This window comes from Streptosporangium sp. NBC_01810 (assembly GCF_035917355.1).
Taxonomy (GTDB): Bacteria; Actinomycetota; Actinomycetes; order Streptosporangiales; family Streptosporangiaceae; genus Streptosporangium.
The window spans coordinates 1200490-1304868 of record NZ_CP109070.1; the positions used below are offsets into that span (position 1 = coordinate 1200490).

The 104379-nt window shown below is 69.5% G+C and carries 132 protein-coding genes and 2 pseudogenes (2 of these 134 cut by a window edge); 52 read left to right on the forward strand and 82 right to left on the reverse strand.

Annotation, left to right across the window (positions count from 1 at the left end; all coding sequences use genetic code 11):
- The 6 genes from OIE13_RS05435 to OIE13_RS05460 form a co-directional block, all read right to left on the reverse strand.
- Positions 1-830, reverse strand: the 5' portion of a protein-coding gene (locus OIE13_RS05435; protein WP_326642290.1) for a DUF5753 domain-containing protein. The gene continues 28 nt to the left of window position 1, outside the view; the window shows 830 of its 858 coding nt (coding positions 1-830); its start codon is at positions 828-830; its stop codon lies off the left edge, out of view.
- A 17-nt stretch (positions 831-847) separates the two neighbouring features.
- The gene (locus OIE13_RS05440; protein ID WP_326642288.1) at positions 848-1360 is read right to left on the reverse strand and encodes a DUF6879 family protein; all 513 of its coding nucleotides are present in this window, start codon (positions 1358-1360) and stop codon (positions 848-850) included.
- On the reverse strand, positions 1341-1595 hold the full coding sequence (locus OIE13_RS05445) for a hypothetical protein (protein WP_326642286.1): 255 nt from the start codon (positions 1593-1595) through the stop codon (positions 1341-1343). The genes OIE13_RS05440 and OIE13_RS05445 overlap by 20 nt, the downstream gene beginning before the upstream one ends.
- 140 nt (positions 1596-1735) lie before the next feature.
- Positions 1736-3379 (reverse strand): N-6 DNA methylase, encoded by a 1644-nt coding sequence (locus OIE13_RS05450; RefSeq protein WP_326642283.1) that lies wholly within the window; start codon positions 3377-3379, stop codon positions 1736-1738.
- A gap of 256 nt (positions 3380-3635) precedes the next feature.
- The gene (locus OIE13_RS05455; RefSeq protein ID WP_326829618.1) at positions 3636-3947 is read right to left on the reverse strand and encodes a type II toxin-antitoxin system TacA family antitoxin; all 312 of its coding nucleotides are present in this window, start codon (positions 3945-3947) and stop codon (positions 3636-3638) included.
- Between the two features lie 78 nt (positions 3948-4025).
- A complete protein-coding gene (locus OIE13_RS05460) occupies positions 4026-4388 on the reverse strand; it encodes a hypothetical protein (RefSeq protein ID WP_326829619.1) in 363 nt (120 codons plus the stop codon).
- Between OIE13_RS05460 and OIE13_RS05465 the strand changes: the two genes are divergently transcribed.
- The gene (locus OIE13_RS05465) at positions 4382-4840 is read left to right on the forward strand and encodes a hypothetical protein (protein ID WP_326829620.1); all 459 of its coding nucleotides are present in this window, start codon (positions 4382-4384) and stop codon (positions 4838-4840) included. The two genes, OIE13_RS05460 and OIE13_RS05465, sit on opposite strands and share 7 nt — an antisense overlap.
- 53 nt (positions 4841-4893) lie before the next feature.
- On the opposite strand, the gene OIE13_RS05470 is transcribed toward OIE13_RS05465, so the two are convergent.
- The 3 genes from OIE13_RS05470 to OIE13_RS05480 form a co-directional block, all read right to left on the reverse strand.
- The gene (locus OIE13_RS05470) at positions 4894-5523 is read right to left on the reverse strand and encodes a DUF899 domain-containing protein (RefSeq protein ID WP_326829621.1); all 630 of its coding nucleotides are present in this window, start codon (positions 5521-5523) and stop codon (positions 4894-4896) included.
- A 106-nt stretch (positions 5524-5629) separates the two neighbouring features.
- Entirely contained in the window at positions 5630-6226 is a 597-nt protein-coding gene (locus OIE13_RS05475) for an HD domain-containing protein (RefSeq protein WP_326829622.1), read from the reverse strand.
- Positions 6227-6406: 180 nt separating this feature from the next.
- Complete coding sequence (locus OIE13_RS05480; protein ID WP_326829623.1) at positions 6407-7240, reverse strand: GNAT family N-acetyltransferase; 834 nt, start codon at positions 7238-7240, stop codon at positions 6407-6409.
- A gap of 171 nt (positions 7241-7411) precedes the next feature.
- Here OIE13_RS05480 and OIE13_RS05485 point away from each other — a divergent pair, with 171 nt between their 5' ends.
- Together OIE13_RS05485 and OIE13_RS05490 are read left to right on the forward strand one after the other, a co-directional pair.
- Entirely contained in the window at positions 7412-7963 is a 552-nt protein-coding gene (locus OIE13_RS05485) for a cytochrome ubiquinol oxidase subunit I (protein ID WP_326829624.1), read from the forward strand.
- A pseudogene (locus OIE13_RS05490) lies at positions 7960-8199 on the forward strand (cytochrome d ubiquinol oxidase subunit II); the annotation flags it as partial. The gene OIE13_RS05485 and the pseudogene OIE13_RS05490, both read left to right, overlap by 4 nt.
- Before the next feature lie 105 nt (positions 8200-8304).
- Here the strand turns inward: OIE13_RS05490 and OIE13_RS05495 are convergent.
- The 4 genes from OIE13_RS05495 to fxlM all read right to left on the reverse strand — a co-directional run bounded on the left by OIE13_RS05495 (position 8305) and on the right by fxlM (position 12644).
- On the reverse strand, positions 8305-9069 hold the full coding sequence (locus OIE13_RS05495; RefSeq protein WP_326642224.1) for an ABC transporter permease: 765 nt from the start codon (positions 9067-9069) through the stop codon (positions 8305-8307).
- A gap of 213 nt (positions 9070-9282) precedes the next feature.
- Positions 9283-10266, reverse strand: a complete 984-nt coding sequence (locus tag OIE13_RS05500; RefSeq protein ID WP_326642222.1) for an ATP-binding cassette domain-containing protein — start codon at positions 10264-10266, stop codon at positions 9283-9285.
- Positions 10267-10647: 381 nt separating this feature from the next.
- The gene (locus OIE13_RS05505; protein ID WP_326829625.1) at positions 10648-11124 is read right to left on the reverse strand and encodes a DoxX family protein; all 477 of its coding nucleotides are present in this window, start codon (positions 11122-11124) and stop codon (positions 10648-10650) included.
- Between the two features lie 347 nt (positions 11125-11471).
- Positions 11472-12644, reverse strand: coding sequence for a methyltransferase, FxLD system (gene fxlM / locus OIE13_RS05510; RefSeq protein WP_326829626.1), 1173 nt, complete (start codon positions 12642-12644; stop codon positions 11472-11474).
- A 334-nt stretch (positions 12645-12978) separates the two neighbouring features.
- Here fxlM and OIE13_RS05515 point away from each other — a divergent pair, with 334 nt between their 5' ends.
- Both OIE13_RS05515 and iscB read left to right on the forward strand, forming a co-directional pair.
- Complete coding sequence (locus OIE13_RS05515) at positions 12979-13434, forward strand: hypothetical protein (RefSeq protein WP_326642218.1); 456 nt, start codon at positions 12979-12981, stop codon at positions 13432-13434.
- A 141-nt stretch (positions 13435-13575) separates the two neighbouring features.
- Positions 13576-14766, forward strand: a pseudogene (gene iscB / locus OIE13_RS05520) (RNA-guided endonuclease IscB); the annotation flags it as partial.
- An 869-nt stretch (positions 14767-15635) separates the two neighbouring features.
- Here iscB and OIE13_RS05525 read toward each other — a convergent pair.
- From OIE13_RS05525 to OIE13_RS05550, 6 genes are all read right to left on the reverse strand, one after another.
- Complete coding sequence (locus tag OIE13_RS05525; RefSeq protein WP_326642216.1) at positions 15636-16625, reverse strand: NAD-dependent epimerase/dehydratase family protein; 990 nt, start codon at positions 16623-16625, stop codon at positions 15636-15638.
- A gap of 68 nt (positions 16626-16693) precedes the next feature.
- Positions 16694-18943, reverse strand: a complete 2250-nt coding sequence (locus tag OIE13_RS05530) for a bifunctional SulP family inorganic anion transporter/carbonic anhydrase (protein ID WP_326829627.1) — start codon at positions 18941-18943, stop codon at positions 16694-16696.
- A 71-nt stretch (positions 18944-19014) separates the two neighbouring features.
- Positions 19015-20547 carry a hypothetical protein gene (locus OIE13_RS05535; RefSeq protein WP_326642212.1) on the reverse strand — a complete coding sequence of 511 codons (1533 nt, stop codon included), beginning with the start codon at positions 20545-20547 and terminating at the stop codon, positions 19015-19017.
- A 183-nt stretch (positions 20548-20730) separates the two neighbouring features.
- A complete protein-coding gene (locus tag OIE13_RS05540; protein ID WP_326642210.1) occupies positions 20731-21282 on the reverse strand; it encodes a YbhB/YbcL family Raf kinase inhibitor-like protein in 552 nt (183 codons plus the stop codon).
- 583 nt (positions 21283-21865) lie between these two features.
- Positions 21866-22675: an ABC transporter permease gene (locus OIE13_RS05545; RefSeq protein WP_326642208.1), complete on the reverse strand. Its 810-nt coding sequence runs from the start codon at positions 22673-22675 to the stop codon at positions 21866-21868.
- Positions 22672-23640 (reverse strand): ATP-binding cassette domain-containing protein, encoded by a 969-nt coding sequence (locus OIE13_RS05550; RefSeq protein WP_326642206.1) that lies wholly within the window; start codon positions 23638-23640, stop codon positions 22672-22674. Before OIE13_RS05550 ends, OIE13_RS05545 begins: the two co-directional genes overlap by 4 nt.
- Positions 23641-23873: 233 nt before the next feature.
- On the opposite strand from OIE13_RS05550, the gene OIE13_RS05555 reads away from it, so the two are divergent.
- Together OIE13_RS05555 and OIE13_RS05560 are read left to right on the forward strand one after the other, a co-directional pair.
- Complete coding sequence (locus tag OIE13_RS05555) at positions 23874-24482, forward strand: PH domain-containing protein (RefSeq protein ID WP_326642204.1); 609 nt, start codon at positions 23874-23876, stop codon at positions 24480-24482.
- A gap of 215 nt (positions 24483-24697) precedes the next feature.
- Positions 24698-26350, forward strand: coding sequence for a PH domain-containing protein (locus OIE13_RS05560; protein WP_326829628.1), 1653 nt, complete (start codon positions 24698-24700; stop codon positions 26348-26350).
- Positions 26351-26405: 55 nt separating this feature from the next.
- Here the strand turns inward: OIE13_RS05560 and sepH are convergent, their stop codons facing one another.
- From sepH to OIE13_RS05575, 3 genes are all read right to left on the reverse strand, one after another.
- Complete coding sequence (sepH, locus tag OIE13_RS05565; RefSeq protein WP_326829629.1) at positions 26406-28145, reverse strand: septation protein SepH; 1740 nt, start codon at positions 28143-28145, stop codon at positions 26406-26408.
- Between the two features lie 571 nt (positions 28146-28716).
- Positions 28717-30030, reverse strand: a complete 1314-nt coding sequence (locus OIE13_RS05570; RefSeq protein WP_326829630.1) for a D-arabinono-1,4-lactone oxidase — start codon at positions 30028-30030, stop codon at positions 28717-28719.
- A 125-nt stretch (positions 30031-30155) separates the two neighbouring features.
- Positions 30156-31358, reverse strand: coding sequence for an MFS transporter (locus OIE13_RS05575; protein WP_326829631.1), 1203 nt, complete (start codon positions 31356-31358; stop codon positions 30156-30158).
- Positions 31359-31474: 116 nt separating this feature from the next.
- On the opposite strand from OIE13_RS05575, the gene OIE13_RS05580 reads away from it, so the two are divergent.
- Complete coding sequence (locus OIE13_RS05580) at positions 31475-32935, forward strand: lytic transglycosylase domain-containing protein (RefSeq protein WP_326829632.1); 1461 nt, start codon at positions 31475-31477, stop codon at positions 32933-32935.
- Positions 32936-32950: 15 nt separating this feature from the next.
- Here the strand turns inward: OIE13_RS05580 and OIE13_RS05585 are convergent, their stop codons facing one another.
- Entirely contained in the window at positions 32951-33913 is a 963-nt protein-coding gene (locus OIE13_RS05585; protein WP_326642194.1) for a ferrochelatase, read from the reverse strand.
- Between the two features lie 93 nt (positions 33914-34006).
- Here OIE13_RS05585 and OIE13_RS05590 point away from each other — a divergent pair, with 93 nt between their 5' ends.
- Together OIE13_RS05590 and OIE13_RS05595 are read left to right on the forward strand one after the other, a co-directional pair.
- Positions 34007-36028 (forward strand): S9 family peptidase, encoded by a 2022-nt coding sequence (locus tag OIE13_RS05590; RefSeq protein ID WP_326829633.1) that lies wholly within the window; start codon positions 34007-34009, stop codon positions 36026-36028.
- Between the two features lie 35 nt (positions 36029-36063).
- On the forward strand, positions 36064-36858 hold the full coding sequence (locus OIE13_RS05595) for an inositol monophosphatase family protein (protein ID WP_326642189.1): 795 nt from the start codon (positions 36064-36066) through the stop codon (positions 36856-36858).
- Between the two features lie 146 nt (positions 36859-37004).
- On the opposite strand, the gene OIE13_RS05600 is transcribed toward OIE13_RS05595, so the two are convergent.
- Complete coding sequence (locus OIE13_RS05600) at positions 37005-37169, reverse strand: hypothetical protein (protein WP_326642187.1); 165 nt, start codon at positions 37167-37169, stop codon at positions 37005-37007.
- A 222-nt stretch (positions 37170-37391) separates the two neighbouring features.
- On the opposite strand from OIE13_RS05600, the gene OIE13_RS05605 reads away from it, so the two are divergent.
- From OIE13_RS05605 to OIE13_RS05625, 5 genes are all read left to right on the forward strand, one after another.
- Positions 37392-38045 carry a response regulator transcription factor gene (locus tag OIE13_RS05605; RefSeq protein WP_326642186.1) on the forward strand — a complete coding sequence of 218 codons (654 nt, stop codon included), beginning with the start codon at positions 37392-37394 and terminating at the stop codon, positions 38043-38045.
- A gap of 92 nt (positions 38046-38137) precedes the next feature.
- Positions 38138-39460, forward strand: a complete 1323-nt coding sequence (locus OIE13_RS05610) for a sensor histidine kinase (RefSeq protein WP_326646849.1) — start codon at positions 38138-38140, stop codon at positions 39458-39460.
- A gap of 272 nt (positions 39461-39732) precedes the next feature.
- Positions 39733-40032: a DUF4193 domain-containing protein gene (locus tag OIE13_RS05615; RefSeq protein WP_030914836.1), complete on the forward strand. Its 300-nt coding sequence runs from the start codon at positions 39733-39735 to the stop codon at positions 40030-40032.
- Positions 40033-40114: 82 nt separating this feature from the next.
- Positions 40115-40921: a hypothetical protein gene (locus tag OIE13_RS05620; RefSeq protein WP_326642179.1), complete on the forward strand. Its 807-nt coding sequence runs from the start codon at positions 40115-40117 to the stop codon at positions 40919-40921.
- A 55-nt stretch (positions 40922-40976) separates the two neighbouring features.
- Complete coding sequence (locus OIE13_RS05625; protein WP_326642177.1) at positions 40977-42353, forward strand: alpha,alpha-trehalose-phosphate synthase (UDP-forming); 1377 nt, start codon at positions 40977-40979, stop codon at positions 42351-42353.
- Positions 42354-42435: 82 nt separating this feature from the next.
- On the opposite strand, the gene OIE13_RS05630 is transcribed toward OIE13_RS05625, so the two are convergent.
- On the reverse strand, positions 42436-42732 hold the full coding sequence (locus OIE13_RS05630) for a DUF4235 domain-containing protein (protein ID WP_326642174.1): 297 nt from the start codon (positions 42730-42732) through the stop codon (positions 42436-42438).
- A 458-nt stretch (positions 42733-43190) separates the two neighbouring features.
- On the opposite strand from OIE13_RS05630, the gene OIE13_RS05635 reads away from it, so the two are divergent.
- From OIE13_RS05635 to OIE13_RS05660, 6 genes are all read left to right on the forward strand, one after another.
- A complete protein-coding gene (locus OIE13_RS05635) occupies positions 43191-44375 on the forward strand; it encodes an AI-2E family transporter (RefSeq protein WP_326642172.1) in 1185 nt (394 codons plus the stop codon).
- A gap of 11 nt (positions 44376-44386) precedes the next feature.
- Positions 44387-44941: a PaaI family thioesterase gene (locus OIE13_RS05640; RefSeq protein WP_326642170.1), complete on the forward strand. Its 555-nt coding sequence runs from the start codon at positions 44387-44389 to the stop codon at positions 44939-44941.
- Positions 44938-45381 (forward strand): dUTP diphosphatase, encoded by a 444-nt coding sequence (dut, locus tag OIE13_RS05645; RefSeq protein WP_326642168.1) that lies wholly within the window; start codon positions 44938-44940, stop codon positions 45379-45381. Before OIE13_RS05640 ends, dut begins: the two co-directional genes overlap by 4 nt.
- A 139-nt stretch (positions 45382-45520) precedes the next feature.
- On the forward strand, positions 45521-46195 hold the full coding sequence (locus OIE13_RS05650) for a DUF3710 domain-containing protein (RefSeq protein WP_326642164.1): 675 nt from the start codon (positions 45521-45523) through the stop codon (positions 46193-46195).
- A gap of 103 nt (positions 46196-46298) precedes the next feature.
- On the forward strand, positions 46299-46637 hold the full coding sequence (locus OIE13_RS05655; protein ID WP_326642162.1) for an OB-fold nucleic acid binding domain-containing protein: 339 nt from the start codon (positions 46299-46301) through the stop codon (positions 46635-46637).
- A 33-nt stretch (positions 46638-46670) separates the two neighbouring features.
- Positions 46671-47333 carry a DUF3159 domain-containing protein gene (locus tag OIE13_RS05660; protein WP_326646847.1) on the forward strand — a complete coding sequence of 221 codons (663 nt, stop codon included), beginning with the start codon at positions 46671-46673 and terminating at the stop codon, positions 47331-47333.
- Between the two features lie 226 nt (positions 47334-47559).
- Here the strand turns inward: OIE13_RS05660 and OIE13_RS05665 are convergent, their stop codons facing one another.
- Both OIE13_RS05665 and OIE13_RS05670 read right to left on the reverse strand, forming a co-directional pair.
- The gene (locus tag OIE13_RS05665; protein WP_326642160.1) at positions 47560-48231 is read right to left on the reverse strand and encodes a potassium channel family protein; all 672 of its coding nucleotides are present in this window, start codon (positions 48229-48231) and stop codon (positions 47560-47562) included.
- Positions 48231-48896 carry a potassium channel family protein gene (locus OIE13_RS05670; RefSeq protein WP_326642158.1) on the reverse strand — a complete coding sequence of 222 codons (666 nt, stop codon included), beginning with the start codon at positions 48894-48896 and terminating at the stop codon, positions 48231-48233. The genes OIE13_RS05665 and OIE13_RS05670 overlap by 1 nt, the downstream gene beginning before the upstream one ends.
- A gap of 115 nt (positions 48897-49011) precedes the next feature.
- Here OIE13_RS05670 and OIE13_RS05675 point away from each other — a divergent pair, with 115 nt between their 5' ends.
- Together OIE13_RS05675 and OIE13_RS05680 are read left to right on the forward strand one after the other, a co-directional pair.
- Positions 49012-51051, forward strand: coding sequence for an APC family permease (locus OIE13_RS05675; RefSeq protein WP_326642157.1), 2040 nt, complete (start codon positions 49012-49014; stop codon positions 51049-51051).
- 67 nt (positions 51052-51118) lie between these two features.
- On the forward strand, positions 51119-52366 hold the full coding sequence (locus OIE13_RS05680) for a class I SAM-dependent RNA methyltransferase (protein ID WP_326829634.1): 1248 nt from the start codon (positions 51119-51121) through the stop codon (positions 52364-52366).
- Positions 52367-52630: 264 nt separating this feature from the next.
- Here the strand turns inward: OIE13_RS05680 and OIE13_RS05685 are convergent, their stop codons facing one another.
- Positions 52631-53038 carry a GntR family transcriptional regulator gene (locus OIE13_RS05685; RefSeq protein ID WP_326829635.1) on the reverse strand — a complete coding sequence of 136 codons (408 nt, stop codon included), beginning with the start codon at positions 53036-53038 and terminating at the stop codon, positions 52631-52633.
- A gap of 175 nt (positions 53039-53213) precedes the next feature.
- Between OIE13_RS05685 and OIE13_RS05690 the strand changes: the two genes are divergently transcribed.
- A complete protein-coding gene (locus tag OIE13_RS05690) occupies positions 53214-53738 on the forward strand; it encodes a hypothetical protein (protein ID WP_326829636.1) in 525 nt (174 codons plus the stop codon).
- 259 nt (positions 53739-53997) lie between these two features.
- Here the strand turns inward: OIE13_RS05690 and OIE13_RS05695 are convergent, their stop codons facing one another.
- The gene (locus OIE13_RS05695; RefSeq protein WP_326830266.1) at positions 53998-54243 is read right to left on the reverse strand and encodes a GntR family transcriptional regulator; all 246 of its coding nucleotides are present in this window, start codon (positions 54241-54243) and stop codon (positions 53998-54000) included.
- A 98-nt stretch (positions 54244-54341) separates the two neighbouring features.
- Between OIE13_RS05695 and OIE13_RS05700 the strand changes: the two genes are divergently transcribed.
- A complete protein-coding gene (locus OIE13_RS05700) occupies positions 54342-54557 on the forward strand; it encodes a hypothetical protein (protein ID WP_326829637.1) in 216 nt (71 codons plus the stop codon).
- Entirely contained in the window at positions 54554-54730 is a 177-nt protein-coding gene (locus tag OIE13_RS05705) for a hypothetical protein (protein ID WP_326829638.1), read from the forward strand. The genes OIE13_RS05700 and OIE13_RS05705 overlap by 4 nt, the downstream gene beginning before the upstream one ends.
- A gap of 60 nt (positions 54731-54790) precedes the next feature.
- Here the strand turns inward: OIE13_RS05705 and OIE13_RS05710 are convergent, their stop codons facing one another.
- From OIE13_RS05710 to OIE13_RS05720, 3 genes are read right to left on the reverse strand one after another with little or no spacing between them, the layout of a single operon-like run.
- Complete coding sequence (locus OIE13_RS05710) at positions 54791-54994, reverse strand: hypothetical protein (protein ID WP_326829639.1); 204 nt, start codon at positions 54992-54994, stop codon at positions 54791-54793.
- 26 nt (positions 54995-55020) lie between these two features.
- Entirely contained in the window at positions 55021-55326 is a 306-nt protein-coding gene (locus OIE13_RS05715) for a hypothetical protein (RefSeq protein WP_326829640.1), read from the reverse strand.
- A 3-nt stretch (positions 55327-55329) separates the two neighbouring features.
- Entirely contained in the window at positions 55330-55605 is a 276-nt protein-coding gene (locus tag OIE13_RS05720; RefSeq protein ID WP_326829641.1) for an AbrB/MazE/SpoVT family DNA-binding domain-containing protein, read from the reverse strand.
- A 273-nt stretch (positions 55606-55878) separates the two neighbouring features.
- Between OIE13_RS05720 and OIE13_RS05725 the strand changes: the two genes are divergently transcribed.
- Positions 55879-56331, forward strand: coding sequence for a hypothetical protein (locus tag OIE13_RS05725; protein ID WP_326829642.1), 453 nt, complete (start codon positions 55879-55881; stop codon positions 56329-56331).
- 187 nt (positions 56332-56518) lie between these two features.
- Here the strand turns inward: OIE13_RS05725 and OIE13_RS05730 are convergent, their stop codons facing one another.
- From OIE13_RS05730 to OIE13_RS05755, 6 genes are all read right to left on the reverse strand, one after another.
- On the reverse strand, positions 56519-57088 hold the full coding sequence (locus OIE13_RS05730) for a hypothetical protein (protein WP_326829643.1): 570 nt from the start codon (positions 57086-57088) through the stop codon (positions 56519-56521).
- Positions 57085-57639 (reverse strand): hypothetical protein, encoded by a 555-nt coding sequence (locus OIE13_RS05735; RefSeq protein WP_326829644.1) that lies wholly within the window; start codon positions 57637-57639, stop codon positions 57085-57087. Before OIE13_RS05735 ends, OIE13_RS05730 begins: the two co-directional genes overlap by 4 nt.
- Positions 57627-58211 (reverse strand): hypothetical protein, encoded by a 585-nt coding sequence (locus OIE13_RS05740; RefSeq protein ID WP_326829645.1) that lies wholly within the window; start codon positions 58209-58211, stop codon positions 57627-57629. Before OIE13_RS05740 ends, OIE13_RS05735 begins: the two co-directional genes overlap by 13 nt.
- 50 nt (positions 58212-58261) lie before the next feature.
- Positions 58262-58639, reverse strand: a complete 378-nt coding sequence (locus OIE13_RS05745; RefSeq protein WP_326646018.1) for a hypothetical protein — start codon at positions 58637-58639, stop codon at positions 58262-58264.
- A 10-nt stretch (positions 58640-58649) separates the two neighbouring features.
- On the reverse strand, positions 58650-59942 hold the full coding sequence (locus OIE13_RS05750; RefSeq protein ID WP_326829646.1) for a helix-turn-helix domain-containing protein: 1293 nt from the start codon (positions 59940-59942) through the stop codon (positions 58650-58652).
- Positions 59943-60101: 159 nt separating this feature from the next.
- Positions 60102-60389, reverse strand: coding sequence for a hypothetical protein (locus OIE13_RS05755; RefSeq protein ID WP_326646020.1), 288 nt, complete (start codon positions 60387-60389; stop codon positions 60102-60104).
- A gap of 207 nt (positions 60390-60596) precedes the next feature.
- Between OIE13_RS05755 and OIE13_RS05760 the strand changes: the two genes are divergently transcribed.
- The 22 genes from OIE13_RS05760 (at position 60597) to OIE13_RS05865 (ending at position 70934) form a co-directional block, all read left to right on the forward strand.
- Positions 60597-61208 carry a hypothetical protein gene (locus OIE13_RS05760; RefSeq protein WP_326829647.1) on the forward strand — a complete coding sequence of 204 codons (612 nt, stop codon included), beginning with the start codon at positions 60597-60599 and terminating at the stop codon, positions 61206-61208.
- A 75-nt stretch (positions 61209-61283) separates the two neighbouring features.
- A complete protein-coding gene (locus OIE13_RS05765; protein WP_326829648.1) occupies positions 61284-61541 on the forward strand; it encodes a hypothetical protein in 258 nt (85 codons plus the stop codon).
- Positions 61538-61660, forward strand: a complete 123-nt coding sequence (locus OIE13_RS05770; RefSeq protein WP_326829649.1) for a hypothetical protein — start codon at positions 61538-61540, stop codon at positions 61658-61660. The genes OIE13_RS05765 and OIE13_RS05770 overlap by 4 nt, the downstream gene beginning before the upstream one ends.
- 106 nt (positions 61661-61766) lie before the next feature.
- Positions 61767-61976, forward strand: a complete 210-nt coding sequence (locus OIE13_RS05775) for a hypothetical protein (protein WP_326829650.1) — start codon at positions 61767-61769, stop codon at positions 61974-61976.
- The gene (locus tag OIE13_RS05780; RefSeq protein WP_326829651.1) at positions 61973-62101 is read left to right on the forward strand and encodes a hypothetical protein; all 129 of its coding nucleotides are present in this window, start codon (positions 61973-61975) and stop codon (positions 62099-62101) included. Before OIE13_RS05775 ends, OIE13_RS05780 begins: the two co-directional genes overlap by 4 nt.
- Positions 62098-62229: a hypothetical protein gene (locus OIE13_RS05785; protein ID WP_326829652.1), complete on the forward strand. Its 132-nt coding sequence runs from the start codon at positions 62098-62100 to the stop codon at positions 62227-62229. Before OIE13_RS05780 ends, OIE13_RS05785 begins: the two co-directional genes overlap by 4 nt.
- On the forward strand, positions 62226-62510 hold the full coding sequence (locus tag OIE13_RS05790; protein WP_326829653.1) for a hypothetical protein: 285 nt from the start codon (positions 62226-62228) through the stop codon (positions 62508-62510). Before OIE13_RS05785 ends, OIE13_RS05790 begins: the two co-directional genes overlap by 4 nt.
- Positions 62511-62781: 271 nt before the next feature.
- The gene (locus tag OIE13_RS05795; protein WP_326646028.1) at positions 62782-62937 is read left to right on the forward strand and encodes a hypothetical protein; all 156 of its coding nucleotides are present in this window, start codon (positions 62782-62784) and stop codon (positions 62935-62937) included.
- A 110-nt stretch (positions 62938-63047) separates the two neighbouring features.
- Positions 63048-63353 carry an HU family DNA-binding protein gene (locus OIE13_RS05800; RefSeq protein WP_326646029.1) on the forward strand — a complete coding sequence of 102 codons (306 nt, stop codon included), beginning with the start codon at positions 63048-63050 and terminating at the stop codon, positions 63351-63353.
- Between the two features lie 81 nt (positions 63354-63434).
- Positions 63435-64850 carry a hypothetical protein gene (locus OIE13_RS05805; protein ID WP_326829654.1) on the forward strand — a complete coding sequence of 472 codons (1416 nt, stop codon included), beginning with the start codon at positions 63435-63437 and terminating at the stop codon, positions 64848-64850.
- Entirely contained in the window at positions 64847-64996 is a 150-nt protein-coding gene (locus OIE13_RS05810) for a hypothetical protein (RefSeq protein ID WP_326646031.1), read from the forward strand. Before OIE13_RS05805 ends, OIE13_RS05810 begins: the two co-directional genes overlap by 4 nt.
- Positions 64996-65298 (forward strand): hypothetical protein, encoded by a 303-nt coding sequence (locus OIE13_RS05815; RefSeq protein ID WP_326646032.1) that lies wholly within the window; start codon positions 64996-64998, stop codon positions 65296-65298. Before OIE13_RS05810 ends, OIE13_RS05815 begins: the two co-directional genes overlap by 1 nt.
- A complete protein-coding gene (locus tag OIE13_RS05820) occupies positions 65295-67451 on the forward strand; it encodes an FtsK/SpoIIIE domain-containing protein (protein ID WP_326829655.1) in 2157 nt (718 codons plus the stop codon). Before OIE13_RS05815 ends, OIE13_RS05820 begins: the two co-directional genes overlap by 4 nt.
- A gap of 263 nt (positions 67452-67714) precedes the next feature.
- Positions 67715-67954 (forward strand): hypothetical protein, encoded by a 240-nt coding sequence (locus OIE13_RS05825; protein WP_326646034.1) that lies wholly within the window; start codon positions 67715-67717, stop codon positions 67952-67954.
- A gap of 79 nt (positions 67955-68033) precedes the next feature.
- Positions 68034-68216, forward strand: a complete 183-nt coding sequence (locus OIE13_RS05830; RefSeq protein ID WP_326829656.1) for a hypothetical protein — start codon at positions 68034-68036, stop codon at positions 68214-68216.
- Between the two features lie 23 nt (positions 68217-68239).
- A complete protein-coding gene (locus OIE13_RS05835; protein ID WP_326829657.1) occupies positions 68240-68419 on the forward strand; it encodes a hypothetical protein in 180 nt (59 codons plus the stop codon).
- A gap of 68 nt (positions 68420-68487) precedes the next feature.
- Entirely contained in the window at positions 68488-68622 is a 135-nt protein-coding gene (locus OIE13_RS05840; protein WP_326829658.1) for a hypothetical protein, read from the forward strand.
- A gap of 55 nt (positions 68623-68677) precedes the next feature.
- Positions 68678-68935: a hypothetical protein gene (locus OIE13_RS05845; protein ID WP_326829659.1), complete on the forward strand. Its 258-nt coding sequence runs from the start codon at positions 68678-68680 to the stop codon at positions 68933-68935.
- Positions 68935-69615 carry an NUDIX domain-containing protein gene (locus tag OIE13_RS05850; protein WP_326829660.1) on the forward strand — a complete coding sequence of 227 codons (681 nt, stop codon included), beginning with the start codon at positions 68935-68937 and terminating at the stop codon, positions 69613-69615. Before OIE13_RS05845 ends, OIE13_RS05850 begins: the two co-directional genes overlap by 1 nt.
- On the forward strand, positions 69612-69905 hold the full coding sequence (locus tag OIE13_RS05855; protein ID WP_326829661.1) for a hypothetical protein: 294 nt from the start codon (positions 69612-69614) through the stop codon (positions 69903-69905). The genes OIE13_RS05850 and OIE13_RS05855 overlap by 4 nt, the downstream gene beginning before the upstream one ends.
- Before the next feature lie 80 nt (positions 69906-69985).
- Positions 69986-70108, forward strand: a complete 123-nt coding sequence (locus OIE13_RS05860; protein ID WP_326829662.1) for a hypothetical protein — start codon at positions 69986-69988, stop codon at positions 70106-70108.
- Between the two features lie 196 nt (positions 70109-70304).
- Positions 70305-70934, forward strand: coding sequence for a recombinase family protein (locus OIE13_RS05865; RefSeq protein ID WP_326829663.1), 630 nt, complete (start codon positions 70305-70307; stop codon positions 70932-70934).
- A gap of 197 nt (positions 70935-71131) precedes the next feature.
- Here OIE13_RS05865 and OIE13_RS05870 read toward each other — a convergent pair whose 3' ends face one another.
- Positions 71132-71311 (reverse strand): hypothetical protein, encoded by a 180-nt coding sequence (locus OIE13_RS05870; RefSeq protein WP_326829664.1) that lies wholly within the window; start codon positions 71309-71311, stop codon positions 71132-71134.
- A gap of 365 nt (positions 71312-71676) precedes the next feature.
- On the opposite strand from OIE13_RS05870, the gene OIE13_RS05875 reads away from it, so the two are divergent.
- The 3 genes from OIE13_RS05875 to OIE13_RS05885 all read left to right on the forward strand — a co-directional run bounded on the left by OIE13_RS05875 (position 71677) and on the right by OIE13_RS05885 (position 72963).
- The gene (locus OIE13_RS05875) at positions 71677-72147 is read left to right on the forward strand and encodes a hypothetical protein (protein WP_326829665.1); all 471 of its coding nucleotides are present in this window, start codon (positions 71677-71679) and stop codon (positions 72145-72147) included.
- A 139-nt stretch (positions 72148-72286) separates the two neighbouring features.
- On the forward strand, positions 72287-72553 hold the full coding sequence (locus OIE13_RS05880; protein WP_326829666.1) for a hypothetical protein: 267 nt from the start codon (positions 72287-72289) through the stop codon (positions 72551-72553).
- Positions 72550-72963: a hypothetical protein gene (locus OIE13_RS05885; RefSeq protein WP_326829667.1), complete on the forward strand. Its 414-nt coding sequence runs from the start codon at positions 72550-72552 to the stop codon at positions 72961-72963. The genes OIE13_RS05880 and OIE13_RS05885 overlap by 4 nt, the downstream gene beginning before the upstream one ends.
- Before the next feature lie 112 nt (positions 72964-73075).
- Here OIE13_RS05885 and OIE13_RS05890 read toward each other — a convergent pair whose 3' ends face one another.
- The 43 genes from OIE13_RS05890 to OIE13_RS06100 all read right to left on the reverse strand — a co-directional run.
- Entirely contained in the window at positions 73076-73345 is a 270-nt protein-coding gene (locus OIE13_RS05890; RefSeq protein WP_326829668.1) for a hypothetical protein, read from the reverse strand.
- Positions 73346-73356: 11 nt separating this feature from the next.
- On the reverse strand, positions 73357-73575 hold the full coding sequence (locus OIE13_RS05895; RefSeq protein WP_326829669.1) for a hypothetical protein: 219 nt from the start codon (positions 73573-73575) through the stop codon (positions 73357-73359).
- A gap of 143 nt (positions 73576-73718) precedes the next feature.
- Entirely contained in the window at positions 73719-74534 is an 816-nt protein-coding gene (locus OIE13_RS05900; RefSeq protein ID WP_326829670.1) for a peptidoglycan recognition protein family protein, read from the reverse strand.
- A 10-nt stretch (positions 74535-74544) separates the two neighbouring features.
- Complete coding sequence (locus OIE13_RS05905) at positions 74545-76065, reverse strand: hypothetical protein (RefSeq protein ID WP_326829671.1); 1521 nt, start codon at positions 76063-76065, stop codon at positions 74545-74547.
- Entirely contained in the window at positions 76062-76559 is a 498-nt protein-coding gene (locus OIE13_RS05910; protein WP_326829672.1) for a hypothetical protein, read from the reverse strand. Before OIE13_RS05910 ends, OIE13_RS05905 begins: the two co-directional genes overlap by 4 nt.
- A complete protein-coding gene (locus OIE13_RS05915) occupies positions 76552-76872 on the reverse strand; it encodes a hypothetical protein (protein WP_326829673.1) in 321 nt (106 codons plus the stop codon). The genes OIE13_RS05910 and OIE13_RS05915 overlap by 8 nt, the downstream gene beginning before the upstream one ends.
- A complete protein-coding gene (locus tag OIE13_RS05920) occupies positions 76872-77282 on the reverse strand; it encodes a hypothetical protein (RefSeq protein ID WP_326829674.1) in 411 nt (136 codons plus the stop codon). Before OIE13_RS05920 ends, OIE13_RS05915 begins: the two co-directional genes overlap by 1 nt.
- Entirely contained in the window at positions 77279-77797 is a 519-nt protein-coding gene (locus OIE13_RS05925) for a hypothetical protein (protein ID WP_326829675.1), read from the reverse strand. The genes OIE13_RS05920 and OIE13_RS05925 overlap by 4 nt, the downstream gene beginning before the upstream one ends.
- A complete protein-coding gene (locus OIE13_RS05930; protein ID WP_326829676.1) occupies positions 77794-78258 on the reverse strand; it encodes a hypothetical protein in 465 nt (154 codons plus the stop codon). Before OIE13_RS05930 ends, OIE13_RS05925 begins: the two co-directional genes overlap by 4 nt.
- The gene (locus OIE13_RS05935) at positions 78252-80858 is read right to left on the reverse strand and encodes a LamG-like jellyroll fold domain-containing protein (protein WP_326829677.1); all 2607 of its coding nucleotides are present in this window, start codon (positions 80856-80858) and stop codon (positions 78252-78254) included. Before OIE13_RS05935 ends, OIE13_RS05930 begins: the two co-directional genes overlap by 7 nt.
- Positions 80858-84421 carry a hypothetical protein gene (locus OIE13_RS05940; RefSeq protein ID WP_326829678.1) on the reverse strand — a complete coding sequence of 1188 codons (3564 nt, stop codon included), beginning with the start codon at positions 84419-84421 and terminating at the stop codon, positions 80858-80860. The genes OIE13_RS05935 and OIE13_RS05940 overlap by 1 nt, the downstream gene beginning before the upstream one ends.
- A complete protein-coding gene (locus OIE13_RS05945) occupies positions 84418-84837 on the reverse strand; it encodes a hypothetical protein (RefSeq protein ID WP_326829679.1) in 420 nt (139 codons plus the stop codon). Before OIE13_RS05945 ends, OIE13_RS05940 begins: the two co-directional genes overlap by 4 nt.
- 132 nt (positions 84838-84969) lie before the next feature.
- Positions 84970-85356 carry a hypothetical protein gene (locus OIE13_RS05950; RefSeq protein ID WP_326829680.1) on the reverse strand — a complete coding sequence of 129 codons (387 nt, stop codon included), beginning with the start codon at positions 85354-85356 and terminating at the stop codon, positions 84970-84972.
- A gap of 29 nt (positions 85357-85385) precedes the next feature.
- Positions 85386-86375 carry a phage tail tube protein gene (locus tag OIE13_RS05955; RefSeq protein WP_326829681.1) on the reverse strand — a complete coding sequence of 330 codons (990 nt, stop codon included), beginning with the start codon at positions 86373-86375 and terminating at the stop codon, positions 85386-85388.
- Between the two features lie 3 nt (positions 86376-86378).
- On the reverse strand, positions 86379-86636 hold the full coding sequence (locus OIE13_RS05960; RefSeq protein ID WP_326829682.1) for a hypothetical protein: 258 nt from the start codon (positions 86634-86636) through the stop codon (positions 86379-86381).
- Positions 86636-87169: a hypothetical protein gene (locus OIE13_RS05965; RefSeq protein ID WP_326829683.1), complete on the reverse strand. Its 534-nt coding sequence runs from the start codon at positions 87167-87169 to the stop codon at positions 86636-86638. Before OIE13_RS05965 ends, OIE13_RS05960 begins: the two co-directional genes overlap by 1 nt.
- The gene (locus OIE13_RS05970) at positions 87166-87660 is read right to left on the reverse strand and encodes a hypothetical protein (RefSeq protein ID WP_326829684.1); all 495 of its coding nucleotides are present in this window, start codon (positions 87658-87660) and stop codon (positions 87166-87168) included. Before OIE13_RS05970 ends, OIE13_RS05965 begins: the two co-directional genes overlap by 4 nt.
- 57 nt (positions 87661-87717) lie before the next feature.
- Positions 87718-88056 carry a hypothetical protein gene (locus OIE13_RS05975; protein ID WP_326829685.1) on the reverse strand — a complete coding sequence of 113 codons (339 nt, stop codon included), beginning with the start codon at positions 88054-88056 and terminating at the stop codon, positions 87718-87720.
- Between the two features lie 58 nt (positions 88057-88114).
- Entirely contained in the window at positions 88115-89044 is a 930-nt protein-coding gene (locus OIE13_RS05980) for a phage major capsid protein (protein ID WP_326829686.1), read from the reverse strand.
- A gap of 20 nt (positions 89045-89064) precedes the next feature.
- Positions 89065-89445 (reverse strand): hypothetical protein, encoded by a 381-nt coding sequence (locus tag OIE13_RS05985; protein WP_326829687.1) that lies wholly within the window; start codon positions 89443-89445, stop codon positions 89065-89067.
- A gap of 3 nt (positions 89446-89448) precedes the next feature.
- Positions 89449-90852, reverse strand: coding sequence for a phage protease (locus OIE13_RS05990; protein WP_326829688.1), 1404 nt, complete (start codon positions 90850-90852; stop codon positions 89449-89451).
- Complete coding sequence (locus OIE13_RS05995) at positions 90852-92924, reverse strand: phage portal protein family protein (RefSeq protein ID WP_326829689.1); 2073 nt, start codon at positions 92922-92924, stop codon at positions 90852-90854. The genes OIE13_RS05990 and OIE13_RS05995 overlap by 1 nt, the downstream gene beginning before the upstream one ends.
- Positions 92925-92942: 18 nt before the next feature.
- Positions 92943-94397, reverse strand: coding sequence for a phage terminase large subunit (gene terL, locus OIE13_RS06000; RefSeq protein ID WP_326829690.1), 1455 nt, complete (start codon positions 94395-94397; stop codon positions 92943-92945).
- An 80-nt stretch (positions 94398-94477) separates the two neighbouring features.
- Complete coding sequence (locus OIE13_RS06005) at positions 94478-94783, reverse strand: hypothetical protein (protein ID WP_326829691.1); 306 nt, start codon at positions 94781-94783, stop codon at positions 94478-94480.
- Between the two features lie 10 nt (positions 94784-94793).
- Positions 94794-95309, reverse strand: a complete 516-nt coding sequence (locus tag OIE13_RS06010; protein WP_326829692.1) for a hypothetical protein — start codon at positions 95307-95309, stop codon at positions 94794-94796.
- 272 nt (positions 95310-95581) lie between these two features.
- A complete protein-coding gene (locus OIE13_RS06015; RefSeq protein ID WP_326829693.1) occupies positions 95582-95848 on the reverse strand; it encodes a hypothetical protein in 267 nt (88 codons plus the stop codon).
- A gap of 76 nt (positions 95849-95924) precedes the next feature.
- On the reverse strand, positions 95925-96191 hold the full coding sequence (locus tag OIE13_RS06020) for a hypothetical protein (protein ID WP_326829694.1): 267 nt from the start codon (positions 96189-96191) through the stop codon (positions 95925-95927).
- 336 nt (positions 96192-96527) lie between these two features.
- Positions 96528-97178, reverse strand: a complete 651-nt coding sequence (locus tag OIE13_RS06025) for a hypothetical protein (RefSeq protein ID WP_326829695.1) — start codon at positions 97176-97178, stop codon at positions 96528-96530.
- 252 nt (positions 97179-97430) lie between these two features.
- Positions 97431-98105 (reverse strand): hypothetical protein, encoded by a 675-nt coding sequence (locus tag OIE13_RS06030; protein ID WP_326829696.1) that lies wholly within the window; start codon positions 98103-98105, stop codon positions 97431-97433.
- A 95-nt stretch (positions 98106-98200) separates the two neighbouring features.
- On the reverse strand, positions 98201-98554 hold the full coding sequence (locus OIE13_RS06035) for a hypothetical protein (RefSeq protein ID WP_326829697.1): 354 nt from the start codon (positions 98552-98554) through the stop codon (positions 98201-98203).
- A 39-nt stretch (positions 98555-98593) separates the two neighbouring features.
- Positions 98594-99544 (reverse strand): hypothetical protein, encoded by a 951-nt coding sequence (locus OIE13_RS06040; protein ID WP_326829698.1) that lies wholly within the window; start codon positions 99542-99544, stop codon positions 98594-98596.
- Between the two features lie 31 nt (positions 99545-99575).
- Entirely contained in the window at positions 99576-100019 is a 444-nt protein-coding gene (locus OIE13_RS06045) for a DUF6248 family natural product biosynthesis protein (RefSeq protein ID WP_326829699.1), read from the reverse strand.
- The gene (locus OIE13_RS06050) at positions 100016-100201 is read right to left on the reverse strand and encodes a hypothetical protein (RefSeq protein ID WP_326829700.1); all 186 of its coding nucleotides are present in this window, start codon (positions 100199-100201) and stop codon (positions 100016-100018) included. The genes OIE13_RS06045 and OIE13_RS06050 overlap by 4 nt, the downstream gene beginning before the upstream one ends.
- A gap of 12 nt (positions 100202-100213) precedes the next feature.
- Positions 100214-100546 (reverse strand): hypothetical protein, encoded by a 333-nt coding sequence (locus OIE13_RS06055; RefSeq protein ID WP_326829701.1) that lies wholly within the window; start codon positions 100544-100546, stop codon positions 100214-100216.
- A 41-nt stretch (positions 100547-100587) separates the two neighbouring features.
- Entirely contained in the window at positions 100588-100770 is a 183-nt protein-coding gene (locus tag OIE13_RS06060) for a hypothetical protein (protein WP_326829702.1), read from the reverse strand.
- A gap of 114 nt (positions 100771-100884) precedes the next feature.
- The gene (locus OIE13_RS06065; protein WP_326829703.1) at positions 100885-101109 is read right to left on the reverse strand and encodes a hypothetical protein; all 225 of its coding nucleotides are present in this window, start codon (positions 101107-101109) and stop codon (positions 100885-100887) included.
- On the reverse strand, positions 101109-101939 hold the full coding sequence (locus OIE13_RS06070; protein ID WP_326829704.1) for a DNA adenine methylase: 831 nt from the start codon (positions 101937-101939) through the stop codon (positions 101109-101111). The genes OIE13_RS06065 and OIE13_RS06070 overlap by 1 nt, the downstream gene beginning before the upstream one ends.
- Positions 101936-102235: a hypothetical protein gene (locus OIE13_RS06075; RefSeq protein WP_326829705.1), complete on the reverse strand. Its 300-nt coding sequence runs from the start codon at positions 102233-102235 to the stop codon at positions 101936-101938. Before OIE13_RS06075 ends, OIE13_RS06070 begins: the two co-directional genes overlap by 4 nt.
- Positions 102235-103377 carry a hypothetical protein gene (locus OIE13_RS06080; RefSeq protein WP_326829706.1) on the reverse strand — a complete coding sequence of 381 codons (1143 nt, stop codon included), beginning with the start codon at positions 103375-103377 and terminating at the stop codon, positions 102235-102237. Before OIE13_RS06080 ends, OIE13_RS06075 begins: the two co-directional genes overlap by 1 nt.
- A 25-nt stretch (positions 103378-103402) precedes the next feature.
- Complete coding sequence (locus tag OIE13_RS06085; protein WP_326829707.1) at positions 103403-103648, reverse strand: hypothetical protein; 246 nt, start codon at positions 103646-103648, stop codon at positions 103403-103405.
- Positions 103645-103965, reverse strand: a complete 321-nt coding sequence (locus OIE13_RS06090) for a hypothetical protein (RefSeq protein WP_326829708.1) — start codon at positions 103963-103965, stop codon at positions 103645-103647. The genes OIE13_RS06085 and OIE13_RS06090 overlap by 4 nt, the downstream gene beginning before the upstream one ends.
- Positions 103962-104321 carry a hypothetical protein gene (locus OIE13_RS06095; RefSeq protein ID WP_326829709.1) on the reverse strand — a complete coding sequence of 120 codons (360 nt, stop codon included), beginning with the start codon at positions 104319-104321 and terminating at the stop codon, positions 103962-103964. Before OIE13_RS06095 ends, OIE13_RS06090 begins: the two co-directional genes overlap by 4 nt.
- On the reverse strand, positions 104318-104379 hold the 3' portion of the coding sequence (locus tag OIE13_RS06100; protein WP_326829710.1) for a hypothetical protein. It continues 106 nt past the right edge of the window; only the last 62 of its 168 coding nucleotides appear in the window; its start codon lies off the right edge, out of view; the stop codon is at positions 104318-104320. The genes OIE13_RS06095 and OIE13_RS06100 overlap by 4 nt, the downstream gene beginning before the upstream one ends.

The window sequence follows — 104379 nt, forward strand, 5'->3', positions numbered from 1 at the left end:
GAGATCAGGGCCCGCGCGTCGGCGCCGTACACCGCGAGTTCGGCGAGCTCGGTGAACGCGCGGCTGTACATGTCGATCTCGCTGGGCCGCGTCACCGTCAAGTACCCCGACACAAGTTCCACGGACACCTGCTCGGCGCCGAAGATCCAGAATCCTTCGACGGTCCACCGCATCGGAGTCCGATCTGAGCCGAGCGGAATGACACCGAGGCTGACAGACGGCAGGGACGCCACCACGGTCAGGTGGTCGAGCTGGGCGGCCATCACCTCCCTGCCCCCGATCACCGAGCGCAGCACCGTCTCTTCCACGAGGAACGCGAACTGATGCCCGCCTTCGTGGAGAACGCGTTGCCGTTCCATTCGGGCCGTGACAGCGGCATCCACATCATCGGGGATCGACCGTCGTTGCATGATCGCCCGCAGGACCGTGGTGGTGTAGGCACGTGTCTGGATGATCCCGGGGACCAGGCTGGGCGCGTAACTACGGAAGCGACGGGTCCGCTCGTACAGCGGCAGCTGCGCTTCCTGTGCCTGCCGCAGGCCGGCCCGTTCCATCCGTTTCCACTCGACCCACATCGAGTTCACTTCACGCGCCGCGGCGATCAGGTCGGGAATCTGGTCCTCGGCGTCGCACACCCGGCACCAGACGCGGATGTCGGCGTCGGCGGGCGGTGTCTTCGCGTTCTCGATGCGGGAGGTTTTCGACTCATGCCATCCGGCCGCCGCCGCCAGCGCTCGTGCGCTGAGATCTGCGTCGAGGCGGATCTCCCGCAGCCGACCGGCCAGGGACTGCCTGGCCGCGCGAGCGCTGGAGGAGACGGACGAGGACACGAGAGGACACTAAACGATCAGGTGGGCTGATAGTCCTGGTGGGGTGTCGCACGTTCCCAGATCGTGTCGAATGCCGCCAGAAGTCGCTTGGCCAGAGCTTCGTCGGCTCGCCGTTCAACCCCGTCGGCGGGCCATGTGCCGTCGCCGGTGAAATGGTTGAACACGACCACTGATCCATCGAAGATCCACAGGTCGCTGCCCGGAACGAGCAGGTCGGCGGCCTGTCGCCGGGGCAACCAGCGGACTTCCTCACCCGCGGCGATGTTGTGTGCGGCGGTGATGTCGTACTCGTAGCGGATGTAGTCGGTCACCGGTTCGGACACGATCCGGGCCCGCCGTACCCGGACACCCCGGGCGACCGTCGCGACGATCAGATCGAACCAGTCGCTCCAGCGTTCGGCCGGGTCGAACCGGTCTCCCGCCATCCAGGCGAGGTAGTCGGGATCGTTCGGGGTGTAGACGTCCCGGAGCTCCAGGTGCACCGCTGAGGAGCGGGCTGTTCTTAGTCCGTCACGGATGTCCGATGCCATTGGTCGCCGCCTCTGTCGTGCCGTTCACCTCGGGGAAGAACTGCATCATCACCGCTGGGAGCCGGATCACCGTCTCGTGGCCGGGGATGTCGCCGGTCTTCCTGCACTCCTCCAATGTCGCTTCGTCCACCTTGTACGACTGGACGATGTAGTCGCCGGTCTCCTCGTCGATCCAGACCGTCGGAGAGCCGTCGTTCGGAGTGCCGGGATTGATGCCCAGAAACCGTAGCGCCATGGTGACCTCCACCATCTGAGGTATGCACGGACTTGCACCAGCTGACCTTTACCCGGTGTAGCGAGCCGGTAAAGGCTTCCGACCCGTTGACCGCTGTTCTGGCCGAAGCCGGACACGTCGGCGGGGAGATGCCCGGGGTCTTACCGGTCGGTGCGGGGGCGCAGGGCTCCGCCGGTGAGGCCGTCGCGGGCCAGTGAGGTGGCGCGGTCGCTCAGTTCGGTGAGTTCCCTGACACGCCGTTCGAACTCGTCGAGGGTGCGGAAGGCGGTGCCGTACAGCCGCTGGTCGTCGATACTCATCTGCGGGATGCGCGAGCCGCGGATGTCGGTGCGGAAGCCGCCGCTGGCGCTGGTGGAGTGCCGGGTGTTCGCGGTGCTGCGCAGGAAACCGTGCAGGTAGTCGGTGTCGAGCTGGTCGCTGGTGGAGACGGCCTCCCCTTCGACGATCTCGACGAGTTTGGCGCGGGCCAGGTCGGCCACCCTGACCGTGGCGCCCTCAAGGTAACCGGGGCCGGAGCTGAGCGGCGGCAACAGGTCCAGCAACTCGTGGAGCCGGCCCACTAGGGCCGCGCGGATGGACGTGTACTCCGCGAGATGGTCGGTACGGGCTGCCGCGATGTGACGCGCGGGGGTGAGATCCACCGTTTCGTCGAGCAGGTCGATCAGCGCCACATCCACGACTTGGTCCGGAGCAGGGGCGAACGGGCCGTCGGGGTCGTTGGCCGTGAGGTCCGTCATCCGGACAAAGGAGGCCGCGCCGTCGGGGGAGGAGGGCCGGGCCAGCAGCCAGAGGTGCACGGGCTGGGCGTGGGAGGCGACCATCCCCGCCGGTAGCGCGACGAGCTGGGTGAGGATGCCGTGCCGGACGAGTTCGGCGCGGATCCGGCGGCCCGCCTTGCGGTAGGCGGCGGAGGCGGAGGCCACGAAGATCGCCCTGCCGCCGGGGGCGACGTGCGCGTAGCAGTGCTGCAACCAGGCCAGCTCGCCCTCCGCCCGGGTGGGAACGCCGAACTCCCAGCGGGCGTCGAGCAGCAGGTCCTCGCGACCCCAGTCGGGTACGTTCACCGGCGGGTCGCACACCACGAGGTCCGCCCGGAGCTCCGGGCAGTGGTCCTCACGCAGTGAGTCGCCCACCCTGATCGTCACGCCCGTCCTCCCGGCGAGCCTCGTACGGGACTCGGCGAGCCGGGCGGCCGACGAGTCGATCTCCTGCCCGGCCAGGGTGACCTCGGGGCCGTTGCCGAGTGCGAGGAGCAGGGAGCCGATTCCACAGGCGGGGTCGAAGACTGTGCCGCTCACCGAGCCCGCGAAATGTCGCACCGCACGGGTCAGGCGAGAGGTCGACACCTGCTCCGAGCCCACCCGGCCCGCCGAGTCGATGAGGCGTTCGGTGAGCCCCGCGACAACCTCGGCCGGTGAGCTCTGCGCGGCCAGGTCCTTCACCGGCGACCGAATCCCGGCATCCAGCGATGGGGCGGACCCGGTGGTGAACAGCTCGGCGACGTCGGCGAGGCCGCGCGTCATGTCGTCGCCGTACATCCCGCGCAAGGCCTGCCAGACGAGCACCTCGCCGGAGACCTCGCCGCCCCTGCGATGCCGGTCCAGCCAGGTCTGCACCTCGGACAGGGCGAACAGGGCGTTGTGCGCCCCGCCGCCGACCGGCGTGGGAAAGTCGGCGTGCCGCCTGCGCCAGTTGGAGACGGCGGCCCGTGTCACCCCGGCCAACTTCGCGATCTCCGCAGCCGAGACCAGGGAATCGGCACTGGCCTGGGAATCGGCGTTCATGGGGAAACAGTACACGTGGTGGTAGGAAGCGCCAGGTAATGGGTGCATTGACATCGTCAACAGAGATACCCGACGACACTTGTGCCGCATCGCGGACTGAGTGATATGGAGGTGTATCGCCCCATACTCTTTGATCACTGTGATGGACCAGGCCGGGCGCGGGACAGCGGTTTCAGTCCCTCCTTTCCGCAGTCGAATCCGCAGTCGAATGAATCCAGGTGATGCTGCTGGTTGAGCGGCTGGGGGTCATACACCATTACTTCCTTTTTGGAATCTCTCGGCTCTCCCGGGCGGCGCGGGCCAGCGCTTCGTTCCGCTGAGGGGGAGCATCAAGTGAATCGATGATCGCCTCGAAGAAGTCGGGGGGCACCATGGTGATTCGTTCACGGCGCATGACCTCTTCGGCCGCGTCGAGAGCGGCATGCAGAACGAATCCGGTGACGGTCTCCCGGCTGGCACGGGCGGCCTGTTCGATCGGGTTCTTGTCTTCCGTGGTGATGCGGACTTCGAGTCGGCTTCTCGTGTCGTGCCTGGGGGATGTGGTTCTGTTTGGCGCGGGACTGGTCATAGCCGGTGCTCCTCCGTAGCGGACATCGGCAGCGAGCCGACACCGGTTGGCGGTCAGCAACGCATCGCACGGTGCTGTTCAACCGCGGGGAGTTCGCACGTCCGCCGCCCGGGGGCAGATCCCGGTCAGGGCGCCCGCCATCGCCAGAACGTGGACGCCGCCCCGCTCCTGAATGCGGGCGATCTCCGCAGGATCCCTTCTGATGTAGGCCCCGCACAGCCGCCGCCCGAAGGCCAGCAACTCCCGGTCGGGCAGCCGTTTGTAGGGTTCGTTGCCGCTCTGCCGCGCCGCGCAGACGAAGTCGCTCGCATCGGCGGGGCAGGCGGACACGGCCCCCGGCGCGCGATCGGTCACCGGAAGGAACGCCAGGAGCACCAGCGCGACCAGCGCCACCCCGGTAAGGAGGGCTGCGGCCCACCAGCGCCAGGAGTTGCGTGACACCCGCAGGAACTTACTGGTGCGGGACGACGCTACGGCGCGGCATCAAACTGAACTGGATTTTCGACGCTGACTTCCTGACGGCCGAGGTCCTGCCCATTCTGTTCGCCGATCACAAGCGCGCCGCTCGCCGGCGTACCCAGTCCACCCTCGTCAGCCTGGTGAAGCGCGGATCCGAACCGCTCCAGCGGCTGATCGCCGATTATCGGGCGAGGGCGAGTGAGCCCGGATTCCGGGTCCGCTTCGGCGAGTCGGAGTTCGACGACGCGGTGCGTGCCGCGATCGCCGACCACACCGGGGACGACGCCTGGCCGCTCCTGCGCGACGCCCTTTTGACATGGCGCCCGATGAGCGATGACCACCTCGCGCCGATCGCCCTGCTGGTCGACCCTCGGATCGCCCGGTTGATCACACCGGAGCGGGGGCGCGAGATCCTCACCATGCGACGCGGCTGACCCGCCGATCATGCCCTGGCCGTCCCGGCCAGGGCATTCGTCGTGCGGCTCACCTACCCGTACGTGGGACGCTGCGGCCAGCCGGGCGGGGAGTCCTCCCACTCCTGCTGCCGGCCGTACGGGGTGAGGTCGAGGATGTTGTTGGCGAAGAGGAGCCGGTCCACGCCGCGGGAGGTGGTGTTGTAGGTCCGGTAGACGTCCTCGCCGTCGCGCAGGAACACACTCAGCATGAAGCCGCGGCCGGCGCCGCAGTCGTCCGCGAACGAGGTGCCGTGTGAGGACACGAACGGCAGGGTCCAGCCCATCCGCGCCTTGTACGCCTCGATCTGGGCGAGCGGCATGTTCGACACGGTCACCCAGGTGACCCCGATCTCGGCCGGCCAGGCCAGCCCGGCCACCGGAACGTTGTTCGTGAACCCGGTGCAGCCCGGGCAGTAGTGGTCCGGCCCGTTGTCCATGAACTGGTAGACGACCAGCTGCTCCCGGCCCTCGAACAGGTCGAGCAGGGTCTTCGTGCCGGTGGGCGTGTCGAACGCGTACCCGTCGGCGAACTTGACCATCGGGAGGCGGCGACGCCGCGCCGCGAGCGCGTCCTGGGCGTGGGTGGCCTCCTTCTCGGCCTTGAGCAGCTCGTCGCGAGCCTGCTGCCATTCCTCGGCAGAAACGATCCTCGGTTTCTCCATCCGCCGATTGTGCTCCGCGGTACCGACAAAATCCCGCGTCATCTTCGCCTCGGCTGCCCAAGACCTCTGACAGGAAGGGTAAAATGCCGACTCGATGGAGAGCGTGTCACACCACGGCGTGCCCGTAAATGGTGACGAACGGTGCGAGATCGGGAACTCCGAAGCCTTCGCACATCGACTTGAAGATCGCGGCCTTGTCCTCGCCGAAGCGCCGGATCCGAGTGGTGTAGGAGGTGGCGGAAACAAATGTCGGGGGATCGGTTTTGCTGTGAAACTTATCCGCGTACATTACGAGTTCTTCTTCGGCTGATTCCGCCATGTAGTCGGCAGGTGGCAGCGGGAGACCTTGTCGCTGTACGTCGTGACGGTTGATTCCCATCCCGGTGTGACAGGAGCAGAAACGGCAGAGCTTCTCCGGGAACCCCTCGCCGAGGAGGAGTTCGTAGCCGAGTATCCCGTGACGCACATAGCGTGCGTGATCGAGCTTTCCATCGTCGTCGTACAGCCGGTACACCCCGATGTCGTGAAGCAGGCTGCCGGCCCGCACCAGGTCCGCGTCGAGATCGGGGCCGACGCGGGCGAGGAGCTGTTCCGCGATTCCACACACGATTTCACAGTGGGTGTAGACGAGCTCGAACGCTTCCCGGGTGGGCGCGTGCTTCGCGTGCAGCGCGCGAATCTCTCCGTCCGGTGGAATCCGCATACTGGGAGTTTAACCATCCGTGACCATGATGTTCGGCGTCGCTGAAGCCGAGAGCACCTCGGTGCCGTATGCGAATCGGGTTGGGGGCCGGTGAGCCTTCCCCGCTCCTGGGTCGTGCCGAAGCCGTCGGCCGCGCCCTGGGCATACCCCGTTTCTCATCGGCTTCGACACCGGTGATCTTTACTGTCTTTCCAGGATGTAGTGGCCGTCGGAGGTGAACCCGGTGACGCGGGCGCCCTGACCGATCAGCCCGCCGAGCACGTCGCGCGTCGCGTGCCGCCATGCCCTGGCGGCGGTCGGATCGGTACGGCGTAACGTCTCCACGTCGCGCGGGATCTGGACCAGCGACACCCGCCCGTCCGTCGTGCCTTTGACCGGGCGATCGCCCTTGGCGGCCAGGGCCACCCTCGCCTCGTCGGGGACGAGGGGCGGCTTCCCCGTCCCCGAGCAGGCGGCCACCACGCGCGGCTCGGTCAGCCGCCAGACCACCAGGAGCCGGTCGGACTCGTCGCCCGCGTTGATGGCGTCCGCCATGGGGCCGTAGAACGATTCGAGATACTCCTCGGGACGCGCGCCGAGCTTGGCGATGTTGAAGTGGGCGTTGCGGCGCACCAGCGGGTCGTAGGTCCAGAAAACGGTGCTCAGCCCTCTTGCCAGCGCCCACGCGCGCTGGTGCAGCTTGAGTGCGAAACCGATGCCGCGGCCGGGTAGCGCCCCGGTCACGTGGGAGTGCAGCGCTGTGCCCACGGGGTCGGCGAAGAAACCGACGCAGGCGCCGACCAGCCTCGCGCCGTCGAAGGCGCCCGTGACGTAGTTGCCGCTGTGGGACATCGCCCGCATGAGCTCCGTGCTGATCGGCGCCTTGCCGGGATCGGCGTGCCAGATGTCGTCGTACAGGGCGAAGACCTGCCGGAACTCGCTGATCTGGTGCAGTTCGCGCACCTCGACCCCGCCGCGGCGCTCAGCGGCCCTGAACTGGCGCTCGGCCTCGGCCACGACCGGCCCGGTGTCCACCGTGATCACCGGGTGCCGGCCGTCACGGGCTTCGGGCTGCGGTGCGGGTCGGCGAACATATGGATTCCTTTCGGGACGGGTCTCGCCGGTGTTCGTTCCCGTCGGGCATACGGGCGACACGGGGCGTGACCGGCCGGAGGGAACGCCCGGGCGATGTCGTGCTCTCCCACCGTGACCGGCCGGAGGGAAGACCCGGGCGATGTCGTGCTCTCCCGCCGCATCGTGGTGGGCGACTTCATCGCCAGGTTCCTGGCCACCAACCAGCCGGTCAAGCTCGCCGCCGCAGAGGCTCTCTTCCAGACTCGCGCCGGTGCGCCGTTGAGCGTCGGCGGCTTCGTGGTGAACGACGAGCTGCGCTACGCGCTGGAGATTCCCTACGGCCTCTCCATGCTGGTGGGCTTTCACCCCGATACCGTGGTTCAGGGACTGAACATCGTGCCTGTGGCCGAGCGCCCACCGGTCAACCCCGTGCATCTGGCCTTCGACACGATGGTGGGAATCGGTTTCTTCCTGCTCCTGATGGCGGCCTGGTTCGCCCTGGCGTGGTGGCGGCGGCGCGACCTGCCGCGCTCGCCGTGGTTTCTGAGGCTCGCGGCCATCTCCGGGGTCGCCGCCGTCGCGGTGGAGACGGGCTGGATCGTGACGGAGGTCGGCAGGCAGCCCTGGGTGGTGTACGGCTGGACTCGGCGCAGATCCTGTTGCTCGTGCTGTGGGTGGGCGTGACCTGCTACGCGTTGCTGGGCGGGGCCGACTTCGGCGGCGGTGTCTGGGATCTGCCGGCCGGGCGCAGCAGGAAGGGTATGCCGGAGCGCAATCTCATCGAGCACTCCATCGGGCCGGTGTGGGAGGCCAGCCACGTCTGGCTGATCTTCGTGCTCGTCATGATGTGGACGGAGTTCCCGCCGGTCTTCGCCGCCGTCATGTCGACCCTCTACATCCCGCTGACGCTGGTGGCGTTTGGCACCATCGCCCGAGGGGCCGCCTTCGCCTTCCGTAAGGCCGCCACGGAGTTGCGGCACCCGTGGGTGATCGAAGCCGCGTCACGAACTCCCGAGGGCGCTGTGTCAGATGCCGCGGCGCATCGCCCTGGTGCCCATGGCCAGGCCCACCGCGGCGACGACGCAGGCCCAGAGTGTCCCGTACAGCACCGAGGTGTCCGCGAAACGGCCGGAGAACAGTGCCCGCTCCGCCTCGACGATGTGGGAGACCGGATTCAGGGTGGCGACCACCTGGAGCCACCCCGGGCCGAAGTCCATCGGCAGCAGCACGCCGGAGAGCAGCATCAGCGGGAACAGCACCAGCTGGGTGACCCCGTAGAACAGGTTGCCGCTCGGACTGGACGCGATCGCGAGGACGAAGGAGAGCGAGCCCAGGCCGATCCCGAACACGACCAGTATCGCCAGCCCGGTCAGTACCCCCGGCAGGTGCAGACGGAAGCCCAGCGGCACCGCGAGCGCGATGATCAGCACGGCCTGGGCCAGCAGGATCACGAACTCCTTCATCGTCCGGCCGACCAGCATCGCGGTGCGGTTCAGCGGGGTGACCAGCATGCGCTCCATCGAGCCGCCGAGCAGCTCCACCAGCAGGGAGTACCCGGCCATCATCGGCCCGGACAGGCACATCATGATCAGAATGCCGGGCACGAACCACTGCCATGGCGAGTCCTGGCCGCCGAAGCTCTGCGTTCCGGTGAGCAGCGGGCCGAACAGGAACAGGAAGAGCAGCGGCTGGCTCATGGTGAAGAGGAGGCCGAGGGGTTCGCGTAGTACGGGGACGAACTCGCGGGAGAACACGGTCGAGGTGTCACGGAGGAAGAGTCGTACGCTCACGGGGTGGCCTTTCTTACCGGGGGAGGGGTGCTGTACGGAGGGCCTGTGGCTTTCGCCGTTCAGCGCGGGGAACCGGTGGGGGGAACCGGTGCGGGGAAAGCGTCGCCGACGGTCAGGCGTCGCGCGGGTCATGCGTGTCGGGCCTGTGGTTCTCGCTCAGTTCGCGGCCGGTCAGCGCGGGGGAGCCAGTGCGGGGGAAAGCGTCGCCGACGGTCAGGCGTCCTGTGGGTCGGTCCCCTGGTTCTCATCGCTCTCGCGCAGGCTGCGGCCGGTCAGTGCGAGGAACACGTCGTCCAGGGTGGGCCGGGCGGTCTCGGCGGTGGCGACCTTCACCCCCGACGACTCCAGGTACCGCAGGTACTCCGGCAGCGCCGCGCCCGCGTGGGGCACCCGCAGCCGTACCGTCCTCCCGTCGACGGTGACCGCGTCCGGCCCGGTGATCCGCCCGGCGACCTCGGCGGCTCTCGCCGCCCCCGGCTCGTCGTGGACGGTGATCGTGACGCGGTCGCCGGCCAGGTCGCCCTTCAGTCGCTCGGCGGTTCCGTCGGCGATGATCCGGCCGTGGTCGATGATCACTACCCGTTCGGCCATGGTGTCGGCCTCCTCCAGGTAGTGGGTGGTCAAAAAGAGGGTCGTGCCGTGTTCCTCGCGCAGCCGCAGGATGTGCTCCCAGATGTTGGCGCGGCTCTGCGGGTCGAGGCCGGTCGAGGGCTCGTCCAGGAAAAGCAGACCGGGCCGGTGGATGAGCCCCAGGGCGATGTCGAGGCGGCGGCGCTGGCCGCCCGACAGGGTGCCGGGCTTCCGGGTGGCCAGCGCTTCCAGGTCCAGCAGGCCGAGGATCTCGTCGGCCCGCCGCCGCGCCTCGGCCCGCCGCAGCCCGTAGCAGCGCGCCTGGGTCACCAGCTCGTCGCGGACGCGAAAGTTCTCACCCGCGCTGTTCTTCTGGCCGACATAGCCGATGCGGGCGCGGACCCCGGCCGGATCCGACACGACATCGCAGCCCGCCACGGTCGCGGTTCCCGACGTCGGCGGGAGCAGGGAGGTCAGCATGCGCAGGCTGGTGGACTTGCCCGCGCCGTTCGGGCCGAGGAAGGCCACCAACTGGCCCTCCTCCACATCGATGTCGAGGCCGCGCACGGCGTCGACGCTTCCTTTTCTGATTTTGAATCGCCGGGTCAGCCCTCGGGCATGGATCATCGTCCCCTCCTCGGGGTGGGTGGTTGGTGGCATGCCGAAGAAAGCCCTGGTCGGGGGTCGGCTGGAGATGATTCATCTTTGCCCACGCGATCCGGATCAGGCAAACGTGAAAGGTATGTTCACATTTGCTCTGACCTGCGAAAACTCACTCTTCCTCGGGTCGGTGAACGGTCCTTTCCGCCGTCCGCCCGTGCCGGGTGTCCATGCTGACCTGGCCTTTTCTGACTCCGGCCGGAGCGATGGAAAATATTGTGGGATTCCCGTTCCGCTCAGCGACTCGGGCTCCGGCGACGACCTCCCGGAAGCGCCGGAACGCGAGAGAGCCCCGGACGCCGGATCGGCGCCCAGGGCTCCCGCACGCTTCTGGGGGAAGGCCGCCGGTCAGGTTCCCTCGGCGTGCGCGGGGACGTGGATCGGACGGGCATCGGCGGAGTCGTCGCGGCGGCGCTGGAGCAGGGTGTCGACGGCCCAGGGGCCGGGACCGAGTACGGCGATGATCAGGAACGACCAGCAGAACAGCGCCGCGGGCTCGCCGCCGTTGCGCAGCGGCATGAAGTCCTGCGGCAGGTGCACCATGAAGTAGGCGTAGGCCATCGAACCTGACGCGAGTATCGCGTTGACGCGGGTGAGGAACCCGGCGAGGACGAGCCCGCCGCAGACCACCTGGATGAGCGCGGCCCACCAGCCGGGCCAGACGCCGAACGCGAGGGCCTGGCCGGTGCCGTGGTTGCCGCCGAAGACACCGAACATCGATGCCAGGCCGTGGCACAGGAAAAGAAGGCTTGTCACGATACGGAAGAGCGAGAGCACTGGCCCGTTGAATCGGCTGATTTGCATGGAATCATCCCTGTTTTTCATGGCGCCGCGTGCCCGTTGTTTCCACACGGCGGCGCCGGGCCACGCTCTACCCTCGCATCGTACGGCTCGCTGACACGAAGGTCGGCGCCTTTGTTCAGCCCTTTGTCAAGTCGTTTGTCAAGGCTGGGCGTCATGATGGATCGTCGCAGGTGCGATGTCTGGAATCGGCGATAAGTGCTGATCTGAAAGGAGGGAGTTAAGTGCAAAAGTCGCAGCTAAACTGAATTAACCACCATTTGGCGACACATATTCTACTTGACGATTTAATGTACGTTTCAATCGCGCACCTGATTGGTGCTTTTCGCGCGCGGTCGTGAACCGTCACCTGTGCTCGCGGGGCGTGGAGGTCAGGAGTCCTTCCACGACAGGGCGAGGGTGGCGTGGCGCTTACGGAGGAGCAGCCCACCACTCGGAGGGTCATTCAGGTAGGCCTCGATCCGGAGTCCGGTCGTCATGGGGCGGTCCGCCATGTCCCACGCCTGGACGTGGGCGACCAGCTCGCCCGCGAGCCGCAGCCTGTCCGGCCCGTGGCCGCGAGCGATCAGGGTGCCGTCCGGCGACGGCTCCAGCATGCAGAGGTTGTCGCGCTCGACGATCCCGACGGCCATCCTGAACCCCGTCAGGTCGAGCGGGGGCGAGGCCAGCCACCCCGGCCGCGCCTCCGATATCGTGCACCAGCGGGGCTCGTGCACCGCCAGCCAGAGGCTCAGCCCGTCGAAGAGCTGGGAGAAGCCGACGCTGATCTCGGTGGACAGCTCGACCGCGGGTCCGTCGAGCGCCGCCAGCACGTCGCCGATCTCGCTCGCATCGGGCAGCGAGATCGTCAGGTCTGACTCCTGGTCCAGCACCAGGGTCGTCTCAGGGCCCGCGAAGGGCCCGCGCATCCGCATGAAACCGCAGGGCAGCACCGAGCGGCTCACCCAGTGCCCGTTCCGGCGCTCCATCGCCACCGAGCGCTGCACCCCCCGCAGGTCCAGCGGGGCCACGAGGCGTCCACCGGGCCCGAGCTGCTCAAGCCAGGCCGGTGCCAGGTCCCACACGCCGACGGTGGCGATCACCCGGTCGTAGGGCGCCCCCGGCCAGAACCCCTCGGATCCGTCGCCGCACACCAGCCTCACCTCGGGGTGTCCCGCGACCGCCAGGTGCTCCCCGGCGAGCGTCACCAGCTCGGGGTCGATGTCGACGCTCACGACCTGGCCCTCCGGCCCCACCAGGTGGGCGAGGAGCGCGGCGTTGTAGCCCGTCCCGGTCCCGATCTCCAGTACCCGCTGCCCGGGCTCCACTCCGAGCTGGTCGAGCATCAGGGCCATGATCGCCGGCTGGGAGGAGGAGCTGATCGGCCGGCCGCCGCCGTCGCGTTTGGTAACGATCGCGTCGTCCCGGTAGACGGTCTCCGCCGGAAGGTCCGGCAGGAACACATGTCGCGGCACCGCCCGCAGCGCGTCGGTCACCACCTCGCTGATCCCCCGCGTGCGTACCTGCGAGACCAGCTCTTCCCGTAACGCGTGCCACTCAGCCATCGTCGACCTCCGTGCCCTATGCGTGTCTGGCGCCCTGATTCATGCCCCTGCAGATGTGCAACGTCCCCATGGCGCCCCGGTGCCCAGCCTCTCTTGCCGATGTCGAAGCCGAGTCGAATGGGAAAACACGGGGGCCGTGACGGTACTCCGCATGCGAGTGCCGCGCAACGCTCGCCCGGGCGGGAATGTCCAAGGCCCGCCGCCATGAGATGCCGGCGGGCGGCTCCTGCCTTTCGATCGACGGGGAGAGGACCTGGAAGACCAGAAGCGTGGCCGCCGGCGTCCGGAGTTCCCGCGTGCCCCAAGTGTCACCGGGCGGTTCTAACCTTCTGGCATGAACAGCGATTTCGACTTCCTGCACGGCAGCTGGGACATCGCCAACCGTAGGCTCGTCAAACCCCTGAGCGGGAGGGATGAGTGGGAGGAGTTTCCCAGCGTCGCCGTCTGCCGCGGTTTCTTTGACGGCGCGGGCGTCTTCGACGAGATCACCTTCCCCACGAAGGGCTTCAAGGGGGTGTCGATACGGACCTTTGACGTCGAACGCGAACTGTGGGCGATCTACTGGATCAACAGTGAGACCGGAATCCTCCATAATCCCGTCTTCGGCACGTTCGCCGACGGGAAGGGGGTGTTCCACGGCGATGAAACCCACGAGGGCACGCCCATCCGGATGCGGTACACGTGGTCGGAGATCACACCGACATCGGCCCTGTGGGAGCAGGCGTTCTCCGCCGACGGGGAGAAGACCTGGGAGACCAACTGGACGATGAGGCACACCCGCCGCGCGTGACGCGGGGCCGCTCCCCGTGCCCGGGCCGGGATGGGAGCCCGTCAACGACCCCCTCCCGAAGGAGGGGGCTTGAGGCGCGGTAATGCGCTTTGAAGCCCCGCGTTGACCAGCCCTGGCCATCGCTCAAGGAGGTGCGTTTTGATGGCTACGTTGAACACGAGATCGCAGACCCACCGGCAGGTGCTTCCTCAGCCTGCCGCTCTGGAATTCGTGGGAGCAGACACGCCCGAGGGTGGGCACGAAACGGCTCACGGACACCGCCTGGCGGCGGTACCTGGTGTTCAACCTGGGCGAGGGGAGATCGAGCGGACCGGCACCCGGTCTGCTCGGCGTCACCCCGAGGATGCTTCGGTGTCCGAGGGAGCGAACCGTGAGGTTCACCCTGTCGTGTTCGTCCTGGACGCCCGCGGCCACCCGCTCGACCCCTGCCACCCCGCCCGCGCCCGCCGCCTGCTGGCGGCCGGGCGAGCGGTGGTTCACCGCCACACCCCGTTCGTCATCCGCCTCAAGGACCGGTCGGTGGCCGATTCCACCGTGGCAGGCCTGCAGGTCGGTATCGACCCCGGCTCCAGGCACACCGGCCTGGCCGTGTTCATCGACCATGACGGTAGCCGGGCCGGCCGGTATGCGATCCAGCTCGACCACCGGGGCGCGCTGATCCGTGACAGGCTCGCCTCGCGGGCCGCACTGCGCCGTGCCCGCCGGGGGCGGAACCTGCGTTACCGCGCCCCCCGGTTTCTCAACCGGACCAAGCCGAAAGGGTGGCTCGCGCCGTCGCTGCGCCACCGCGTCGACACCACCTTGTCGTGGGTGGCGCGGCTGAGTCGGTGGGTGCCCGTGGCCGCCGTGCACGTGGAGCGGGTCTCCTTCGACACTCACGCCCTGTCGGCCGGGCGGCCGCTCGAAGGAGTGGAGTATCAGCAGGGCACCCTCGCCGGGTACGAGGTCCGCGAATACCTGCTGGCCAAGTGGGGGCGCACCTGCGCCTACTGCGGCGCGAGCGGCGTACCTGTGAACCTTGACCACATCCACCCCCGCAGCCGGGGCGGCTCCGACCGTGTCAGCAACCTCACCCTGGCCTGCGTCGGCTGTAACCAGACCAAGAACGCCACCCCCGTGCAGGAGTTCCTGAAAACCAGACCCGCAATCCTGGCGAAGATCCTCAAGCAGGCGAAAGCGCCACTGTGCGACGCCGCCGCCGTCAACACCACCCGCTGGGCACTGTGGCAGGCGCTGGAGGCCACCGGCCTACCCGTGGCAGGCGCCTCCGGCGGTCGTACGAAGTGGAACCGGTCGCGTACCGGCGCGCCGAAGTCGCACACGTTGGACGCGTTGCACGTCGGCGAACTGGAGAGCGTGACCGCCTGGCCGTCGACGGTCCTGGTGGTCGCGGCGACCGGTCGCGGCGCCTACGCCCGCACCACCCCCGACCGATACGGGTTCCCCCGTCTTGTCCGGCCACGGAGCAAACTGCGCCACGGCTTCCAAACCGGCGACCTGGTCCGGGCGAACGTCCCGGCGGGCAAGAAGGCCGGGGTTCACCTCGGGCGAGTCCTGGTCCGCTCCTCCGGCTCGTTCGACATCACCACCCGGCACGGTCGCGTCGCCGGGATCAACCACCGGCATGTTCGCCACCTTCAACGCGCGGACGGCTACGGCTACACGACTCAGAAAGAAGCCGATCGAAATGACCGACCGGTCAGGGCACGCTCGGGCCTTGGCGGCCCTCCCGCTCCCGATTCCGCCCCGGCCCGAAGGCCGGGGCATCCTCGGGAGGTTCTGGTGAATCGGCTCGGGTCGGGGTTGGGTGGGTGGAGGACGATATCGGTAGCCCTCCACCCTCGGCCCTGGGAGTGTGGACCGCCGTCCGGCGTTCGGGGGACGGAGCCGGACAGCCGCGACCCTATGTTTCCGCCGACCCGATGTATGCGTAGAAATACATCCCTACCGCAGGAAGAACTCATTACCCTCGGGGTCGGTCTCGGGGTCGGTCATGAGGTCCGGCATCCTCCCCACTCCTCCGCCTTGCGAATCTCGGGGCGCCCAGAGCGGCGAGCCGCTCGGCCTCCGCCGTCACGAGCCTCCGCCGTCACGAGCCTCCGCCGTCACGAGCCTCCGCCGTCACGAGCCCTCGCCGTCACGAGCCCGCGCCACTCCTCCGAAGGCGTACCCGGGGGGAGCGGAGGAGTCACGGGCACGCCCTATGCCCACTCGGCCAGGATTCCGGCCTCCTTCTCCGGGTCGATGCCGTGCCCGCGGAACGCGCGCTCGCCCGGGGGGACCTCACCCAGCCACGCCCAGGTGTCGCGTACGGTCTCGGCGACCGGGCGGCAGGTCAGCCCGGCCGCGATGGCCTTCGCCGACGACGGCAGCCAGACCCCGGCGAACTCGGGACCGCCGGGAGTCCAGACGGGGAACTCGCTCCACGGCGACACCTCCCGATCGAGCAGGAAGCGGTCGTCGACCCAGACGAACTCGGCGTCCGAACCGGTCGCCGCGCGGCACTCGGCCAGCCAGCCGCCGTAGGTGATGTTGCCCCGCACCCCGCTGGTGAGGAAGCGGTCGGCCGTCCCGGCCTCGGCATGGGTGAGGACGAACGCGGCGATGTCGCGGGCGTCGATGAGCTGCATCGCCCGGTCCGGGTCACCAGGGGCCAGGACCCGTCCGCCTCGGGAGATCCGGTCCAGCCACCAGGGCAGGCGGCCCACGTTCTCGTACGGGCCGAGAATGAGACCCGGCTGGATGATCAGCGCGTTGCCGTCGAAGCCCTCCACCGCCCGCTCGCAGCCCGCCTTGAGGATGCCGTAGTGACCGTCCTCGGGCCCCGCGTCCGGCGCGCACTCGTAGCGTGGCGAGCTCTCGTCGCACTCCCGCTCGGGAAAGTCGGAGATAGCCGAGATGCTGGAGATGTACGCGTAGGTGCCTGCCCGGCCGCCGAGCCTCCGCACCGACTCGCCGACGACCCTCGGGACCTGCCCGTGGACATCGATGACGGCGTCCCACTCCCGGCCCGCCACCAGGCGATCCAGGTCTTCCGGAACCTCGCGGTCACCTTTGACGGCCTCCACGCCCGGCAGGTCGACCCCGCTGCGCCCTCGGTTGAACGTCGTGACCTCGTGCCCGCGCCGCAGCGCCTCCTGGGTGATCGCCCGGCCGAGGAAGATCGAACCACCCATGATCAGAATTCTCATAGCGCCTCATTCTTGGCGCCCGGCGGATAGGGGGCCACGGGCTTTCACCCGTAGCGCAAGCCATCCGCTCACAGCGGACGGCTCGCGATCGGAGGATGCTCCAGCAGGTGCACCCGGGCGCTGCCGATGTCGAAGTACATGCCGACCAGCTCCAGGTGCCCGGCGCGGAACAGCCGGTCCACCTGCGGGTAGGTCCGAAGGTTTTCCAGCTGCTGGATCACGTTGACCCGGCAGAGGCGGTCCAGCGGGCCCTCGTCGTCGCCGGCGCTCTCGCCCGCGATGAACCGTGCCAGGGTGTGGTTGCCGTGGCGTAGCCAGCGGCCCAGCGCCGGCAGACCCGCGGCCTTCTCGCCCCCGCTGAGCAGCGCGGTCATCGCCCCGCACCCTGAGTGCCCGCAGACCGTGATGGTGCGGACGTTGAGCGCGTCCGTCGCGTACTCGATCGTCGCCGCCACCGAGTCGTCCGCCGGCACGGAATCCCGCCGGGGCACCAGGTTGCCGAGGTTGCGAAGGGTGAACAGGTCTCCCGGGCCGCTGGCGGTGATCAGGTTCGGCACGATGCGGGAGTCCGCGCAGGTGATGAAGAGATGCGAGGGCTCCTGCCCGCGAGCCATCCCGTGCAGGAGCGGGCGGACCAGCGGTGCCGTGCGCCGGTGGAACTCCCGCGCCCCGGCCAGCAGGTCGGGCACGGCGGGACTGCCGCCGCGGGGCGCGTGCCGGGTGGCGACCAGCGGGTGGCGGATCGAGCGCCGCCCGCTCCGCCGGTGGGACCAGGGCAGCCACCACCGGTCCGGCGCCAGGGGCGGGGTCTTGGCGGGAAACACCCGGGCGCCGCTGGCCGCCATGGCGTACCACTCGTCGTGGATCTCGTCGATGTCCACGGTCCCGCCGCCGCGCTCGTGCTCGTGCCGCCAGTCGTGGATGGCCTCGAAGGCCGCGTTGTCCATGAAGTCGATGTTCAGGTCGAGGTCGACCGAGGCCCCCGCCGGGATGGCCCGCAGCTCCGAGGTGAGTGTGGGCACCCCCAGGAAGGTCAGCGAACCGGCGATCACCACGTGCCAGCGGCCGTCCGGCTCGGCGGTGGCCCGCACGGTCACCCGGGTGAGGCGGCGCAGCGCGAACAGCGCGGCGAGGCCGAGGCCGACCAGCACTCCCTCGGCGAGGCCGAGCAGCACCACCCCGGCCATCGTGACGACGTACACCGGCACCTCGCTGTGGCCGCGCAGGTTACGCAGATGCCCCATGTTGACCATCTGCACACCGATGAAGACCAGCAGCGCGGCCAGCGCCTCCATCGGGATCAGGGCGATCATCCACCCCAGCCCGACCGCGAACAGCAGGATCCACACGCCGTGCAGGATCGTGGACCAGCGGCTGCGTGCCCCCGCCCTGACGTTGGTGGTGCTGCGGACGATGACCCCGGCCACGGGCAGGCCGCCCAGCACGCCGGTCACCATGTTGGCCACGCCCTGGCCGATGAGCTCCCTGTCGAGGTCGGAGCGCCTGCCCTCGTGCAGCTTGTCGACGGCCACCGAGCAGAGCAGCGACTCCACCCCGGCCAGCAGCGCCACGATCAGCACCGCGGCGATGATCCCGTGCCAGTCGCCCGTGGGCCAGAGCGGGGTGGCCCAGGAGTCCAGGCTGGCGGACAGGTCGATCCGGGTGACCTCCCAGCCGAGCGTCCAGGCGGTCACCGAGGCGGTGAGCAGGGCCGCCAGCGGTGCGGGAAAGACCCGCAGCCGAGCCGGCATACGGGTCCAGGCGACCAGGACCGTGATGGTCAGCAGGCCGACGAAGACCGCGTGCGTGTGGTTGTTGATGATCTGCTGGGGCAGCTCGACCAGGTTCTCGATCGCGGAGCGCTGCGGGTTCCCGCCGAGCACCACGTGCAGCTGGGCGAGGGCGATCACCACGCCCACCCCGGCGAGCATGCCGTGCACCACGGCGGGCGAGACCGCCAGCGCCGAGCGGGCGACCCGGCAGACGCCCAGCAGCAGCTGCAGGACGCCCGCGAGTAAAGTGATCATGCAGGTGGCCCGCCAGCCGTATCGCACCACCAGATCGGCGACCACCAGGGACAGTCCCGCGGCGGGCCCGCTCACCTGGACGACGGAGCCGCCCAGCCGACCCGCCACCACACCGCCCACCACACCGGCGATGAGCCCTGCCGCCAGTGGTGCTCCCGAGGCGACCGCGATGCCCAGCGAGAGGGGCAGGGCCACCAGGAAGACCACCAGGGAGGCGGGCAGGTCGTACCGCAGCACAGAGGCGATGCGACCCGCCGTCAACGCCCCGTCGCTCTTCGTGTCCGTCTCCATGAGCAGACCCTACGGGGCCGCCCCCCGTCAGCCGGGCGTTTACCGCGGGCTTTTACGGAGGACGGGGAGAATCAGCGGTAATAGTCGGGGTAGTCGGGCTCCTGGGCGGCCCGGTGGTTGCCCCGCGAGCCGGCCCCTCCTCCCTCGGCAGGGGTGGTCTCGGGGGCGGTGCCGTAGAGCTCGCCGTAGCTCGGCCAGCTCGCGCCGTCGCTCCCGTTGGGAGCGCCGGGCTCCGGCCACGCGACCGGGCTGGCCGGGCTGGCCGGGGTGGCGGGCTGGGGCTCGTAGCCGTACCCGCCGGTCGTCCCACCCTGCGGGGCGGCCGGGCGGTCCTGGGCGGGGGGGAAGGTTCGGGAGGGGCCGGTCGAGGCGGAGACCGCCGGGCTCGGACCGGTGATCGCGTCGTCTTCGATGGTTGCCCAACCCGAGCTGACCTCGTACGAGCCCGCGGGCGGCGCGCCGTAGACCGGTGTCTGGTACGAGGAGTAGGACGGGGCCGGGTCGTCGAGGATGTCGGCGGTGTTCGCCGCAGGCCAGCCACCCGACGTCGGGCTCGTGGCCTGCGCCCACGGGTTGTCCGCCACGTTGCTCTTGGGCGGCTGCGCCGGGTGGCGGTAGGGCGCCGTGAGCGGGTCGGGCGCGGACGCGGCGGGGAAGCCGCCGCTGGTCGTGGGACCCATGGGGGGCATCGAGGCGGGCGGCCCGCCGTTGCCCGGGCGGGCGCCGGGCGAGCCGCTGCCGGCCGAGGGGGAACCCGCGCCACTGGGCCGGGAGCCCGCGCCGCGGCGGAAGTACGAGCCGCCGAGCGGGTCGTTCAGCGGGTCGGGCCGGGAGGGGCCGCCGTTGCCCTGGACGGGCTGGGGCGCCGGCTGCGAGGACGGCCGGTTCCCGCCACGGCGGGAACTCGCCCGCGAGGGGCGGGCGTCGCCGAAGGTGCCGGGGGTGGGAGCCGCGAACGTCACGGTCCTCTGCTCGGCGAGCGACGCCGCGGTGGGCGCCGGATTCGGCTGGACCGGGGCGATGAGGTCGTCGAGGCCGGAGGGCAACGAGGCGGAGGCGACGGCCGGCTCGGGCGCGGGCCTGGCCGGTCGAGGCATGGGGGGGTGCGGGGTGCTTCGGGATGGCTGGGGCCTGATCGGGAGCGGGGCCTGCACCGTCGTCGCGTCGGCGTCGACCTGCTGGTTCTCCTGGTTCTCCTGGTTCTCCTGGTCGACGGGACGACTCGCGCCCATCTGAGCTGCCAAGGGCCCTCCGAAACCGCCCTCGTCAGCCTGGAGCCGTGTCCAGTAGTCGTCGTCGTAGTCGTCCACCTGACCGAACTCGTTCATCCCACGCTTGCCCCGGGCGCTCGGCGGCCGTGGCTGGCGTGGCGGCTTCGGCTCGTCGAACGGTGTCAGGTCAGGGGTGAAATGGTTCATCTTCGGTTCTCTAGTGGCGAAGTCGTCGCTGGACATGGTCGGAGTCAGCGCCTCCTTCTCCGCCATCTCCCGCAGACGTTCCGCCGGGAGCGCGCTCTCCCTGCGGTTCATCGACCGCATTCCCAGTGCCACGACGACGAGCACGAGGAGCACGACGGCGACCAGGCTTACTACGACCGCGATCATTGCACCACCCTCAAGGCCATGGCCTTACAGCGGCGCCGGTGAGATCGCGCGGCCATCGACGCGACCTTCCCCCATGCATCACCTGCGCTTGGACATTGGATCTGATTGTGTCGGACCACTATGAGCGTTGTCACACCCTAAGTGAAGAATTGGTAACCATTACTACCTCCGGTGTTTGGCCAGTCACTCGATGTGTGCCGCGGTGAGCCGTCCCCAGGCGATCGTCTTGTCCGCGATGCTCTTCAAGGTCTTGTCAAGGGAGGCTCCCTTGTGAAGATCGACCTTGTCATCGAGCGCGTAGACAGTGAAACGATAGTTCTCCCGGACGTCGCACGGGGGGCTATAGCCCACCTTGCCGTTCGTGGTACTTCCCTCCACGGCTCCCACCGGGACGCCACCCTCGGGCAGTTCGTTGGTGCGGGGGTCGATGTCAAAAACGACCCAGTTCACCTCGCCGTCCGCCCGGGAGTTGTTGTCCGCCACGATCGCGACGGACTTCGTGCCCTCGGGCACGCGAGACCAGCGCAACGGGGGATTGCCGACCGAACCCTTGCATGAGTAGTCGGACGGCAGGGGGCCGCCGTCTCTGACCCGGGGGCTGAAGACGCTGATCGGCTCCAGTTGCGACCTCTCCGTCGAGGCCATGCCGCTGGCCATCCCACAACCCGAGGACGCGACGACGAGCGCCGCGGCGATCGCCACTCCCGAGGTGAGCCGCGGGCGGCGCGTAGACATGTTTGGCTGCCCCATGCCCGATGATGCTACGCGGGTCTGGAAGATGTGCAGACCGGATCGCGAGGTTCCGCGGTGGGGAAAAGGCCGAAAAACGGGCAAAACCGAGGGACGGAAGGGACGGGAGTGAACATCAAACTAGTTTCGCCGCCCCGGACCTCCGCTCGTTGGTCAGGTCTCGCCGCTCCCGGTGTTCGTGACGCCTGAGACTTCTGTGCCGGCTGGAACGCCTGTGACGGCCGCGCCCCTGAGGCGGCCCCCGAGGCGCCCCCGAGGGGGCCGCCCTGCCCCCGAGGGGTCCGCCCTGCCCCTGCGGGGTCCGTCCGGACCCGTTTCCCAGGCCACACCGGAAACCTCGTGCAGCGGCCTGTCCGGAGCTTCTTGGGGAAAGGCGCCCAGGGGCACGCAGGGAGCCGTGCCAGTGGATGGCCGTGAGGGGGAGGCGTGGCGGGGATCGGTCAGGCGGGGATCGGTCAGGCGGTGCCTCGCGAGGCGAAGGAGGGACCCGCGGCGTACCGCGGTGACCGACGACGACGCGGCGAGACACCGCCTGACCACGGTGGGCAAAAGATCCAAGGGACGGGGCCTAGACGCGGCTGCGGAACGCGCGGATCGCCAGAGGGGCGAAGACCACGGCGAAACCCGCGGCCCAGAGCAGCGAGAAGAGAACGGCCCTGGTGACGTCGCCGCCGATGAGCAGGCCGCGGATGGCGTCCGCCAGATGCGTGACGGGGTTGATGTCGGACCAGGCCTTCAGCCAGGACGGGAAGGTGGCCGACGGCGCCAGGGCGCTGCTGGTGAAGGTCAGCGGCATCATCGTGGAGAAGGCGATCATCTGCACCTTCTCGGGACTGGAGGCCTTCAACCCGATCAGCACCGACATCCAGGACATGGCCAGGGCGACCACGACCAGCAGTGCCAGGGCGCCCAGCACTCCGAAGACACTGGTGGTGACCCGGAAGCCCAGCACCATGCCGAAGCCGACCAGCAGGGCGAAGGCCCATATCTGCTTGACGGTGTCGGCGATGATTCGCCCGGACAGGGGCGCGGTGCGGGCGATGGGCAGGCTCCGCAGCCGGTCGAAGACGCCCTTGGTGATGTCGGTGTTGAGGCCGATAGCGGTGGAGAGCGTGTAGAACAGGGCGTTCTGTACGAGCAGGCCGGGCAGAGCGAACTGCAGGTAGTCGCCGGTGGAGCCGGAGATGGCGCCGCCGAAGACGTAGGTGAACAGCAGCAGGAACATGATGGGCTGGATGCTCAGATCCAGCAGCTCCCACGGGTTGTGCTTGATCTGGACCAGGCTGCGCCAGGCCAGTGTCATGGTCTGCTGCAGCGTGGCCAGGGGAGTGACGCGCTTGGCGGCCATCCGCGGGATGGTCGTCGTCAGCGTGGTCATGCGAATGCCTCTTCTTTCTCGGGGACGTCCTTGTCGTCGGGCAGATGGCCGGTGATGGCCAGGAAGACCTCGTCCAGGCTGGACTTGCGCAGCGCGAGCTCCGAGGCGATGACACCCTGCTCGTCCAGGCGGCGCACGATCACGGGAACGGCGGCGGGATCGTGGACGGAGGCGGTGGCTCTGCCCCCGCTGAGGTCGGGGATCTCGCCCAGCACATCGGCCAGGATCTTGCCGACCAGATCGAGGTGCTCGGCCTGCGAGGGACGCACCTCCAGGACCTGTGCGCCGGTGGTCGCCTTGAGCTGGTCGGAGGTGCCTGAGGCGATGACCCTGCCGTGGTCGAAGACGACGATGTCGTCGGCGAGCTGGTCCGCCTCCTCCAGATACTGGGTGGTGAGCAGCACGGTGACCCCGTCGGCCATCAGGCCGCGCACCACGCTCCACAGGTCGGTGCGGCTGCGCGGGTCGAGCCCGGTGGTGGGCTCGTCGAGGAAGAGCACCTGGGGGCGGCCGACCAGACTGGCGGCCAGGTCCAGCCGGCGTCGCATGCCGCCGGAGTAGGTCTTGGCGGCCCGTCCGCCGGCGTCGGACAGATCGAAGCGCTCCAGCAGCTCGCCCGCGCGCGCCCGGGAGTCGGCGCGCGTCATGCCCAGCAGGCGGCCGATCATCACCAGGTTCTCGATGCCGGTGAGCATCTCGTCGACGGCGGCGTACTGCCCGGTCAGGCCGATCAGCGAGCGCACCTGGTGGGCCTGGCGCGTCACGTCGTAGCCGCCGACGCTGGCGGTGCCGGCGTCAGGGCGGAGCAGCGTCGCCAGGATGCGCACCGCGGTGGTCTTGCCCGCCCCGTTGGGGCCCAGCACGCCGAGCAGGCGCCCCTGGGGAACGAGGAGATCCACCCCGTCCAGCGCGCGGGTCTTCCCGTAGCGTTTCACCAGACCCTCGGCCTGGATCGCATAGGTCATCGGTCATGCCTCTCCGTGGTTTCCGGACCTCCAGCATGTACTGCGCCACCGACACTTTTGCGCCCCTCTGCCCGGCGGCGGGGAAACGGGTGAGGACAGATCGCGGAAGGGGAGCCGCCTCATCGGGAGCGCCTGCCCGCAGGACCTGCCGCGATGCCCGCCGAGGTCCGGCGGAACTTTTTGCGTCACACCGCCGGAGCACCCTGCGGGACATGACCGTTTAGGCTGACAGCGTGAACGACCGAGCCGATAAGCCCAGCCCCGCCTCAGAGGAGGCCACGGCGGCCGGTCGGCCGGGCGAGCGTCGCAGAGCCACCTCCGGGCGTGCCCGAGTCTCCCTGCGCGCCCCCGCCAATCCGGTTTCACGCAAGGCAGTCACGTTGTGGCTGATGGAGGGGATTTTCTGGTCCATTGTCCTGGTCGGCGGCTCTTTCTTCCTGGCGAGGTGGATCGACGAGGGCCGCTGGTCATGGTTGCCCGGATGGGCACTGGACAACATCTGGTGGCTGCCGTGGTTGATGGTGCTGCTACTGGTGCCCGGCGCGCTCGTCGAGCCGTTCTGGCGGTACGCCGTGCACAGATGGGAGCTCAGCGAGGACGTTGTCTATGCCCGTTCCGGATGGCTGAGCAGGGAATGGGTGTTCGTCCCGGTCAGCAGGATCCAGACCGTCGACAAGGCACAGGGCTGGTTCGAGCGCATGCTGGGCCTGGCAACCGTCGAGATCCGCACCGCCTCCCACGCGGGCTCGTCCACGATCAAGGGTCTCGACTACGGTGTCGCCGCCGAGCTGGCCGAAGGGCTCGCCCGGCGCGCGGAAGAGCTCAGGGACGACGCGACGTGACCGGATCTCCCGGCGACCGTTCACCGGCCGGGCCGCCGGAGGGCGGCGAACCCGCCGTGCCTCATTCCGGCGCCGTGCCTCATTCCGGGTCTCCCGGATCCGTTCCGCCTCCCGGATCCGTTCCGCCTCCCGGATCCGGCCACGCTCGTCCGGCAGACCGGACGGAGGCGCCGCTGCGGCTCAGCCCGAAGGTTCTGCTGACCGATCCGATCCGGATGCTGCCCTCGCTCTTCCTGCCGCTGGCCGGTGTCCTGTTCCTCGGCGGGTTCTCTCCAGGATCGTTCGTGTGGGCGGCGCTGGGCGTCGTCGGCTCCGTCGCGTTCTCGGCCGTGCGCTGGGCCACCTTCACCTACCGGATCGCCGGTGACCGGATGGAGCTCACCCGGTCGCTGATCAGCAGGTCGGTGCGGACGATCCCGCTGGAGCGGATCCGCGGCGTCGACGTCAGTGCCCCGCCGCTGCACCGCCTGCTCGGCATCGCCGTCCTGCGGATCGACACCGGTGCCGGCGGCGACGACAAGCAGGAGGGTGAGCTCGACGGGGTCACCGTCGAGGAGGGGGAGCGGCTCAAGGCGGTGCTGCTCTGGCACGCACGCGCCCGGACGGCGAGACGCGTCCAGGCCGAGGCGGCTTCGGCGCCCGGCTCCGGCGAGCTCACGGCCGCGAACGCGACGGAGCCGACGACGTCCGCCACCGTCCGTCACGAGGCGGGTGATGCGCTCCCCGAACGGGTGTTCTTCGTGTTACCGCGAAAGTGGCTCGTCTACGGCCCGCTCTCCGGCTCCTACCTGCTGACCCCGTTCGCGCTGGTCGCCGGTGCCGTGGGCCTGGCGTTCCAGTGGGGCGGCGAGTTCAAAATCGACAGGCGGGTCGTGATGGGTGCGGGGGAGTGGCTCTGGGAGCGTCCGCCCCTGCTCGCCGCTGCCCTGGTGCTGCTGATCCTGGCCATGCCGGTGGTCGGTGTGATCATGTATGCGGTGTTCAACTGGGATTTCACCCTCCGCGCGAGCGAGGGATACCTGATCGCCGGGCGCGGTCTGGTCACGCGCAGGAGCGTGTCCCTGGAGCGGCGCAGGGTGCGAGGGTTCGAGTTCGTGGAAGGGCTGGTCGAGCGCTGGGCGGGGTTCGGCCGCGCATGGGCGATCGTGACCGGTCTCGGCGACTCGGAGACCCGGGGCCAACTGCTTCCCGTCGCCCCGAGGGACACCGTGCTCGACGTGGTCGGTGAGGCGATCGGCCCGGTCGCCACCGGGCTGCGGCCCCACCCGCCGGCGGCGCGCAGGCGCCGGCTGTTTCGGGCGATCTTTCCGTGGCTGGTCGTCGCCGCCTGTGCGACGGCGGCGGCCATGTTCTGGTCAGGGCTCTGGTGGGCGCTCGCGGCGCCCGCGCTGCTCCTCGCGCTGCTGGGCATCCCGCTCGGCCTCGACCGCTACCGGTCCCTCGGCCACACGTACGACGGGAGCCGCCTGTCGGTCCGCTCGGGGTCGTTGCGCCGCTCACAGGCGGTGGTGGAGAAGCGGGCGGTCGTCGGCTGGACCCTGAGCCAGACCTGGTTCCAGCGCCGCGTCGGTCTGCTGACCGTGACCGCGGGCGTGGGCGCGGGCACCGGCGGCTACGCCGCCCTCGACGTCGATGAGGCCGAGGGGCCGGCCTTCGCCGCCGAGGTCACCCCGAGCTGGCTCGCCCCGTTCCTCGTTTCCGAGGACCCCATCCGCGAGAACCCGCCTTCCGGGGAGTCCGCAACCCTTGGGGCAGCCGCACCCGGCGCGCCGGGAGGGGCACGTCCGTCCGGCGAACCGCCCGTGCGGGGCAGGTCGTCCTCATCCGGTGAGCCGCCCGCCTCGCCCGGGGACTCGGGGAACGGCTGACATCCGTGAAGCGGGGGGCCGGTGTTCCGGTCACCCCCGCCTGACGCGGTGCGGGTCAGTCCTGGCGGCGAGCGCCGAACATGATCTCGTCCCAGGTGGGCACGGACGCGCGCCGCCCTCGGGACTTCTTGGCAGGTCGCGCCGGAGCCGGTGCCGGCTTCGGCGGCTCCGCGGGCTTCTCCGCCGCGGGCTTGTCGACCTTGGTCTCCTGCATGGCCCCCGTGTCCCCCTGTGTCTCTTGCCTGCCCGGCTCGGCCTTGGCCCGCTCGTCCACGCTGACGCGCGCCGCCGGTACAGCTATCGAGCCCTCCTGGGCTGGTTCGGTCTCCGGCGCGGGGGTCTCCTTCGCAGCGGTGCCGTTCTCCGCTTTCGTGGAGTCTCGCTGCTCTGCCGCCTTCCCGCCCGGGGTGGACCGCTGCTCGGCGGGCTTGGACAGGACGGCGGCCGGGACCGGCTCCGGTGGGGGTGCGGCGGTGGGCCGGGAGGGTTCCGAAACCTCGGCGACCTCGAAAACCTCAGCCCCCTTGTGAGCCTTCGTGACCTCCGGTGTCTTCGTGACCTCCGGTGCCTTCGCGACCTCCGTGGCCACGGGTTCGGCCGTGGCCACGGCGGCCATCGGCTCCGGGGGGGCGGCCGACACGTGCGCGAGAGCCGGCTCGGTGGCGACCTGCTCGGGCACGCCGGATCCGGTGACCGGTTCCCGCGCCGTGGCGGGCGCCGGCTCCGGTGCGCCGGCCGAGGGCGGCCCGACCGGAGACGACTCCCAAGACGGCCCGGCCGCCGTCACCGGTGGCTGGACAGCGGCAACGGGTTGCGGCGCGGCGGGTGCCGCGGGCTCCGGCTCCGGGGAGGGGAGCGGCTCGTGCACGGTGACGGGCTCCGGCGACACCGGCTCCGGAGGCCTGATCCACGCGGCGGGATCGGAGTCCTCGGCCGCCGGAACGGTGGGCTCCGGGATCCTGCCAGGCTGGTATCCGGCCGGGTCGGGAGCGCGCAGCGGCGGCACCGACACCCTCGGGGCCTCGTATCCGGCGGGGAGCGGCGGCATGGGCGGCTGCTGATAGGCGGGCCGGTGCTGGGCCGCGGGCTCGTGCCGCAGGACCGATGGGAACGCGACCGGCTGCTGGTTCGGCGGTTCGGGTGCCAGCGGCGGCACCGGAGCGAGTTTGGCCACGCGCGGCACGAACGGCGTGACCGTGGTGTCCTCGACCGGGTTGACGTCCTCGCCGCTGGACAGGAGCAGGGCCTCGTCGTCGTGGGGCGTGATGTGGCGCCGGCGCGGGTCGAAGAGCCACTCGGCGTTGCGCGTGTGACCGTTCCACACGAACCCGAGCTTGATGCGCCACATGTTGTCGTCCCGCTTGGCGGAGTCCCACTCGATCTCGTCGGCGGGTACGCCGCGGCGGGTCAGCCGCTCGGCGACCAGGTCGCCGAGAGTGGGACCGGGAGCGGAGTCGCCGGGCAGGCGTACGGCGCAGCGCTGCGCCTGCTGTGCCATGTACTCACGTTCCTGGAGCACGGGGCCCTCGAACCACCGCACGCGCTCGACCGGGATGCCCGCCGTATTGGCGATCTCCTCCGCGGTCTCGCCGGCACGGATCCGGGCCTGGATCTCCTTGGGGCGCAACGGACTCTCCACTTCGATCTCGTACTGGCCGAGACGGGAGAAGTTGCCGCGGACGGCAGCACGGAGCCGGTCGTCGACGGGCAGCGTGAACCGGGTACCCCGGCCGGCTGTCGCCAGCACGAGATAGGTTCCGTCCTCACTCACCGCGACGAGTCGGAGCTCCTGCATGCGAGTCCCTTCGTCGTCGTGCTCAATCTTCCCCCGGACCCTTGAGTCTCTCGCGTGTGCCGGTTGCCTGCCAGCACCGTACCCGGCATGTCCGAACATCGCCTTCCTGGATGGGGCTCGCAGCGATGTGACGCCGGTCACATTTGCTCCATTCATCTAATTACAGGGCACCGGTCTGGAGCAGCAACTTCGGGATCCTCAAGGGATTCTCACGGATAACTCCGTGAACCGCTGCGGACTTCCACCAAGAACCGGGAGATGGCGGTGAGGCCGGTCCGCCGATCCGGGGAGGGGACGTCGCGATCGCGGCGTTGTGCGGGGGGCGGTCGTCGCGGTCCGTGACGACGGATCGCGGCGGCGGCTGGCATGGACGGCGGGAGAAGGTCATCTCCAGCGGACTCCCTCGGGGTCGAGCGGCGCGGGTGTCTGCGAATCTGCCCGTCGCACACGCCGGGGGAACGACGGGACACGCGGACGCGTCACTCTTCGAGCGAGCCTTTGCGCCACCCTTTACCGAAAGCTTGTGAGAAGCGACCGAATCGGGGGAACGGGCGGCGGGGGCGGGGGTCCTTCACCTCAGGACGGTGTCGAGATACTCGTTGCCGAAGGCGCGTCCGGGGTCGAGGACGTCCCGTACCGCCAGGAAGTCGGCGAACCGGGGATAGACCGCCGTCAGGTAGGCCGCGTCGCGGGTGTGCAGCTTGCCCCAGTGCGGGCGGCCACCCATCCTCGCCATGATCTCCTCAACGCCTTCGAAGTAGGCGGGGTTCGGTGTCGGCCGGTAGACGTGGCAGGCGATGTAGGCCGAGTCCCTGCCGTAGGCGGTGGACAGCCAGGCGTCCGAGGCGGGGGTGACCCGCACCTCGATCGGGAAGCTGATCTTCCAGTCCGTTGCCTCCAGCAGGTCGCGGACCTCGCGGAGGGCCTGACCGAGGTGCTCACGCGCGATGGCGTACTCCATCTCCAGGAAGCGCACCTGGCGCACGCTCGTGAAGATCCGATGCGAGGCGTCGGTGTGGGTCGAGGCCGACAACGTCGCGGCCGAGAGCGCGTTGAGCCGGGGGATGGCGCCCGGGTGGCGGCCACCGATGCCGCACACCGCGCCGAACAGGGTGTTCTCCACGAAGTGGTTGTCGAGCCAGTGCCTGAACGCGCTCGGCGGCCGGGCCGGGCCGGGGCTGCGGTTGTTGCGCTTGGTCAGGCAGGTGTCCGTGTGCGGCATCCAGAAGAAGTCGAAGTGCTCGTTGCCGGCGACGAGGGAGTCGAGGGAGTCCAGGATCGAGGACAGTGCCATCGGCCCCCGGACGCTGCGCAGCAGGAAGGAGGGCTCCACCCGGAAGGTCACCGCGGTCACCACGCCGAGCGCGCCCAGGCCCACCCTGGCCGCGTCGAACAGGTCCTGCTCGGCCATCCCGCGGATCTTCCCCTCGCCGTCGCCGCGGACCGTGACGATCTCGCCGTCGGCGAGCACCATCTCCAGCGCCACTACCTGGTCGGCCAGCCCGCCGATGTCCCTGCCGGTGCCGTGGGTGCCGGTCTGGATGGCCCCGGCCACCGTCTGGGCGTCGATGTCGCCCATGTTGGCCAGGGCCAGACCCCTGCGGTGCAGTTCCCCGTTGAGCACGCCGATCGTCGTCCCCGCCTCGGCCGTCACCCAGCCGTCTCCCACCTCGCGGATCCCGGTCAGCGCGTCCGGCCGCAGCAGGACGCCGTCGGTCAGGGCGACCGCGGTGAACGAGTGCCCGGTGCCGATCATCCGCACCCGGCGTCCCGAGGCGACGGCATCGCGCACCGCCCGCGAGACCTCCTCGGCGGAGGACGGTGTACGGACCTCCGCGGGGGTGGCGGACTGGTTCCCCGCCCAGTTGCGGAAGGTCTCGCCCATGCTCACTCCTGCCCTGCGGGTGTCACCCGGACGCCTCGTGGGCACGGCGTCCCCGGGACGCCCGCTCGCGACACGCGGGTTACCGCCGGTTCGTCACTCGCTCCGCCAGTAAATATGAACAATACTCATGATTGTTGCCGGGCGACAGGGGTTCGCAGCCAGGCGGAGCCGCCGACGCCGATCGCCACGGCCAGCAGGGCGCAGACGAAGGAGAACCCGTAGGCGTTGGAAGCGCCGAACGCGTCGGTGAGCCTGCCGCCCGCCCACGCGCCGATCGCCACGCCGAATCCGACCGAGGTCGAGATCCACGCCATGCCCTCGGTGAGCAGGTGGGCGGGGACCAGCCGCTCGGTCAGGCTGTAGCCGGTGATGACGGTCGGGGAGATGGCCAGCCCGGCCAGGAAGAGCGCGCCCGCCATGACCCTGACATCGTCGATGAGCATGATCGGGGTCAGGCCCACGGCGAACACCGCGAGCGAGCCGATGAACCTGCCGCGCAGCGAGACGGTCCATTGCCGCGCGCCGTACCAGAGCCCCGAGACCAGGCTCCCGCCGGCGAACGAGGCGAGCAGCAGTCCGGCGGCGGCCTTGACGCCCTCCTCCTCGGCGAACGCCACCGTGACCAGGTCGACCGAGCCGAACACCGCCCCCATCGCCAGGAAGGCGCATGACATCAGGGCGACGCCGGGGATGGTGATCGGGGTGCCCGAGCGCTCTTCCCTGGGGCGGACGGGCGGCTCCGTGCCACGCTGCAACCCGAAGGCGATGGTGCCCACGGTCGTGCAGACCAGAGCCACGATCAGGCCCGTGTACGGGTTGATCATGGTGGCCAGGGCAGTGACCAGCGCCGGGCCCGCGACGAAGATGACCTCGTCGGCGACCGACTCGAAGGAGAACGCCGTGTGCAGCCTCGCCGTCCCGCCCAGCAGGTGCGACCAGCGGGCGCGCACCAGCGAGCCGAGCGAGAGCGCGGTCGCGCCGACCGCCACACCGGTGGCGAAGAGCGTCCACCGGGGGGCGCCGAACTCGGCGCAGAGCATCATGCCGGTCAGCGTGGCGCCGTGCGCCAGGGTGAGCGGGATGACTATTCTGGCCTGGCCGAACCTGTCCACCAGACGCCCCGACAGGGGAGCCGCGATGGCGTAGGAGACGCTGACGGTGGCCGCGACCGCCCCCGCCGTCGCATAGGAGTCGGTGAGCGCCTCGATGAGCAGCACGATGCCGATGCCGAGCATCGACATGGGCATTCGCCCGAAGAATCCCGCGATGACGAAACCCTTGACGCCGGGCGTGCTGAAGAGCCCTCGGTACGGCCCGACCACTGACACCTCTTGATGCTCTATGCGTGTGAAACATCCTGACGATTCCGCACGGAATCGCTCCTCGGCAAGTGATTTCCAGGCAACGGCTCCCGACGCGGTCCGTTGAGGCTAACGTGAGCTCGGTGTCACGTCTTCCCGGGTTGAGGGTGTTCGTCCCAGTAGTGGTTGCTCTGACCGCACTTGTCGCTCTCGGCGGAGTCGCGCTCGCGGTGATCACCGGCGGTCGTCCCGCGGCCCCGGATGGGAACGCCGTCGTGGAGTCCCGCATCCGGGACCTGTCGGCGCTCGCGCCGGTGGTCGGCCGGACGGCGGTCCCGCCGGCCACGGCAGACGCGGCGAACCCGGAAAACCCCGGGAGTCCGGATCCGCCGAGCCCGGACCGGGGGAGCCCCGGCCCGAACAACCCGGTGGGCGGGGAGGCCGCCCCGGAGAACCCGGCCTCGCGGCCGTCCTCGGCCCCCGGCCCGGTAGGGACAGCGGCCCCCGGCCCGGTAGGGACAGCGGCTCCCGGCCCGGTAGGGACAGCGGGGCCAGGGCCCGCCTCCACCCCGCCTCGGCTGCTGGTCATATCACCGTCGACGCTGACCGAGCAGACCAAGGAGGACATCTCCCGGCTCAAGTACGTCCAGAAGATCGACTCCTTCGACGGCGGGGCGGTCAAGGTGTCCGGGGTCGGGCTCAACCTCATCGCGGTCGACCCCGACCGTTTCCGGGCGTGGGCCCCCAGGGCCGTCGCCGATCAGCAGGGCGTGTGGAGCGCCCTGGCCAGGGGCGAGTTCGTCGCCGACAGCTCGGCGGCACGCCGCCTGGGCCTGGTCCTCGGCGCGGAGTACCAGGTGGACGACGGTCCCCGGCTACGGGCAGCGGCCTCGGCCACCTTCGGCCTGCCGGGTGTGGACGGCATCGTGGGCACCGAGACCGGCCGCCGGCTGGGCCTGTTGCCGGGGGTGGCGCTGCTCGTGCACGGGCCCCGGAAGGCCACCGCCGTTCTCAAGGCGCGGGTGGGCAGGCTGCTCGGCCCGGGCTCCCACGTGGTCGCCGTCGGTGCGGCCGCCACGGCGAAGACCACCACCGACAAGACCACCACCGACAAGATCACCACCGACAAGACCACCGCGGGCAAGACCACCACCGACAAGACCACCGCGGGCAAGACCACCACCGGCGGGTCGACCGCGAAGGCGGCCCGGGTGACGGTCGGCAGACCCGGCAGCTACCTGGAGCTCTACCGCAGGTCGGCCGAGATCTGCCCGGGGCTCTCCTGGACGGTCCTGGCCGCGATCGGCCAGGTGGAGAGTTCCCACGGGCGCAACAACGGCCCCTCCTCGGCGGGTGCGCAGGGCCCGATGCAGTTCATGCCCGCCACCTGGAAGGCCTACGGCGTGGACGGCGACGGCGACGGCGTCGCCGACATCTGGAGCCCCTACGACGCGGTCCCCTCGGCGGCCAACTACCTGTGCGCGAACGGGGCGGCCCAGGGCGGCAAGAAGCTGGAGAAGGCCATCTGGTTCTACAACCACTCCTGGTCGTACGTTTCCAAAGTCCTGGCCATCTCCCGCGGCTATGCCGACGCCTACCCCTGAAGGCGCACGCGCGCCCTACCCGCGGCGGCGCGGTGGCGCCGGGCAGCAGGTGGCCGAGCACGCGACGGGTTCGGGCTCGGCGAGCAGTTCCCCGACCATCGAGACGAACCGGGGGTGGGTGCCGGCCGTGGCCGCCCTGACCAGCGGCAGGCCGATCTTCCTCGCCGTCTCCGCGGCCTCCACGTCGAGGTCGTAGACGACCTCCATGTGGTCGGAGACGAAGCCGATCGGCACCAGCACCACCGCCTGGGCGTCGACCTCCAGCAGGTGGTCGCAGACGTCGGGCTCCAGCCACGGGATGTGAGGGGCGCCGCTCCGGCTCTGCCAGACCAGGTCCCACGCCCTGTCGCCGCCCAGCTCCGCGGTGACCAGCGTGGCCGCGCGGCGCAGCTGCGCCTCGTACGCCCCGCCGCTCTCTCCGGCCGTCTCGGCCATCGAGATCGGGATGCTGTGCGCCGTGAAGACCAGCCGGGCGGAGTCGCCGAGCCCGTCGGGCAGCCGGTCCAGCGCCTCGCGGGTGTGGTCGGCCATCGCCGCGATGAAGCCCGGGTGGTCGAAGTAGTGCCGGAGCTTGACCACCTCGGGGGCGCCCTCGACCGCGGCTCTGGCGAGCGCGATGTCGTCGATGTACTGCCGGCAGCTCGAGTACGAGCTGTAGGCCGAGGTGACGAAGGCCGCTGCCCTGCGCACACCGTCGCCCGCCATCTCGCGGAGTGTGTCCTCCAGGTAGGGGTGCCAGTTGCGGTTGCCCCAGTAGACCGGAAGGTCGACGGTCGGTTTCACGGCCGCGATCAGGTCGCGGCACTGCTGGTTGATCGGGCTGGCCCCGCCGAGGCGCCGGTAGTGCGCCTCGACCTCCAGCAGCCGCTCGCGCGGGATCCCGCGGCCCCGCACCACGTTCTCCAGGAACGGCATCACGTCGTCAGGTTTTTCGGGTCCCCCGAACGAGACGACGAGGAGTGCGTCGTAATTCCCCATGGCCTTCATCAAACCGCATGCCGGGGCGTTCTCTCGCATGGTCACCATGAGTAGTTCGTCATCAACAACATTTGTGGATGCGTGTTTGGGGGCATGTCCGAAGACGGCAGCCGGGGTAGGTTCGAAACCGTGACCCCATTTAACGACATCCGCGATTATGTCGGTGTGCCGCGGGTGGCATCCCTGCGGCTATCCCCCGATGGAACGCGCCTGGTCAGCGTGGTGCAGGCGCTCAACCCCGATGGCAGATCCTACGGAACCTCCCTTTGGGAAATCCCGCTGGACGGCCGACGGCCGCACCGGTTGACCAGATCGGTCAAGGGTGAGGCCGGGGCCGAGTTCACCCAGCGTGGTGATCTGCTCTTCGGCTCGCGCCGGCCCGACCCGACGGTCAAGGAGGCGGACGAGGAGGTTCCGGCGCTCTGGCTGCTGCCCGCGGCGGGAGGAGAGGCCCGGCAGATCGCCTCCAGGCCGGGGGGTGTCGCCGGGTTCGCGATCGGCGGGCAGACCGTGGTCTTCTGCTCCGACGTGCTCCCGGGCGACGAGGCGGGGGAGGCCGAGCGGCGCAAGACGCGCAAGGATGCGGGGATCAGTGCGATCCTGCACGAGAGCTACCCGGTGCGTTACTGGGATCACGACCTCGGCCCCGGCGAACCCCGGCTGTTCGCGGGCACGCTGAGCGAGGAGGAACGGCTGACCGAGGTCAGGGACCTCACCCCGCAGCCGGGCAAGGCACTGGCCGGCCACAGCGCCTACGACGTGACGCCGGACGGCTCCACGGTCGTGGCCACCTGGGGTGTCTCAATGCCGCACGGCGAGCTCCGTTTCGAACTGGTCACCATCGAGGCGACCAACGGCGGTGCCCGGCGGGTCCTCGCCGCCGAGAACGGCCACGACTTCGGCGGGCCTGTCAAGATCTCTCCCGACGGACGCCTGGTCGCGTGCGTCCGGAGCAACCACGCCGACATCGACAAGATCCCCGAGAGCACCCTGTGGATCGTCGATCTGGCCACCGGTGAGGGGCGTCCGGCGGGCGGGGCGCTCTGGCCTTCCGACATCGTCTGGGCACCCGACTCCCGCTCGCTGTTCGTGGCCGCCGACCATCGTGGCCGCCGCCCGATCTTCCTGGTCCCGGCCGACGGCTCCGCGCCGGAGCGGCTCACCGGTGACGACGGCGCGTACGCCTCGCTCGACGTCGCGCCCGACGGAACCGTCTACGCGCTGCGCGGCGCGGTGGACGCGCCCGCGGCCCCGGTCAGGGTGGCCGCGGACGGCACCGTCGAAAGGCTGCCCTCCCCCGCCCCCGAGCTGGAGCCGCCCGGAACGCTCACTGAGGTGACCGCGACCGCCGACGACGGCGTGGAGATCAGGGCCTGGCTGGCGCTGCCCGAGGGAGCCTCGTCGAAGAACCCCGCGCCGGTCCTGCTGTGGATCCACGGTGGCCCGCTCGGCAGCTGGAACGACTGGTCCTGGCGCTGGAACCCCTGGATCATGGCTCAGCACGGTTACGCCGTGCTGCTTCCCGACCCCTGCATGTCCACAGGTTACGGGCCGGAGATGATCCGGCGCGGCTGGGCCAACTGGGGCCCGCGTACCCACGCCGACCTGATGTCGATCACCGACGCCGCGCTGGAGCTACCCGAGGTCGACGCCACCAGGACCGCCGCCATGGGCGGCTCGTTCGGCGGCTACATGGCCAACTGGGTCGCCGGGCACACCGACAGGTTCAGCGCGATCGTCACCCATGCCTCGCTCTGGAACCTCGACCAGTTCGCCGGCACCACCGACGGGTCCATGTACTGGCAGCGCGAGTTCGGAGCCCCGGGCACCGGGCTGTACGCGAAGCTCTCCCCGCACCTGTCGCTGGGGAACATCTCCACCCCGATGCTGGTCGTCCACGGTGACAAGGACTATCGGGTCCCCATCGGCGAGGCGCTGCGGCTCTGGTGGGACCTGCAGCGCTCCGACGTGGAGTCGAAGTTCCTGTACTTTCCCGATGAGAACCACTGGGTGCTCAAGCCGGGCAACGCGATCGTCTGGTACGAAACCGTCATGGCCTTCCTGGACCAGCATGTCCTTGGCCGCGAGTGGAAGCGCCCGGAGTCGCTCTCGTGAGTACGGTGGAACGAGCAAGGAGTGATGAGCGGATCGTGGACAATGCCGTGACCTTCGGCCGGTTGGCGGAGGAAATAGCCAGGGAGGCCGGTGAGATGCTCCTGGCCAAGCGCCCACCCCGTCCCGAGGTGCTGGTTACCAAATCCAGCCCCACCGACGTGGTGACGGCCCTCGATCGGGCCTCGGAGGTGCTGATCCGCGACAGGATCAGGGCGGTCAGGCCCGGAGACGCGATCCTCGGCGAGGAGGGGGGCTCCACCGGCGACGGCAGGGTCCGCTGGATCGTCGACCCGATCGACGGGACCGTCAACTTCCTGTACGGGCTGCCCGAGTGGGCGGTCAGCATCGCGGTCGAGGTGGACGGTGAAGTGATCGCGGGGGTGGTCAACGTCGTGCCCCGCGGAGAGGTGTTCACCGCGGTCAGGGGCGAGGGCGCGTGGCTGGCGGGGGAGCGGCTGCGCTGCAACACCGGTGTGCCGCTGGACCGGGCACTGATCGCCACCGGATTCGGCTACGAGAGCGGGCGACGCGAGGTGCAGGCGGAGGTGCTCCGTCACGTGCTGCCACGGGTACGTGACATCCGCAGGGGTGGATCGGCTGCCTCGGACCTCTGCTCGGTGGCGGCGGGACGGGTGGACGGCTACTACGAGCGCGGCACGAACCCCTGGGACTACGGGGCCGGCGGCCTCATCGCCCAGGAGGCGGGGGCCAGGCTCGGTGGACTGGCCGGCAGGCCTGCCAATCCCGGCCTCGTCCTGTGCGCGGCGCCTGGCCTGTTCGAGGAACTGCACGACCTGCTGCTCCCGCTGGATCCGGAACGCGACGCCTGAGGTCGTGTCCTCGGCTCCGGCTTCTCGCCCCGTCGTCCCCCGCCCCGTCGTCCCGACCGGGGCGGGCGGACGAAAAGCCCTCCGGCCGTCTCCTGGCCGGAGGGCTCTCTCCCATCGGCCTCCCATCGGCGCCGTATGGGGACGCCTCAGCGCCGGATGGGGACGCCGTTGTCTGTGGCTAGACGGTGTAGATCCTCGATCTCGGTGCTGAAGGTGTCGGCGAGGTAGTCGTCGCCGGAGGACCTGGCCTCCCGCAGATTCCTGTATGCCTGGTCGAGGCGGTGTTCGATTGTGGTGGTGAACTCGCCCATCTCACCTTCTTTCTCACGGGCTCATGGGGGCGGAAGATACCGCGATAGAGACTGGAAGCGGCTGTACCCACGGTGACCCGGTAGCTAAACCTGTGTGTTTCCGACATCACACGGAGTGTCTACCCCGGAGAGGGCCTTACCGTGTGCTTACAGGGGTTGGGGCGAGAATGAGGAGCCGTCCCAGCGGCTGCTCATGGAATGTGACGGGAGGTGCCATAAGCCGTGCGAGTGCTTGTGGTCGAGGACGAGCGGGTGCTCGCCGACGCGATCGCGACCGGGCTCCGGCGCGAGGCGATGGCCGTGGACGTGGCCTACGACGGCGCCGGCGCGCTGGAGCGGACGGGCTACATCGACTACGACGTCATCGTTTTGGACCGTGACCTGCCCAAGGTGCACGGAGACGAGGTCTGCCGCCGGCTGGTGGCCTCCCGTACCGCGTCGCGGATTCTCATGCTGACCGCCTCGGGCGACGTCGACGACAAGGTGGAGGGACTGGGGCTGGGAGCTGACGACTACCTGGCCAAGCCCTTCGTGTTCATCGAGCTCGTCGCGCGGGTGCGGGCGCTCGGGCGCCGCTCCGCCCCGGCGCTGCCGCCGGTGCTGGAGCGGTCGGGGGTCCGCCTGGATCCGGGCAAGCGGCTGGTGACCCGGGACGGCGGGGAGATCGCGCTGACCAAGAAGGAGTTCGCGGTCCTGGAGGAGCTGATGCGCGCCGAGGGCGCGGTGGTCAGCCAGGAGGACCTGCTGGACAAGGCGTGGGACGAGAACATCGACCCGTTCACCAACGTGGTGCGCGTCACCATGATGACGCTGAGAAAGAAACTGGGCGAGCCTCAGGTGATCGAGACGGTTCCCGGGGTCGGGTACAGGTTGTGAGCGTTACGGCAGGCGGGGGAGAGGAACGCCCGACGTTCGTCCCGGCGGACGTCCCGGCGGACGAGGGCCGGGAGTCCGTGCCGACCCATCCGATGATCAGCCCGCACTCCGAGCGGGGCGCCCGGAAGAGTGAGCAGCTCGCGTCGGGAGCCCCGGAGAAGGCTGGGAAGGCGGGTGCCCAGCCCCCGCCGCCGACCGGCCCGCCCGCGTGGGACGGGCCGCCCCCGGCGGGCGCGGTGCCGGTCGATCACACCTTGCTGGACCGGCTGCGGGCGATCGTGGGCCGGGTCAGCATCCGGTGGCGGCTGACCATCACCTACGCGACGTTGTTCTTCACCGCGGGCGCCCTGCTCATGGTCGTGATCTACCTGATGGTGGGCTGGTCTCTGAACACGGCGTGGCCGAGCTTCCCGCTCGACCTGGACGAGCTGATGCCTCCCGACCAGGTGCGCCTGGTCGAGCGGCAGTGGTACTGGTACCAGCACGCCGCGATCGCCCAAGCGCAGAAGGAACTGCTGGCCCGCTCGCTGCTGGCCCTGCTGGGGGTCGGCATCCTGGCGGTCATCATCGGCTACATCGTCGCCGACCGGGCGCTCAAGCCGATCCAGCAGATGACCGCCACGGCCCGCAAGCTGTCGGGCTCCACGCTCGCCCACGAGCGGATCGACCTCAAGGGGCCCGACGACGAGCTGAAGGAGCTGGCCGACACCTTCGACGAGATGCTCACCAGGCTCAATGTGGCCTTCGACACACAGCGAAGATTCGTGGCCAACGCCTCGCACGAGCTCCGCACCCCGCTGACGATCAACCGGACGGTGCTGGAGATCGCGCTGGGCGACCCGGAGGCGTCGGGCGATCTCAAGGCGCTGGGCCGCACCCTCCTGGAGGTCAACGCCCGCAACGAACGCCTGATCGAGGGACTGCTGCTGCTGGCGCGGAGCGAGCGCGAGCTGAGCGTGCGCAAGCCGGTGGACATGAAGGACGTGGCCGAGACGGCCGTCGACCAGCTCGCCACGCGGGCCGCGGAGGCCGGGGTCACCGTGGTCACCGAGCTCCGCGATGCCGAGACCGTCGGTGATCCGGTGCTCCTGGAGCGCTGCGTGGCGAATCTGGTGGAGAACGCCATCAAGCACAACCTCCCCGACGCAGGACGCCTGTGGGTCAGGACGGGAATGGTGGAGGGCGCGTTGGTCGTTCAGGTGGCCAACACGGGGCCACATGTCCCCGCGTACGAGGTGAACAGCCTTTTCGAGCCGTTCCGGCGGCTCAACGCCGACCGGGTCGACTCCGACAAGGGGGCGGGGCTCGGGCTTTCCATCGTCCGCGCGGTGGTGCGGGCCCATGGGGGCAACGTGACCGCCATCCCCCGTGACGGAGGAGGTCTGGTGGTCACCGTGCGACTTCAGGCACGTTGATCCGGCGGGGGGCGTCTCGTTCACGCCGTACATGTGGTTGGATGTGCCGTCGAACACGGTGGTGCATGCCGCCGATGCTGTGGTTTACGCCATATTTGGCTAACCGTTGCCATTGGCGGTACGTCCCTCACGTGTAGGGAGGTTCAGTGACCTTTCCGGCAGGGTACCGAAGCAGGAATCTCGTCGGCAGATCGGGCACAAGTCGTGCCTCTCGAACGTTACACACGCGCGAGTGAGCGCACACAGCTAGATGAGGGGGATGGAGCAGACCGATGGCTACCGATTACGACAGCCCACGCAAGACCGACGACGACCTCAGTGAGGACAGTCTTCAGGAACTGCAGGCCCGCCGTACCGACAAGTCCTCGGGCAGCATCGACATCGACGAGACGGATCTCGCCGAGTCGCTCGAACTGCCGGGTGCGGACCTGTCGAACGAGGAGCTTTCGCTCCGGGTGATTCCTCGTCAGGCCGACGAGTTCACCTGCGCGCGCTGCTTCCTGGTACACCACCGCAGTCAGCTCGCCGTTGAGAAGAACGGCCAGCAGATATGTCGGGAATGTGCGGCTTGACGATGATTCCGATGGCCTGTCCGAGGTGTGCTCTTCCAGCTATGGATAGGGTCCCAGGACAGCCTTGAGGAGGTTCCGAGACATGACGTCAGAGAACAGGCAGACCGGTGAGGCGCCGGACGACTCCACGGCAGGGGAGTCGGACGGCGCGCCTGATCGGGAAGTGGCTGAGATCGTCGGTCGGCTCGCGGAGCCGGGCGACATGGATGGGGCCGAGCGGCGACGGCTGCTCGGCCGCCTCACGAAGGCGCTGTCCCAGCGGGCGAAGAAGGCCAGGGCGTCGGGGAGGGACCGTGGCCGCTGGCTGACCGACGTGTTCATGGCCGTGGCCCCCCGCATACCCATCCGGGACCTGCACACCCTCTCCGAGCACCACCACGGCCTCACCGCCGAGGCGTTGGCCGACGACCTGGTGCGCACCGCGGCCAAGGCCACCATGACGGTCGGGGCCATCGGCGGGGCCGTCGCCGCCGCCGAGTTCGCCGCTCCCCCCTTGCTGCTCTCCGCCCCCGCCCAGCTGGTGGCCGAGACCCTCGTCGTCGCGGCGATCGAGGTCAAGCTCATCGCCGAGCTCCACGAGGTGTACGGGATGCAGGTGCCCGGCAACGTCTCCCAGCGGGCCATGGCCTTCGCGGCGGCCTGGTCCAGGCAGCGCGGTGTCGACCCCCTGTCCCCGGGAACGATGACCGTCGCGCTCGGCACCGCCACCAGGACCGCCCTGCGCAACAGGCTGATGCGCACTCTCGGACGCCACCTCACCACCTTCGGCCCCTTCCTCACCGGCGCCGTGGCCGGAGGGTTCCTCAACCGCGCCGCCACGAAGAAGCTCGGCGAGATCGTACGGAATGATCTGAGAGTTCACCGTGCCCTCCCGCCTGGAAAGTCATAGAAACTTCTCGAACGGGTAGTTAATTCAGTAAGCCCCCGACTACCTGGAGGAATCTGTGCCGGGTCGCAGCACGTTTGTGATCGTCGCCAACCGTCTCCCCGTCGATCGGGTGGGGGAGGACCTGTGGCGGCGCAGCCCCGGCGGCCTCGTCACCGCGATAGCCCCGGTCCTGCAGCGCAGGGAGGGGGCCTGGATCGGCTGGCACGGGGCCCCCGGCGAGCGGCTCGAACCCTTCGAGCACGACGGCATGCAGCTCGTTCCCGTCCCGCTGTCCGAGCACGAGGTCGAGCTCTACTACGAGGGTTTCTCCAACGCCACGCTCTGGCCCCTTTACCACGACGTGGTCGCCACCCCCATCTACTCGCGCGTCACCTGGGACGCCTACCGCATGGTCAACGAGCGTTTCGCCCAGGCGGCCGCCGAGGAGGCCGCGGAGAACGCGGTCGTGTGGATCCAGGACTACCAGCTCCAGCTGGTCCCGGCGATGCTGCGCAAGCTCCGCCCGGACCTGCGCATCGGCTTCTTCCTGCACATCCCCTTCCCGCCGATCGAGCTGTTCGTCCAGCTCCCGTGGCGGCGCGAGATCCTCGAAGGGCTGCTCGGCGCGGACATGGTCGGGTTCCAGCGTCCCGGTGGCGCGTCCAACTTCATCCGGCTCTGCCGCCACCTGCTCGGCCTCCAGCACCACAAGCACGAGATCTACGTGGACGGCCGGGTGGTGCGCGCCGGGGCGTTCCCCATCTCCGTCGACTTCGGCGAGCTCGACTCGCTGGTCCGCGAGCCGCACATCATCTCCCGGGCCAGGGAGATCCGCCGGGATCTGGGCGACCCCGAGTGCATGCTGCTCGGCGTCGACAGGCTCGACTACACCAAGGGCATCGGCCAGCGCCTGAAGGCGTTCGGGGAGTTGCTCGCCGAGGGAAAGATCAAACCGGGCGAGGCGGCGTTCGTGCAGATCGCCACGCCGAGCCGGGAGCGCGTCGAGGAGTACATGCGGTTGCGCGACTCGATCGAACTCCAGGTCGGCCGGATCAACGGCGAGCAGGGGGAGCTCGGACAGCAGCCCGTGCAGTACATGCACCAGTCGTACGGCCGCGACGAGCTCGCCGCGCTCTATCTCGCGGCGGACGTGATGATGGTCACACCGTTGCGTGACGGGATGAACCTGGTCGCCAAGGAGTACGTCGCCTGCCGCAATGATCTGCGCGGCGCGCTGGTGCTCAGCGAGTTCGCCGGGGCGGCCGACGAGCTGCGCCAGGCGTTCATGGTCAACCCCTACGACGTCGACGGTCTCAAGCGGATCATGTTGACCGCGATGCGGGCGACCCCGCACGACCTGTCGCGCCGGATGCGTTCGCTGCGCCGGAGAGTGTCCACCTACGACGTGGACCGCTGGGCGAAGGAGTTCCTCACCTCGCTCGAGTCCTCCTGACCCGTCGCCGGGCTCCCCGTCTCCCGTCCAGCCCCGCCCCCCGCGGGACGAGGACAGGGGACGGGGGCCGCGGCGTCCGCCGTCAGGTGGTGGCGTCCTTGGCCGTGCTCTTCAGGGACTTCCACGCGTCGTAGCGCTTCCTGGCGCCGCGGGCGACCACGATCTGCGCCACCTGCATGCCGACCCCCATCACCACGGCGTAGCCGATCGCCTCGCCGAGGCTGATGTCCGGCGACTCACTGTCGGCGGGCGGCTTCCTGCCGGTGCTCTTCTCCCAGGCGAACCCGATGACCTTCTTGGCGCTCCAGGCGGTGACGAGGCCAAGCAGACCACCGATGGCTCTCCAGGCCATGTCCTGCTTCTCGCTCTTGTCGGCCATGTGGTCCTCCCGTTTTCCGTCCGCATGAAGAACACTAGTCTCCCCGAGCGTCATATCGCGTGAAGCCATGGCGAGGCATGACGAAGTGGTGACCGTGCCTCGCACCCATGCCGGGGAAACCGGGCCGGGGCCGTGGTGAGAGCGAGGAGACAGGTCGCGCACACGAATCTGTCCTTCCCGTCGGGGGATCCTGCCGTACGGTCGAGGCAAAACAGGTGAGGGGAGGACAGGCATGCCGCCAGGATGTGGTAACTGCAGTTGCTACCTCGAGGACAGGGTGATCTCCCGCCCGCCGGGTGAGCGCTGAACCCGGCCGGGTGAGCGCCGGCCCCTGACCGGGCGGGCGCCGGCCCCCGAGAGCACACCGGATGGCCCGGCCGACCGGCCGGGCCACTCCTTCCCGTGTCAAGGCGACAACTCCCGCGCGTTTCCCCTCCCGGCATGACAGTCTGGAACGTGTGATCTCAGATCGGGAACGTCTGACGAACCTGGTACCTCGCACGTTGCTGCGCCTCGCGATGTGGAGTCTCTGCCTGATCATCATCGGCTGGGCCGTCTTCTACTTCGCCCAGTTCATCGCGACGTTGCGCATCGTGGTGCTGCCGGTGGCCATCGCGCTCCTGCTGACCGCGCTGCTGTTCCCGATCACCCGGCGGCTCCGGGCGACGGGCATGAAGCCCATCTACGCCACCTGGCTCACCATGATCATCGCGCTCGCCGTGCTCGGCGGCACCGGTTGGATCATCGGGGCACGCGCCAACGAGGAGTTCCCCGGCCTCGTCGACCAGGTGCGCAGCACGGCCAAGGACGTCGAGAACTGGCTCTACACCGGGCCTCTGCATCTGCAGCCGACCCAGATCACCAGCTGGGTCGACGAGATCGGCAAGCAGATCACCAACCAGCGCAACGAGATCACCCAGACGGTCCTCACCGGCGCCACGGTGGCGCTGGAGGTGCTGGCCTCCATCGTGCTGCTGCTGTTCGTGACGTTCTTCATGCTCAAGGACGGCGACCGGATCTGGGCGTGGTTCCTGAAGGGGTTCGGCAGGGTCGCGCCGCGTGTCGATCAAGCCGGGCGGACCGCCTGGGTGACGCTCTCGCACTACGTGCAGGGCACGGTCGCGGTGGCCGCCGTGCACGGCGTGGTCATGGGCATCGTGCTCGCCGGGATGGGCGTGCCGCTCTGGGCGCCGCTCGCGGTGCTGATCTTCGTGGCCAGCTTCATCCCCATCGTCGGCATCTTCTTCGCCGGTGCCGTGGCCACCCTGGTCACCCTCGGCGCCAAGGGGCCGATCTACGCCCTGATCTTCATCGGCATCCTGATCGTGGAGCAGCAACTGGAGAACCACGTGCTCCAACCGCTGATCGTCGGCAGGATGCTGCACTTCCATCCGCTGGCGATCATCCTGGTGCTGGCCGTGGGCGGCATCCTGGCGGGGATCGCCGGGGCCGTGGTGGCGGTGCCGGTGGCCGCTGTGATCTACCGGGCGCTGCCCAAGCTCATCAGTGACGCACCGCGCGCCCTGCCACCCGCCGCGCCGCATCCCGACCCCGGCGAGGCGGGGCCGAAGGAGGGCGGGGAGGAACCGGCGGCGGAAGCGGGAAAGCCGGTGGATGAGGAATCACCGCAGCACAGGGGGTAACGTTCTGCTCCGTGACCCGTTCCGCCCTGACCGTCCCTCCTCCGGATGCCGTCCTTCCGCGGCCGCTTCCCGGCGGGCCCGCCCCCGGCGCCACCCTCGGCTCCCACTACAGCCGCTGTTTCGGCTGCGGTGAAGACCACCCGACGGGCCTGCGCCTGACCGCCGTCACCCCCGACGGGATCACGGTGATCGCCACGTTCACCGTGGGCACGGCACACCAGGGTGCGCCGGGCCTGGCGCACGGCGGCGTGCTCGCCACGGCGATGGACGAGGTCATCGGCATGCTGGTGTGGCTCTTCCAGCGCCCCTACGTCACCGCGAGGCTGGAGACCGACTATCTCGCCCCGGTTCCGGTCGGCACCGTCCTGCATATGCGTGCCTGGTGCAACGGCATGTCGGGCAGGAAGGCGTACCTTGAGGCTGAGGGCCGGATCGGTTCCCTGGACGGCCCGGTCGCCGTGCGGGCCGCAGCGCTCTTCATCGAGGTGGGCATGGAGCACTTCGCCAAGCACGGTGACGCCCAAGCGATCATCGACGAGCACCACGAGTACGAGGTGAACCCGTGACCCACACCGTCGAGGTGCTGATCCACCGGCTCGACGCCGACCTGCCGCCGCCCTCGTACGCCCACCCGGGCGACGCGGGCGCCGACCTGCACGCCGTCACCGACGTCGAACTCCTCCCCGGAGAGCGGGCCGTGGTCGGCACCGGGCTGGCGGTCGCCCTGCCCGACGGGTACGCCGCGTTCGTCCACCCGCGCTCGGGTTTGGCCGCCGAGCACGGCGTGACGCTTGTCAACGCGCCCGGCACCGTGGACGCGGGATATCGGGGCGAGATCAGAGTGACGCTGCTCAACACCGACACCAAGGACGCCGTGCGGCTGCGCAGGGGAGACCGCATCGCGCAGCTGGTGATCCAGAAAGTGGAGAGGGCGGCGTTCCACGAGGTGGACCGGCTGCCCGGATCGGTACGAGGCGCGGGCGGGTTCGGGTCCACGGGCCGCTGACAGGGAGTGACTCCGGCGAGGTGAAGGAGGTGGCGGACGATGATCCGGGACCTGGGCGCGCCTTCGGCCCCCAAGGCCGCCCGCCGCCGTACCCGGCGGGGGATGAGTTACCAGCGAATCTTCAAGGAGCGTGAGGAAAATGTTCCGACGTCGCCGTCGTGAGGAGTCCCCGGCAGCCAAGGCCGCGGTGGACGAGGCCCCGCAGGTCCCGTCGCGGGAGTCGGGCCCGTGGGACGCGGACGAGCCCTATCCCGAGCGGGAGCGGGTCGACCTCGGAGGCATGCGCCTGCCGGTCGGACCCGGCTTCGAGGTCCAGCTCAACCTGGCCGGCGACCAGATCGTCGGCGCGGTGGTCCTGTTCAACGAGAGCGCTCTGCAGGTGCACGCCTTCGCGGCGCCCAAGCGGAGCGGGATCTGGGACGAGGTCAGGGCCGAGCTGGTCGAGGGGGTGAAGAGCGCCGGAGGCACCGCCGAGGAGCGGGAGGGAGCCTTCGGCGTCGAGCTGGCCGCCAGGATCCCCGCCGAGGGCGTCGAGCAGCCGGTCCGCTACATCGGGGTGGACGGGCCGCGCTGGTTCCTGCGCGCGGTGATCAGCGGGCGTGCCGCGCAGGACGCCGAGGTCGCCGAGACGCTGGAGGGTGTCGTCCGGGACATAGTCGTGGTACGCGGCGACGATCCGATGGCCCCCAAGGAGGCGATCGAGCTCCGGCTGCCCCCCGAGGCCAGGCAGGCCGTGGAGCAGCAGGCCACCGGGGGTGAGGTGCCCGACCTCAACCCGTTCGACCGGGGACCGGAGATCGCCGAGATTCGCTGAGGGGTTGGATCGCGTACGCTGATTCAACTCGTACGTGAAGGAGAGGTCCGTGGGTTCTCAGGAGCCGCATAAACAGGGCGGTCTGCGAGGCTTCTTTCGCCGCATGACAGCAGGCCAGGCCGAGTTGGAGGCTGACGAGCTCCAGCAGGACCTCGACCGGCACGGCGCCACGCCCATAGTGTCGTGCAGTGGACGCCGACGCTTCTGCGTGAGCGGTACCCTGCGGACGGTGACGCTGCGTCCTCGCGGGGGCGCTCCCGCACTGGAGGCGGAGCTCTATGACGGTTCCGATGTGATCGATCTGATCTGGCTGGGCCGCAGGAAGATCGCGGGCATCGAGCCTGGCCGTCTGGTGCTGGCCGAAGGGCTGGTCAGCATCCAGGATGGGCGAAAAGTCATGTTCAACCCCAGATACGAGCTGCGCCCGACGGGCGGTGCGTGAGCGATCGAGGACCACGAGACGGTGAGCGAGAAGATGACCACCACCGGCGAGACCGCCGCGCACGACACGGTCGAGGCCGCGATCCGCAGCCAGCTTGCCAAGGCGTTCGGCGGAGTGCGGGGCGTCATCGAGGCCGCCGTACCCACCATCGCCTTCACCGGCATGTGGATCACCACCGCTGACCTGAGGATGTCCCTGATCGTCAGCATCTCGGCCGCGGTGCTGCTGCTCGTCGTGCGGCTGGCGCGGCGCTCGACGCCGCAGTTCGTGATCAACAGCCTGATCGGCATCGGCATCGGCGCGTTCTTCGCCTCCCGCACCGGTCAGGCGGAGGACGTCTTCCTGCCGGGCATCCTCTACAACGCCGGCTACTCCGTGGTGATGCTGCTGTCGATCGTCACCCGGTGGCCGGTGGTGGGTTTTCTCATCGGGTCCGTCACCGGTGACCCGACCGCGTGGCGCGCGGATCCGGCCGTGGTGAGGCTGTGCACCAGGCTCACCTGGCTGCTGATGATCCCGTGTGTGATCCGGGTGGCGGTGCAGCTCCCCGTCTACCTGATCGGCAGGGATGACGCGGTCGCCGAGCTGGGCATCCTCAAGATCGCGATGGGCTGGCCGCTCCAGGTCGCGGCACTCGCCGCCATGGTGTGGCTCCTGGCCCGTGGCCGGACCCCGGTGCGGCCCGCGACCTCCTGAGCGGCACGACCCTTGCTCCGGCACGACCCTTGCTCCGGCACGACCCTTGCTCCGGCACGACCCTTGCTCCGGCACGACCCTTGCTCCGGCAGGGCCCCTGCTTCGGCAGGGCCCCTGCTTCGCCGTCCCGGCGTGCCCGCGCCCTCGCGGGGGTGTTCCTGGCCGGTGACCGGGCCTCTGACCGGTGACCGGGCTTCGGACCGGCATGCCGGTCCGAAGCCCCTCTTCAGCGCGGCGTGCGGTGCGGGGACAGGAGCTCGGCCAGCTCCTCCTCGACCTCCTGGCTGGCCACGAACATCAGTTCGTCACCGGCCTCCAGCGGGTCGTCGGCGGTGGGCACCAGCACCCGGCCCTCGCGCAGGATCGCGACCAGGGCGGTGTCGTTCGGCCACGGCACCGAGCCGGCACGGTGGCCGACGACCGGCGCGTCCTCGGGCAGGGTGAGCTCGACCAGGTTGGCCTGGCCCTGGCGGAAGGTCATCAGGCGCACCAGGTCGCCGACGCTGACCGCCTCCTCGACCAGCGCGCTCAGCAGGCGCGGGGTCGAGACGGCCACGTCGACGCCCCACGACTCGTTGAACAGCCACTCGTTCTTGGGGTGGTTGATCCTGGCGACCACGCGCGGCACGCCGTACTCCGTCTTGGCGAGCAGCGACACCACGAGGTTGACCTTGTCGTCGCCGCTGGCCGCGACGACCACGTGGCAGTCGGCCAGGCCCGCCTCGTCCAGCGAGGAGATCTCGCAGGCGTCGGCGAGCAGCCACTCCGCCCGCGGCACAGTGTCGATCTTGATGGCCTTGGGGTCGATGTCGACGAGCAGGACCTCGTGGCCGTTCTCCAGGAGCTCGGCGGCGATCGACCGGCCGACCGCCCCCGCGCCGGCGATGGTGACGCGCATCAGTGCTCCTCCTCCGGCGCCCCGGACAGCACCTTGTTGATGCGGTCCATGTCGGCCTCGACCGCCATGACGTGCAGCACATCACCCTCCTGCACCACCGAGTCGTTCTTGGGCAGCAGGGTCTCACCGATCCGGTTGATGAACGCCAGGCGGCTTCCCGCGGCCTCTTCCAGCTCCCTCACCGGGGTGCCGATCCAGCCGGGGTGGTAGGCCACCTCGGCCAGCACCACGCGCCCGCTGGGGTCGCGCCAGAGCGGCTCGGCGCCCTCTGGCAGGACACGGCGCAGGATCTGGTCGGCGGTCCAGCGGACCGTGGCCACCGTGGGGATGCCCAGCCGCTGGTAGACCTCGGCGCGCCGGGAGTCGTAGATCCTGGCCACCACGTTGTCCACGCCGAACGTCTCGCGGGCGACCCTGGCAGAGATGATGTTCGAGTTGTCGCCGCTGCTCACCGCCACATAGGCGCCCGCGGCCTCGATGCCCGCCTCTTCCAGGACGTCCCGGTCGAAGCCGATCCCGGTTACCCTGCGCCCCCGGAACCCGGCCCGCAGGCGGCGAAACGCCTGCGGGTCACGGTCGATGATCGCGACCGAATGGCCGCTGTCCTCAAGGATGTGCGCCAGTGTCGAACCCACCCGGCCACACCCCATGATCACGATATGCATGCTCCCCCGCCGGTCGCTGTGAGGCGGATCTTGTTCCCGATGTATTCAGCCAGTATGGCGCCCTTAGGAGCGCCGCGTGAGTGGAGCCGGGTAATAGCGACTAGCATCGGCAGACGTGTCGAAGGTGACGGACCTTGTCAAACGCCTTTTCATCGGGCGTGCGCTACGCAGCACTCAGTTACACGAGCAGTTGCTCCCCAAGCGCATCGCGTTGCCGGTTTTCGCGAGCGACGCGCTCTCCTCGGTGGCCTACGCCCCGCAGGAGATCCTCGTCATCCTCTCGCTGGCCGGGATCTCCTTCTACCACTTCAGCCCCTGGGTCGCCCTTGCCGTCGTGGTGGTGATGCTCACCGTCGTGGCGTCGTACCGGCAGAACGTGTACGCCTACCCCAGCGGGGGCGGTGACTACGAGGTCGCCACGGTCAACCTCGGACCGAACGCCGGCCTGACCGTCGCCAGCGCCCTGATGGTCGACTACGTGTTGACCGTCGCGGTGTCGGTCGCCAACGGCGTCGACTACGTGGGTGCCACCATCCCCTACGTCGCCGAGCACAAGCCGCTGGTCGCGATCGTCATCGTCGTCCTGCTGACACTGGTGAACCTGCGCGGCATCCGGGAGTCCGGTGCGGCCTTCGCGATCCCCACCTACGCCTTCATGGTCGCCGTCCTCGGCCTGATCGTGTGGGGAGCCTTCCGGGTGCTCGTCCTCGGTGACGAGCTGCGAGCGCCCACCGCCGGGTACGAGATCGTCGCCGAGCAGTCCAACCTGACCTCCTTCGCGGCGGCCTTCCTGATCCTGCGCGCGTTCTCCACCGGCTGCGCCGCGCTCACCGGTGTCGAGGCGATCAGCAACGGCGTACCCGCCTTCCGTAAGCCCAAGAGCAAGAACGCCGCGACCACGCTGCTGATGATGGGCCTGGTCGCGGTGACGATGTTCGCCGGCATCATCTCCCTCGGCCTGGCCTCGGGGGTCAAGGTCGCCGACCCCGCCGTCGCCTTCCGTGACGTGCTCATCGACGGGCGGCCCGCCGGGCCCGGCTACTACCAGCAGCCGATCATCTCCCAGGTCGCCGACGCGGTCTTCGGAAACGGCTCGCTGCCCTTCTTCGTCATCTCGGCCGTCACCGCGCTGATCCTGTTCCTCGCCGCCAACACCGCCTTCAACGGCTTTCCCGTGCTCGGCTCGATCCTGGCCCAGGACCGCTACCTGCCCCGCCAGCTGCACACCCGGGGCGACCGGCTCGCCTTCTCCAACGGCATCGTGATCCTCGCGGCCGGGGCCTGCCTGCTGCTGTGGGGCTTCGACGCCGACGTCAGCCGCCTGCTCAACCTTTACATCGTGGGCGTCTTCGTGTCGTTCACGCTGAGCCAGATCGGCATGGTCCGGCACTGGACCCGGCACCTGAGAACCGAGACCGACCCGAAGGTCCGGCATCAGATGCACCGCTCACGGACCATCAACTTCTTCGGCGGCGTCATGACCGGGCTGGTGCTGGTGGTCGTGCTGCTCACCAAGTTCACCCACGGGGCGTGGATCGTCTGCGTGGCCATGCCGGTGCTGTTCCTGATGATGAAGGGCATCCACCGTCACTACGAGAACGTGGCCCTTGAGCTCGCCGCCGACGACTCGGCGGTGGACGAGTCGATACTGCCCGCGCGCAACCACGCCATCGTCCTGGTCTCCAAGATCCACAAGCCGACCCTGCGTGCCCTCGCCTACGCCCGCGCCACCCGTCCCTCCAAGCTTGAGGCGATCACCGTGGGCGTGGAGGGCGAGGAGGCCAAACAACTGCAGGAGGAGTGGGAGCGGCGCGGTATCCCGGTGCCGCTGAAGACGCTCGACTCGCCCTACCGTGAGATCACCCGGCCGATCCTGGAGTACGTCAAGTCGCTGCGCCGCCGCTCTCCCCGCGACGTGGTGAGCGTCTACATCCCCGAGTACGTCGTCGGCCACTGGTGGGAGCACATCCTGCACAACCAGAGCGCGCTGCGGCTGAAGGGCCGCCTGCTGTTCCAGCCCGGTGTGATGGTCATCAGCGTGCCCTGGCAGCTGCACTCCTCCGACCGCCTCAAGGGCCGTCCCGAGCCTCTCGCGCCGGGCGCCGTCCGCCGTCCCCGCCGGGAGACGGTCCGGGACGAGGACGTCAAGGCATAACCTTTCATATGCGCTCCTGACAGCAAGGAGGCTCGACCGACGACGAATTCTCTGGGGGGCGACGGCCATGGCGATCGAACTAACGGTAGGACCGGTTGCGCACGGTGGCTGGTGTGTCGCGCGCCATGACGGCCGGGTCGTCTTCGTGCGGCACGCGCTGCCCGGCGAGCGCGTCACGGCCGAGATCACCGAGGAGACCTCCCGCTTCCTGCGGGCCGACGCCGTCGAGATCCTGGAGCCCTCCGCCGACCGGGTGAGCCCGCCGTGCCCGTTCGCGGGTCCCGGCCGCTGCGGTGGCTGCGACTGGCAGCACGCCTCCCTGGAGGCCCAGCGCCGCCTGAAGGCCGACGTGGTGGCCGAGCAGCTCAAGCGTCTGGGCGGAATCGACTGGAAGGGCGTGGTCGAGGAGGTTCCCGGCGCCCCCGACGGTCTTGGCTGGCGCACCCGCGTCCAGTTCGCCGTCGACCGGGAGGGCAGGCTGGGCCTGCGCCGCCACCGCTCCCGCGACGTCGAGCCGGTGGACGCCTGCCTGATCGCCCACCCCGAGGTGGAGAACGTCGGCGCCGAGGTCATGAACTGGCGTAACGCCTCCTCGGTCGAGGTCATCGCCTCCTCCAGCGGTGACCAGGCGGTCGTGATCGCCCCCAAGCCCCGGCGCACGGTGGCCGTGCCCGACCTCGACACGAGCGTGGCCGTCTTCGTCGACGAGGGCAAGGGCCGCAGCCGGGTCGTCCGCGGCCGCAACCATCTCGTCGAGCGCGTCGGCGAACGCGACTTCCAGGTCACCGGCAGCGGTTTCTGGCAGGTCCATCCCGGTGCCGCCGCCACCCTGCTCGACGCGGTCCTGAAGTTCGCCGCCCCGCGGCCGGGCGAGTGGGCGCTCGACCTCTACTGCGGCGTCGGTCTGTTCGCCGCCGGGATCGCCGAGGCGGTCGGCCCCGAGGGGGCCGTGTTCGGCGTCGAGTCCGAGTCCGTCGCCGTCCGCGACGCGGAGCGTAGCCTCCGTGACCTCCCCCAGGCCCACTTCGCCCGGGGACGCGTGGAGAACGCTCTCGACCGCTTCGGCATCGAGCGCGCGGACCTGGTCGTCGTCGACCCGCCCCGGGCGGGTCTGGGCCGCGACATCGTCGATCGCTTGACCACTCTTGAGGCCACTCGGATCGTGTACGTCTCCTGCGACCCGGCCACCCTCGCCCGCGATCTTGCCTGGTTCGCCGAGGGGGGCTACCGCCTCGCCGACCTGCGTGCCTTCGACGCCTTCCCGATGACCCACCACGTGGAGTGCGTGGCGCTGCTGGTCACAGGGTCGATCTAGGCTCTGACCAGCGGTTATGCAACACGTCATGTTTCAGCGTGCGTCAGTGCGAGTCACCGTTTTCCAAGATCTTTGCGCATGAGATGCGCACGATCATGGATCTCGTGGCCCGTCACATTACGTAGACAAGAGACCCGACCGATACATACCAAGGGGTAGACCGCAATAGCGACACCCCCATAGGGTCCCGGTACAGCCGCGCAGGGGAGTCGCCCTCGCCTCGCGGCCAGGCAGAGGCCCCCGCTCCACCGCGGGGGCCTCTCGCTATTCCAGCCGGATCTCCGCCGCGTCCCCAGGAAGCACCTCAACGCCTCCGTCGGCCCTCTCGGCCACCAGGACCCACACACCCTCTCCGAGGCCCAGTTCCGCCCCCTCGGCGTCCGTAGGGGGCCGCGTGAAGATGCGCATGCCCGGCTCCGGAGCGATCACGGTGACCTCCGGCGCGCGCACGAACGTTCCCCGTCCGGGCACCGTGCGTACCAGGCCGAGCGAGGCGAGGTGGCTGATCGCTTTTCGGACCGTGTCGCGGGCCACTCCGAAACGCTGCTGCAGGTGAATCTCGGAGGGCAGGGGGCGGCGCGGCTGGAACTGGCCGGTCTGGATGTCCCGCCGGATGGTGTCAGCGACCTGGCGGTACACGGGCGTCTCGGCATCATGATCAATCTCGCGCACGGTCTGACGGTAGGGGTGCGGCCCTCCGGCTCCATATTGGCGTACAGGGTCACGGACTAGCACGGACAGGTGTGTAGACAGGTGCTTGGCTTTCCCTGGTTCGCCGCTCTTCGGACAACCCTTCCTTGACCGTCGGCGTCTACTCTCCGCCCCTGATCTATCACCAGGAGTCACTATGCGGAGAGTCGTCCCCATCGCCCTGATCGCCCTGCTTGCCGGGTGCTCCAGCACGAAGGCCGCCGCGCCGCCCCCCTCGCCGAGCGCGACCTCGAACCCCCTCACCGCCGCCGCCTGCCGCCAATACGTGGCCGCCGGACCGGCCTCACCGCCATCTCCCGGTTCTTGGTCCCTCACCGCCGCCGCCTGCCGCCAATACGTGGCCGCCCTGGAATGGCTGGATAAGACCGTCGCCGAGAGCCAGAACGGGGGCTACGTACCCTTCGCCCTGCGAGTCGTCGCCCGCGACGGCGAGAAGGATGTCCGCCAGGCCGCGGAGCTGGCCGACGGTGAGACCCGCCAGGCCATGGAGCGCACGGCGGCCGCCATCGCAGTCCTCGGCGGCACCGTCGAGGACTTCCTGGCTGCACCGAAGGGGACGATGGACGTCGCCGACGAGGTGGCCACCGTGGGCACGTCGATCAATACCGTACGCCCCCTGTGTGCTGCTGCCGGGTCGCCGGTGAACATCCTGCTCCAGTAGTCCAGACGTGAGAGTCCCGGCACCTCGACGCCGGGGCTCTTCACTGCGCCGGCTACTGGACGCGGATCTCGGAGGAGTCCGCAGCGACCTCGACGACGGTGGCGGCGCGGACGAAGGTGCCGCGGTTGCGCACGGTGCCGCAATGAGACCGGGCCGTCGGGCCCGGAAATTGGTGACATCGCCGAGTCAAAGCCATGGAGCCAGGATAGGACGTCGCGGGAGCCCCGGCCCGCTCGCTGCCGGGGCTCTTCTGTCCGGGCTACTCGGCTGGCTCCTGGCGGGCGGCCACGAACGTGCCGACGCCGCGCACCGAGTACGCCGACCCCTCCTCGCGCATCCGGGTAAGGACCTTCTGAGCGGTGTTCGGGGCGATCTCGAACTCGCGGACCAGCTCATGCTGCGACGGCAGCTGCGTGTCCACAGGATAGGTGCCGTCCGCGATCCGCTCGCGCAGTATCTCCGCGATCTGCGCCCACTTCGGCGCGTTCGGCCGCCATTCGATCATCACTGCTTAACCGTAAGCAACCATGCTGACCTGGGGATACTCACGCAGTACCAACGTTGAGCATGGTTAACCGTGGTTAAGGCCACTACCGTGTGGCCATGACTGATCTCGAACAGCTCGCAGTCGATCACCCTGAGTGGTTGTTCTGGCGGGGCATCCGATTCGATGGCACCCCGGGCGACTATTACGCCAATCGGCGGCGATGGTCCCCCGACTTGCACATGACCGAAGGGGCCGCGCTGACCGTGTGCGGCACCACCGTGGAGGAGCTGGCCGTCCAGCTCAAGGAGCAGCAGCGGATCGAGGAGTGGTGAGCGATCCGATCCCCGGATGGACCGACCGGGAAGGGCGTCTCTGGCTGGACACCGGTTACACCAAGGACGGCGAGGTGGTGATCGAGCTCCTCAACGGCGCGGCCCGGGGGACGCTCGGCTGGGTCGACAGCCAGTTCGGGCCGATGGAGAAGCTGGGGGGTGTGACGCGCTGACCGACGGAGGCCCCCGCCCTGGCGAGTAGGGCGGGGGCCTTCGTGGTGCGCAGGGGGCGGTTACACGCCTTCGAGGCGGGCGACGATGCGGGCGAGCAGGTCGCGGATCTCGATCTGCCCGGCCTTGAGGTCGGCGACGTCGTCTCGCATGAGGGCCTGGGTCTTCTCGATGTTGCCGACCGACCGTTCCAGGACGCCGAGCCGGTCCTTGATCTCGGCGATGTCGGTCTCGACGGTGGAGACGCGCTCCTCGATGTACGGCATGGACTCAGGATAGGTGGCGCATCCGATCAGGGGCTTCGGAATACGTCGTGCGTTCCGACGCGACGCCAGATGATGTGTGGCTCGTTTCCTCGCTCGGGTGGTCCGAACTCGAACGTGGCCCGCCCATCGGGCGCCCAGGTCATCTCCAAGATTCCTGACGCGCCCTGAATGCCCTTGACGCGCAGGCCGGGGCGAAAGCGTCCGCCGCGTGGGAGGTCTATGAGGTCGGGCACGAACTGCTCTTTGACTGTCCGTTTGAAACGATCTTTGTCGCTGGGGTCGAGTAGGGCGTAGTCCTTCTCGAAGCGGGTCGTGGTCATGAACGTGGCCACCGGTCACCCGCCCAGGTGGTCGAACATGTCGTCCACTGACTTGTGCAGGGTGACACGGTCGTTGGCGATGTCCTTGCTCGCCTCGCGCTCGCCCGCGTTCCACGACTCGTTCCAGAACCATGCCTGGTCAGCGGGGATCATCTTCAGCCCGCGCAGGACAACGACGCCTGGCTCGATGATGTCGAACTCGACCTCGTCGCCAGCGTCTACGTTCAATGCCTTCCGGACTTCTGGTGGCAGCGTGAGCTGCCCCTTCCTTCGCAACGTTGTGCGGCTCACGGCTGTGATCCTTCCGGTTGCAGGTGGTCGGCGATCCTGCTTCCAGTTCGACTGTCGCACTTTCCAACGTTCTCGTCTAGGGAATGTGTTCCACGGAACTACCTCAAATCGGACAGTGTTGCCTTACTTGCCCCGTGCAGTGCCTTTGCCGAGCGGATGATCCCCTCGTTCGCGGGACCGAGGCATCCGCTGCCGTGCATCGGCCCGCTGGCCGGGTTCGGACGTTTCCCGTGGGGGCATTGCAATCTGCCATCGCTCGCTCACGATGACGGTGTGACCACCCATACCGATCCTGACCTGCGACACCTCTCCAATCTCCTTAGCTTCCTGCCCGGCCCCGACGACCAGGAGTTCTGGAAGGCGGTCGCCGACAAAGATCGACCACCGAGCAATGCGGACTACAGCGACTACGTGATCAGGAACCTGATCGGGAACATGCCAGCGCTTCACAAGCCCAACCCCCAACCCAGAGAGATCATGGGACTGGTCAAATACCTTTTGATGTTCTTCGGTGGCGACTCAGGTCGCCTTCACGAACCCATCGGGCGCCGGTTCTCCTTCGTTGCCGGGGGGTGGGACACCCTTGGCCAGCTCTGGCTCGACGACCTGGTGAAGACGTGCTGGCGTCTGTACGTGCGCTACGCCGCCTCCGAGTCGTGGTGGACGAAGTGGCCGGAGGATGTCCAAGCCTGGCGAGAAGGGCGCTACAGGGACGCCTCGGAGTGAGCCGGAGGTGAGGGCATCCCTGCGCGCGCTAGCTCGGCGGCGAGGAGAACCACCTCATCCCGTCCGGCCGTCTCGCCGAGCTTCTCGCGGGCGATGGCCGTCCTCTCCGCAATGAGACCGGCCCGTAGGCCGGAGTGAAACAGGTAGTCGGAGAGGTCGCCGCGCTGGGCGATCGTGCGCCCGGACTCTACGTGGCCCCGTCGAGCCGGGTGGCGAGTCGGGCCAGGAGTTCCCGGAGCTGATCCTGGCTGGTCTTCAGCGCGGCGAGGTCGTCGCGGATCACGGCGAGCTGCTGATCGACCGCAGCGGAAGGGTCTCCCGCGCTGCGCACGGGGGTGTCCTGCTCTGGTGTCGGCGGAGTCTCGCTTCCGATGTCGTGGACGTACTTGATGTCTTCGAGGAAGACATCAAAGAAGTGGAGAAGGCCGGTTATGAGGCTGAGGGGGCGGGGTCTATGGGCGTCCGCCTCAGCGCACAGCGCGGCAAGAGCTTCGGCGTCGTTTTTCCGCCAAGCGAGGAAGAGTCGAGCGCCTCGACGGAAGTTCTCATCCCTCTGCTGCCTTTTCTCGGTCTCGTCGGTTACGCCGGAAAGGGCGTGGCCGTCGTCCGTCGTGAAGTCGGCGGCAGGGATGAGAACTCCCGTCGTCGGGTGGACGATCATCGGTGATCCGTCGTGTTCGTTCCACCCGACGATGAGGTGTTGCTCCTGCGAGGGGTGGTAGTGGGCGTGCCAGCGTGCTTCGGCGGCTTTGATCATGTTGGGCTCCCGAGGGCAGGGGTCGTGGTTCGGCGGAGGGAAGCGGCGAGGATCACGGCCTCGTCGCGGTCGGCGTCTTTGCCGAGTTTCTCCCGGGCGGCCTTCATCCATCGGTCGAAGTCCCCACCTTGCAGGAGTTCGGCGCGGGCGGCGTCGGCGGCGGTGACCGCGCGCAGGACGTCGTTGGGGATGCGCTGGGGGATTACTCGGGTGGGGCTGGTGGGGCGTCGTTGGCCCTGTGAGCGTCGTGCGGCGTCGAGGAGTTCGCGGGTGGCGGCGAGCAGGGCCTCCTTCTCCTCGGGCGTCACCGAGGGCTGTGAGGGTTCCTTGGGGGCGGCGGGCGGCGGCTGGGCCTGGCGGGCGGCGTAGGCGGCGCGGCGAGCGGCTGCGGCGCGAACGTCGGCCAGGTAGCCCGGAAGGTCATTGTTCTTGGCCATGGCCCGGAAGTACGGGGTTGGCTTCTCGATTTTGACCTTGCTCGTTTTGTGAACTTCCTTGATCACTTCTCTCATCTCGTCCTCGGTGACCCCGAGGTGGCTCAGGGCGTCCATGACGATGCGCTCGTGGCCAGAGAGAGATGAGGGGTCTTGAGGGGACTGAGGGGAAGGCATCCGGGTTTCCCGGACCCTGGGAGGGCAATTCCCGGACCCTGGGCCAGCGGAATCCGGACCCTGGGAATCGTCCAGCGTCTGGGTTTCCCGGATGCTGGGGGTGGCTCAGCATCCGGGGTTTCCGGACCCTGGGCAGCCGTGAGCGGAGGGATCCGGAAGACGGCGTGCTGATGCATCTGGCCGCGCTTCACCCGCTCCAGGGCGCCCTTGTCGATGAGGCCCGCGATGATCGCCGCGCGCTCGGTGCGCCCCGTGCGCATGCGGCGAACAAGCGTCGGGTTGCTCTCGACGCCCTTGAGGCACAGACGAGTCTCGTCTCGCGCGTCCTCGGCGATGGCGATCAGCGCCCAGCGCTCGCGGGGTGTGAGGGTCTCGGGTGCATGGTCGAGGACTTCGACCATCAAACGGACGCCCATCAGACTCCTGCGCTCAGGCGCGCGAATATGCACGTCTGAGCGCACGGCGATATCGTGACCACGGGTCTCCTCCTGCTGATCCCAGGTGGGGCTCAAGGGCCTGTTCGGTGTTGACGCACCGGCCAGGCCCGCCTTATGTAATTTGATCAATCGGCCAACGAGGGGCGCTGGCTCGCCTGCTCGATACGGTCGAAGATGTCGGCATCCGTCTCCCGCTGCCACGCCGGCAGGTCATCCCAGTCGGCCACGTACGCCGGCTTCGGGGCGGGGATGTGCTTGAAGATCTGGCCGATCCAGCAGATCGCGATGAACCGGCCGCGCTGCTCCCGGGTCAGCTTCGCCGTCTGGCGGGCGGTCACCGCGATGAACGCGCTCACCTGCTCCTCAACCGCCGCGGCGCATGAGCGCTCCCAGTCAGGCGTCTCCTCCCACGGCGTGACGTAGCCGGGCTTCGGCTCGCCAGGGAAGTGCTTCTTCACTCCGTCGATCCACGCTTCGCGGAAAGTACGGCCAGGTTCCTGCACGGTGGCTCCTTCAGGTTCCGCTGACCGTGGCCAGCTCGGCGATGTCGTTGTTCAAACTGCGTACCTGGTTGTCCGTCACATCGGCCAGGTGCGATTGCAAGCCGCGCAGCTTCTGGCCGATGACACCCGATCCAGTGCGGCGTGCGAGCTCGAGCGCGGCTCGGCCGTGTTCGAGCGTCTTGTCGATCTCGCCTCGCTGCACGCCGAGCGCGGCCAGGTCGACGAGGACGCCGGCGCGGCGGCGGGCGGACAGGTTGTGAGTAAGGGCGTCGACGAGGACAACTTCGGCGAGGTCGGGCCGTCGAAGCATCGTGTAGCAGGCGCCACGCTCTTCGTGGAGACGGCTGCCGTCGAAGCGCAGCCAACCGCCGTTGTGGATCTGACCGGTCAGATCGCGGACATGTTCAGCCGCATCAAGGGCGCGCTGGCAACCGTCGAAATCGCCGAGTCCTGCCAAGGCCTCGGCGCGGACCACATCGACCCAATGGCGGGTGGAAAGGCCGCTGTCGCCGCGGCGAGACAGGTTGGTGGCGAGGTCGAGCATCGGGACGGCCTTGCCGTACTCGCGTTCGTAGACACCGATGAAGGCATGGCGAGTCACCGCGCACGCCCACAGGTCGTAGGCGCCCGCTTCTCTGCTGGCGGACGCGGCGAGGCTGTAGCAGTGAGCGGCGTCGGTGTACTGGTTGGCATCGAAATGGATCTCGCCAGCGAGTTGAAACAGGTCGCCGGCGAGCGCGCACAGACGCCGGTGGGTGGCCTCGGTGGCGGAACGCTGGAGGCTCTCGACGAGCGCGGCGAGGTGGTCCTGTACGAGCGGGTAGACCTTGCTCTTGCTACTGGCGAGCATGAACACCTGCCACAGGTGACTGTTCAGCATTTCGTACTGGGTGGCCGTTTCGGCGTCAGGTCTGCCCGTGCGGGCTGCGATCCGGTCGAGGTCGAGTGCCTGCTCTGCCTGGGGGGTGGCGATGACAGCACCGGCCATGGTGAAGATTCTGAGTAGCTCGCGGCGGTTCATGTCGTCATCGGTCCACTCCTGCTGGGGTACGGGTTGCGGCTTCGTGGCCTGCTGCTGGATCAGCAGGGCGAAGCGGGCCTTGACGTGGTCTGGTGCCTGCCAGAGGTGGACGTCAAGGATCTGCTGTTGCTCCGGCTTTTGCTGCATCGCCGGGCACTCTTCCCATTTCGCGATGGTGCGCGCGGAGACCCCCAGTCGGGCAGCGAACCCCTCCTGGGAGTAGTGGTAGGCCTGGCGGAGGGTCTTGGCCAGGGCGCCGGTCCACGTTTCTACAACTTCCACGGCGATCTCCTTACTGAGATCCAGTCTGCCGGGGTTCTCGGCTCGCGCTAGTGGAGATTCAGTGCTGGTTCAGCGCTGGTGTGGTGTCCGTTCATGGCTACTCCGGGTGGTGTCGCGGTCCCCTTAAAGGGACAGGAAATGCCGCGCGACCTCGGGAGTTCAGGTATGAGTCGGTCCCGTCTCGGCCTCGATGTGTCCGGTGTGTTGCCGCGCCCTTTTGCCTCCCGGTGGCTGTGCCTTGATTCCGTTCTCTCGAGCGATGCGCCGGATGTAGGAGTCGGTGAACGGCGAATGCTCAGCGACGTCGGTGGGCCGCTCTCCTGCGCGCAGGGCAGCCAGGGCGGCGGCCACCACCTCTTGCCTCGCGTGTTCGTGGGCCTGCTCCGTCTGGCGGTATCGGGTGGTAGTCGCGTCGAGCAGCGCCAGGGGGCTCATTTCCTCGGTCATGAGAACAGACTACCGGAACACAGTTGCGGAACCTACACCTGTGCGCTAACGTCATGAGCGCAACAGAGTTCCGGAAGGGAAGTCCGGACACAAGTTTCGGTCAAGAAGATGTTGGTGGCCAAAAGCCTTCAGGTCACCACTCGCGCGGCCCCCCGGGCCGCCTGACCAGCTCGACCCCGGAAACCAACCGCAACAAGGAGAAGAACCATGCAGCACAGCACGACGGCCGCCAGCGCCGCCGAGTTCCCCATCGTCGTCCCGAACGACCCGCACCGCCGCTCGGTGCGTAGCGAGGTCCACCTCCAGGGGAATTCCATCGTGGTTCGCCAGATCGGCTGCGCCCCGGCCGGGCACATGCTCACCCTGCAGTGGGCCGAGGAGCTGCGCGACGCCCTCGACGCGGCCATCCAGGCGACCCGCGCCGCCGGGAAGACGGTGACCGCCCCCGTCGCCGACCAGCATGAGCCCATCAAGCAGCGCATCTACATCAGCGAGCAGCCGAACACCGGACCCGCCTCGATCTGCATCGTCGAGCACGGCGACCTGCACTTCACCCCCACGCGCGCCGAGGTCATCCGCTTGGACGCCGACCTCACGCCCAGCGCCGTCCACCAGGCCGTCACCGACCACGAGGCCAAGCGTGCCGTCCTGCACGCCCACGACCTCGACTTCGTCCCGAAGATCCCCCGGGAGTACCTGGCGTTCGAGCTGGCCCAGGCCGAGGAGAAGGTCAAGCACTGCGCGACCCCCGAGAACGTCGCCCTTCTGGCCGCGATCCGTGACGACGCCGCCCGGCGCGGCCTGGTCGCCGCCTCCTAAACGAAGTGGGCCTGCCGGTGCAGCAACACCGAACAGGCCCTGTGATCCCCGCCCTGACTACACCAGAGGAGAACCATGCTCCAGGCTACTCCCGCACCGGCCCGACCCTGTCAGGTCTGGTGCACCGACCACTACACCGGCGCCCAGCCCGAGGACGGCTTCTGTCGCCGCCGCACCGAGGTGGACGGCGTCTACCTCAGCGCCACCGACGACGGCCCCATGGTCCTCGCCTACAGCAACACCCGCGACGAGCTCACCCTCGACCAGGCCGAGACCTACGGCCGCGCCCTGCTCGACCTGGTCGACGCGGCCCGGACGGCGGTGGCCGCGTGACCGCCGACCAGATCACCCAGACCCTCGCCACCCTCACCCAGGCCATGACCCGCCCCAGCGCCACCGTGACCACCAGTTCCTGCACCTGCCCCACCTGCAGGAAGGCGGGCAAGCGATGAGCTCTCACACCCCGGCCAAGCCGCTCCACAGCCCCACCGAGCGCGCCACCACCGCCGAGCAGGCCCGCCAGCCGCTCCAGACCAGCAAGCCGAAAGGCGGCAAGTGATGCCCCGCTTCACGTTCGACACGCCCGCCGGTGCCCGCGCGGTGCGGGCCGCCGACGAGGCCACCGCCCGCGCCTACCTGGAGACGCAGCTCCACCACCCCGACCCCGACGGCGCGGGCAACCAGCCGTACACCTCCACCCAGCTCGCCAAGATCCGCCGCGAGCGGGACGCCCGCGCCGCCCTCCTCACCCTGCAGGAGGAGCGGTGAAGCGCACGACCCCCTGGTACGAGGACAACCCCGCCACCTGCCAGGAGTGCGGCGGCAACGGGAGCTGCGAGTTCTGCGGCGGCGAGGGCATCGTCCCCCGCTGGGTTTACGAGGAGGACCGGTGACCCCGGCCGAGCGGCTCGCCGCCACCCTCACCGCCCTCAACCAGCTCGACTCCGCGATGGCGCAGCCCGAGCCCCGCCCCCGACAGGACGACCCCGCCCGCACCAACCCGCCCAGGAGGATGAAGTGAGCAGCGAGACCGCGTGGCCGGCCGGTGTCATCGCCCGGTACCTCACCGTCGGCGGCGCCACCGTCGACCTGACCGAGGACCACGAAGTGAACCGCACCGAGGCCGCCTGCACCGGATGCCCGACCCGGAAGGGCTTCGGCTGGACGTACCAGAGCGGCACCCACGTGGACGGCACCTACCACGAGGAGGAGCGCAGCGACCTGGCCGCTCAGAAGGCGCGCGAGTGGGCGCAGTCCCACGCCGAGAAGTGCCGGGCCATGCCGAAGCCGAACCAGACCTGAGGGGCGACATGGCCACGATCACGCCGGAGACCGCCGCGAAACTCCTCATCGCCCGGTCGTACGCCGCCACAGGCGACACCGCCGCCAAGCTCCGCCACCAGGCGGACACCGTCACCAGGCGGACACCGTCACCAGGCGGACACCGTCACCCCAGGACAGACCATCCACCTAGGCAAGGACCAGCTCGTTGTCCGCTGACGTTGCGGATGCCGCCCGGCCCCACGGTCGGACGGCGTCCGGAGCACCAGCTCCACACCGACAGGAGAAGCGCATGAGCAAGAAGTACACCGACGCGGCGATGGAAACCCTGGTCAAGTCCGCCGCACAGTACCTGCTGGCCCACGAGAAGGGAGACAAGGCTGGGGCCGCTGCTGAGCTGGCCAAAGCCAAGGTCATCAGCAACAACCCGAAGGCCCGCAAGCGCTGATGTTGCGGATCGCGCCCGGTCGACCGGGCGCGTGTCCGGAGCACCAGCTCCACCGCACCCGCCTCGGGCGCGGAACAAAACGGAACACCCCAGAACGAAGGAGAACGACCATGAACAAGACCGAGCTCGTCGCCGCCGTCACCGAGCACATCGACGGCATCGACAAGAAGACCGTCGCCAAGGTCCTCGACGGAATCCTCGACGTCATCCCGATGGCCGTCGCCGCCGGCGACCCGGTCACCCTCCCGGGCTTCGGCACCTTCGACACCGTCGACAAGGCCGAGCGCGCCGGCCGACACCCGCAGACCGGCGCCCAGATCACGATCGCCGCGTCCCGGGCGCCGAAGTTCAAGCCCGGCGCCGGGTTCAAGGGCCTCGTCAACGAGAGCCGGTCCCAGGCGCTCACCCCCGCCTAACCCAAGCGGGTGGAGGCCGGCGACTCCACCGCCGACCTCCGCCCTCGACCCCGCACCTGACAGAAGCAGGAGAAGGATCTTATGGAGCACGCTACGGACACGGCCCCGGCCGCGCCAGAGCGCGCCGAGCCGAGTCGGCGCCTGTGGCGCTCCCGCGCTGAGCGCCGCGCCGACGCCGCCCGCGCCCGCATCGATGAGCAGCGCGCCCGCCAGCAGGCTGAGCGCGAGCGCCTCGAAACCGAGAGCGAGCACGCCCGCCTCCGCGCGCAGCTCGACGAGCAGACCACCACCGCCGCAGCCAAGCGCCGCGACCAGCGCCGCACCCTACGCCAGCGCATCAGCCTCGCCGTCGTCCTGGCCGCCGCGAACATCGGCGTCAACGCCGCCGCCGTCCTCGGCCAGATCCTCGCCCTGATGTACGGCCTGGACTGGAAGTGGTGGCAGGCCGTCCCGCTGGCTGTCGTGGTCGAGTCGGTGGCGGTGAACGTCGGCTATCTCGCCCACGACAAGATGATCAAGGGGTTCAGTGCGTACGGCCTGCGCCTGCTGTCCTACGCCATCGGCGTCGGCGTCGGCCTCTTCAACTACAGCCACAACTCCGGCCTGATCGAGACCAAGGAGTTCGCCGGCGTGTTCGGCGCCGCCTCCGTCCTCAGCCCGGTGCTGTGGCAGATCTACTCCCAGTGGCGGCACTGGGAGAGCATGCGCGAACAGGGCCTGCTGGAGCAGAGGCCGCTGCGCTTCCCGCTGCTGCGCTGGGTCATTCCGTCCCTGCGCGCCGAGACCTGGGCCGCCTTCAAGTACGGAGTCGCCGAGGACATCCGTTCCCCGCAAGTCGCCCTGGCTGAGATCCGTGCGATGAGCGCGATGGACGCCGCGTGGCGGGGCCTCGGGGACGCCCGGGACGGGTTGATCCGAGCCCAGGGCGACGTCCTCACGGTCACGCAGTTGGTCATCGCCGACCTGGAGGCGGCGCGCGACGCCGTGAACACCAGCGCGACGATCGGAGCACCGGCGATCGTTGCCCGCGAGGTCACCCAGGCGGTCACCGGACCGGTCACCGTCGAGGTCGCTCCCGCGAACGATGCCGTGAACACCTCGGCGACGATCGAGTGTTCGCCGGAGGTCCCCGCGAGCGACCCGGCGCCGGTCACCGCCGCGGTCACTTCGGACGCTGGCGATGACGACCCGGACAGTGATCGGGATCGCCCCGATGAGCAGGACAATCGCGACGCCGAGAAGTGGATCAGGGCGTGCATCCGCAAGGGCCGCACGCCGACCTACGGCGATGTCGTCGAGCGGTACAAGTTCAGCCGCGGCTGGGCACGGCTCCGTGTACAGGCGGCGCGCGCCGAGATGACCGCGAAGGGCTACCGGTTCCTGCCCGCGAACGTCGTCCAGTCGCCCGCCGATCCGGTCACCGCGAATGGCTCTCACAGTGTCCACGCCGAGGACATCGACATGACCGCTGTGGGCTCGGCGGGCGGTGCGTCATGACCCGCTGGGAGTACCTCGCCCGCGGCAACTGCTCCGCTGACGAGCTCAACGAGCTCGGCGCGGACGGCTGGGAGCTCGTCTCCGCCGCCTACAACTCCGACCGCTCTGGCTTCGCCTTCTACTTCAAGCGCCCGAAGGAGGCGTGATGTCCACCGCCCTGACCCTGCTGCTCGGCCTGCTGGCCTTCGCCCTGGCGTCGACCAGGCCGACCACCGCCCAGGCCCGCACCTGCGCCGAGATGCGCGCCACCCTCCAACGCGCTGGCTGGCCGCGGGTCACCGCCCGCACCCTGCAGGTCGCCGTCGTGCTGACGTTGCTGCTGCTGGCCACGGTGTGCCGCCTGCTCTGGCACACCGCCTACGGCGTCGGCAGCGTCCTGGCCGTCGTCGCCGTCGGCCTGGCCACCCTCGGCGGCGGTCCTGAACTCCGGGCGGGAGGTGCAGCATGAGCGAGTCCCAGCGCCCCTACCTGCACATTGTCCGTGACGCTGCGGACGCCCCGCCCCTCCCCGGCACCGAGCACAGCACCGACCTGGAGCCGACCACGCAGCACAGCGCCAAACTGGAACAGCAGGTCTACGAGGGCGAAATCATTGACGACGAGCCCGCCCCGCGATACCTGCCCGTCCGGATCGCCGGCCGCGACGTCGTCGTCCAGCCGTCCCCGGCCGTACGGCAGGCCGCCCAGGTCACCGCCGTAGCCGCGTTCACCGTCGCCCAGGGCTGGCACTCCTGGGCAGTCCGCGCCGCCGACGGCCTCACCTTCGGCGTCTACCGGCGGCAGATCCGCGCTGCCGAGGCCATGGGGGATCGCGAGGCGCTCGCCGAGTGGATCGACCGCAAGGAGCGGGCCGTCCACCAGCGCCACGCCCGCCTCATGGACCTGCCGAGGGTGGCCCTGAACGTCGCGAAGATGCTGGGGATCTCGCTGGTCGGGGCGCTGGTGCTGCTGCTGGCACTGTCCACCGCGATGTGGGCGACCGGTGTCGCCGACTTCGGCGCGGTCTGGATGGTCGCCGGGGGCGCGCTCCGCCTGCTGCTGACGATCCTGAAGTACACCTGGTTCCTGCTGCCGCTCTGGATGCTCGTCGGCGCGTGGCGGGAGGGCCGCCGCCGGGGCGCTCGCCCTCAGTGGATGACCCCCGCTCGGGAGCGTGAGGCCGAGTCCGTGGTGATCACCCCGTCCATCGTGGTCGTCGCCCTGCGTGACCTGGGGATTTCCCCGCTGCGCAAGGCCATCCAGGACATGGGGGACGCCGGAGCGGCCATGCTCGGCCCGATCCGCATCGCCGGATGCGGCGTCGAGGTGGACGTGATGCTGCCCTCGGGAGTCTCCACCGAAGAGGTCGAGAAGAAGCGGCGCAAGCTCGCCGAGAACCTGGGCAGGCACGAGCACGAGCTGTTCATCACCAAGCCCGAGGCCGCGCGCACGGTGCGGCTATGGATCGCCGACTCCGGCGCGCTGGACGAGCCGATCGGCCCTTCTCCGCTGGTCACCGACGCCGGCATGAGGGCCAGCTACGCATCCGACCGGGCGCCGTGGGGCCAGGACCTGCGGGGCGACGCCGCGCGGATCAGCCTGCACCAGCGGCACCTGCTGATCACGGGCCTGTCCAACCAGGGCAAGACCGCCGCGATGCGGGCCCTGGCCTTGTGGCTGGCCTTCGATTCCCGGGTGGAGTTCCGCATCGCCGACCTCAAGGGCGTCGGTGACTGGGCGATGTTCAACGACCTGGCCACCGTGCTGATTCAGGGACCGACGGACGACCACGTCGTGGCCGCGACCAAGATGGTCGAGGCGGGCGTGGCGGAGATGGAGCGGCGGCTGCTCGCCCCACCCGGTTCGAAGTTCGACCCGCTGATCCTGATGGTCGACGAGGCCCAGGTCGCCTTCATGTGCCCGGAGAAGGACGACGCAGGCAACCCCTACGGCGGCACCAAGGCGACCAGCCGCTACTTCCGGGCCGTCCGGAAGATCCACAACCAGGGGCGGGCCGTGGACGTGACCCTGTGGCAGGGCACGCAGGACCCCACCGACCAGAACCTTCCCAAGCTGGTCCGGGAAGGCGCCCACATCCGGGCGTCGCTGGTCGTGGGCTCCGAGGAGCAGGCCCGCATGGCGCTGGGAGACAAGGCCATCGATGGTGGCGCCGCCCCGCACAAGCTGCGTCAGGGCCTGGACAAGGGCACCGTGGTCGTGGCGGGCGACGGAGTGGAGATGGCCCCCGGCCAGGCGTCGATCACGATCCGCACGCACTACGTCTCCACCGAGGACGCCGCCAAGGTCGCCGCCCGGGCCAAGGCCCGCCGCGCGAAGGTGACCACGCGCAGCTCTGCGGCGGTCGAGGAGGCGCGAGACCTGCTGGCCGACCTGGACGAGGTGCTCGATGCGGACGGGGAGCGGATCAAGCTGTCCGACGTCCCCGCCCTGTTGCGGGATCTTGCTCCGGGCTGGCCCGGCTACGCGGGGCTGACCGGCGTCCGGCTGCGTGAGGTCCTGACGCAAAAGCACGGGGTGCGAGTGATCAACAAGGGCAACGTTCTGCTGCTCGATCCGGCCGACGTGCGACGTGCCATGGCGGGACGCGAGGCCAGTGAGTGAGGTGACGGCCCACCCCTCGAAACCCTCTCTGGGAGGGTCTGAGAGGCCCGGACCTAACTGGCGCTAACCGGCTAACCGTCCTAACTTTCCGCAGGTCATGGCCGCGATTGCGGCGACTTAACCCCGCAGTGGGATCACTAACCGGGTTAGGTCCGCTGGTCTCACCTTTCACCCCCGCGAGCGGGGGCCGCGGGTGCTCTCCCGCATGCGACGGGACGGGCGCCCGGAGCAGCCGCTCCACCACTCCATCGAGAGGACTCGACATGCCCAGCAAGATGACCCCCGCCCAGCTCGCCGCCGCCAAGGGCGCCGCGAAGCACTCCAGCGACCTCGGTGGTCTCGCGACCGCGGCGAACGGCCTCGGCGTCAGCCGCGCCGACAAGGCCAAGGCCGCCGCCGCCCTGGAGCAGCGGGTCGGTAAGCGCCAAGCGGCCCGGCTGAAAGAGGAAGCCCTGCAGCGTGCGGGTGCCGCGCCCAAGGGTCTACGCCGGTGGTTCGGCTGACGTGGAGGTTGCGGGTGAGCGCCCGACCATGGTCGGGCGCGATCCCGGAGCAGCTGCTCCACACCGAGAGGAGACCGCTATGGGGCTGTTCGCCCAGGACAAGCAGGAGCGCGCCGCCCGGCGCCTGTACCGCAAGGACCCGGAGGCGCGCGAGGAGCTCGCCAGGTTGAAGGAGACCGCCGACGCCCGGCACGAGCGGCTGCGCCAGCAGTACCTCGCCGATGAGCGGGACATCGTCACCCGGCACACCCACAAGAAGTAGCCCCCACCGAGAAGGAGATCAACATGTTCGGCAGCAAGAAGAAGTACCTCGTCGACACGCCCGACACCGGCCCCCGGACGCCGACCGAGCGCATCACCGGCGGCCCCATCCTCGTCCACGGCCGCAAGGACCTGAAGGCCCGTCAGAAGGCCGCCAAGGCGGCGGGGGTCGAGCTGACCGTCCGCAAGGCGCCGAAGAGCTGACGTTGCGGATCGCGCCCGGCCAGCCGGGCGCGTGTCCGGAGCAGCCAGCTCCAGGAGAGGAGATCGACATGGCGAAGGACGAGCCGAAGCCGCTCGACCAGACACGGAAGGACCTGATCGCCGGGATCATCCGCGTGACCACCCCGAAGAAGCCGTACAAGAAGAAGCCGACCATCTGGGCCGAAGACGTCGACGAGGACTGACCACCCCGGCCCCGGCTGTCCAGTCGGGGCCACCCCCCACCGAGAGGAGCCCACGATGGGCCTGTTCAGCAGCAAGAAGAAGGCCGCCGAAGCGGAGAAGTGGGAGAAGAAGGCCGAAACGTACAGCAAAGAAGCTCGCGAGGAAGCCCGAAAGATCGCGAAGCACACGGAGCTCCTGAGGTCCGGCAAGAGCACCGACCCCGCCGCCGACAGGTACATGATCCGGGAGCACGACGGTAACCGCCGGGTCGCGGAGGCCAACGCGCGGGACTGCCGGTTCAACGCCGAGACGACGCGGAAGTGGTGGACCTGATGACCACGTACACGCATCCCGACGTGCTCACCCGGGGCGTCGAGGAGGGATGGGCGGACCCGCAGGAGGACCCGACCAGGATCGACTGGGCCGCCCGCCAGCGGGATGCTGCGATCCCCTTCCAGGTCGTCGACGGCCGCCCGGTCAGCCCCGGTGCGCCGACCGGCATCCGGTACGGCCGGGGCGAGCTGGGCCACTGGGGCGAGCGGCAGGCCGCCGACGCCATCGTCTTCGCCCGCACCGCCGGCGGCCGGTGGGCGCTGATGGTCGAGCGCGACGACGACCACGGGTGGGCCATTCCGGGCGGGTGCCTGGACCCCGGAGAGGACCCGCTGACGGCCGCCGTCCGGGAGCTGGCCGAGGAGACCGGCCTGACCTTGCCGGGCGCGTCCTGGCAGGTGCTCCCCGTCCGAATCGTGCCGGACCCCAGGGCGACGGACGAGGCGTGGATGGTGACCTGGCCCGCCGTGGCCGACCTGGGCGACCTGGGCGACGTCGCCGAGCTGCCCGCCGTGGCGGGGGCCGACGACGCCATGCGGACCGAGTGGGTGCGGGCCGACACTTACCCCGTCCTGGTGGCTCACCTGGAGGCGACCTACGGCGGGCGGGTGTTCGCCGCGCACCAGGGGATGCTGGCCGAGCTACTCGGCGACGAGACGCCCGGGGCGGGGGAGCGATGACCCTCCGAGAGAGCGCCCGCCAGGACGTCGCCCAGGCCGACCCGCAGCGGGTGCTCGCGGTGTTCGCGCTGCTGCTCGGCGCCCTGGTCCTGTTCAACAGGCCGTTCTTCGCCCATCTGCTGGGCACCTGGGGGCCGCCGACCTGGGTCATCCCCATCGCCACCGCGGTCGCGGCGCTGGACTACGCGGTGAGCGTCTGGCGCGGCGAGGCTCGCACAGCGTCGGGTGCGGTGACCGCCGTAGGTGCGGCACTGCTCCTGGTGGCCGTGCTTGCCTGGCGGCTGTCGTAGCGGAGCTGGGGGTGCGCGGTCGGCCGATGGTCGGCCACGTGCCCGGAGCGCCGCTCCACTATCGCGAGGAAGGACACGTCATGACCGCCACCAACGAGGACACCGTCCACTGCCCCCACTGCGGCGGAACGTTCCGCCGGGCGTTCTACCACGCCGGGGCTTGCCCCTCCGACCCGAAGAACGCGAAGAAGACCGGCAAGTGATCCCTGCGGCCCTGGCGCCCTTGCGGTGCTGGGGCCGCTCTTTCCCTGGCCGTGTTGTAAATCGACCGTCTCTTAACAAGATCTCTTTCGGGGAGTTGGGGGAGCCGATCCGACCCCCCTGACTGTCGAGAAACGTGTTGAGAAATCTTGCTGTTCAACAATCCCCCCACCACCCATTCCTATACACGGGGGCACGATGACCACCACCGACGATCTTCTCCCCGCCACCCGCGCCCGCACCGGGACGCTCGTCGGGTACGGCCGCGTCTCCACCCGCGACCAGAACCTCGACCGCCAGCACACCGCCCTCACCGACGCCGGATGCATCCGCGTCTTCGCCGACAAGCTGAGCGGCAAGAACACCGAGCGGCCCGAGCTGGCCGCGTGCCTCGACTACCTGCGCGCCGGCGACACCTTGGTCGTCCTCAGCCTCGACCGGCTCGCCCGCTCCCTGCACGACCTCATCACGATCGTCGCCGAGTTGCGCCGCCGCGAGATCGGGTTCCGCTCCCTGCATGAGAGCCTCGACACCACCACTCCGGCCGGACGGCTCATGTTCCACTTCTTCGCCGCCTTGGCCGAGTTCATCCGCGAACTCATCGTCGAGGGCACTCACGAGGGCCTGGCCGCAGCCCGCGCCCGAGGGCAGCGCCTTGGCCGGCCGCCCGCGATGACGCCGGAGATGGTCGAGACCGCCCGGCACCTGCTGACGAATCCGACCGCCACGGTGTCGAGCATCGCGAAGATCCTCGGTGTGAGTCGGGCGACGCTCTACAAATACGTGCCGGAGCTCAAGACTGCGAGTTCTGCTAGCTGCGGAGACTGACCTGCCCGACCGGTAGCCGCACATGAAGAGACCCCCGCCCAGCTCGGGCGGGGGTCTCTTCGCGTGTCACTTCGCCATCTGGCGAAGTGATGATTGGCCTGGTCGCCGAGGTTACCGGCCTGCGTAACCTTGCTGACCTGCGACATCTGGATCATTTTCGGGAAGTGCCGAAAATGATCCTGAGCTGCGGATTCTCGTCAGCCGATGTCGCCCTGGTACCGCCAGAGGGTGGGATCCTCGCCGGGGGTCGGCTCGTAGATCGCGCGGTGCATCTCGCCGGGCACGATCATGTAGGCGCCGGGGTCATCGCCGAGCTGCTGCTTGGGCAGGGTCATGCCGTCGAGGGGGCCGCCCATCAGGCGGACGTCAGTCTCCATCCACCCAGCATGCACCGCCGCACGCGAAGAAGCCCGCCGCTCCGGAGGAGAGCGACGGGCTTCTTCATGGATCAGCTGCAGCATCCCCAGGGGAGGGGCCGTGCCGGGCCAGCGTACGGCGTCGGCTCCCGGTGCGGGGGCGACCGGTGTGATTGGGCGCCGGCGGTGTACGGCTTGCGCCGGTCGAAGCGCCGCCGGCGCCGTGGTCCTGCCGCTCGATGAGGTAGGAGCCAAGGTCAGCGTACTTTCTTCCCGGAAACCCTTCCCCTCGGTACTGAAGTGTTGTAGATTGATGAGTGTCGGGAAGGGGGGTCGAAGCCCCGGAACGACAGCCGCTCGATAACTCAACAGAGGAAGGAGCCCAGATGGGAAGCACCACCGCCCATCACAGCACCCTCGTGGCCAACCGGCTCGCCGGTGACCACGAGACCCACGTCGAGGCCCTGCTGGGCTCGATCCGGGTCATGATCCCGGGGCTGGTGATCACGGTCACCGACCCGCAAGCGATCTGGTGCATCTGGAAGGCCTGGATGGAGGCGACGCGCATCGCGCACAACGTCTTCAACGGCCTCACGGCCCCGGCTTACGAGGTCTCCCCGGTCACCCGGCTTTACGCCTCGGTCGCCATCACCGGCTGGCAGCCGGGACGGCAGGTCCAGGGTAAGGCTCACAACCACAGCCCCTCGGGTTGCGGAGAGCTTCGGGTCCGGGTCGGCGGGCTGACGATCATCATGGATGATCGCGACGCCTACGACCGGCAGCTGGTCACCTGGGCCAGCGCCTACGACCTCGGCCAGCGGGAAGTCTGGCCGGGAGTCCTGGCCGACAGGAAGTGAGAAAGGGGCGGGCCACACGGCCCGCCCCTTCTTCATAGGGCCGCCCTTCCTCATCCGGGTTACCCACAGAACGCGATTCGGGTCGGCGGCGACCAACACACGGCAAGCACCCTGACCAGGAGACGAGAGGAGTCACCTGATGTTCCAGATCCGAGACGAGCGCGGCAACGTGCTCGACGAGCGACCAACCTTCGAGGCGGCCGAGGAGCGGCTGGAAGAGATCTGCAGGCAGGCCACCGAGCAGGCCGCCGCAAACGCTGAGGGGGTCAACGAGATGACCCTTCGATGGACCATCGTGGACACCGCCGGGCGGGAGGTCGGGTGGATGTCCCTCACGCCCGACACGACGCGGCCATACGAGCCGATCAGCCAGGCCCAGCCCGACGACGACCAGGGACCAGCATGATCCCCGCGGACGGCCGACCAGTCGACGCGGCCGGCGCCGCGGACATCATGGGCATGGCCTACCAGACGTTCCGCAACAAGCGGATCGCCACACAGGAAGGCGCACCGGCGCCGTTCAACCCGGGCTCACGGAAGCTGCTGTACGACGCGGCGCAGTGGGAGGCATACCGGGCCGGGCGGGAGCTGCCGACGCGGCCCGCGAGGATGCACCCGCACCCTGACGATCTGCTGGACGGGCCGGAAGCCGCCGCCTATCTCGGGGTGGACTACGGCACGGTGCGCCGCTACCAGAAGGAAGAGCGGCTCACCGTCGTGGAGGTGTGCGGCGTACCCCACTTCAGGCGGCACGCCTTGGACGCGCGGCGGGACAACCCCGGCAGGCCAGGGCGACCGCCGAACGCAGCCGGGTGATCCACAAGTCACCACCGCGCCGAACGCAGAAGCGCCCCCGCCCTCACGAAGAGGAGCGGGGGCGTTCGCGCGTCTGGCCCTCACTTCGGGGCCCGTTTCTATAAGAGCATGATCAGCCCATCGGGTACGGCCGGGGGCTGGCCGGTACGAGCGCGCGGCCCTGGTCGTCGCGCGGGTCGGCCACCGGGGTCACTGCCCGCCGCGCCGACCAGAACGCACCCAGGCCGATGGCGTAGTCGATCCAGTCCTGGACGGCGTCCTCGGCGATTACCCAGTTGGCCGGGATCCAGCCGAGCAGGGCGGTGATGCGCAGGATGGCAACGATCGCAATGGCGATGATCACTCGGATCACGATGGGCTGACGGGTCACGAAGTCACGCATGGTGATCTCCTTCATTCCTGGGGCAGTGCGGCGCGGACGAAGCAGTCCTTCGCCTCCAGCAGCTTCCGCAGCCCTGCCGTCAGCTCCGGCCCGTCAGGGACCTGCTCGATCATCTCGGCCGCGAGGTCGTGACACGGCTGGCTGATCGCCTGCAGATGCGGAGGCAGGTGCTCGAAGTCGAAGTAGCGAGCGATCTGCGCGACGCCCGGGTGTCGTCCTTCGGTGTTCATAGATCTCCTCATTTGAGGTTGGAAAAGAGGAACCGCTGACACGAAAGTGCTGGTCAGTGGTGGTGGCATATTCACCGGTATGAAATCGGGCCCCTCGTCGCGCCGGGCGACAGCAACCAGGTAGGCGAGGAGCGCGCCCTCGATCACGGCGCGGCGGGGCTGCTGACCTCCAGGCGGACGGTGATCCCCTCGATGGCCGCCTCGATCCGCGCCACCAGGGCCTCCACGTCGATCTCGTCGTCGCGGGCCGCCAGAGCCTCGGCCAGGGCCTTGATGGCGACCGTCTGACCGTCGAGCTTCGCGCCGAGCGTGGCGATCGTCTCGCGGACGTCCTTCGCCCACTTCGCGGTGTTGACCAGGATGTTCCCGGCCTGCCACTCCGGGTTCTCCTTGCTGCCGAACGGCACCGGCAGCTCGTGCTGCCACATCTCCTTGGCGCTCACGTCGTCGTCCTCTCCTGCGATGAGCCGAGCCACGATGGCCCGGAAGTCGTCCATGTGAAGGGTGTGCGGGTCAGGCTTGCTGCGGTTGACCTCCTTGTGGCCGCGTACCGCACTCACCGGGATCTGGAACTCCTTGCACAGCTCGGCGCACAGCCGCCACCAGGACTCCAGCTGCGCGGGTGGCCACGGAGTGCGGCCGTCGTTTTCCGCCTCGATGCCGATCGAGTTGCTGTTCGTATGGCCCAGGGAGGTCGAGGGCGCGTTGTGCCAGCACCGGCCCGCCGCCACCACGAAGATCCGGCCATCACGGCGGAGCCAGATCTGCGACAGCGGACCCTCCAGTCCGGGGCGGCCGTCGCGCACCACGTGCATGTCGCCCCATCCCGCGGTGTGATGGCAGACGACGCCATACACCTCGGGCTGAGGGCCGTGGCCGCGGGTCTTCCACCCGGGTACCTCGGTGACGGGATAGCCGGTCCGACGGGCGACGTCGGCGAGCTGGGTGAGGTAGGGCATGGTGCTCCTCTCAGGAGACGCCCACGAGAGACAGGTAGGTGGTCGGCGTCCCGTAGCTGGACGGGTTGAAGCTGGCGGGCAGGCTGCTGCCGCTGGCGTACATCGCCCGCCGCGGCGTTGCCCCGACCCCGCCGGAGAACCACGAGGCGTGCGCGTCGTCGACCCCGGTCGGGTACGGCAGGCCCACCGTGTAGCCGCCGACGATCAGTCCGATGTACGTCCACCGGCCGGCAGACTCCGCGGGCACCGGAGCAGGCAGCGCACCGCCGCGCCAGCCGGACGCCGACCAGAGTGTCGGGTCGTCCGGGGTGATGGCTACCTGCACCCCGGCGTCGGTGTACAGACCAAGCTGGTTGGGGGTGCCCGTCGCGGAGTACGAGCCGCCCGTGCGGACCGCAGCCCACAGGGACGTCACCACCACCCCGGCCGGGATCCAGACCCTCGCCATGAAGATCGAGTTGTTGGTCGCGTTGGAGTTGGCGAGGAACCCGGACGGATCGCCGGATGCCGCCAGCAGGCCATAGCCGCTCAGCGGGAAGGCCGGACTGTCCGAGGCGCCCCCGGCTGGCGGATCCGCCCACCGCACCCCGGCCGCCTGCCCGGAGTCCACGGTGAGGACCTGGTCGTCCGTCCCGACGCCGACCCGGGCGACCGCCCCGGCCCCAGTGGCGACGTACAGGTCGCCCTTCGTCGTCAGGACGGAGCGGAGCTGCCGGGAGGCGACGGCCGTGTCGGTGTAAGAGCGGTCTCCGTGCGGATCCGCCGCACCAGCGTGCGCGGAGACCTTCGCCGCGGCGCCGCTCGAGGTCTCCAGGGCGGAGGTGTCCGCGATCCCGTGGACGCCCGTCGTGTCCGCCTCGTGGGCCGCGACCGCCGAGGCCGCCGTACCGGCCGGGTCGTAGACGCCCGTGTGGGTGTGCCCCGAGGTGGCCGCGCCGATCGCCCCGGGCGTCGGCAGCGCCGGAGTGCCGTGCGCGTGGTCGCCCCGGGAGTAGGCCGACGCGGAGCCGGCCGCCGACGACTGGCCGTAGCTGGTCGCGGACACCACCGTGTTCGACGGCGTCCCCCCACCGCCTCCGCCGCCGTTGTCGGCCACGTACTGCTCACTCGCCGCAGGGGAGCCGTCCTCCAGGACCAACGGACCCGTCATCGTGCCGCCGGACAGCGGCAGGTAGCCCACCAGTTCCTCGGCCGCGGACCCCGGCAGCGTCACCCGCAGGTCGCCTACCCAGTGCGAGCCAGAGGCTGGGACGCTGACGTGGTAGCTGGCCGATACGCCCTGATGGACGCGCTCCTGGATGAGGTAGAGCGTGTCGCCGCGCGGGCTGACGATGTCCGCGCTGGGGATCAGCTCCAGGGACCACGCCCCGCCGACCGCGACGGGGGCGGTGACCATGCCGAGGACCTCGCGGTCATCCGTGGCGAACCCTGCCACTGGCCGTCCGGCGAGGTCCACGAGGGTCGCCACCACCGACGCGCTGCGCAGGTAGCCGCCGCCCGCCGTGGTCATGGTGCCGGTGACAGTCGTCACGGCAGCACCGGCGTCGGGTCGCGGTGGTAGGCCAGCTTGAACTCGGCGAAGGCCAGTTTCACCGGGCCTGACGCGTTGTGGCGGACCATCAGTCCCAGCGGAATCCCGGGGTGGACGAAAATCGCCCAGGACTTCGCCCGGTACTGCCCGCCGGGCGTGGCCGGGTGGTCTTCAGTACAGGTGCTGTCCGGGGCGCTGTTCAGCCCGAGCGGGTCGCGCACGATGCGGTCGCGGACCTCGGTGTAGTCGCCCGGATCCCAGTACATCAGCGCATACACCTGAGCCCACGCGGAGTGCTTCGGCCAGATCAGGCCTGAGCGCGGGCTGGAGTAGGTGACGGTCTGGCTGGTGTCCGGCTGCACCTCCGGGTGCATGTCGTGCTGGTCCGCGGACTCGACCCCGAAGGGGAACCGTACGAGGGTGTAGGTGTCGCCGGGCGGGATGGTCTGCTTCACACCCTGCTCGGTGATCAGCGAGCACACGAAGTCAGGCAAGGGGATCCTCCTCGGGAACCATGACGGGTTCGAGCCCGGCCTGGGTGACCTGCCGGGTGAGCTGGGCGACCTGCTTCTGCAAGTAGGCGACCTGGCGTTGCAGCCGGTTGATCTCGCCCTGCATGCGGGTCTGAGTGGAGACGTCGAAGGCGCTCGCACGCTGGTAGGCGCCGTCCTCGGCGGCGAGCCGAGCCTCGCGGGCCGCCTGCTCGGCCTTGTCCCGGCTGGCTTGGCGGGCCTGGCGTCCGACATAAATGGTGCTGGCGATGCTGAACGCGCCGCCGATCACGGACACGATGACGGCCGGGTCCATCACTGCTCCCGGTGGGGCGGATCCGGCCAGCGAGACAGCCGCAAGACCAGTCCCGCGACGGCGACCTGCACGATGCACGCCCAGTAGGCCTGCGGGATCGCGCCCCGGATGCCGCCGACCAGGTAGATCACGGCCCAGGCGACCAGCACACCGGCGGTGACCGCGAAGGCCAGCCAGTCGGCCACCGTGAGCGCCTGGACGGCGCACAAGATGGCGCAGATGGCCCACGGCACTGCCAGGACCCAGAGCGGCGCGATCGACGCGAGGTAGACGTACGTGGACGTTCCCAGGGCGGCGGGGTCTGGCCACGCCAGGCGGGCCGACTGTCCGCCGCTCCAGAAGGCCAGGAAGACCAGCACGCTGCCGCGGTAACCGATCAGCTCGTCCAGCGCCCGGAGCCTGCGGATCACTTCGAGATCCAGTGGCCGCCGAATCTGGGCCCGCCCTTGGTCGTGTTCGTGGCCAGCGCACCGCCGCTGTTTTGCCAGATGTACAGCTCGACGTAGTCCGCGACCGCGAGGTAGACGCGGCCGGCCACGATCATGCCGCCGAACCCGCTGGCGGTGCCAGGGATGGAGCAGGGGTAGGTCTCGGTGGTGCCGTTGACCAGGATCGTCATCTCGCGCTTGCCGGTCGCGTTGGACACGAAGCCGACCGCGCCGCTGATCATGTAGTAGCCCGCGGTCTGGCTGGTGTAGCGGGAACTGTTCGTGACGGTGCTGTGCCCGTTGTCGCGGTCGATTGTCTCGGTGTCGAACGGCATCACGGCCTGGGTGCTGGTGGCCGGGCTGATGCCGCTGGAGTGGTTGAGCTCGAACAGCGGCGGGCTGAGCAGGAAGTTGATGGCGTCCCGGATGTCGGTGTTGAGCTTCGCCGCGGTCAGAATTTCGCCGACGACCCAGGTCCGCGGGGAGGGCACGATCATTGGAGGGCTCCGATCGTGCGGCACGGCTCGCACATCGCCGCGTGCTGCCCGGCCTCGTACAGCGGGATGTCCGCGGAGCAGGGCCAGGAGGCGAGCGTGCTGGGAAGGGTGCTCATGTTGGTCTCGATGCGCTGTCGGGCGTCTGGCCACGAGAGGAGGCAGGTCTTCCCCGAGCCTCCGTTCGCGCAGGCCGTACACCAGAACCGCGTCTCGGTCCGGGGCAGCGCATGGGAGGCGCCGCACCGCCACGGGCAGTCCGCGATCCACCTGGCGTTGTCCACCCGCGCCCATGCAGTCCCCGACTCCGGAGCATCACCCTCCGGGCGGGGCACGAACGGCACCCCGAGCCGGTCGCGGTTCGCATCCAGGTAGTCCAGATACTCCTCCAGCGAGGAGACCCCGAACATCTCGTCAGCACACTGGATCACACTTCGCCGCGCGGGCGTCGGCCTGGTCACCATCCAAGGACTCCCGGTCCGTCCAGGACGCCGTAAGTGGCGTCGTCCAATCGAAAGAAGAACGGGTCCGCCGGCGCGAGGTTCAGCGTCGTCTTCCACTCGCCTGCAGCGAAGTCGACCCGGTGGCTCACCCCGAGGACCTCGAACCGGCCGGTCAGGAGCACTCCGCCGATCGGGCGCCGGTTGACGGTGACGACGTCGCCGCACTCGATCCCGAGCGCCGTCGGCCAGATGGCCGGGTTGCTGGCCGGGTCGAGAGTGATCTGGGAGATCCGGAGCTCGGGCTGCTTGTACCGCAGGAGCAGGTAGTTCGCATGATCGGCGACCGCGAGCGGGTTGGCCACGTGGGTGGTCGCGTCCCGCGTGCGCACTCCACGCTGGGTGATGCTCGCCGAGTCGGATACGGAGACCTTCCTCCCGTAGTGCGCCTGGGTCACGGTGATCGAGTTGGAGACCTGGGCAGGGTCACGGTCGAACACGATGTCCCCGAGGTAGGGGATCTCACCGAGGTCGGGCCGGTCGCCCAGGATGTACTGCGGCGACCTGTTGTAGCGGTCGGGCTTGCTCGTGAAGCAGATGTAGCCCAGGCCGTCCTCATACAGCCCGCCGCCGTCCGAGGCGGCGACCTCCTCGACGCTCGTCGCGACGTCCTGGCCCTCGATGCCGGACGCGGGGACCATCGTCGAGTCCGCGGTGTAGGAGATCGACCGGGCGATGCCCGACCCGCCGATCGCCAACAGCTTGTTGATCCGCTGGTCAGCGCTGTCGTTCTCATTGCCGCCCCACGCGGACCAGTAGTGGGCGACGATCCGGCCATACGGGAGCTTGCGGCCGAAGACGGCGAAGTGCGCGAACGAGCCGTTGATCATGCGACCGTGGAAGGTTTCGTCCGCCGCTCCGCAGGCCGTCAGCCAGGTGACGAAGGTGTCCAGAGACGTCACCCGGGAGATCGCGAGCTGGGCGTTGACGTACAGCTGCCAGCCGGTCGTGTTGAAGGTCAGGCAGAAGTGAGTGAATGTCCCGGTCAGGACCGGCACGGCGCTGATGGTGTTGGTACGGGCATGGGTGATCGGGTCGTAGTCGGAGATCGTGGCGCACTGTGAGGCTTGGTCCACGTAGATGGACATGAGCGTCCCGTTACCGTTTTTCACGCTGAACAAGGTCAAGTTGCTGGCGGGCTGAGAGGCCGAGGGGTCGAGGCGGGCCCAGAACTCGACCGTCCAGCCGGGCGCGACCGGCGGAAAGGCCGGGCCCGGTCCGCATTGCAGGCTGATGCCGTTGGTGATCTGCAGGCTGGTCAGGCCGCGTTGCTCCCACGCGGTCAGATTCGGCGAGCCGATGAGCAGTCCGGAGTCCACGCCGAACCGCGCCTTCGCTGCGCCGGGCCCGTACTTGGACACGACCTGCCTGAACGGCTCAGCGTTGTTCGGCGCGATGTTCGACCCCACCGTGGCCTCATCCGGATCCGACATGGGCCAGTAGCCGTACGGGGCGTCCAGCAGGATCTCGCCGGACGCGATGTTCGGCAGCTCCGTTGTCAGCGCCGCCCAGGGGCCGACCGCGGTCGCGTTGACCTCGCCCCAGTGCGCGTCCTTCCAGGACTGCGGCCAGCGCTCGACCAAGTGATGCCACACGCCGTAGGTGCGCCCCTGCCAGGTCGCGGTCACCCGGGCCGGGGTCATGTCCGTGATATTCGGGTAGTACGGCGAGCCGGTGTTGGCCGGGTTCAGGGCGGCGTCGTTGTTACGCAGCTGGAGGTTCGTCTCCCCGGCCTGCAGCTGGCTCAGCTCGTACTGCCGCCCTCGGCTGGTGCTGAAGGCCAGCAGCCGCTTGGTGGGGGCGGTCCAGGTGATCTGGTCGCGCGGCGTACCAGATCCGGATCCGAACCCGACCTCGAAGACCACTCGCGGCCAGTGCGGGTTCGGCTGAGCAGGTGCCGCCGCGGCGGTGAGCACGGTCACGCCCACCGCGACGATGTTCGTGCTCGTCGAGGTGGTGTAGGTGACGCTGACGCTGCCCGTGGTGGTCTGGTAGCGGGGCAGCAACCTCGTGTCCGAGGTGAGGTCTACACCGTTCGTCCCGGACACCGCCGTGCCGGACGTCCATCCGGCGGTCGCGCTGGTGAGGGTCGCGGTGGCGTTGTCCGAGCCGCCGGCCACAATGGCGAGTGCCTGCGACGGCGGAGCGAGCAGGGTCAGGTTGGCGCTGGTGCCCGTGGCCGTGGCGGTCTTGCGGTCGCCGACCTGCAGGTAGTTGCCGAGGCCGTTGTGCTCCATCACGGAGATACTCAGACCGGTGACGTAGTCGGTCGGCGCGATGTAGACCCTGCTGGCCGCGCGGGCATTCGGCGCCACCCAGATCGCCACTCCGCCACCGGCGCCACTGACCCTGGCCAGCGGCACCCAGTAGTTGTGGACGTCATCGCCGACGCTCACCGTGGGGATGGTCTGGGCGCCGGCGCCGGTGTGCCAGCTGGCGGTGCAGACCAGCCAGTTGCCTGCCGTGTTGGCGACCGCGACTTGCCGGGTGGAGATCGTGGGATCGGGAATCACGAATCCGGCGGCGAGCGCGTAGCTGTCGGTCCACTGGTTGACGAGTGCCATCAACGGCCTGCCAGGGACAGGCCGTTGGTGGCGTTGCGCCTGTCGTGCTGCAGCGCCTGCCGCTGGATGACCCCGTACAGGTCTCGCTCGGCCCACACCGAGCCCTGGACAGTCACGTGGATGACCTGCTGCACAGCGCCGCCTCGGGCCGCGAGGGGCACGCTCGGGGCGCGTGTGACCGCGCCGGGCACCCTGGCCCGGCGGCCGAGGCGAGCGGCCAGGCGCTGCGAGGCGCCATCGAGAGCGGGGAGGCCGCCGTCCATGCCCGCCGCGACACCGGCGACGGTCATGGCGCCCGCGTTGCGGAGGGCGGGCAACTGGCTCGGGCTCTTGATCTTCAGGGACTTCTTGATCCCCTTGGCCATCCGGGCGGCCAGGGCATCCATGGTCTTGTCGAGACTCTTGAGTTCGGCGTTTAGCCCGGTAAGGAAGCCCTTCCCGGCGTTCTTGCCCGCGTCGTAGAGGATGTCCGCGCCGTTGTAGCCCAGGGACGCCGAGGCGCGGTCGATGGCCTTCTGTGTGCTGTTGAGGTCGTTGAACGTCGTCTTGTCGGCCGCCAGTAGCATCTCGCCGTACTGCAGGCCCTGCTCGGGCCCCATGTCGAGCACCTGTCGCAGGATCGACTTGGACAGGCCGCGCTTGCCGAGCGCCTTGATCACGGACGTGAAGCGGGTCAGGTCCGAGAGCTTCATGGTGAGGCCCTGGCGGATCTGCGCGCCACTGGTCGGGCCGTCCAGGCCCGATAGTCCGGCGAAGCTCTTCGCGTTCGAGGTCAGGGTGGCCGCATACTGCTTGCCCTCCTTCAGCCCTTCCTGGGCCAGCGCCCGCCGCTCGGACAAGTCCTGAAGCCGGTCGGACCCCTTGTCCAAGTACTTGATCAGCTTGTTGTCCAGCTGGGTGCGCTTGCCACCGAAGAGCTTCGCGACGGCCTTCTCCAGGCGCCGGTCCATGGAGGCGATCTCGGCCGTGCTGCCGGTCATGGCCTTCAGGAAGTCCTTGCCGAGCTGCAGGCCGAGGCTGCGCCACTGTGCGGTGGATACGTCGACCCCGCCGACCCGGGTGACCTTGCCGCCCGAGGCGTACCCGACCATCCCGCCGTCGGCGTACCGGCCCGCGTTGATCGCCTCAATGATCGGCAGGTATCGGCGGGTCTGCTTGGCGTTGATGACGTACTCGTTCTTGGACAGCAACGCCGGGATGGAGTCCGAAGTCTCCGTCCCGGGCCCGTCGATCGGCCCGCCCTCGGCCCGCCGGATACCGGAGCCGGTGACCAGGCCGCCGGTCGCGCCCCGGTCGAACGCGCCCACCGACGGTGTGCCGTTGATGATCGCGCGGCCGGTGGTGGAGTAGGCCACGGTGACGCGGACGACCCTGTCTCGCAGGCTGTTTATTCGCCCCCTGACGCCGTCCAGAGCGCTGTTGGCCTGACCAGCTTGCGCCTTGATCACCGTCACCTTGCCGTTCGGCAGGACCTTCACGCGGTTGCCGAACCGATCAACGATGGTCGTGCCCGACCGGGTCCGGGAAATCACACCGCCCATGCTGGCCACGAACCCGCTCAGGGCTGCCTGCCCCGCACGGTTCCCCGAGGCGAGCCGGACCAGCGACGGCAACTGCTGACGGATCGCCGAGTCGGTCAGGCTCACCGACCGCTTCGCCGCGACCTGAGCATTCACCCAGCGGCCCATCGGCCCCAGCTGCGCCTCCAATGCCTTGGACCTGTCCAGCGCGGTCGCCTTGCTGTCGTTGAGGACCCGGTTGCTGGACGCCAGGGCGTCGCGCATCTGGTTCGTGGCGCTCAGCACGTTGAGTGCCGGGTTGAAGAAGGCGTCCATGGCGCTGGCCGCCGCGTTGACCTGGTCCTTGAGCATGAGCGCCTCGTTGCCAGCATCCCGCCAGGCCTGCGCCACCACCGCGGTCGGGTTGCGGGCCATCTCGACGGCCTGGCGGTAGCGGTCGAACTTCGCCGCCGTGGACGCGATGACCGTGCCGTTCTCGGTGATGCCCTTCGACATGTCGACGCCGACCGCGTCCGCCAAGGTGATCGCCTGGCTGGCGGTGATGCCGTACTGCCTGCCCAGCGCCGCCGCCCCCGCCTGGACGTTGGCGAACTTCTTGTCGTTGTCGCTCTTGGCCTGCTTGACCCACTCCTCGGTCAGCGCCTGAGCAGCCGTCGCCCCCTGAGCCATCTGCACGTTCATGATCGAGGAGTTGGAGATCAGGCGCTGCTGGGCGTCGGCCGCACGCTGCGTAGCCGGAACCATCTGCTGATCCAACGCCCGGTTCGCCGCCACGTACCCGGCGACGTTGTTGCCCACCGCACGGTTGGCGACGGTGATGGACTCCACCAGCTTGTCCGTCGAGCTCTTGGCGTTCAGCGCCTTTAGACCGAAGTAGGCGATGGCCAACCCGGCGGCCATGTACAGGTTCGGTCCGGCCGCCGTCGCGAGGTTCAGCAGCTTCGTGGCCGCCGAAGCGCCCTTCGCGCCAGCGCTGTACGTCCGGTACTTCTCGCCTGCCTTGCCGGCCATCTCGCCCATGCTGCTGAGCGGACCGCGCAGACCAACGCCCAAGACGGCGAGCTGGGCCAGCTCCGGAGACAGGTCGGAGAGGTTGGCCAGCAACTGGGCGGTCATGCCGACCACGCCCAGCCCGACCCCGGCGAGCGGGGCCAAGGACTCCGTCAGCGAGACAGCGAGGTGCGCGGTCGAGCCGAGCGTGTCGCCAAGCTGGTCCATGGCGGGCGCGGCCTGCGCCTCGACGAAGCGGAAGAACTGGGTCGCGCGGTCCGAGTTCAGCGCCGACTCGATCTTGTTCTCGAAGTCCACCAGCGCCCCGCTGGTCGCCCGGGTGAGCGGGACCAGACGCGGCATGATCCGCGACGTCACGGCCAGCGCGTTGTTGTAGACCTTCAGCACGTCCGGCTCGACGGCCTTCGCCAGCCCCTTGTACTGCTCGGTGAGCATCCGCGTGGAGACCGAGCTGACCTTCTGGGCTTCGGACATGCTGTCCCACGTCTCGGCCATCTTGGTCTGCGACTCGATGACCTTCTTGATGGTCGGCACGGCAAGGGCGCCGAACCCGGCGACCGCGGTGCCCGCGACCACGAAGGCGGGGGCGATGGCGGCTCCGACGGCGACCAGGGTGACGAGCTCGCCCCGCATCAAGGACGCGCTCTTCGTCGCCTTGGTCGCACTGGCGGACTGCTGGTTGTGGGCGCGGGCGGCCTTCTCGCTCGCCGTGGCGGCGGCGAGCGCGGCGGCGGCCTGAGCAATCTCAGCACGCTCCAGTTCGCGCACTGCCCGAGCCGCGAGCCGGGCCGCCTCACCCTCCTTCAGCATGCCCTTGGCGGCCTTCTCCGCCGCCTCGGCCGCAACCCGTCCGGCGACCGCGGCCTTCTCCCCGGCCTCCTTCGCCGCGATACCCATCTTCCGGGCGGACAGGGCGGCCTTCGAGGCGTCGCGGTCGAACTTCTTCGCCGCCTCGGCCGCTTGGCCGGCACCCCGCTCGAAGGGATCGGCGTCGGCGACGAACCGCGCGACCGCGGGGGGTAACTCGGTCACAGTCCCACCTCCCGGGCGAACGTGTCGGCGGCGATGCGCTCCAGCACGCCGCGCATGCTGATCACAGTGGGCGCGACGTACGGGCGGGGCGGCAGGTAGGAGGCGTGGTTACGGCCGGTCCAGCCGCCGACCTCGTGGATACGGGCGTAGGCGATGCCCGAGTAGGTGCGCGCCTCCCACCGGGCGGGCCCGGTCTGGAACGCGGGTCGCGCCTCGACACTGCGGCGCAGCGCCCCTGACCGGCGGGCGGGCGGCGACCCGGGAGCGCTGGGGGCCGGGCCGCGGCTCAGTGCGGCCCGCATCGCGGTCTCGGCGGCCTCGGCCATGCCGTCGACGGCGGCCTGCGCGGCCGGCGAGGCGCGGTGCTGCAGCCCCTGGAGGGAGGCGATCAGCGCGCTGACGTCGACATCACCCACGAGCCCCCCTCATCTGATCCATCACGCCCGCGATCGGCAGCAGCCACGGCTCGACCGTGGCGGGGAGGTCATCGACTTGGGCGGGCGTCCAGCCGTACCGCTCGGCGTAGATCGCGTAGCGGACCGTCTGGGTCAGCTGCTCACCGAGGTCGACGGACTGTCCGTCGAGGTACCAGCGGATCCGCTGGAGGGTTTTGGGTCCTCCTCCGCCTCGCCGTTGATCAGCGCGATGTAGGGGTCCAGGGTGTCCAGCAGCGCCTGGTAGACGGGGATGGTCACCCGGTCGAGGCTTCCCGCCTCCTCCTCGGTGCCGGGCAGGTCCTTCGGCAGGGGCAGGTCCAGCGACCAGGCGGTGATGACGCGGCGCAGCAGCACGTCACGGGCCGCGTCCCACCAGCCCATCGTCGCGGTGCCGCCGGTCAGAGTCTGATCGCGGCGCATGGCCTTCATGTCGCCCGCTCGCAGATCGGAGGGGGCGATCAGCTCGGCCCACTGGCCGCCGGGCAGGTCTACGCGCATCGGGGGAATCTCCTCGGGGATCGGGCGGGTCAGTAGGTGACGACGGCGTTCTGCAGCGTCACCTTGGCCGGAGCGAAGCCACCGGACGCGCCCACGTTTGTGCTGTTCGCGATGGCTGTGAACTCGACGTCGTACTGGAACACGGTGCCGGTGTTGATCTTCGTGGAGCGGTAGCCGACCTTCTGCAGGTCGAACTGCACGGAGATCAGCGCGCCCAGGGTGAGCCCGTTGGACAGTACGAACTGGAGCTGCGGCTGAGTGTTCGCCAGCAGGTCCAGCATCCGCTGCTCGCTCTGCGCGATCTGCGTGAACTTGCCCGTGACGTCCACCGGGCCGCGGGCGATGACGAACGGCGACTGAGAGCCGTCCGCCGTGTGATACGGCGTCACCTCGCGGCTGATCGTGATGGACATCTCGGTGACGTCCGTGACGAGGGTGCCGGCGGAGGCCGGGCCGCCGATGCCGACCGCGCCTCGCCATGAAGCGACCGGCGGGACGGACGACAGGGTGTTCGTCGGCGCCACACCCGGCACGACGGACGGCCACGCCTGCGCCTTGGCCTCCCAGCTGCACAGCTGCTCGGCGTTCCAGGTCAGCGTCAGTTCCGACAGGCAGCTGTAGGGGTACTGGCGGGCGCCCGAGACGGCCGGGACGCCGGTGACGTCCGTCAGGGTGTGTGTGACCGGCTGCCCGTCGCCGGAGTTCAGCAGCGAGAACGTGTGGCTGTACGGGGCCGCGACACCGCTCACCGCGTACCCGCCCAGAATGTTGTGCAGCAGGTAGCCCAGGCCGTCGCCGAACATCGGCCCGCCCAGATCCCAGCTCGACATGATCGGGCCGGAGTACTGGCCGTACTGCTTGGCCATGCTGCCGCGCAGCGCCTGGTCATCCAGCTGCGTCACGTCATCGCTGGGGTCGAATTTATCGACGGGGATCGTGAGCGCGGGGGCGACCGCCGTGCCCGGCGTGACCTCCTTCGCGATCCCCACCCAGCGCTTCGATCCGGCGAACACGCCCATCGCCTACTCCTTGCCCTTGTCGCTGCTGCTGGTTGTGGTCTTCACGCGCTCCCACGGCCCCTCAGGCGGGACGGGCAGCTTCGTCACGGTCGGCTTGCCTCCCTCCTTCTCGGACGGGGTGACGGTCTCGGTGCCCTCGGCGGGCTGGATCTCGTAGGTCTTTCCGGGCTCGGCGACCAGCGTCTGCACCTGGCCGTCCTCGCCGATGGCCAGGTAGGCGGGGTAAGTGGCGGGCATATCGCCCGTGTAGCGCCAGGTCATCAGGCCTCCAGGTAGACGTCGGCGTCGAAAGCGACGCTCGCGGTGATGCCGAGTCGGGACGATGAGCCCTCGAACAGCGGCTCGGAGCAGGTAGTGACGATGCCGCGTGACCCCTCGCCCGCCTGCAGCACGCAGCCCCCAAGCGTCGGATCCGCGCGCACCATCGCGGCGATGGCCTCCAGCAGCTCGTCCACCTCGGCCTGCGCGATCTCGGGGTGCGGCGCCGTACCGAGCACCTCGATGCCGAGCGACACCTGGATCACGAGCGCCTTCCAGCCGCCGGTCGTGACGCGCCGCTCGGTCGTCGTGGCCAGGCCGATGGTCATGCGGGCGCCCATGGCGCGCGGCGGCTCCAGCCCTACGGTGAAGTCGGTGTCGGGCTGCCGCGGCCGTCCGGCGTAGGCGCGCACCGTGGCCAGGCTGTACGGCAGCAGCGGCCCCGGCCGGTACAGGGTGGCCGCCGGATCGCTCGGGTCCAGCAGCCCGCCGAAGTACTCGGCGATGCCACGGCGGACCGTCTCCCGCACGCTCACAGGTCCGTGTCCCCCCACGCGGGCGGCTCGGGCATCGACCACTGTGGCAGAAGCTGGCCGCTCGGCCCGCCGCCGCCTTGCCCGATCGCGTCCACCAGGTCCGCCAGCGCCTTCCCTGCGCGGGCGTCGAGGCGCTCATAGATCTGCGTGTCGATGTCGCGGACCGCGTCCTTGTTCGCGTCCCGGTCCGCGTCGCGGTCGCTGCCATACGCGAGCTCGATGTCTGCCGCCGCCCGCAGCGCCGCCGCCGCAGTGGCCAGGCCCACCAGGTAGGTCGGGGTCGACGGGACCGTGCCGACCCGGCCAGCCACCTGCGCCACCGCCGCGGCGATGAACCGGCCCGCCACCTCGTCGGTGGGCTGGGTCTCCGCGGTGAAGGTGCCCTTCGGCAGGGCGTCCTCGTTGTTGGCGCCCGGGTGGGTGGTGGCCCGTGTCCGGGCGGGGATGTGGCCTGCCACCTGCTCCAAGCTCGGCACCCACGGAACCGACACGACCCCACCCCCTATCTGGTTGTGCCAGCCCGACGCTCGCGCCGCCGGGCCGACGTCCTACTCGGACTGCTGTGCCTTCAGGTAGCGCTGCTGCAGGTCCTTGACGCTCATGCCCTGCAGCTCGGCCTGGTCGTCGCCCTGGCTCACGCCGTACGCCACCAGTTCGCCCTTGTTGGAGCGGTTGGTGATCGACGGCGGTGCCGGTGTGGGCGGCGTGCTGCCGCCCTCCGGGTCCGACGGCGGCGCGGGATCGGTTAGCGGGCTGGCGTCGGTGTCGACGGGCTCGGCCAGCCCCCGCTTCTGCCACAGCTCCAGCAGTTCGTCCTCGACCAGGTCGGCATTGAACACCGCGTGCTGGTAGAGGGTCTGGCGCATCTCGCCCAGAGGGCCCGACATTGGCACGTTGGCTAGGCACGGGCCCGTGACCCGGAACATCTTCATGGTCGACCGCCTCTCAGGTGCCGGTGATCTGGATGCCGGCGCCCGGCTCCTGGACGACGGGCACTGTCTTGCGGCGGCCCCACATCTTCCAGCCGTCGTTCTCGTCCATGCGCTTGGTCTGCACCTGGACGGCCATTTCGGCGACGGTGTAGCCGGGGGCGTTGTCCTCCTCGTCGGCCATGCCGCCGATCTGCTTGGAGTCGAAAATCCACGGGCTGTCGATGCCGCCGGGCAGGGACGACAGCGGCGCCTTCAGCACCACCAGGCCCGCGATCGTCTCGATATCCCCGCTGTAGACGGGGTTGTCGGTCGTCTCCCGCCGGCGCAGCGCGGCGATCACCGGGTCGGACGCCAGGTAGGCGTACTTCGTCGAGCTCACGAGGATCGTGTCGGGCACGTAGCCCATGTTCAGGTCCTCGACCTTGGCGATCGCCAGCTCAACGTCCTGCAGGATCTTCGGGCTGCCGCCCGACCACGACGCGGCCGCCGCCTGGGTCGCGGTCACCGTAGAGCCGATCGCGGACAGCGCGACCCCGTCGACCTGCTTGATGATGGAGTTGACGACCTTGAGGAGGTTGCGGTCCACCGCGTCCCCGGCGTACCGGTTACGGGCGACCTCCTCATCGGTCATCTTGATCGCCTGGCCCCACTTCTGGACCGCGGCGAGCGCGGCAGCGCCGGTCGGCGGGACGTCGAGCGGGTATTCGCCGCCCGGCGGCACGGACTCGACTGGCCGCGTGGTGAGGATCGGCTCGGATACCTCGTAGAGGATCGCGCCGCCGACCGTGCGGAACCGCTGGGTCAGGATCTGGTCGCTGACGAACCGCAGGTTCGCGAACGTCCGCAGGCGCCGGCGGATGTAGGCCGGGTTCTGCAGGTTCTTGTTGATCGTGAGCAGATCCCCGCTGAGCGTCGGGGGGCCTGCCGGATACGTACCAGGCATGCTCTATCTCCCTTCGGGGGTCAGCGACCGATCCACCGGCACTTGAGGCCGGAGGTCGCGGTGGACACTGCGGTGCCGATCAGCGTTCCCGCTGCGGCGAGGGTGCCCAGCGTGCCGGGATCGACGGTCCCCGCCGCGGCGCTGGCCAGCGCGTTCCCGGCGGTCGCGCCGGTCGGGGTGATGGTCTCGTGCGTGATGCCAGGGATCGGCCACACCGAGACCCGGGCCCCGTTGGCGGCGTCGTGGGCCGCGACGCCGACGACCTTGCCGTCAGCACCCGCCGCAGGGGCGACGGTGCCGACGCCCGAGGCGATGAGCACCTGGCCGCCGGTGATGGTCGCGCTGGCGGTCATACCGAACGGCTGGGCGCCGCCCGCGTAGACCGGAACATAGTCACCCATGGGTCAGGCTCCCTTCACGGAGTGGAGACGGTCCCAGTCGGCGTCGAGGGCGTCGTCGCCACCCGGTTCGCCGATGTCCTCGATGGGGACCAGGCCCGGGGCGAGGGACGCCAGGGTCTGCCGGGTGCCGTCAGGGTCGGCGGCCCACGCCTTCTGCCAGTGCTCGACGCGGGCGGGCGGGATCTTCCCGGCCTTCACCGCGTCGTCGATGGCCCGGTCGCGGGACTCGGTGAGCTGCTGGGTGCGGGCGGCGGCGCCCTGTTCGGCGCGCTCGCGCAGCTCGGCCAGCGTGGCCTCGTCGATGGCGACCGTGCCGGGCGGCAGCGCGGGCGACGCCGCAGCGGGGACAGGAGCGGGCGGGGCGGTCGCAGTCTCGGTGAGCTCGTCGACCGCCGCCAGGATCGCGGCCTCGTCAGCGTCGGCCGCCAGGCCGAGCCGCTCACGCAGGCCCTCGTCCAGAGCAGGCATGGATGCCTCTCCTTCCGGTGTTGGGGTGGGCCCCGCGGCCGGCTCGACCGGGGGAGCTTCAGGGCCGGCCGCGCGGGGCGGCGGGCCGGGGCGCGACTCGGCGCGGGAGGCGTACACCAGACGCCCGGCGCCCGCGCTGGCGGCGGCGGGCGTGCCGGTGGTGTCGACGTACTGGATCTCGACGGGCACCGCCTCGCCGAACTCGAAGTCGTCACCGTTGATCGTGATCGGCACTCGGGCGTACTTGCCGGTGAGATCGTCCACGGTGATCAGCTGCAGCGGTTCGAGCTGCATCTCGCAGATCCACACCGACCAGGGCGTCGTTTCGTAGTAGGCCCGGCGCACGTCCTCGGACGTGACCGTGGCCGCGACCTGGAGGGGGCTCGGATTGGGCATCGGTGCTGCTCCCTTGCAGTGGATGACGACCGCGTGGCCGAAGGACGGAGCGGGCTCGGGGGCGCCGGCGGCGACGCCGTACAGGTCGGCCACGTCCTGCAGGGACTGCAGCGTGCCGATGCCGGGCCGGGAGACGCCGAGCAAGGCCACGGCGGTAACCACGAACGGATGTACGTGGCCGAGCTGGCACTGGAAGTCCCACCAGCCCTCGATGCTGCGGTCGGGCCAGGCCGACGGGAGGACGGGGCCGAGCCAGCCCGGCATGCCGACGTAGTCGCCGATCAGCGTGTGACCCGAGTTGATGGTGGCCATGGCATCGACGAACCCCACCGCGGGCTCTCCGTCGAAGCGGGGGTCGGTGTGGCCGAGCTTGAGGATCGGCCGCCGTACGGCGGGGCAGTCCTGGGCGCCGACGGCGGCGGCCAGGTCGTCGCGGGTGAACGTCGCGGTGCCCGTTGAGATGTCCCATTGGCCGGTCTGTATGAGCTCGACGCCGTGCACGCTGGCCAGCGGCGCCGCAGTGGGGACGGTGATGTCGGCCATCACGACCACAGCCCGAAGACCGTGCCCCTGCACCGCACGCCGCCCTTGCAGGCCACGTAGCCGCCCACCGGGTAGGCCGCCATCGCCGCGCCGAGGTCGGCGAACTCAGTGCCGTCGATCTCGCGGCACGGCCCGCAGGTGCTCACGTCGTTGACCTCACTCGCGATGAGCAGCCCATCTGGGTTGACCTCCAGCGCGGACTCCAGGGCCGCGAACCGCCCGGCCTGCTGGGCGGCGGTGATCGCGCCACCGAGCTGGGAGCGGAGACTGGCGTCCGTCAGGCCATCGAGGTAGGTGGTGACGGCCTCGGCCACCTCCACGCCGTTCGCGCCCGGAGCCGCGCGCCGAAGAGCTTCCCGGCCGGCCGCTGCGGCGAGCCCGGAGGCCAGCAGCGCAGCGACGGCGGCGGCCACCTGGCCGAGCTGCTCTACGTCGACCGGCGGCGGCTCGACCTCGACGCCCTGGCCGGCGGCCTCAGCCACCAGCTGCTCCGCGGAGGTCTGGGCGACAGTGGCCATCTGCTCGGCGAGCACCGCCTGCGCGTCGGCGCTATCGAGCTGCAGCGTGCCGAGTGCTGCGAGGTCGCCACTGTCGACGGCGGCCGCGATCAGGGTGGCCAGCGTGGCGGTCCAGGCGGTGGCGATGCCTGCCGCCCAGGCGACCAGGAGCGCGGCGACCGCAGCCTCCCAGGCCTCGTGCATGGCGTCGGGGTCCATCCCGGCGGCGATCTCCTGCTCGGTCATCGGGCGCCCGGCCAGGGCAGTCGGCGCAGCCGCAGCGTGCTGCTGGGAGCGGGCCGTACGGCGGCGGGCCTGCGCGGGCGCCGGGGCCGGATCGGGCTGGGGCGCGGGCGCCGGAGTACCGGGCTTGCGGACGGGCAGCCGCCACGCCTGCCGCAGGTAGGAGTCCAGCTCCGGATCCGGGGCCAGCGCGCCGGAGGTGACCAGCATCTGGATCGCCTCTGCGGTCACCTCGTGCTGGTCGCCGACGTCGGTGGCGACGATGACCGGCGCGGGCTCGGTCTCGCCGAAGTTGAAGTCGACCAGCTGGGTGACGATGCCGGGCATGCCGCCGTGGCCGGAGGTGGCCACGCGGGCGAGGTCATCGGCGACGGTCTGGAGCGACAGGCGCAGCAGCTCCACGAAGGAGTCACCGAGCGCTCGCGACCCGGTCTCGGTCTGGCCGAGGTCGAGGATGCCCGCCAGGGCCATGACGGACATCTGCTGGTCGAGGTAGCGGACGAACTCGATGGCGTCCGGCGTCGACCCGGTCAGGCCGGTGAGCCGCACCTGGAAGCCGTGCGGGAGGCCCGCGCCGGACTGGTCACCGACGCGCATGGCGGAGGCGAGTCTCGTGGCTTCAGTGACCTGCGCCGGGGTGGCGCCGGGTGGGGCGGTGACGCTCGGCACGCCCATCCCGAACCGGCGGATGCTGGTGGCGTGGACCCTCCAGACCTCGTGCTTGAGGAGCCAGGCCCCGTACGCGGCGCGCAGCAGGGAACGGCCTGTCCAGTTCGCGCCCTCCCGCTCATGGACGTACCAGACCAGCCGGTTCGCGGGAATGTCTGCGGCGCTCACTACGTCCTGCGAGACCGACTTCACGGTGCCGTCGCGGTTGATGGTGATCTCACCGATGGTGTGCGGCATCCGCTCGCCCAGGGCAGCGAGCCGCGCCATGCCATCGACGATCTCGTACCGCCGCTCGAACACCATGTGCCCGTACACCAGGGACAGCAGGGCGTGGCGCAGGTGCTCGCCCCAGATGACGCCGCGCCGGCGCGCCCCGCCCGGCTTCTCATCCACGCCCTTAATCGGCAGCCCGAGGTCGTCGGCGACCAGCTGCACGACCTCGTCCCGGCACCCGGCCGGGTCCACGACCCACGTCGCCCGCCGGATCGGGAGGGTGTACGCGCCCAGGATCCCGGCGAGCTTGGGATCGTGCCGCATCCGGGAGTACGTCTGCACCGACAGCGGCCACTGCAGGTCCGGGACGAACTCCAGCCAGTCGGCCAGCAGCGATCCGTACTGCAGCGTGTCGACCTGGCCGATGTCGCGGGTGGGGATGGCAACCACGGACTCACCCCCCTCGGTTCAGTACGGCATGGTCAGGTAGTCGGCGCCGCCGTGATGGCCGGTCGCCGCGGCGTAGGCCTGCTCGGCGGTCTGGTCGGCGCTCGGCGTCGGCCGCGTCGGGTCGGGGTCGGGGAGCCAGTGGGCGGAGGCGACCCGGGCGGCGTAGGACAGGGTGTCCACCTGGTCGTCGTGCGCGGCACTGGGGAAGCTGGCGAGCTCGTCGCACCACTCGTCGAGCCAGTCGACGCCGGCGGGGAACCAGACCCGGTGCTGCTTCACGCGGTGGGTCGCCGGGATCGCCCGAGTGATCTTGTCGGTGTCGGCGGTCACCGGCTCGACCGGGATCCCCGCTGCGGTCGCGTCGATCGCCAGCGTCGTGGAGATGAACGACTGCTCGACGAACACCGTGTCCACGGCCCACCGCTGCTGGAGCGGCCGAACGTGGTCCCAGTGCTCGGCCTCCTCCAGGCGCCCGCGCTCGCGGCCGAGGAGGACCAGGTCGCCGTCGGGGCTGATCGCCCACGCAGAGGCGACCGTCCAGTCCGCGCTCGTCTTCTTGCTCGCGGCGAGGTCGACTGTGATGAACCGCCAGCAGTCGTCCAACATCAGGATTCGGCCGCCGAGATCCAGGCGGGCGCCCGACATGCGGCCATGCCGGGAGGAGTCGGAGGGCATCTGGTGCCAGTAGCGGAAGTCGGGACGCTTGAAGAGGTTGCCCTCGGCCGCCGTGGGGCTCTGCTGGAAAATCGAGTTGAAGACGTACGCCGAGCGGGTCGCCTTCAGCTTGGTGAAGTAGCCCGGCTTGCGCCTCTGAACCGAGGCGAGTTCATCTCCCGGCGCTCGTCCGAGCGGGTCGTTCGGGCCCGCGATGGCGGGGATCGATATGACGCGCCAGTCGCCCGGTTCGCGGACCCGCAGGCGCCCTGCCAGATCATCCTCGTGCCAGCGGGTCATCATCACCACGACGCGCGCCCGGGAGGACAGGCGAGTGGACCCGTCGGACTCCCACCAGTCCCAGTCCCGCTCGCGGTAAGTCTCCGACTCGGCCTCAGCCCGGCCTTCTACGGGGTCGTCGACCAGGAGCACGTCCACGGGTTCGCCGGTGATGCCTCCGGCGATGCCGACACAGATCAGCCCGCCGCCCTGCTCGGTCTCCCACCTGCCCGCGGCCCGGGAGTCGGCGCGCAAGGTGATGCCGAGCTGGGGGTGGGCCAGGATGTCGCGGCGGATCTGCCGGCCCCACCGTTCGGCCTTGTTCGCGGCGTAGGAGACGATCGCGATCCGCAGCGTCGGGTCGTGGGACAGCAGCCACGCCGGAGTCCGGCGACTGATCTTCTGGCTCTTGCCCTCCTGCGGGGGCATGAACACCATGAGCCTGTCGTGGCCGTCACCGTCGAACAGGTCGACCAGCTCGCGGTCGATGAGGTCGAGCGCGGCGGTCTGCCGGTGGGCCGGGTCCAGGTCGGTGGCCATCGCCCCGGGCGTGGCCCACTGCCGGACCCGCGGGGCAAACCGGGACGCGGCCTGCGCGCAGACCTCCGCCCAGGACACACTCACAGCGCGGGCGGCGGCCCGACCGTCAGGATCCCCGCACGGTGAACCGGCCGGTTGGTGCCGTCGACGATGCGACCCCAGATGACGTACTCGCCCGCGACCAGAAGGGTCGCGTCGTCGCCGGGGCCGACCTTGATGGTGGCGGTGCCCGAGGTGCCGTCCCAGGCGGCGGGCTTGTAGTCGGCGTCCGCCGGTTCGGTCTCCGGAACGGTCCGCAGAATGATCGCGATCTCGGCGTCAGCGCCGATCAGGTCCGCCGACCAGTAGACCGGGACGTCCTGCCGGGACGAGGCGGGCACGTACATCAGACCCCTCTCATCCCGCGAGCCGCATAAGCTCGCGCGGCACCACCGTGCCGACGAGCTGCCGCTGCGCCGGGTTCAGTTCCAGGCCGTCGAGGATCCGGGAGATGAGCCCAGCGAGCTCGGAGGCGTGGTCGTCGATCAGCTGGACGGTCTTCTCGGCGATCCCCATGTCGTGGGCGGTCTTCGCGTACTTCACGACCCGGTCCCGCTCGGCGGCCTCCAGCTGCGCCAGGCCGCGGACTGCCTCGCCAGTCGTGAAGATGCCGATGCCCTTCACGCCAGACCGGGTGTGGCCGATCAGACCCGCACCGGGGCCGACATCGTCGCGCCGCACCGACTCCGTCACCGACCAGTCGTCCTCGCCCTCGCCCTCGTGGCCTTCCACGACGTCGAGCTCCACGGCGCGGTCTCCGACCTCGCGGGCAGCTTGCTCGTCAGCGACCTGCTGTTCCAGCAGCCCCGCGTACATGTGCACGCGCAGCCACGACATCTGCAGCATCCCGAGCACGGCCTCGGTAGACGTCACCGTCGGAGATCCCGCGAGCGCTGACCACGCCGTGATCGCCGCCCCCTGCGCCCTGGCCACCTCGCCCGTCACCCCCGCATGCATTCGACACGCCCCCAGCCCGGCCACAGCCGAACCGTGACAAGGACCGCCCCTCTTGCGCTGCCGATCGCACTCGTACCGCTGATGCTGCCCGCACCAGCGCCCTGGGCGCATGGGGTCTGCCGGGCGCATGGGGTCAACGCCTCACTTGGCGCGGATCCAGGCCGGGCGGTGGGGGGCGACCTTCATGGTCAGACCCTCGCAGGCCAGAACGCGCGACTGCCGGGTATGGCTGGTTCCGCCGATGTGCGGGCGGCCTCCTCGTTCTCAAACAGGTATGCCGAGGTGGTGTAACCGGGCGCGGCCTCACCGTCATAAAAAATCTTGTAGTTGACGCACCAGGAGTCTGGGGTCTCCGACCAGACACGGGTGATGATCGCGGGCGCAATATCGGTGCCGTTGTTCTTGGCAGGATCGACGATGACGTGCACGATCCGGCCGATGGATGGTTTCTGCATGGCATTCCTTCCGGGAGCCTCGGGCGGGCGACAGGTCTCCCTCACGTCCCGCCAGTGAGTCGGTGACGAGGCGGTCCTACTGCGCCCGGATCCAGGTGAGCGCGGTGGCCACGTGCCCGTCGATCGCGGTCTGGGTGGTGGTGGGCCCAGCGATGGTCACGGGCGCGGCGTTGAGCGGGGTGGTGCCGTCGTACCCGACCAGTTGGATCGTGAGCTCGGGGCGTCGGCCGCCGGGGATGGACACGCTGGCCATCATCACCTCGTGGTCCACAGTCTCGCCGGGCGCGAGCTGCGCGGCGAGGGAGGTCTCCACGAGGCTGGAGACGTGGTCCGTCAGGCGCATTGGGTTCCTCTCGACGTGGCGGGCCGGGCGGCAGGTCCCCTCAGACCTGCCGCCCTTCACCCGATCCCTCACCTTCCGACCGACCAGGGCGGAAGCTCTTGTGCCCGGCGCCCAGCCGTGGTGTGGCGCCGGGGTCCTACTTGGTGGGGCGGGGAGACAGGGCCCGCTCTTCAGGCTTACGGGAGCCTGCCAGCGCTGCGGCCACGGGCCGAGGCTGGACTACCCATCCCTACGCATCTCCCCTGAGCGGGAGTCTGGGGACATACGAAAGGCCCGCACTCGGCGGGCCTTCTCGTCTCAGCTGATCAGAATGATGTGTCACACCTGGCGTGCGCGTCAAACGGGTGGCGTACGCGATGCTGCGCGGTGGGCTTGTATGGCACCCATCAAGGCCACGATCATGATTGCGAATCCTCCGAAGGCCAGGAACCACCCAATACGCAACGGGAGTCCGGCTAGGGCTTCGGGTACGCCGTTGAGAAAGATGCCAGTGCCGATAACGGGGAGTCCCCGCGCATCGATGGTGGCCGTCTTCCGGTCCTTTTCTTTCAGCAACTGGTGGAGTTCGTCCAGCTTCTCCTGAAAGGTGCGAGAGAGCTCGGCAAGAGCCTCCTTCCTGGCGGTCCGCTCTTGGCGGACTTCCTGCGCTGTCTGGTTGAGACGGCCTCCCAAGTCGCTGAGGTGCGCGCGGAGTGCTTCGATGCGGTCGTCGATTGGGTCATTAGGTCTCCACGCGTGGGCGGAAACTGTAGCGGTCAGCCCCGGAAGCGACATGTTCGCGGTGCCACTGACAACCTTGGTCGTCTGCGGGGAGGGCTTGCGGAAGCGGCTGACCTGAGCACGGATCCAGGTTGCCGAGGACTGGAAAAGCAGGCGCGCGCCATCGGGAGCGGCGATGAGGGCGCCGATCAGGGCGATGATGACGCCCACCCACTTATTGACCTGGGTCAGAACGGCGGCCTCGGTTAAAACGCTCGGATCGCTCATGGGCGCCCAGGTTAGTGGCTGCTTGGGCATTTGGCGCTGGTGAGGCCAGCCGGGCCTTTGGGCGTCACGATCCGCCGTATAAATCCTCCGTCGTCCGCCCGCACTCTTGTCCAGCCGTGGTTCGGCTTCGGAGTCTTACTTGGTGGGGCGGGGAGACCGGGAGCCACGTTGCGGCTGTGGCAGCCTGCCAGCGCTGCGGCCACGGGCCGAGGTTGGACTACCCATCCCTACGCATCTCCCGTGGTGCACGCGTCAAACCTGGGAGGTCGGCTTCGGCAGGCGAGGCTTCCGATGCTGACGCCAGGAGCTCCATCCGACGCCGATCGTTATGGTCAGAGAGGCGGCGAGGATCAGCAGGACCACGTACCAGGGGAGTAGTTCGCCACCCTCGGTGGAGTAGTTGGATAGGACCGTGCCTATGCCCAAGATGGGCAGGCCTTTCCCGTCGATCCGGGCGGCCTGTTGATCTTTCTCATCGAATAGCCGCCGAAGTTCGGTGATCGCAGCGGTGAGCTTGCGTTCCAGCGCGGCGAGGTCTTCTTCACGCTGGGACGCCTCCTTGCTTACCTGGCTGGCGAGCTGGTTGTGGCGCTCCTCGACGCTCTCGATGTAGCTGCGTAGCAGCTGGAAACGTTCGTCGATCGGAGTTGAGGGGTCCCACTTGTAGCCGCCAGATTTTATGACGGTCAACTTGCTCACGGCCGAGACTTCTTCGGCCATTCCCAGCTGGATCGTCGTCACCCGGCGCGCGCCTGGAAAGATCAGTGCGAGAGCCGCCTGGAGCTGGTTGCGTCGCTGCCCCAGCCAAACCCGCACCTCGCCTACGACCCTGCGGGTTCCGTCTGGGGCTGTCACGAGGATGCCCACTATCGAGATGGCGACCCCCACGAACTTAATCACGTGGGGCAAAACGGTCGCAGCGTCCATGGCGGACAAGGGTAGCGGCGGCCATCGCACCCAGGCGTCCTGTGATGCACTACGGCAGGCGACGGGACCCCCTGATCCCGCCGCCTGCCGAAGGGTCAGTTCCTCCTGTCTCGCAGGTCGATCAGGTCGGCCGGGTCCATCCGGCGGGCGAGGTACAGCCGCTGGGCCATGTCGGGCTCCCGACGGATGGGCCGCTGCGACTCCTCCAAGTCCTTCAGAAGGCGCTGACCGGCCGGCGAGTTGACGTAGCCCGCCAATCCCTGACCCGCGAGGGTCACTGCCTGCTCGATGACGGCCTGGGTGCGTGCGGCAACCGGCACGAGCACGTGCTGGGCGAGGGCCTTGATCGTGCGGTCGACGCCAGCGGCGACGTGCGCCTTCTGCTCCGGCGTCAGCAGGGCCAACAGCATCTCGCCGCCGACCGTCTTGCTCTTACCCGTGGTGGACATGATTCCCCCGTGTGAAACGACTCTTATCCGACCTCGATGTCACGCTTGGCCGGGCTTGTCCGATGCAGGGTGGTCTGCGGGGCGACTAGTGTCAAGCGCTCCCCTAGAAGGGGCGGGAGCCCGGCGGATGACGAGGGCGATGATGTCGCCCACGCGGTAGAGCGGCTGAGGGTCGGCGGTCGTCGTTCGGCTCGGTGTCCACGTCCGCGGGGTGAGCTTGCCGCGCAGTGCCCACATGCGGATCGTGGACGGGCTGACCTTGAAGCCGAGGCCGGTGGCGACGTTGGCGACCCACACGGATCCGCCGAGCATCTCCTCGGCGTGGGCCAGCATCCAGTCCCGCCGGTCTTGAACGTCGTAGCGCAGACGGCACGGGCCACAGTCGACGGTCGGGGCGCCGGGGCGGGCGTAGAGGTCCCGCTCGCACTGGTTGCAGGGGCCGGCGTAGATGCGGTCCGCGGGCCGGTCGATCGTGCGGCGGGCCTGGCGGATCGCCTCACGGATCCCGTCCACTGCCTCGGGGGCGGCGTCGCGGCCGAGGAGGACGGCACGGTGGCGGATCAGCCACACGGCCATGGCGGGCAGCGTGTCGGCGGGGCTGCGGCCGAGCGACAGGTAGGTGCAGGAGCGGTGCGCGCAGTCCTGGCACCTCGGCCCTTCGTAGGGGCGGACGCCGTGCTGGAGGACGCGCACCCAGCCGACCAGGACGGTGCGCAGGGCGTGCTGGGCGGTGCGGGCGCGCTCGTCCCAGGGCAGAGGCGCCTTGCGGATCGTGAGCCCGATCTCGTCCGCGTGTTCCCCGAGTTCGCGGGCGGGGCTGCCGCCGCTGGTGCCGAGCCGCGTCTGCTTGGCGGCGGCCAGCTCCATGTGGTGGGCGAGGGAGGGCACGTCGCGCAGGTCGCGGAGCAGGTCGGTGGAGCAGGCCCGGCACACGCGCAGGTGGCCGGGCATGGTGCGGGCGCAGCTCGGGGTGGGGCAGGTCAGTGGCATGAGCGGCTCCCTGTGCTGGTCGGGGTGAGGGTCAGGTGGCGAGGTCGAACAGCGGGAGCTCGACCAGCTCGTAGGTCCACGAGGTCCGCGGTACGGTCTCGGGCTCCGGAGCGGCCAGTGGCCGGGTGTTGGCGTGGTGGGCGCAGGGGCAGATCCACTGACAGATGCGGTCGGCCAGGTACACCTGCGCCCTGCACCCGTAGCGCGGCCCGGTGATCGACGGTGTGGGGTGCTGGTGCGGCTCGGCGTGGTGGGCGGGGTAGACGCCGCTGCGGTCGCAGATCAGCGTCTCCCACGTCGGGAGCGGGGTGGCTCGGCGGCAGCGGTCGTGCTGGCCGATGTCGGGCTGGCACCAGTGGGTGAGGCCGGACTGGCAGGCGCATGTGCTGGCGGTGAGGGGGACGTCTCGGTGCTGCTTGCGCATGGGCTTGGTCCAGATGTTGGCCCGCACCCACTCGGCCTGGTCGGGTGTCACGGCTCCTCGCTCTCGATGGGGGTGACCTCGGCAACGATGTGCCGTTCCCGGCGGCCGACTGCGTCGGTCTGGGCCTGCTGGTCGTCGCGTTCGGCCTGGGCGTCGTCGAGGTTGTCGTAGAGGCTCCAGCTGCCGAGTTCGGGCTGGTGGCTGGCCTGGTTGTAGGTGATGACGACGTACATGGGGTGGTGCTCCTATCGGGGTCGGCGGTAGCTGGCGAGGTCGTAGACGGTCGCTAGACGGCCCTGTGCGGCCCGTGGGGGCGTTCGTGGGGACTGGGTGACCTCAGGTGTCGGAGGGGCGCATGTGGCCACGTGAGGCATCATCAGGCGCTCGTGGCTCAGCAGCGGGCGGGCGGTGGAGACGCGGCGGGAGCGGAGGGTGCCAGGGGCGTCCCGCATCACCGCGGTGTTGCCCTCGGGATCGGGTTCCGGGTTGACGCCGAACGGCCGCCCGGCCTCGCTGGTCGTCCAGCGGACTGGCTTCCCGCAGTGGCGGCAGGGGCGTAGGTCGGCCTTGCTGAACATGGTTCCTCCGTTCGGGTGGCCTGGGGTTCGGTCGGGTCTGGTCAGGTGGTCGGTGCGATGTGGCGGGCCAGCCACGGCTTGTCGTCCTCGGGTACGGGGTTGGGGGTGCGGCCGTCGCGTCTGGCGGCCTGCCGGTCGATCAGCCGCTCGACGACGTCGTCGGGGATGTCGGGGTCGGCGATGACGGCCCAGATGTTGATCAGTGGGTGCTCGGGGTAGCTCATGGCTCCTGCCTGGTCAGCGGGCTCGGGTGCGGGTCTTGCCGCATCGGCTGCAGCGCTGGGTCACGACTCGACCGATCTGCTCGATGTCGACCCAGCGGTGGCGGAGCAGGCACCTCACGGCGCGTCCTCGGCAGCCAGGGCTCGCCGGACGCGGGCGTCGCGGATCACGGCGGGCAGCGCTTTGATCGGCGGTCTCCAGCCGGGTCCGTTCACCAGTTCGGCGACGATGCGCTTCACGAGGTCGTCGAGCATGTGGTCCTGCACGTGGGGGCGGAGCATGGCGGTGAGGCCTCGGCGGAGGGCGGTCCACTCGGCGCTGATGTCGGGGTCGGCGGTCATCAGCTCTCCTCGAAGAGGCTCGGCGCCGTGACCCTGACGGGCCGGTTGAACCACAGGACCTCGGTGCGGTCCTGCTCGTCGTTGGCCTGGCCGGTGTGGGCGTCCAGTTCGATCCGGTGCCAGCCCGCGTAGAGGTCGTCGTAGAGGAGGCTGTGGTAGCCGGACAGGACGACGGCCGCCTTGCAGCCGTGGAGCGCGTCGGCGAGTGCAGCGTGCTCGGCCTCGCTGCGCATCTCGTGGCGGTAGTTCGCCGCCCGGGTGGTGCCGAGGTAGGGCGGATCGACGTAGAGCAACACCTCGGGGTGGCGGCCGTAGGCGGCGATGAGATCGAGAGCGGGGCGGCACTCCAGGGAAACCATCGCGAGCCGCTCGGCGACGGCGGCGAGCCTGCTCACGTACCCGGCCAGGTAGCGGGGCATCCCTGAGCTGCAGCCTGCGGGGTTCTGGTAGTGGCGCCAGCCTGTGCGGCGCATGGTTCCGGCCCTGCCTTGGGTGAGCCTGACGAAGACGAGGCGGGCGCGCTCTAGGTCGCTCGCGGCGGTCAGGTCGGCGTCCCGGGCGGCCTCGTACTCGGCGCGGCTGTGCGGGGTGAGGGCGCATACCCGTTCGACTTCGAGCGCGTCGTCGCGGAGCATCTTCCAGAAGTGCATGAGGTCGCCGTCGAGGTCGTTGACGGTCTCCATCCGGCTCGGCCGCTTGGCCAGCAGGACGGCGAGGCTCCCGGCGTAGGGCTCGACGTAGTGCTCGTGAGCGGGCAGCAGGGCGGCGATGGCGGGGCCGAGGGTCTGCTTGGACCCGTAGTACGGCACGGACGGTGCGAGGCGCGTCATCGGGTGCTCCGGGTCTGGGTGAGGAAGTGGTCGCCGACGACCTGCTGACCGTCGACGGCCTGGACGTCGAGGTGGTCGCGGGCGGCGGCGTGGGTGATGAGCGTGTGGGCCCATTCCTTGAGGGCGAGGGCCCACGCGGTGTGTGCGGCGCAGGTCTCGACGCCGGCCGGTGAGTAGCGGCGGCGGGCGTCGTAGGCGCGGGCGGTCGAGTCGACGCGCTGGCGGGCGTCGGCGAGTTCCTCGGTGAGGCGGTCGACGTCGGCCTGGAGGTCGCGGAGTTGCTTGGAGAGGTCCATCAGGGTGTCCCGGTGGTGTCAAGGTCGGCGTCCTCGACGCCGAGGTGGTCGAGGACGCGCTCCCATGCGGCCTGGTCTTCATCGGTCCATGGGGCGTCGGGATCGGCCTGGGCGGGCTCGGGGATGGCGGGGAGGTCGCCGAGGGCGGCGTCGCGGCCGAGGCGGCGCAGGGCGTCACGGAACTCGGGGATGTGCTGGTGTTCGGCGAACCGGGCCTCGGCGATGACGGCGGCGGCGTACTGGACGATCGCGTCGCGGTGGAAGCCAGCGGCGAGGGCGGCGTCAGCGAGTGTGGCGAGGTTTTTCTTCACCCAGCCGGGGGCGGCCCGGTAGCGGGGGATGGCTGAGACGAGTGATCGGGCGGCGAAGCCGCTCTGGTTCGCCGAAGGCGCGTGGAGGGCTCGCGCGGTACGGACCGTTAGCTGTCCTTCGGACAGAACCGGAGTGGACGTACTCAGTAACGAACTCCGTAACGCACTCCCTTCGTACTCCACTCCAACCGTTGGAGTGAGTTGCTCCAACGGTTGGAGTTCATTGCTCCAATGGTTGGAGTTGAAATTTCCAACGGTTGGAGTCGAATCGGATTCGGTGGACTCCAATGGTTGGAGTTCATTCGGATCTTCGGGGTCCTCTTTCAACTCCAACGGTTGGGGTTGAATCGGGTGCAGCTTGCACGGTCCGACACCCGGCGTGTCCGTCCCCCAGCCCGCCCGACGCGTGCAGACCTCCCCCTTCTTCGTGAGCCGCCCGCACTTGTCGACCTCCTTGTCGGCAGCCAGCACGTTCTCCAACGGCCAAGCCAGGCGGTAGATGTTGAAGTGCGTACTGACGCGCTTCACCACGACCCAGCCCTGCTCTTCCAGGTCCTGAATGGAGACCACAGCCGTCTGCGGGGAGATGTTCAGATCCCTGGCCAGGCTCTCCAAGCTGGGCTTTGCCTCCTTACGCTCCTTGCCGATCGTGTGGACGTACAGCCGTTGGGCGACGCTCAGGCGAGACGCCTCCAGGCTGGTGCTCATGTAGATCAGCAGCACCCACTGCAGCCCCTTGTGCAGCTGGAGTTGGGCAGCAGAGAAGCGTGACCGGGCCCAGGCCGGGAGGTCGGCCTCGTCGATCGCCACGCCGCGTTCTTCCTCGTTCACGCTTCTCCGTCTTCCGTGTGCTGGGTTACTCGGGCCGGGGCTGGGCTGGTCTTCGGTCGAGGCGCTCCAGCCATTCCGGGGCGCGTTCGCGGATCCCCTGGATGTGCGCGCCGTGCCGCATCCGGTTGAGCGCGCTGACGCTCACGTCCAGCGCCACAGCCACCCGCCACCACGGCCAGCCGAGCTCCTTGCGGCGCGCGTTCAGCTCGGCGTACAGGCGTTGCGGGGTGACGACGACGGCGAGGGTCGCGGCCAGCTGCTCCTCAGTCATGACGACCACCTGGCCGGCGTCGGGCACCCCTCGTGCGGGGCCGTGCACCAGTGGCTGCCCGCCCAGGTCACGCCGCCCGGCTGATAGGCCAGCACGGCGAGACCCTGGGCGATGGTGGCGGTGACGCGCCCTTGCGGAAGGTCCCGCTTGCGCGGGTTGTGCTCCCACATCTGGTCGGCGCCGGAGCTGATCAGGTCAGCGGCGGAGACCGCAGCCGCCTGCCGGTCCTCGGCCGACCAGTCGGCGATCTTGGCGATGGACATGGGCACCATCACCTCCAGGCCGATGCGGAGCAGCTCCGTGCGGTCGCCACTCATGACGCCGCTCCGAAGAGCGCCGACTGCTGCGGCCCGACGGCCTGAGGGTGGGCGGCCTCGACCAGGTCGGCGTGACCGCGGATGATGAGCGCGCGCTGGGCGTAGGCGTTGGACTCACCGCACAGCCGCAGGTGCTCCTGCTGCAAGGCCACGAGGGTTTTCCAGCCCTCACCGGCGATCACGGCGGCCAGGTGCCGCTGCCCGGTTTCCTCGCCCGCGGCCCGCAGCGTCGTCGCCCGGGCGGCGTGCTCGTCGGCCTTGGCCCGCTCGGAGGCGAGCCAGGCCAGCAGCTGGCCGGGGTCGGCGCAGGCGAGGCAGCCGCGCACGGTGCCGCGCTCGTGGCTCCCGGCGGTCATGACAGCCGCTCCGCGGCGCATCGGCCGATGCAGGACAACGCGTCGGACCGGCACACCA

Excerpts from the sequence above, each read along its gene's own strand:
- OIE13_RS05440 (WP_326642288.1), bottom strand. The coding sequence starts at position 1,360 with ATGGCATCGGACATCCGTGACGGACTAAGAACAGCCCGCTCCTCAGCG.
- OIE13_RS05445 (WP_326642286.1), bottom strand. The coding sequence starts at position 1,595 with ATGGCGCTACGGTTTCTGGGCATCAATCCCGGCACTCCGAACGACGGC.
- OIE13_RS05450 (WP_326642283.1), bottom strand. The coding sequence starts at position 3,379 with ATGAACGCCGATTCCCAGGCCAGTGCCGATTCCCTGGTCTCGGCTGCG.
- OIE13_RS05455 (WP_326829618.1), bottom strand. The coding sequence starts at position 3,947 with ATGACCAGTCCCGCGCCAAACAGAACCACATCCCCCAGGCACGACACG.
- OIE13_RS05470 (WP_326829621.1), bottom strand. The coding sequence starts at position 5,523 with ATGGAGAAACCGAGGATCGTTTCTGCCGAGGAATGGCAGCAGGCTCGC.
- OIE13_RS05475 (WP_326829622.1), bottom strand. The coding sequence starts at position 6,226 with ATGCGGATTCCACCGGACGGAGAGATTCGCGCGCTGCACGCGAAGCAC.
- OIE13_RS05500 (WP_326642222.1), bottom strand. The coding sequence starts at position 10,266 with ATGATCCATGCCCGAGGGCTGACCCGGCGATTCAAAATCAGAAAAGGA.
- OIE13_RS05505 (WP_326829625.1), bottom strand. The coding sequence starts at position 11,124 with ATGAAAAACAGGGATGATTCCATGCAAATCAGCCGATTCAACGGGCCA.
- fxlM (WP_326829626.1), bottom strand. The coding sequence starts at position 12,644 with ATGGCTGAGTGGCACGCGTTACGGGAAGAGCTGGTCTCGCAGGTACGC.
- OIE13_RS05515 (WP_326642218.1), top strand. The coding sequence starts at position 12,979 with ATGAACAGCGATTTCGACTTCCTGCACGGCAGCTGGGACATCGCCAAC.
- OIE13_RS05525 (WP_326642216.1), bottom strand. The coding sequence starts at position 16,625 with ATGAGAATTCTGATCATGGGTGGTTCGATCTTCCTCGGCCGGGCGATC.
- OIE13_RS05530 (WP_326829627.1), bottom strand. The coding sequence starts at position 18,943 with ATGGAGACGGACACGAAGAGCGACGGGGCGTTGACGGCGGGTCGCATC.
- OIE13_RS05535 (WP_326642212.1), bottom strand. The coding sequence starts at position 20,547 with ATGATCGCGGTCGTAGTAAGCCTGGTCGCCGTCGTGCTCCTCGTGCTC.
- OIE13_RS05540 (WP_326642210.1), bottom strand. The coding sequence starts at position 21,282 with ATGTCTACGCGCCGCCCGCGGCTCACCTCGGGAGTGGCGATCGCCGCG.
- OIE13_RS05545 (WP_326642208.1), bottom strand. The coding sequence starts at position 22,675 with ATGACCACGCTGACGACGACCATCCCGCGGATGGCCGCCAAGCGCGTC.
- OIE13_RS05550 (WP_326642206.1), bottom strand. The coding sequence starts at position 23,640 with ATGACCTATGCGATCCAGGCCGAGGGTCTGGTGAAACGCTACGGGAAG.
- OIE13_RS05560 (WP_326829628.1), top strand. The coding sequence starts at position 24,698 with ATGCTGCCCTCGCTCTTCCTGCCGCTGGCCGGTGTCCTGTTCCTCGGC.
- sepH (WP_326829629.1), bottom strand. The coding sequence starts at position 28,145 with ATGCAGGAGCTCCGACTCGTCGCGGTGAGTGAGGACGGAACCTATCTC.
- OIE13_RS05570 (WP_326829630.1), bottom strand. The coding sequence starts at position 30,030 with ATGGGCGAGACCTTCCGCAACTGGGCGGGGAACCAGTCCGCCACCCCC.
- OIE13_RS05585 (WP_326642194.1), bottom strand. The coding sequence starts at position 33,913 with ATGGGGAATTACGACGCACTCCTCGTCGTCTCGTTCGGGGGACCCGAA.
- OIE13_RS05590 (WP_326829633.1), top strand. The coding sequence starts at position 34,007 with ATGTCCGAAGACGGCAGCCGGGGTAGGTTCGAAACCGTGACCCCATTT.
- OIE13_RS05600 (WP_326642187.1), bottom strand. The coding sequence starts at position 37,169 with ATGGGCGAGTTCACCACCACAATCGAACACCGCCTCGACCAGGCATAC.
- OIE13_RS05610 (WP_326646849.1), top strand. The coding sequence starts at position 38,138 with ATGATCAGCCCGCACTCCGAGCGGGGCGCCCGGAAGAGTGAGCAGCTC.
- OIE13_RS05615 (WP_030914836.1), top strand. The coding sequence starts at position 39,733 with ATGGCTACCGATTACGACAGCCCACGCAAGACCGACGACGACCTCAGT.
- OIE13_RS05620 (WP_326642179.1), top strand. The coding sequence starts at position 40,115 with ATGACGTCAGAGAACAGGCAGACCGGTGAGGCGCCGGACGACTCCACG.
- OIE13_RS05630 (WP_326642174.1), bottom strand. The coding sequence starts at position 42,732 with ATGGCCGACAAGAGCGAGAAGCAGGACATGGCCTGGAGAGCCATCGGT.
- OIE13_RS05650 (WP_326642164.1), top strand. The coding sequence starts at position 45,521 with ATGTTCCGACGTCGCCGTCGTGAGGAGTCCCCGGCAGCCAAGGCCGCG.
- OIE13_RS05655 (WP_326642162.1), top strand. The coding sequence starts at position 46,299 with ATGACAGCAGGCCAGGCCGAGTTGGAGGCTGACGAGCTCCAGCAGGAC.
- OIE13_RS05660 (WP_326646847.1), top strand. The coding sequence starts at position 46,671 with ATGACCACCACCGGCGAGACCGCCGCGCACGACACGGTCGAGGCCGCG.
- OIE13_RS05665 (WP_326642160.1), bottom strand. The coding sequence starts at position 48,231 with ATGCGCGTCACCATCGCCGGCGCGGGGGCGGTCGGCCGGTCGATCGCC.
- OIE13_RS05670 (WP_326642158.1), bottom strand. The coding sequence starts at position 48,896 with ATGCATATCGTGATCATGGGGTGTGGCCGGGTGGGTTCGACACTGGCG.
- OIE13_RS05680 (WP_326829634.1), top strand. The coding sequence starts at position 51,119 with ATGGCGATCGAACTAACGGTAGGACCGGTTGCGCACGGTGGCTGGTGT.
- OIE13_RS05690 (WP_326829636.1), top strand. The coding sequence starts at position 53,214 with ATGCGGAGAGTCGTCCCCATCGCCCTGATCGCCCTGCTTGCCGGGTGC.
- OIE13_RS05695 (WP_326830266.1), bottom strand. The coding sequence starts at position 54,243 with ATGATCGAATGGCGGCCGAACGCGCCGAAGTGGGCGCAGATCGCGGAG.
- OIE13_RS05700 (WP_326829637.1), top strand. The coding sequence starts at position 54,342 with ATGACTGATCTCGAACAGCTCGCAGTCGATCACCCTGAGTGGTTGTTC.
- OIE13_RS05710 (WP_326829639.1), bottom strand. The coding sequence starts at position 54,994 with ATGCCGTACATCGAGGAGCGCGTCTCCACCGTCGAGACCGACATCGCC.
- OIE13_RS05730 (WP_326829643.1), bottom strand. The coding sequence starts at position 57,088 with ATGATCAAAGCCGCCGAAGCACGCTGGCACGCCCACTACCACCCCTCG.
- OIE13_RS05735 (WP_326829644.1), bottom strand. The coding sequence starts at position 57,639 with ATGGACGCCCTGAGCCACCTCGGGGTCACCGAGGACGAGATGAGAGAA.
- OIE13_RS05755 (WP_326646020.1), bottom strand. The coding sequence starts at position 60,389 with ATGACCGAGGAAATGAGCCCCCTGGCGCTGCTCGACGCGACTACCACC.
- OIE13_RS05760 (WP_326829647.1), top strand. The coding sequence starts at position 60,597 with ATGCAGCACAGCACGACGGCCGCCAGCGCCGCCGAGTTCCCCATCGTC.
- OIE13_RS05765 (WP_326829648.1), top strand. The coding sequence starts at position 61,284 with ATGCTCCAGGCTACTCCCGCACCGGCCCGACCCTGTCAGGTCTGGTGC.
- OIE13_RS05775 (WP_326829650.1), top strand. The coding sequence starts at position 61,767 with ATGCCCCGCTTCACGTTCGACACGCCCGCCGGTGCCCGCGCGGTGCGG.
- OIE13_RS05795 (WP_326646028.1), top strand. The coding sequence starts at position 62,782 with ATGAGCAAGAAGTACACCGACGCGGCGATGGAAACCCTGGTCAAGTCC.
- OIE13_RS05800 (WP_326646029.1), top strand. The coding sequence starts at position 63,048 with ATGAACAAGACCGAGCTCGTCGCCGCCGTCACCGAGCACATCGACGGC.
- OIE13_RS05805 (WP_326829654.1), top strand. The coding sequence starts at position 63,435 with ATGGAGCACGCTACGGACACGGCCCCGGCCGCGCCAGAGCGCGCCGAG.
- OIE13_RS05810 (WP_326646031.1), top strand. The coding sequence starts at position 64,847 with ATGACCCGCTGGGAGTACCTCGCCCGCGGCAACTGCTCCGCTGACGAG.
- OIE13_RS05815 (WP_326646032.1), top strand. The coding sequence starts at position 64,996 with ATGTCCACCGCCCTGACCCTGCTGCTCGGCCTGCTGGCCTTCGCCCTG.
- OIE13_RS05820 (WP_326829655.1), top strand. The coding sequence starts at position 65,295 with ATGAGCGAGTCCCAGCGCCCCTACCTGCACATTGTCCGTGACGCTGCG.
- OIE13_RS05825 (WP_326646034.1), top strand. The coding sequence starts at position 67,715 with ATGCCCAGCAAGATGACCCCCGCCCAGCTCGCCGCCGCCAAGGGCGCC.
- OIE13_RS05830 (WP_326829656.1), top strand. The coding sequence starts at position 68,034 with ATGGGGCTGTTCGCCCAGGACAAGCAGGAGCGCGCCGCCCGGCGCCTG.
- OIE13_RS05835 (WP_326829657.1), top strand. The coding sequence starts at position 68,240 with ATGTTCGGCAGCAAGAAGAAGTACCTCGTCGACACGCCCGACACCGGC.
- OIE13_RS05840 (WP_326829658.1), top strand. The coding sequence starts at position 68,488 with ATGGCGAAGGACGAGCCGAAGCCGCTCGACCAGACACGGAAGGACCTG.
- OIE13_RS05845 (WP_326829659.1), top strand. The coding sequence starts at position 68,678 with ATGGGCCTGTTCAGCAGCAAGAAGAAGGCCGCCGAAGCGGAGAAGTGG.
- OIE13_RS05850 (WP_326829660.1), top strand. The coding sequence starts at position 68,935 with ATGACCACGTACACGCATCCCGACGTGCTCACCCGGGGCGTCGAGGAG.
- OIE13_RS05855 (WP_326829661.1), top strand. The coding sequence starts at position 69,612 with ATGACCCTCCGAGAGAGCGCCCGCCAGGACGTCGCCCAGGCCGACCCG.
- OIE13_RS05860 (WP_326829662.1), top strand. The coding sequence starts at position 69,986 with ATGACCGCCACCAACGAGGACACCGTCCACTGCCCCCACTGCGGCGGA.
- OIE13_RS05865 (WP_326829663.1), top strand. The coding sequence starts at position 70,305 with ATGACCACCACCGACGATCTTCTCCCCGCCACCCGCGCCCGCACCGGG.
- OIE13_RS05870 (WP_326829664.1), bottom strand. The coding sequence starts at position 71,311 with ATGGAGACTGACGTCCGCCTGATGGGCGGCCCCCTCGACGGCATGACC.
- OIE13_RS05875 (WP_326829665.1), top strand. The coding sequence starts at position 71,677 with ATGGGAAGCACCACCGCCCATCACAGCACCCTCGTGGCCAACCGGCTC.
- OIE13_RS05880 (WP_326829666.1), top strand. The coding sequence starts at position 72,287 with ATGTTCCAGATCCGAGACGAGCGCGGCAACGTGCTCGACGAGCGACCA.
- OIE13_RS05885 (WP_326829667.1), top strand. The coding sequence starts at position 72,550 with ATGATCCCCGCGGACGGCCGACCAGTCGACGCGGCCGGCGCCGCGGAC.
- OIE13_RS05890 (WP_326829668.1), bottom strand. The coding sequence starts at position 73,345 with ATGCGTGACTTCGTGACCCGTCAGCCCATCGTGATCCGAGTGATCATC.
- OIE13_RS05895 (WP_326829669.1), bottom strand. The coding sequence starts at position 73,575 with ATGAACACCGAAGGACGACACCCGGGCGTCGCGCAGATCGCTCGCTAC.
- OIE13_RS05900 (WP_326829670.1), bottom strand. The coding sequence starts at position 74,534 with ATGCCCTACCTCACCCAGCTCGCCGACGTCGCCCGTCGGACCGGCTAT.
- OIE13_RS05915 (WP_326829673.1), bottom strand. The coding sequence starts at position 76,872 with ATGGACCCGGCCGTCATCGTGTCCGTGATCGGCGGCGCGTTCAGCATC.
- OIE13_RS05925 (WP_326829675.1), bottom strand. The coding sequence starts at position 77,797 with ATGATCGTGCCCTCCCCGCGGACCTGGGTCGTCGGCGAAATTCTGACC.
- OIE13_RS05930 (WP_326829676.1), bottom strand. The coding sequence starts at position 78,258 with ATGGTGACCAGGCCGACGCCCGCGCGGCGAAGTGTGATCCAGTGTGCT.
- OIE13_RS05935 (WP_326829677.1), bottom strand. The coding sequence starts at position 80,858 with ATGGCACTCGTCAACCAGTGGACCGACAGCTACGCGCTCGCCGCCGGA.
- OIE13_RS05950 (WP_326829680.1), bottom strand. The coding sequence starts at position 85,356 with ATGCGCGTAGACCTGCCCGGCGGCCAGTGGGCCGAGCTGATCGCCCCC.
- OIE13_RS05955 (WP_326829681.1), bottom strand. The coding sequence starts at position 86,375 with ATGGGCGTGTTCGCCGGATCGAAGCGCTGGGTGGGGATCGCGAAGGAG.
- OIE13_RS05960 (WP_326829682.1), bottom strand. The coding sequence starts at position 86,636 with ATGACCTGGCGCTACACGGGCGATATGCCCGCCACTTACCCCGCCTAC.
- OIE13_RS05975 (WP_326829685.1), bottom strand. The coding sequence starts at position 88,056 with ATGTCGGGCCCTCTGGGCGAGATGCGCCAGACCCTCTACCAGCACGCG.
- OIE13_RS05980 (WP_326829686.1), bottom strand. The coding sequence starts at position 89,044 with ATGCCTGGTACGTATCCGGCAGGCCCCCCGACGCTCAGCGGGGATCTG.
- OIE13_RS05985 (WP_326829687.1), bottom strand. The coding sequence starts at position 89,445 with ATGGGTGACTATGTTCCGGTCTACGCGGGCGGCGCCCAGCCGTTCGGT.
- OIE13_RS05990 (WP_326829688.1), bottom strand. The coding sequence starts at position 90,852 with ATGGCCGACATCACCGTCCCCACTGCGGCGCCGCTGGCCAGCGTGCAC.
- terL (WP_326829690.1), bottom strand. The coding sequence starts at position 94,397 with ATGGCCACCGACCTGGACCCGGCCCACCGGCAGACCGCCGCGCTCGAC.
- OIE13_RS06005 (WP_326829691.1), bottom strand. The coding sequence starts at position 94,783 with ATGTACGTGCCCGCCTCGTCCCGGCAGGACGTCCCGGTCTACTGGTCG.
- OIE13_RS06015 (WP_326829693.1), bottom strand. The coding sequence starts at position 95,848 with ATGCAGAAACCATCCATCGGCCGGATCGTGCACGTCATCGTCGATCCT.
- OIE13_RS06020 (WP_326829694.1), bottom strand. The coding sequence starts at position 96,191 with ATGCGCCTGACGGACCACGTCTCCAGCCTCGTGGAGACCTCCCTCGCC.
- OIE13_RS06025 (WP_326829695.1), bottom strand. The coding sequence starts at position 97,178 with ATGAGCGATCCGAGCGTTTTAACCGAGGCCGCCGTTCTGACCCAGGTC.
- OIE13_RS06030 (WP_326829696.1), bottom strand. The coding sequence starts at position 98,105 with ATGGACGCTGCGACCGTTTTGCCCCACGTGATTAAGTTCGTGGGGGTC.
- OIE13_RS06035 (WP_326829697.1), bottom strand. The coding sequence starts at position 98,554 with ATGTCCACCACGGGTAAGAGCAAGACGGTCGGCGGCGAGATGCTGTTG.
- OIE13_RS06040 (WP_326829698.1), bottom strand. The coding sequence starts at position 99,544 with ATGCCACTGACCTGCCCCACCCCGAGCTGCGCCCGCACCATGCCCGGC.
- OIE13_RS06050 (WP_326829700.1), bottom strand. The coding sequence starts at position 100,201 with ATGTACGTCGTCATCACCTACAACCAGGCCAGCCACCAGCCCGAACTC.
- OIE13_RS06055 (WP_326829701.1), bottom strand. The coding sequence starts at position 100,546 with ATGTTCAGCAAGGCCGACCTACGCCCCTGCCGCCACTGCGGGAAGCCA.
- OIE13_RS06060 (WP_326829702.1), bottom strand. The coding sequence starts at position 100,770 with ATGAGCTACCCCGAGCACCCACTGATCAACATCTGGGCCGTCATCGCC.
- OIE13_RS06065 (WP_326829703.1), bottom strand. The coding sequence starts at position 101,109 with ATGACCGCCGACCCCGACATCAGCGCCGAGTGGACCGCCCTCCGCCGA.
- OIE13_RS06070 (WP_326829704.1), bottom strand. The coding sequence starts at position 101,939 with ATGACGCGCCTCGCACCGTCCGTGCCGTACTACGGGTCCAAGCAGACC.
- OIE13_RS06075 (WP_326829705.1), bottom strand. The coding sequence starts at position 102,235 with ATGGACCTCTCCAAGCAACTCCGCGACCTCCAGGCCGACGTCGACCGC.
- OIE13_RS06085 (WP_326829707.1), bottom strand. The coding sequence starts at position 103,648 with ATGACTGAGGAGCAGCTGGCCGCGACCCTCGCCGTCGTCGTCACCCCG.
- OIE13_RS06090 (WP_326829708.1), bottom strand. The coding sequence starts at position 103,965 with ATGAGTGGCGACCGCACGGAGCTGCTCCGCATCGGCCTGGAGGTGATG.
- OIE13_RS06095 (WP_326829709.1), bottom strand. The coding sequence starts at position 104,321 with ATGACCGCCGGGAGCCACGAGCGCGGCACCGTGCGCGGCTGCCTCGCC.